This is a genomic window from Tenacibaculum salmonis (assembly GCF_041053065.1).
GTDB classification, from domain to species: Bacteria; Bacteroidota; Bacteroidia; order Flavobacteriales; family Flavobacteriaceae; genus Polaribacter; species Polaribacter pacificus_A.
In genome coordinates this window covers 710,344-825,686 of the sequence record NZ_JBFCVV010000001.1, presented here as the reverse complement: position 1 = coordinate 825,686, position 115,343 = coordinate 710,344, and the positions used below count along the sequence as shown (strand labels likewise).

Below are 115,343 nucleotides of genomic sequence, written 5' to 3'. Positions count from 1 at the left end.
AAAGCTAAAAAAATATACAAAGAATTTGCAGAAATTGAATATCGTTTATGTGGTTTGTTTATGATTTTAGATAAAGAAGACTACAGTTTAACCCATTTTAAAAATGGATTAGCAATTGATTTCGAATATCATGATGTAATAAATGAGCTGTATCCTACAGTTTTTGAACATGAAAAAATTAAACAGATTTTATCAAATTATAAAAAAGCCTTGAATTAATTCAAGGCTTTTTTTATGTATAAACTCAGTTTGACAGATTTGGTTTTTTAGCGATAAAAGATTTTTAAATGAAATTTAAAGTTCTTAATTAAGAAATACGTTTCCATATTTTTAGTAAAATATAAATACATATTAAAGTTATTATTGATAATATTGTAGCTAATAATGTTTTACCATAAATCCAATTTCCAGTAGCAAATAAGAAACTATAAACTCCAATTGTACCTGTAATAAAACCGACTATTTTTATACCAATATTTTTAAATTTATTTTCTCCTTCAAAAATTAAGGCTTCAAATTTATCAATAGTTTTGGCATCACTAGGCTGTGTTAAAAGTGTTACTAAAACCCATCCGATAGTTGTTATAACTACTCCGATAATTAATTGCCAATGTCCTGCAATATCAATCATAGGATTATCTATTTTTCCATTGATAAAAAAGAATAATGCAATTACAAATGAAATAGCCATTGCTGCAATTTCACTATACGGGTTTATTCTGCTCCAAAACCATCGTAAAATAAATAATAATCCTGTTCCTGCTCCAATTTGTAATAATAAATCAAATACATCTTTTGCAGATTTTAAATAGAAAGAAAATAAAGCTGCACATAACATTAATAAAACTGTAGAAACTCTACCAACAACAACTTTTTGTTTTTCAGAAGCACTTTTATTGATAAAACGGCTATAAAAATCATTGACTAAATACGAACTTCCCCAATTTAATTGAGTTGAAATAGTACTCATAAAAGCAGCTATTAAAGAAGTTAATACAATTCCTAATAAACCTGCTGGTAAATAAGTCATCATTGCGGCATATCCAACATCGTGTCCTTGCATTTCTGGCGATAAACTAGGGAATGCTTGATTCATACTTTCTAAACTTGGAAAGATAATTAACGAAGCTAATCCGACAATAATCCAAGGCCAAGGACGTAGAGCATAATGTGCAAAATTGAAAAATAAAGTTGCCCAAGTAGCATTTTTTTCATCTTTAGCAGCTAACATTCGCTGTGCGATATAACCACCACCACCAGGTTCTGCACCAGGATACCAAGTACTCCACCATTGTACTGCAAACGGAATTATAAATAAGGTAATTAATGATTCAGTATTTGAAAAATCAGGAAGCATGTTTAATTTTTCACTAACATTCGGATGATTTAATAAGTTTGATAAACCATTTATTTCAGGAAGATTTACAATATAAACTGTTGCCCAAACCGAACCAATCATGGCTATTATAAATTGAACAAAATCCGTAAGTAAAACACCTTTTAATCCTCCTAAAGAAGAATAAATTACCACAATAATAGAAGAATACAATAACATTTCACCTTGTGATATTCCTAATAAAATATTTGCGATTTTTGCACCTGCCAAGCAAACTCCTGCCATGGTAATAATATTGAAAATTACGCCTAAATAAATAGCTCTAAATCCTCTTAAAAAACCTGCTATTTTACCTGAATATCGTAATTCATAAAATTCTAAATCGGTAGAAATACCTGATTTTCGCCAAAGTTTAGCGTAAAAAAATACTGTAAGCATTCCCGTAAGTAGCATTGCCCACCAAACCCAATTACCCGAAACACCATTTTTACGAACTAATTCTGTAACTAATCCAGGAGTATCTGCGGCAAAAGTGGTTGCAACCATTGAAACTCCCAACAGCCACCAAGGCATATTTCGTCCAGATAAAAAGAATTCAGCACTGCTTTTTCCTGCAGATTTTGAAGCCCAAATACCTATAAGTAATGAAAGTATAAAAAATCCTATAATAATTGAGTAATCGAGAGTGGTTAATATCATATAGTTTTATTTAAAAGGCTAAATGTAGTTAAATAATCTGATACGTTAAATTTCAATCAAACTCAAAAAATGATTTTATGTTTTGATAAAAAATCACTAAAAATGAGTAAATTTGATATTCTTTTTATGAAAAAATAAAATAGTAGTGCCGAATAATTTTATCAGTAGAAGCACAAAAGAGTTACTATTAATTTATAAAAATAAAAAAAGTAGTAAAAGGTCACAATAACATAGATATGAGGTTTAAGAATCACTGATATTATGACGATATAATTTCAAAATAAGAATATTAAATAGTTAACACAATGATAAAAATAGGAATTAACGGATTTGGAAGAATAGGTAGGTTAGCTTTCCGTTCTGCCATGAAAAGAAAAAATGTGCAAGTAGTTGCCATTAATGATTTGTTAGACGTAGAGTATTTGGCCTATTTATTAAAATATGATTCTGTACACGGTCGTTTTGATGGTGATATTGAAATAAAAGACGGAAACTTAGTTGTAAATCAGCAGGTTATTAGAATTACTGCTGATAAAAATCCTGAGAATTTAAAATGGGATGAAGTTGAAGCAACATATGTTATTGAAGCAACGGGTTTTTTTACTGATAAAGATAAAGCCGCTTTACATATAAAAGGAGGCGCAAAAAAAGTTGTTATATCAGCACCTTCAAAAGATGCAAACATGTATGTGATGGGCGTAAATCATAAAGATTTAAAGGCTGATGAAGTGGTTTTTTCAAATGCTTCTTGCACCACAAATTGTTTAGCTCCCGTAGTTAAAATAATTAATGATGCCTACGGATTAACAGAAGGAATTATGACTACAGTTCACGCTGCAACCGCTACACAAAATGCTGTTGATGGTTTTAATAAAAAATGGCGAAGAGGACGTTCGGCAATAAATAATATTATTCCAACATCAACAGGAGCAGGAAGTGCGGTGATAAAAGTAATTCCTGAAATGAAAGGAAAACTAATAGCAATGGCAGTTCGAGTTCCTACAGCAGATGTTTCTTTAATCGATTTAACTTTTAAAACAGCTAAAGCAACTTCCTTAGAAGAAATTATGACTACTTTTAAATTGGCTTCAGAAAATGAATTTAAAGGAATTATAGGGTATACTGAAGATGAGGTAGTTTCTCAAGATTTTGTATCAGAAACTAGAATATCAGTAATTGATGCTGCTGCAAGTTTAGAGTTAAATGAAAACTTTTTTAAAGTGATTTCTTGGTATGATAACGAATTTGGTTACGCTACTAAAATTGTTGATTTATTAGAATATTCAGCTTCTTTGTAAGTTTAGATAAGAAGTGTAAAAGCATAAAAAAATCCCTGCTATTTTATTAGTAGGAATTTTTTTTATTGAATTATTTAATAGCAATCATGCTAATTTCTACATTTACAAACTTTGGTAAATTAGCAACTTCTACAGTTTCTCTTGCAGGTGCAGTTGCTTCGTTAAAATATTTAGCATAAACACTATTTATTTTACTGAAGTTATTCATATCAGAAATAAAAATAGAAGCTTTTACAACATTTTCAAAAGTCATTTCAGCAGCAGCTAAAACTTCTTTCATATTTTCCATTACTTGTTTTGTTTCAATTTCAATAGTATCCATTACTAGTTCTCCATTTTCAGGATTAAAAGCAATTTGACCAGATGTATATAAAGTATTTCCGCTTAAAATAGCTTGGTTATAAGGACCAATAGGAGCAGGAGCTTTATCTGTAGTAATAATTTTTTTCATTTTATGATGTTTTAAAGTTGTGTGTTTTATCTTGGTATTTAGAATAATATTCTATCTGGCGGTTTGTTTTTATCCCATTTTAAATCGCTTAATACAGCAGATTTAACACCTATAAAGAAATTATAAGAAGAATTGTTTCCGAAAGGAATCCAGTTAAAATTTAATTTCCAACTATCTAAATCTCTTGAGAAATTTAAACTAGTATAAGTAAATCCATTATCTTTAACATCATAACCAGAAGAAAAACCAACGCCCCATTTAGCTGATAAATCAACATTTCCACTAAACATTAATGAATTACTACTAATAGCACTTACAAGCCCATTATTAGTGTAATTTAATGCATAAGCTAAATTTAATGACCAAGGCATGTTGTTTTTGTATAATATTGTTTCTTTAACTTCAGTTTCTTCTTTGTTTTTATTGCTTTTTCTAGTTGAAAAATCGTTGGTTTTAGATTTATTTTGTCCAAAAAGATCAGGAGTATCTTGAGCACCATTTCCGTTATTTTTCTTTTTATCGTCTCCTTCTTTTTTCTTTTGAAAATCTTTACTAGATAATGAGTAGTTTGCTGTTATTCCTGCAGTTTCTATCCTAAATATTTTAGAATTAAATTTATCTATCTGTTCTCCTTTACTATTAATTTGATAAGGATCTAAAGACATATTGGCATTTAAAGCTAATTTATCTTTAAATAAACGAGTACCTAAGCTAACTGCAACATTACTCCATCGAAGACTATCTTTAGTAATATCATAATTGGTACTAAAATTTAAGTTGTTTAAAAGAGTAACTTTTCTATCTTCTTCATCACTATCAGGATCTTTTGGAGCTACTTTTGCTTCTAAAACGTTATTAACAGAAATACCAATACTATTTGAAGTTCCGCTACCAGGTGTACCGTATATTCCTCCTTCAAAAGGAGAATAAGTAAGTAAGTCTGTAGGATCTGAATTTTGTTGTACTTGTAAGTTGTGTTCTTTTGCAAAATCAGGTCGGTATCCGTAAGAAATAGAAGGTCTTATTGTATGACGAATTGCTTTTAATCTTCCTTTCTTAAAGTTAAATGTACCATATATATTTGTTGATAAAGACACTCCGAAATTGTATTCATTAAAACGATTAAAACCACTAATCGAATCATTTTCTATAACGCCTAATTTATTGGTGTCCGGATTTATTAGTGTTGGATTATAAGTTTTATTAATTTTATCAAAATACCAAACATCTTTATAACTTGCACTTGGTGATACTGTAAAATATTTAAAAGCTTTTAAGTTTGTATTTGTATTTACGTTATGTTGAATTCCTTTTTTAGCTGTTTCAAACATTTTGGCTGTAAAAAACTCATCATCAGTTGTGTCTATTTGATATTTACCTTGCAAGCTATAATTTAATCCCATTTTTTGAATGGCATTATTTTTAGCCCCTCCTTTACCTGTAAACGGATAAATACGATCCATATTCACTTGTAATGAAGGAAGCGTCATTGTTATTGCTTCTGTTTCTGTATTTTGAGAATGTGTCGCTGTAAGGCTAACGTTAAAAGGAGTCCCAACAATTTTTTTAGAGTAAGATACAGATGAACTTAATGTGTTTGTTAAGTATTCAGAATTATTTGATTCGTTTAACGATTGTTTATAGTAGGTACTACTACCTAAATTAACAGAAGCCGAAAAGCTAGAGTTTGGGCTCGATTTACTATCTTGGCTATGGCTCCAACGAATATTGAAGTTCGAAGATTTGCTATAATCACTAAGTCCTCGAATACCTTGAATAATATTTTCAAAATTAAAACTGAAATTTCCGTTAAAATTATAACGTTTATAGTAGCTAGATTCGGTTTTTAATCCCCAACTTCCGTTGGTGTATAAATCTCCTAAAACAGTTAAATCAAAATAATCACTTAAAGCAAAGTAGTATCCACCATTTTGCATAAAAAATCCTTGACTATTACTATCTCCCCAAGAAGGAATAATAAAACCAGAAGTTCTTTTGTCGCTTAAAGGTAAATATGCAAAAGGCAAATATAAAGGAGTTGGTACATCAGCTAAAACTAAATGACTAGGTCCTACAATTATTTTTTTACCAGGTACAAGTTTTGCTTTACTAGTTTGTATGTAGTAATCTGGTATTTTCTTTTTAGAGGTTGTAAAACGCATTTTGCGCATATAAATGGTAGAATCGTTAACACGTTTTGTTTTTTCGGCATAGGTTATAATTCCATCTTGAACCGTTTTTACGCCATAAACGAGCGCTTTTTTTGTTTTGAAATTAAATAAAATAGAATCTTGTTCGGATTCTTGTGTGCCTTGTTTAAAAACTGGTCTTTGATGATAACCTAAACTATCCTTTATTCCTTTGGCATAAACGGTGTTATTTTTATAATCTAACACAATTATTCCTGCCTTTAAATCAATATCAGTATAAGTTACTTGAGCTTTGTTATATAAGGTTACCGTTTTGTTTTTCGCATTTTGAATGGTATAATCTTCAGCATTATGTGTAATAATTCCATCGATAACCTCTTTAGGTTTAATCGAATCATTCACAATAGTGTCTTTTTTTAAGTTTAAAAGTCCTTCTTTTTTTAAATCAATTAAGCTATCTTTTGATTGATTTAAAGCCGTTTTTTCTTTAGTCTTTTTAGAGGTAATACTTGTTTTACCAAAATCCTGAGCTACACTAATTTGATAACAAAAAAGGCAGAAAACTAAAAGTATGTAAGTTAGATTTGTTCGCAATGTTATAAATGCTATTTTTGTGTTATATTTAAAAGCTTTGGCGTACTATTTGTATGCCTAAATACAAAAACCAAAAATAGTTAAATTTTATTGATGCAATTCTTAAAATTAAGTAAATATAATCACTTGAAAAATTTTTTTTTATTTTTAATCTCGATATTTTTTTTGCTGGGGCTGTCAACGGTAGTTTCTGCTCAAAAAAAATACACAATTGTTCTTGATGCTGGTCATGGAGGTAAAGATGGTGGAGCGTCTAGAGGTGCTTACATAGAAAAAAAAATAGCTTTAAAATTAGCACTAAAAGTAGGTGATATTTTAAAAAAAGACAATACAATAAATGTTGTTTATACACGTAAAAAAGATGTTTTTGTAGAGCTTCATAAACGAGCGAGTATCGCAAATAAAAAAAATGCTGATTTATTTGTATCTATACATTGTAATTCAAATAGTTCAGGGAAACCTCATGGGTCAGAAACTTATGTTCTTGGTTTAAAAGGGAATGATGCAAATTTTGAAATTGTAAAAAAAGAAAATGCTGTTATTTTATTAGAAGATGATTATAAAAAAAATTATGATTATGATCCTAATTCAGCCGAATCATTAATTGGTTTGTCTGTTTTACAAGAAGAAAATTTAGATGCAAGTTTAAGTTTGGCTAGTTTAGTTCAAACTAATTTTAAAAGCATCAAACGATATGATAGAAAAGTAAAGCAAGCTAATTTTTTAGTATTACGAGAAACTGTTATGCCTAGTGTATTAATTGAGTTAGGTTTTTTATCAAACAAAACAGAAGGAAAGTTTTTAAATTCATCATATGGGCAGTTAAAAATGGCAAAATCACTTGCTACTGCTATAAAAAATTATGTAAAAAGATTAAAATTAAATACTGTTCAAGAAAAAGTAATAGTAAAATCATCAGAAAAGAAAGAAACTAAAAAAGTTAAAAAAACTTCTTCTAAATCAATAAAAAAGAAACGTACCAAAAAAGTTTCTTCAAAAATTATTTTTAAAGTACAGGTGTCAGCTTCTCGAAAAAAGTTACGTAAAAGTAGTTTCAAAGGCTTAAAAGACATAGAGTCAATGTTTATAGGTGGTTATTATAAGTATTATTATGGAAGTTCTCCTAGTTTTTCAAAGGTAAAAAAGTCGTTAATTAAAGCTAGAAAAATAGGGTATAAAGATGCTTGGGTGGTTGCTTTTAAAGGTGATAAAAGAATATCAGTAAAGGAAGCTTTAAAAAAGCATTAATTTAGAGAAAATCTGTATTTATACTCCCGAAATTATTAGTATTTTCGTGGTATAATTTTTATGTATGTCAAAAGAACTTAAAACAGGTATTGTTGCTGTAGTTATTATAGTATTATTTATTTGGGGGTATAATTTTTTAAAAGGTGAAAACCTATTTAGTGGCAATCGTAGGCACTTTTTTGTTGAATATGAAAATATTAATGGACTAAATAAAGCAAGTTTAGTAACTGTAAATGGTTTAAAAGTAGGGAAAATTGATGATATTTCATTTAATACAACTCTTGAAAAACAAGGGGTTTTATTAGTTGAAATATCTTTAGAAAGCGATTTAGAGTTTTCTAAAAATAGTGTTGCTAAAATATACTCGGCAAGTTTGATGGGTGGTCAAAATTTAGCGATTGTTCCTAAATACGATGGCGAAAAAGCTATTTCTGGCGATTATTTAAAAGGAGAAGTTGAGACCGATCTTTTTTCGTCTGTAGGAGAAAAACTGAATCCGATTCAATCAAATCTTCAAAATGTATTAGTTGGTGCTGATTCATTATTGGTAGGAATTAATAGCGTGTTAGATGAGAAATCTCGTAAAAGCTTAAATAGAAGTATTATTGGTCTAGAAGGTACTATAACCGATGTTCGAAAAACGTTAACATCAGTAAATGCCTTATTGATTAATAATAAAGAAAATTTAGACGCAACACTTAAAAATACTAAGAATATTACAGATAATTTTTCTAAAATATCAGATGATTTAACTAAATCGAATTTAGGTAAAACAGTTAAAAAATTAGAAACAACATTAACAAACGTAAACGGTTTATTAGCAAATATGAATGCTGGTAAAGGAACTTTAGGTAAGTTAATGACCGATGATAAAATGTATACAAATTTAACAAATGCATCTAAAGAGATGGAAGAACTTCTAAGAGAAATGAAGTTAAATCCAAAACGATTTGTGCATATTTCATTATTTGGTAAAAAAGTAAAACCATATAATTCTGAAGCGAATATTAAAAATATAAGCACTAAATAACCTTATCAAAATTAACTTAATAAATATAGATGATGGAGAAATATTTATCAAACATTCTTTTTGCGGCTATTTTAATTACAGGTATTGGATACTTTGTAATGAATGTTCGTAAGCTTATTAGAAATATCAAATTAGGTAAAGATATCAACAGAACTGATAGAAAACCTGAGCGTTGGAAAAATATGGCTAAAATAGCCTTAGGACAATACAGAATGGTGCGTCGTCCGCTTTCAGGGATTTTACATATTGTAGTTTATGTAGGGTTTATTTTGATTAATATTGAAATGTTAGAAATTGTAATTGATGGATTATTAGGAACACATCGTGTTTTTCAGCCTATTTTAGGAAATGCCATTTACGGATTTTTAATTGGTAATTTTGAAATATTAGCAGTGTTAGTTTTTGTTGCTGTAACGATATTTTGGTTCCGTAGAAATATCGAAAGAGTAAAACGTTTTTGGAATAAAGAAATGACAGGTTGGCCAAAGAATGATGGTAATATTATTCTTTATTTTGAAATGGTATTAATGTCGTTATTTTTAATAATGAATGCTACGGATGTTCCTTTTCAGGAAGCAGGAGCAGGAAATGTAATTTCTCAATTTATAGCACCTTTATTTGATGGGTTTTCAGCAGAAGAATTACATACTATTGAAAAATCAGCTTGGTGGATACACATTGTAGGGATTTTAATTTTCTTAAATTATTTATATTATTCGAAGCATTTACACATATTATTAGCATTTCCAAACACATTTTTTGCAAACTTAAAACCTAAAGGACAATTTACAAATGTTGCATCGGTTACTAAAGAAGTAAAAATGATGATGGACCCTGATGCAGATCCGTATGCAATGCCAGAAGAAGGTACTGAAGAAGAACCAGAAAAATTTGGAGCATCTGATGTTACAGATTTAAACTGGGTACAGTTAATGAATGCTTACACGTGTACTGAATGTGGACGTTGTACATCATCATGTCCTGCAAGTTTAACGGGAAAAGAGTTATCTCCTAGAAAAATTATGATGGATACTCGTGACCGTTTAGAAGAGGTAGGGAAAAATATTGATGCTAATAATGGTGTTTTTATAGATGATGGAAAGCAATTATTAAACGATTATATTTCTCCAGAAGAATTATGGGCGTGTACAAGTTGTAATGCCTGTGTGCAAGAATGTCCTATTGATATTGACCCGTTATCTATTATTTTAGAAATGCGTCGTTATTTAGTTATGGAAGAATCAGCAGCTCCTCAAGAGTTAAATTCAATGATGACTAATATTGAAAATAACGGAGCGCCTTGGCAGTATAGTCAACAAGATAGATTAAATTGGAAAGACGAAGAATAAACATTTTTTAATTAACAATTATAAGTTGTGAATTGTATTAATTCTTGATTTGTAATTCAAAAATTTGTAAGTTATGATAGTATCAACGATGGCAGAAATGATGGCGCAAGGAAAACAACCAGAAGTGTTATTTTGGGTAGGAGCGGCAGGAAGTTATGATGATAGAGCAAAGAAAATAACCAAAGCATTTGTAAAAATATTACACCTAGCAAAGGTGGATTTTGCAGTGTTAGGTACCGAAGAAAGTTCAACAGGTGATGCAGCAAAGCGAGCAGGAAACGAATTTTTGTTTCAAATGCAAGCAATGATGAACATTGAAGTTTTAAACGGATACGAAATAAAAAAAATAGTTACTTGCGATCCGCATTCATTTAATACGTTAAAAAATGAATATCCAGAATTAGGTGGGAATTACGAAGTATATCATCACACACAATTCATAAATAATTTAATAAGCGAAGGACGTTTATCAATAGATGACACAAATTTAAAAGGAAAACGTGTTACTTATCATGATCCTTGTTATTTGGGTCGTGCAAATGATGTTTATGAAACTCCACGAGAATTAATTCGTAGTTTAGGTGTTAAAATGACGGAAATGAAACGTCATAAATCTACCGCTTTATGTTGTGGAGCAGGAGGTGCACAGATGTTTAAAGATGCTGAAAAAGGTGATAAAGAAATTAATATTTTACGTACCGAAGACGCATTAGAAACGAATCCACAAATTATTGCAACAGGTTGTCCTTATTGTAATACAATGATGACCGATGGTATAAAATTTAAACTAAAAGAAGATCAAGTTATTGTACAAGATATTGCAGAGTTAATAGCCGAAGCAAACAATCTATAAAAACAATAATTTATAGCATTATTACGACTCCGCTCAATCAGACAAGTATTGTCAATTTGAGCGGAGTCGAGATTTTTTAAAAAACAATACATGATTAAAAATTATATAAAAGCCGCACGTTTAAGAACTTTACCGTTATCGGTTTCTGGAATTATTGTTGGAAGTTTTTTAGCGAACTTTTCTAATTATATAAATATTGAAGGTTTATATACAACTTTTCCAAATAACGAAAAGAATTATTTGATATTTATACTAGCTATTTTAACAACTATCGGTTTTCAAGTGTTATCAAATTTTGCGAATGATTACGGAGACGGTATCAAAGGAACTGATGATAATAGAGAAGGAGAAGCACGTATGGTTTCATCAGGAGCAATAACGCCAAAACAGATGAAAACAGCAATGATTATTACCGCTGTCATCACTTTAATAATAGCATTATCGCTTATTTATGTATCCTTCGGAAAGGATAATTTTTTGTTTTCAGTAATTTTCTTCGGATTAGGAGTTTCCTCAATTGTTGCAGCTATAAAATATACGGTTGGTAAATCGGCTTATGGTTACAGTGGTTTTGGTGATGTTTTTGTATTCCTTTTCTTCGGATTATTAGCTGTTGTAGGAACTTACTTTTTATATACAAAACAATTAAATAGTACTATTTTCTTACCTGCAATTACCATCGGATTATTAAGTACAGCTGTTTTGAACTTAAATAATATGAGAGATAGAGTAAACGATGCTAAAGTTGGTAAAAATACTTTAGTAGTTAAATTAGGAGCTTCTTTATCTAAATATTATCATTATTATTTAATTATTTCATCATTTTTATTTGCGAATTTATATGTGGTAATTAACTTTAAATCACTACTACAATTCTTATTTATACTGGCTTATTTACCAATTATTAAACATTTATTTTTTGTTTATAAAAACAAAGAAGAATCATTATTAGACGGCGAATTAAAAAAAGTAGCATTAAGCACCTTTTTATTTTCAATTTTATTTGGATTAGGAAACGTTTTATAATCAAACACAAACAAACAACAGCGTATAGTATGAACATTACATTTTACGGTCATTCTTGTTTCGGTATCGAAATTAACGGAACACATTTATTAGTTGACCCTTTTATTACAGGAAATCCATTGGCATCAAATATCAAAATAACTAATATTAAAGCCGATTATATATTAGTAACACACGCACATCAAGACCATGTTTTAGATGTTGAACTTTTGGCAACACAAACAGGTGCAACAATTATTTCTAATTTTGAAATAGCCCAATATTACGGTGCTAAAAGTTTTAAAACAGCGGCTGTAAATCATGGTGGAACTTTTAAAGTTGATACTTTTTTAGCCAAATATGTAAACGCAATTCATACTTCTTCATTTACTGATGGAACTTACGGAGGGCAACCAGGAGGATTTGTAATTTCATCCGAAGAAAAAGCATTATATATCGCTGGAGATACTGCTGTAACTATGGATATGAAATTAATTCCGATGACTACAAAATTAACAGTAGCTATTTTTCCAATAGGCGATACGTTTACAATGGGAATTGATGACGCAATTATTGCTAGTAATTTGGTTGAATGTAACAACGTAATCGGTTGTCATTTTAACACATTTCCACCAATAGAAATTGATGTAAATGAAGCAAAAAATAAATTTACACAAGCCAATAAAAAATTAACTGTTTTAGAAATAGGACAAACTATAACATTATAAAAAAATGAAAGCTGTAAAAATAACTTTAGGAATTGTAACTGCCTTTGTACTTGTTTTTTTAATAACAGGAATTGTTATAAAAGAAGTAGAATATAGCACAGAAATAACAATAGATAAACCTGTAAATAAGGTTTTTGAGAACTTTACAAATCCAGAATTAACAAAAAAATGGTTACCAAATATTAAGTCAATCGAAGTAATTGAGCAAAAAACAGCCGTTGTAGGAAGTAGTTATACAATGACTGTAGAAAGCAACGGACAAGAGGTTAAAATGGTTCAAAAAATAACAGATTTTGTACCTAATCAAAAAATAACATTTGAGTTTCATTCAAGCGAAATGATTAAAATTGACACCTACAATTTCGCATCTAACAACACAATAACTACCATTACACAAAATAGCAGTGTAAATAGTAAATCATACCTAACAGCCTGTTTGTATCCTTATTTTAAAGGAACATTTAAAGCTGTAAATATGAATTGCTTAACACAGTTAAAAGAGTTGTCAGAAAAATAATTTTTTGGGCGTTCGAGCGGGCTTTACATTACAATCTTTTGTTCGTGCCTCACAAAAGGATTTCCATTGCAATCCCTAACGCAAAACCAATAATCACTTAAAAAATAGTGCATAATGATAAAAGCAACCTATCATAAACATTTGCTTAATTTTAAACAAGCAAGCGGAACATCTCGAGGTATTTTAAGAACCAAAGAAACTTGGTTTATCACCTTAAAACAAGAAGATAAAATAGGAATAGGAGAGTGTGGTTTATTCAGAGGATTAAGCATTGATGATACGCCAGATTATGAAGAAAAACTAAAATGGTTTTGTGAAAATATTAATTTAGGTTTAGAGGTTTTATTAGCTGAAGCGATTCGCTTCCCGTCTATTCAATTCGGATTAGAACAAGCTTTTTTATCATTAAAATCTGAAAATAAATTTGAATTATTTCCTTCTGATTTTACCAAAGGAAAAGAAGCTATTGCCATAAACGGATTAATTTGGATGGGAGATAAAGCCTTTATGCAACAACAAATTAAAGACAAGTTACAACAAGGTTTTTCTACTATAAAAATGAAAATTGGAGCTATCGATTTTGAAACAGAAATTGATTTGTTAAAATCTATCAGAAACGAATTTTCATCAAAAGAAATTACCTTACGTGTTGATGCGAATGGCGGATTTACTCCAAAAGATGCTTTAGAAAAATTACAACGATTATCAGAGTTAGAAATTCATTCTATTGAACAGCCGATAAAACAAGGTCAGTGGCAAGAAATGGCAAATTTATGTGAAAAAACACCTTTGCCAATTGCTTTAGATGAAGAGTTAATAGGCGTTTTTACATCCGAAGAAAAAGAAAAATGTATCGGAACAATTAAACCGCAATACATTATTTTAAAACCAAGTTTAGTTGGCGGAATCAAAGGAAGTGAAGAGTGGATTTCAATAGCAAAAAAACACCATGCCGATAATTGGATAACTTCTGCATTAGAAAGTAATATTGGTTTAAATGCTATTGCACAATGGACGCAAACTTTAAAAAATCCGTTGCCTCAAGGCTTAGGAACAGGAAGTTTATTTACTAATAATTTTGAAAGTCCGTTAGAAGTATCAAACGGAAGTTTACATTATAATAGTAAAAAAGCGTGGAAATTTAATTTAGATTAACGTTATTTATTTTTTATCAGAATAATATCAAATTTTTAAAAGATGAATTTTATACAACAAGCATACAAAGGAGAAAATAATTGGTCTTATTATTTAGGTGGTATTTTTTTAGTAATATTTGGTTGGCAATTAATAGGTATTATGCCTTTAGCAATTACAGCAATATTATATTCTGATGATTTAAATACGTTTACTAATGCGGCTGATTCGGGTTTTATGAACTTAGGTATAAATAAAAATTTGTTTTTATTTATGATGATATTAATGTTTGCTATTGGTTTACTTTTTTTGTTTATGGCTATAAAGTTTATTCATAAACGAGCTGTAAAAACATTGGTAACAAGTAGAAAATCTATTGATTGGAGCCGATTTTGGTTTGCTTTTATAACTTTTGGAACAATTGCGATATTTATAGCGCTTTTAGGTGTGTTTTTAACACCTGAAAATTATACTTGGAATTTTAAACCCGTCCCGTTTTTTACTTTATTAGCAATATCAGTTTTATTTTTACCGTTACAAACCAGCTTTGAAGAGTTATTATTTAGAGGTTATTTTATGCAAGGTTTAGGAACTTGGTTAAAAAATAGATGGCTACCTTTAATAATAACATCTGTAGCTTTTGGGTTATTACACGGAGCAAATCCCGAGGTTGAAAAACTAGGGTATATTTCGATGGTATTTTATATTGGAACAGGTTTCTTTTTAGGAATTATGACTTTAATGGATGAAGGAACAGAATTAGCTTTAGGCGTACATGCTATAAATAATATTGTAGCTGCTTTTTTAGTAACTACAAATTGGACTGTTTTTCAAACTGATGCCTTATTTATTGATACTTCAGAGCCTACTGTTGGTGCAGAACTTTTTTTATTAGTTTTTGCTATATATCCGTTAATGTTATTTGTGTTTTCTAAAAAATATGGATGGAAAAATTGGAAAGAAAAATTAACAGGAAGTATTCAAAAACCACAAAATATTGGATAATAAACGCTTTCATAATAGTTTTAAATTAAACGGAATATCATTTTCATCCGAAGAAAAATTACTTGCTGTTGCTGATACAATTTCAGAAGCTACACATACTTTTTTAACCGATTGGTTTAATGAAAAGGATTTTGTAATTGTACAAACATCAGGTTCAACAGGAAAACCAAAACCGATTAAGTTGCAAAAAGAATTTATGAAAAATTCGGCTTTAGCAACAGGTGATTTTTTTGATTTAAAAGAAAATACAACAGCTTTATTATGCTTATCAGTTGACTATATTGCTGGTAAAATGATGTTAGTCCGTGCTTTAACTTTAGGTTGGCAATTGGATGTTGTAAGTCCTGTAATGAATCCTTTAAATGAAGTAAATAAAATCTATAATTTTTCGGCAATGGTTCCGTTACAATTACGAAATTCATTGTCTGAATTACATAAAACAGCTAAATTAATTGTTGGTGGAGGCGTAGTTTCAAATGATTTAATAACTGCTATTCAAAATACACCGACAAATATATTTGCTACTTATGGAATGACAGAAACAATTACTCATATTGCAGTTAAAAAACTCAATAATTTTAAGAGTCATCAACTTGTTTCAGATGCTAATTATACTATTTTATCAAACGTAAAAATAACTGTTGATGATAGAAAATGTTTAGTTATTGAAGCTCCAAAAGTATCCGAAGAAAAAATAATAACTAATGATGTTGTTCAGTTAGTTTCTAACAAAGAATTTGAATGGTTAGGTCGTTTTGATAACGTAATAAATTCGGGAGGAATTAAATTGCATCCAGAGAAAATAGAAGAGAAATTATCAAAAATAATAAATACCCGTTTTTTTGTAATTGGAATAAATGATAATTTTTTAGGAGAAAAACTTGTTTTAATTATTGAAAATAGTATTTCATCCGAAGAAGAAGAAATCTTAAAATTAGCCATTAAAAACTTAAAAACACTTGCTAAGTTTGAAGTTCCAAAAGAAATTTATTTTATTGATAAATTTATTGAAACGGAAACAAAAAAAATCCAACGAAAAAAAACATTGGATTTGATTTTAGTATAATTTCTTTATTTGAAAAAATATTTAGTCATTTTATTATACTTTTTCATTTCTCCGATTAATTGATTACCAATTAATTTAAATTTAAAATCGTTCATATAAATGGAGAAATTAAATTCGGAGTTTTGAATAATAGTATCAGTATTATAATTAATATTGACTTCATTTTTTTCTGATAAATTCCATTTAAAATTTCCTATTTTAACAATTTCTATTTCATCACATGTAGAAATATATTTTTCAGAAACTGCTACTTTTTCTTTAAAGAAAGTGAGTATTAAATAAATTTCTTTACCAGCACAAGGACTAGGTATATTTGTTTCTTCACACATTGAACCAACTTTTGATATAAAAGTAGTATTTTCAAGATGTTTTTTACCTTCCTGAGCTTTCAGTATAAGTGACCAAAATATAAAAGTTATAAAAATAAATATTTTCATTTCAAATGTAATTAAAATTAGATTGAAATTCATTTGTTCACTATTTGTTCGTATTTAAGTAAAAATATATAAATACGAACAAATATGAAAAATAAAACCTCTCATTAAATAGTAGGTTTGTCGTGTATTTATAATGCTTTCAGGCTATTACATAATCATACTATGATAGACATTTTGAACGTCATCATCTTCTTCTAATTTTTCTAAAAGTTTTTCAACATCTGCTTGTTGTTCTTCAGAAAGTTTAGTTGTTGAAGCAGGTATTCTTTCAAAACCTGATGATATAATTTCTACATTATTTTCTTCAAAATAAGACTGAATAGCACCGAATTGCTCAAACGGAGCATAGATAATAATTCCTTCGTCATCATTAAAAACTTCTTCAACTTCAAAGTCAATAAGTTCTAATTCTAACTCTTCTAAATCAACAGTAATATCTTCTTTTTTTACTGTAAAATTACAAACACGGTCAAACATAAAAATAACAGAACCAGAAGTACCTAAGTTACCATTACCTTTATTAAAAATAGCACGTACATTTGCTACAGTTCTATTATTATTGTCGGTTGCTGTTTCTACTACAATAGCAACTCCGTGTGGTGCATATCCTTCAAATAAAGCTTCTTTATAGTTACTTGTATCTTTATCGGCAGCTTTTTTAATTGCACGTTCTACATTTTCTTTAGGCATATTTGCTGCCTTTGCATTTTGCATTACAGCTCTTAAACGTGAGTTTGTATCTGGGTTTGGACCACCATCTTTAATAGCCATTACAATATCTTTACCAATTCTGGTAAATGTTTTAGCCATTGCAGACCAACGCTTCATTTTACGACCTTTTCTTAGTTCGAATGCTCTTCCCATTTTATTTTATTTTATTTATGCTTCCGCAAATGTAACTATTGCGTTAATTATTTACAATTAAAATCTTTTTTTGGCAATTAAGTTGTTTTCCTTTTCATCATAAGCTCGCCAAGTACCTGATTTTTTTCCGTTTTTATATTTTCCTTTCAGCTTTAAATTTCCATTCGGATAATACATTTTATACCTACCATCTAACAAGCCATCATCTAAAGATACTTCAAACTTTAACTTACCATTATCGTAATATTCTTTATAACTAGATGCACTTAAATCAGACGGGTGAATTTCTTTGAAATCAAAAATACTTTCTATACTATTTGTTGTACTTGTATTTTTTTTAGTGATTAACTTTAGGTTTAATTCTTTTTTTAATTTTTTATCTAAAGCTATTTTTTCTAGTACTAATTTCGGATTATTAAAAGTAGTTGTAATGGTACTTTTAAAAATATTTCCTTCAGAAGTTAATTGCATACCAAATTGATTAAAACAAATAATATATTCTTTGTTTTTTTTGATTTGAAACTGTGTTTTTCTGTCAGTTAAACTTACTATTTCGTTAAAAATATAAGGCGTATTTATATAAGTGAAAATAGTAGATTTTTTATCAAATAAATAATTAAATTCTTCAAATTCTTTTGATGAAGCTAAGGTGTAATTACTAATATTATTATTAATAATTTCCTTTAAAGTATTAGGACTAGCACTAAATATTACATAATCATTAATAATAGTAAAATAAGGTTTTTCCATATTTTTAAACATATTACCAACTATCATTTTAAAGAATCCGTTTAAGTCTAAAAAATTAATTGTATGATTTTTATAGTTAATTTGTTTAAATTGTAAGGGTGTTTTTTCTTTTATTTTTGATAAGATAAAATTCAAGTTTTTAGTAGCTTTTTTAATATCTGAAGTTTTAAAAATAGCAGCAACATCTTTTTTATTTTTAGATAATGAAGAGTTAAAATGAATTAAAGCGACTTCATTTCCAATCCAACTATATACATTTTCTTTGATATCTATATCTAATTTGCTTTCAATTTCTTTAATTTGTTTGGTGTAAACTTCAAATTCTTGAGGGTTTACTTTTTTTAGAGTTTCAAAATTTTCATGAAAAGTATCAAAGCTATCAAAAGCAAAACTAAGATAAAGTGCCGTGTTTTTTGGAGCGATACTAGCAATAGTTCTTTTTCCTTTTCCTGATTTTTGAATGGCTGTTAAATAGCTTTCAGAATTTTCTTTTACGTTCGTATATCCATCTGCTTGAATAATAGTTCCTTCAATTAAAGAAACATCAAAACCTGAATAATAAAGTGAATTTTGAATGTTTTCAATAACTTTTGTATTGGTTTTATCAGTAAAACAAGAAAGATATTTATCTAAATATTTATATTGAAAAAATAATTTAAAAAACCCATCTTCAGGAGTTTCTTTGGTAATTTCAACAAAATTAACATCTCTACCAATAACAGGTTTTTGATATTGATTTATAGAATTTTCAACTAAAACATGTGTATAAGAAGCAATTAATTGATTTTTGATAAATGCAATATGTAGGGTTTCTCTTTTTGTTTTATCGTAAAGTTCTGTTATTTCTTGATTTTGATAAACTCTGTTGGTAATTTTAAAACCTTCGCCAGCTAAATTAGCAATACTACTTTTTAAGAAATTAAGTTTCGATAATTTTTCTAAGTCAATTACATATAAAAAATCATATTTTTTAGGTTTGTAAATATGTGCCGAAATTAATACATCTCGTTCACCAATAAAATCAAGAATACTTTTTTGTTCTTTAATAACGTTGTCTAAAGTATTTAAACTTTTACTGATGTCTTTAAAATAACTATTTTTTTGTAGATGTTTCCAGATATTACTTGCACTAATTTCATCCCAAGTATCAATAGGTCGTTCTGTATCTAAAATAAAAACAGCATCACTAGGTATCAAATAAATAGGTTTGATATTATCTTGATTAGCAAGTGTAAAAATGTATGCTTGATATGCTAAAAAACCTACAAAAGCGATTATCAAAATTCCTAAAATCTTTTTTTTCATAACTAATGATGCTTGTTTTTTATAGATTATACTTGAATAATTCCTAAGTTAAATTTCTTTTCAATAGGAGCATTGTTTGCAGCTTCAATTCCCATAGAAATCCAAGTTCTGGTATCTAACGGATTAATAACTCCATCTGTCCAAATTCTTGCAGCAGCATAATATGGTGAAACTTGGTCATCGTAACGTGATTTTATTTTGTCGAATAATTCGGCTTCTTTTTCTGGAGTAATTTCTTCACCACGTTTTTTTAACGAAGCTTTTTCTATCTGTAATAAAACTTTTGCAGCAGAATTTCCACTCATAACTGCAAGTTCGGCACTTGGCCAAGCAGCAATTAATCGAGGGTCGTAGGCTTTTCCACACATGGCGTAATTTCCTGCTCCGTACGAATTACCAATAATAATCGTAAATTTTGGAACGACAGAATTACTTACCGCATTCACCATTTTTGCGCCATCTTTTATAATTCCACCGTGTTCCGATTTTGAACCAACCATAAAACCAGTAACATCTTGTAAAAAAACTAAAGGAATTTTTTTCTGATTACAATTAGCAATAAAACGGGTTGCTTTATCAGCAGAATCATTATAAATTACACCACCAAATTGCATTTCGCCTTTGGCTGTTTTCACTAATTTTCGTTGATTAGCAACAATACCAACAGCCCAACCGTCCATGCGTGCGTAGCCTGTTAAAATTGTTTTTCCGTAGCCTTCTTTATATTGATCAAATTCAGAATTATCAACCAAACGTTTGATAATTTCTAACATATCATATTGTGCATTTCTTTCTTTTGGAAGAATCCCGAAAATATCATCTTCGTTTTCTTTTGGAGGAAGTGCTTTTTTTCTATTGAAGCCAGCTTTATCAGAATCTCCAATTTTATCCATTAATTTTTTAATAGTGTCTAAAGCATCTTTATCATCTTTAGATTTATAATCGGTAACACCTGATATTTCACAATGTGTGCTTGCTCCACCTAAAGTTTCATTATCAATACTTTCACCAATTGCAGCTTTAACTAAATAACTTCCAGCTAAAAAAATACTGGCTGTTTTATCAACAATTAAAGCTTCATCACTCATAATTGGCAAATAAGCGCCACCTGCAACACAACTTCCCATAATTGCAGAAATTTGTGTGATTCCCATACTGCTCATCATCGCATTATTTCTGAAAATACGTCCGAAGTGTTCTTTATCAGGAAAAATTTCATCCTGTAAAGGAAGATATACTCCCGCAGAATCTACCAAATAAATAATAGGTAATTTATTTTCTATGGATATTTCTTGTGCTCTTAAATTCTTTTTTCCTGTAATAGGAAACCAAGCACCAGCTTTTACAGTAGCATCGTTGGCAACAACAATACATTGTTTTCCGCTAACGTATCCCATTTTTACAACAACTCCACCAGACGGGCATCCTCCGTGTTCTTGATACATTTTATCGCCTGCAAAAGCTCCAATTTCTATAGATTTTGTTTTATCATCTAAAAGATAATCGATACGTTCACGAGCTGATAATTTTCCTTTTTCATGTTGTTTATCAATACGTTTTTGTCCTCCGCCTAATTTAACTTTGGCAAAACGTTTACGTAAATCAGCTACTAAAAGTTTATTGTAATCTTCATTTTTATTGAAGTTAATATCCATAGGTACGTTATTTATTTGCAATTGCTAAAGTAAGAAAAAGCCTTTAAATTTATGGTTGATTTTGTTAAAAAAACTAATTAATTCCCATGAGTTTATATTCCGTGGGTATTAAATATTTTTATTGTATATTTGTATCGAACTTAAAACGAATAAAAATGAAAAAAGAATACATAATTTATTATATAGCTACTGGTTTATTATCATTATTAGTATTGTTTTCAGCAGGAATGTATTTTTTTAATCATCAAGAAGTAGCTGAAATGTTTACTAATTTTGGTTATCCTACTTATATTATTTATCCGTATGCGGTTGCAAAATTATTAGGTGTTATTACTATTTGGTTTGTAGCAAATAAAACAATTAAAGAATGGGTATATGCAGGTTTTTTCTTTGCTTTTATACTTGCTTTTTTTGCACACGTTATGATTGGAGATGGTGAGCAAATGGGGGCATTAATTGCTCTGATTTTATTGGTGGTTTCTTATATTTATAGTAAAAAAATATAAAGTAATAATGGCAGGTAAAGCATCATCAAAAGTAATATTAAGTAATCGTAATTATGTAGCGGAAGCAAAAATGAGAAATCATTTTGTAATTACAGATCAGCCTGTTGAAAAAGGAGGAGATAATAATGGACCAACGCCTGTGGAATATTTATTAACCGCAATTGGTGGTTGCGTTTCCATAACTTTAAGAACCTACGCCGAAAATAAAAACTGGGATGTTGGTGAAATAACAGTTAACGTTACACAGCAAATAAGGTTAACATCCGAAGGAATAAAAACATCATTAATAGAAGAAATATCTTTTGAAAAAGAGATAACCAAAGCTCAAAAAGAAATATTATTAGAAGTTGCAGGAACATGTCCTGTTGCTCAAATGGTAAAAGGAACAACCGAAATAGTAAGTAATATTCAATAAAATAAAAATCTAATTAATATGAAAAAAATAATCGCTTTTGCAGGAAGTAATAGTCAAAAATCAATCAATAAAGAATTAGCAACTTATGCAACAAATTTAATTGATAATTCAATAACCACCGTTTTAGATTTAAATGATTTTCCAATTCCTGTTTATGGTATAGATACTGAAACTGAAAACGGAATTCCAGAGAATGCTCAAAAATTCTTTGATATAGTTCAAAGTGCTGATGGAATTATTTTATCGTTAGCAGAACATAACGTAAATTTTTCGGTAGCATTTAAAAATATGTTTGATTGGATGTCTCGTATTAATCAAAAAGTATGGAATAATATTCCGATGTTATTAATGGCAGCATCTCCAGGAGGTAGAGGTGGAGCAAGTGTTTTATCAATAGCTAAAAATGGATTTCCTCATATGGGTGGAAATATTATAGCAGATTTTTCTTTGCCAAGTTTTTATGATAATTTTAAAGAAGGAACTATTATTGATGATGCCTTAAATACACAGTTAAAAGAATTAGTAATTAAGTTTAAAAAATCGTTGTAATTACAATATTTTTATTGATTTTATATTCCTTGGAGTATAAATGTGTTTTTTGTAATTTTGCTATCATATAAAAAATAATTGGGTTCATATGGGAGATATTTCTAAAGATATAAAATCTAAATTTCCAAATAATAAAATAAAGGCACTTATCAACATAAAATACACGGCAAGCTGGTTGAGTAGTAATGAAAATGATTTTTTTAAGCCTTACGGAATATCGCCACAGCAATTTAATATTTTACGAATTTTAAGAGGTGCAGGTAAACCGATAAAAGTACAAGTTATTAAAGATAGAATGATTGAACGAGCTCCGAATGCAACTCGTTTAATGGATAAATTATGTGATAAAAAATTTATAGAACGTATTCGTTGTGAACATGATAGAAGAGTTGTTTATATTAATATAACTAAGCAAGGTTTAGCATTATTAACAACTATTGATACTTCAAAAAAGTTAGGTTTTTTAGATAATTTAACAGAAGAAGAAGCTACTCAATTAAGTGATTTATTAGATAAAATTAGATAACTATTTAACTTATTAAGTATCATTTTAGAATAAAAAAATTTACAAAAATATTTTCCATGGAAAATATTTTGATTAAATAATATATCAATGAAAAAAATAAAATCAATACAGGATAAAGTAGGGAGTCCGTTAGTAAATATGGGCGATATCCAATTAAGGCAGCCTTTACCAATACAAGGTATCGAAAATGTAGATCCGTTTTTATTATTACATCATTACGGACCTTACGCAATTAGCGAGTTTAATAATCCGTTTGATTTAGGAGCTCATCCACATCGTGGTTTTGAGCCGATAACTTTGTTGTTTAAAGGCGAACAATTACATAGAGATTCTTTAGGAAACGAAATGTTAGTAAAAGCAGGTGACGTACAATGGACAACCGCAGGTAGAGGAGTTGTTCATGCCGAAGCACCATCAAAAGAATTTGTTAAAAAAGGAGGCGAGCTAGAAGGAATTCAATTGTGGCTAAATTTACCCGCATCAAAAAAAATGATGCCCGCTAATTATCAGCATATAAAAAGTGAACGTATTCCTGTTGTTTTAAATACTGATAAAACCATTCAATTAAATGTTGTTGCAGGAAGTCAAGCCGATAAATTCGGATTGATAACCACACAAACTTCTGTAAATGTTTTTACTGTAAAAGCCAAAAAGGAAGGTATTATGGATATTGATATTCCTGAAACACATCAATCATTGGTTTATTTATTAGACGGTGAAGTTTTAATAAATAATATTGCAACATTAAAAAAAGGAGCAACTCAAATGGTTACTTTTAATAATGATGGTGATTTTATTAAAATTGATGCTAAAAAAGAAAGTACATTATTGGTGTTATCAGGTGAACCTATTAAAGAGAAAGTAGCCCAATACGGACCTTATGTAATGAATACACAAACCGAAATTATGGAAGCAATGCGTGATTATCAGCAAGGAAAAATGGGCTTTTTATATTAATTATTTATAACTTTTTTAAATGCAAAAACTCAGGATTGTATATAATCCTGAGTTTTTTATTTTAATCCTTAAAAGTTTTTTAATTAAAAAACCTCTTCAAAATCTCCTTGAACTTTAGTGCACTGATAACTTTCTTGGCGACTACAACCAAAAATTAAAGTTAAAAATAGTACTAAACAACATATCATTTTTAATTTTTTCATTTTTTATATTTAGTTTAGTTAATTATTATGGTTTTAATAATTCCGTCTACTTCAACTTGGTAAACTCCCGAATCTAAACCTTCAAAAACGCTTTTACCTTGGCTGATGCTAGAAGTATATAAAAGATTTCCGTTTTGTTTTAGTAAAACAGATGTAGCAGGTATTGCGTATTCAACTTTTATTACTCCTTTAAAATCACAAACTTCGTGTTTTCTGAAAAATCGAGGTTCTTTAACTTCAATTTTCGTTACTTGAATACGTATTGTTTTTGTTTCAGATTGATCTTCAGAAAAAATCATAAATTCAACAGTATTTGTAAAATCGATTACACTAGTTGAAGTTACTAAATTACCATTAAAAAAAACAGTTGTACCCAAACTTACATCAAAAAGAGGTGTAAGAGAAGTGATATCTTCTGTGTTTTTTATTTCAATAATTACATTATTATCGGTATCAGTATAACTTAAAGCAGCACTGTTTTCAAAAGTAACATTGTTTAGCATTACTTGAGTTGATAATGAAGGTTGAGCGATACTATAGGCTTGTTGTAAGTTTCCGTAATGTGCTAAAATTTCGAATTCTAATGGTCTATCAATATCGATAACGGTATCTTCTGTGGCATTGTAAACTTTAAAATTAAGTTCTTCTCCATCGATATTTGAAAATATCGTTAAATAAGCATAATACTTGTTTTGAGAAGCGACATAAATTAAATTAGTAACACCTCTACATTCATCATTTACAAAAACACCAACTTTGTCGTTTTCGCTTGATAAACGTGTTCCATCAATATTGATAAATGAAACCAATGACATTGTATGCTCAAATTCGTTTTCGTTCAAACTCCAGTTAGGAGTTTGAGCGATTAACGAATTGATAAAGAAAAAACTGCAAATAATTATTAAATTTCTCATTATCTATTTTTTTATTAGATGTTTAATTACAGTATTAGAATCTGTAACAACCTTTATAATATAATTTCCGCTTGATAAATTAAAATCATTAAGAATTAAAAGTTTGTTATTTTGATCCATTTTATAGTTCTTTTGATAAGAAAGCTGACCTATCGTTGAATAAATTTTAATAGCAACATTTGTTTGTTGTTTTTTGAAATTTATTTTGATTTCTTCATCAAAAGTATTTGGGAAAATTATTATTTCCTCATCTAAAGTTCCAATTACTATTGGATCAATAATAGTACCTAACACAGCATCACTTTTAAACTGTATCGATTCAGAAGTAATTTCTTCTTTAGAACCATCACTTTTTTGAATATAAAAAGTAAGTTTTTCAGATGTATCAGAAAAAATAGTAATAAAATGTAAGTCTTCTCCATCGATATTAATTGCCTTAGATTCACCTCGAATTTCTCCGTTTGAATTGTAAATTTTAAGCATACTAAAATCAGTAGGAATCTTTACAATAGCATTCATGTTTGAGGCATATTTATTAAAAGTAGTAGTTTTAACTATTGAACTACTTCTCTTTGCGCTATTAACAATACTGCTTTTACTTAAAGTTTCATCTAAATAAGAAGGGTAAGTAAAGGTTTGGCTTGTTGATGATTTAAGCATATATCCTTTTCCTTGTTCAAGATAATTTAAGTTACCAGACCATTTGTTATTTAATGCATCATAAATAGCAAATTGATTTTGCGATTTAATAACATCTCCGTCCGTTGCCTTAAAATTAGCCAATGCTTCATTTAAAGATACGTTTTTAGAAATAACATACGGTAACCAGTTCCAGTTTTCTTGTATTGGAAATGACCAAGTGTTTAAATCAACCTTAATTCCTGAGGTATTTAATGTATTTGTGTTATTTGTATACACTTTATACATCTGATTTGTATTCAGTCCTTGAGCAGTGCTACTTATAGATCCTGACCAATCACTTAAACTAGGGTCGCTGTATTGTTGGTAGGTTTCTAATAATGACGGCGAATTACTTAAAATTCTGTCTGAAGTTGCTAAATTTAAATCGGCAGTTAATGTATTTATATCTGATAAATTAGCATCATTTACAAAAAATGACATCCAAGTCCAACCGCTGTTTAAATTTATAGATTGATATAATTCTTCTGAATTTTCAAAAATTCGGGGCGCTTGTTTAGTTCCAGAAATTTGGTTATCAACAAATGAAGTTGTCAATTGATTATCAATAGTAACAGGATAAGTAGCATCTGCTGATGCATCCCAAACTTTAAAACTAATCTCTTCACCACTTGATACATTAGAATATACAGTAAGAAAAATAAAGTATTCATCGTAATCTTCATCATAAAATAAAGAAGATACACCTCGAAGTTCTCCATTTACAAATGCAGCAACAGTATCAGTATTATTTTCAGCAAATACTCCATCGATATTAATTTTACCTACAATATTAAGGCTATAATCAAAATCAGCAGGATTTACTTCCCATTGAGGCCCTACAGAGTTTACATTCAAGTTTAATTGAATTTTTTCATCATAACCGTAATCACTGTTTAAATACATATCGTGCTGATAATTTCCAACAGATAATTCAGGTTCTGTAGTTCCAGTAATGGTGATAACACTTGCAGGTGCAATCGTTCCTGAAGAAGCTGTTAATGATAACCAACTAGGAATATTACTGATGTTAAATTGTGTTTCTGTACCGCCATTATTTCTAACTTCGATTTCAAAAGTACCACCTTGATTGAAAGGGATATTTTTTTCAACAATTTCAGATTGACCATCAATTGACCAGTTTAATTGATTTTTATCAATATAAGCTGTCCAAGTTACGGGTGATTGTTGCACGTTATTAACGTCATCAAACATTCTATTAACCGTAATATCTAATACTTGATTTTCTATAACAGAAGGATGCGTTACATTGGGTTTTATAATCAATTCATCACCGTTAATTACATAATCTACAATAAAATTTGTTAAATCTCGAGTAGGTTTAATAGGTGGTGCATCTTCTGAATAATTAGAAGTACCAGCATTAATAATCGCATTTGAACTAAATACCTGCGCATTTACATCAATATGATAATAACTAGGCAATGGATTTGCCAATGCACCAGGTTCGTTCATTTTCATGTAGAAATATAAACCAGGTGTATTATAATCGATTTCAAAAAAGCGATCTCTATCAACTTGTTTAGTATCTCTTAAAGTATTCCATAATCTAACTTCTGATAAATACCCTGTAAAATGGTTGTCAGTAGTTTCAATACCTGCTAAATCTTTATGACCTCTAGCTCCTAACCATATTTTATCTCCATAAAAAGCAGAAATATTTTCAGAGTTATTGGTACTTACAAGATCTGAATCGATATAAGTTCTTAAACTACCTTGTCTGTTTAATAAAACAGCAACATGATGCCAATCACCATCGGTAATACTTGTGGTTGTTAAATCGTACGAATTGTTTTCGTTTATTAAATCTAAGTTACCATCGGTAGTAAGGTTAATTGCCCACTTGTTTCTAGTTCCGTTTGATGATGCAACATCTTGGTCATCACCTCGTCCGTTAGAAATTAATGTCGCTTCTTGATTTTGATCTGTTTTAACCCAAAAGCTTAATGTAAGATCCATTTGATCATTAATTTGAACAAGACTAACATCGTCACAAGCTAAATATTGGTTGTTTTCAAATTTATAAGAAGTTCCACTTGGTTTAATATCCCAATTGGTATTCACAACGGCATGTTTGAAACGTGCAACATCATTGGCAATTGTACCATTCCCTTCATCCATAGGCCATAAACCTATTAAATTACGCTCATTTCCTAAGTATTTGGTATTTAAGTTTGAAGCAACACTGCTTAAACTTAATGATTTAGACCAAATTCTTAAATCATGCATGTTTCCTACAAAAGTATTCCCTCCAATAATTATGGGATTACTATATGAATATTGAATGTTTTGAGCTACTCCTAAAACAGCGATATTACTACTGTCTTCATGAATTGAAATACTTCCTTCATCTGAATTATAAACAAAAGCATAATGATGGAATAAATTATCTTCAATAATACCTCCTGAAACAGTACTTCCTGCAAATTCAAAACTTATTTGACCATTTTCTAATCCTATATTTACGCCATTTTCTTGACTTAAAATAGTTGCATTGGCTGCTGTAGTAGCATTATTTATCCAAAATTCTAAAGTAAAATCTCCTGTTTGAAATAATGGATTATCAATGTTTACCGTATTGTTAGCTCCATTAAAGTTAACAGAAACATCATGGTTGATTTCTTGCTGATTTGTTTGTCCTGTAATTTGGATTAAACTAACCGCTTGATTGTAAAAAATTGGTTGGTTAAAACGAACTACAATATCTTCACCATAACTAAGAATACCATCGGTTGGTGTTGGTGTTCCAAAAACAACAGGTGCATCTAAATCAATTCTACCAGTAATTACATCCGAAATATATTCGGTTCCGTTCATACACTTAGAAATTGCTCTAACTTCATAATTACCATTATTGATGTTTGTTCCTACAATATCCCAGTTATAATTAATTTCAGGAGTATCGATTACTGAAACATTACTAGTACTTCCTGAGGCATCTAAAAATTCTTGAGATGTATAGTAAGTATGTAAATTTGTCCAACTTGGAGATGAAATTAATCGATATTGTAAGTCGATTTTCTCAAAGCTTTCGTAGTTTATATTATAATCAACTAATTTAATAGGAAGGCTATTTGATGTGTTATCATTGTTAAATGCTTGATCAATATTAAAAACCCAATTATTAACAGGTGAACTTATAGCCACGCTTGAACAAGAAGGTGTGAAAAAAGCAGAAAGACTAACGCTACTAACAATGCTACCATCACAAATACTTTTAAATTCAACAATAATGTCTTCATATTCATAAACATCTCCTGCTGATTTATTTAAAGTAAGTAAATAATCAATAGGTTGATTATAAGGAATATCGTTAAAAACTAACCCTTGAGGGTCTACATTAATGACCGCATTATTTGGGTTTGAAGCAGGATTAACTTGTAAAACAAAGCTTGTAGTAGTTTCAGAAGCACTTAAATTTAATAATGTTAATTGAAATTGTGCAGTTTCGCTTTCTGGAACATTACTTACATTGGCAATTTCAACCGTAATTTCTGGTTTTTCTAATTGCTGTGTAGCGTATCCTAATTCTTCACGTGATGCTTCGTTTAGTAAGTCGATGTTTTCAACCACATAATCAGGATTTTCATAATCAGGTGTAATATAAGAAGCTTTATTATAAAATAAACTCTTCTCAGCACCTTCATAAGGACAAGAAGAAACTCCTCCAATCAAACTAAATACAGGACCATTTCCGTCAAAAGAATTTACAACATCTACACTAAACAAGTTATTAGCATCACCATCTTGAAGTGTATAACTAATATTAGTAGTAGTTTCTGTTTCTTCAGAAAGTTCGGTTCCTAATGTTTGATTAAACTTTGTTGAGGTTGTATTTAAAAAACCAAATTTATTAAACGTAAAACCAAATGTAATAGCCAAAGATTCTTCAATATCTACTTCAATAGAATTTGTTTTGTTTCTAACTAAAGAAGTTTCAATAGATCTTGTAATCGCTCCTGCACTAGAATCAAAAGAAATGTTTTCTTCAAAATTAGAATTAATTAATTTTAATAATGATTGAGAGTCTTGAAGACGAATATTTAAAATAGCTTGAGAAGAAGGATCACTACCGCTAAGTAAAGCAGTTTCTATTTGATTTATTTCATTCTGAACATATGATTCAGTGTCCTCTTTTAATTGATCTCGGTTATTTTTAGCATCATACTTTGTCTTTTCATTTTCACGAATAACCGATTTCCATTGGTTAATTTGACTTATATATTGATCTTCAGATAAAACACCCGCTTCTCCACCAACTAATAATCCTTGTTGAATTTGTGTAACAAACACTTGAAGTGAAGGAATTAATTTATCAACGATATAAGCTTGGCTATATACAAAAAAGGTATTAGAAGGCTCTTCTGTAAAGTACAATGCTTTCTTTTTATTGATAAGAATTTCTACGCCATCATCGTTTGTTAATTTTAAAGTAGCTGCATCTTCAATTGCTGAGGTACCTACATTATTAAAAGATCCATAAAAATAATTTTTAGATTGACCTATGTATAAATCGGCTTTAGAACCCACATCACTAGGGTCATCACTTGTTGAAATTTCTTGACTAAAAGTATATGTTTTAGTAAGGCTTGTAGCATCATTAGAAGCCACGGAAAGACCTATTCCAGCAATAAAATCATTATTTGTTTCTGTATCAACAACAGGACCAAGTAACCCACCACCAGCAGCAAAACGAATTCCTAATAAAAGTTTAGTTTCATTACTGACATTCGTATTGGTTGCAATTGTATTGGTTGTGGTAAAACTAACACTTTCACCGCTTGCTATGGTTGCAGAACTTTGTGATCCAGGAGGATCTCTTAAAATAAGATCTGGAACATCTGGAGCTTCTGTTACAAATGTTTGACTTCCATCTGATTCTCCACCAAGTAAAATTGCTTTATTGGTATAATTTTGTACAGGATAATCTATAGAATTAATTCTGTAAAACATATTTAATGATTTAGTATAAGGAGCTACTGTAGAAGGTAAACCTCCTCTAAATTTATAACTAACTAAACTTTCATCATCTTCATTAATAATGATTTCTTCAGAACCTTGTAAAGCAAGATTATTTGTAATTATTAACTCTCCATCTTTTATAGGTACTTGAATTTCAGTACCATTAGGATTTGTGTCATAATTAAAATAAGGCTCATATCTACTCAATTCAATGGTATAATAACCAAATTGATTGTAAAATAAATAGCCTGTTCCTGCTGTTTTTACAGATGTTCCATCAGGCAAATCTAACATGTCTTCACCTACTTGAGATAAAGCGCTTAATACAGGCGTAGCTCTATATACAAAACTTTTTTCAAAATGATAAGGTTCTCCTGTTACTTCTTCACCATTAGCACTTGTATAAGTTGGTGTTTCGGTAATTGTTATATTAGAAGAAAAATCTAATGATTCATTGGCTTCTAATATTGATATGTCCGAATTTGTAGGTATTGTTAAACCTCCAATTGAATTAATCGTATACATTAAAGGTAAAGCTTTAACTCGATATTCTCCTGTTTCTGCATTTGTTGAAAAAGAAAACTGTGTATTTCCTGTAGCAGAAGCACCTGGAGGCGCATAGCTTAATGTTAAATTAGCAGTACCAATATTATTTACAGAACTAACAATTTCTTGTTGTTGAATATTGTTTTCATCTTCATAATTTATAGCGTATGATCCTTGATCACCAAAACCAATTGTTTTAGCTGCTTCAACAGTACCACCAACAACTCGACCTACAATATCAACTCTTGTTTTATCTACAAAAATTACTTGTTCCTGAGCATCTTCAAAAAATTCAGATGTTTGGGATGTGCTTGCAGGAAATCTTCCGTTATATTCAAATGTATGACCTGTTTTTGCAACAGAAATATAATGATTTCCAATAGGAACACTTATTTCAAAATTACCTTCACTATCACTTACTACAGGAGTATTGTTTTCGTCTAAAACGATTTGATTATCGATTAAAATATTAACTCCTTCAGAAGCAATTCTTGCATATCTTTCTAAGTAATCATCACTAACATCATCGGTTGTACCCGCATTATTATACCAATATTCTCCTTTTGAAAACTTTTGAGGACCTCTTGTATAATAATTATAACCTTCATCTAAAAGACCTGGGCTAGAATTACTAACATATTGATCTCCGTCTGTTAATCCTTGAAAACTAGGATTTGCAGGATCTGGGCTATTTAATTCAACAAAAGATTTAAAAACACCTTTGGTATCGTATAAAATTTTTCCTCTATAGATAAATGAAGAGACATCCGTAAAATTAACTTGATTAACAACAGGCGTATCTTCTCCTAAATATATAATTTGTTGATTTGGTTCAAATTGATGTACTCCAAGTCTTGGCGATATATTATAAGATTCTCCTGTTCCCTTATAAGGAATAGCAGAAATAATATAACTACCATTTTTATCAGTAATACCTAAGAAACCTAATTGATTTTTTCTAGGTAAATCATTTACAGCGCTTGTCCAATGAGGAATGTCTTGTGCTAATTCTCCATCTAAAAAAGCCCTGTTTTTATTGTATTCAAAACCTTCATGAGATAAATCATAAGCATATCTACCAACACCTTCATCAAATCTAAAATAAGAAATTAAATCAGCATCATCACCACTAATATATCTGTGAAAATCATCATGAACTCTAGCTTCTGTTAAAGTTGATTTCCAGATTCTTAATTCATCTAAATAGATTGATTTAGAACCTATTGATCCTACAATAAAATGATTGTATTCTTCAACAGTTCCAGTAGCAGAAAGTAAGCTTGTTGTTTGAGTAGGAATTGTAACACTATAATCAGGTCCTTGAAAATCAGGAGTAACCTTTCTTAATTCAGTGTTAAATGATTCAACATCTTCTTGTTGAATTTCAGTACCATTAATCAATAATCTAGGAATCGTATTTTCTTCTACGATTACAGTAACATGCGTAAAATCTGTTAAAAAATTAGCTATAGGAAGCAATGTTTCATCTCCTTTTGCATTAATTCTACCAGCAGGTATATAATTATGTAATCTATAAATAGCTCCTTGTATATTAAATTCAATATAAGGTGTTGCATCTTCTAAGTTTACTTTTATTTGCGTTTTATGTGTGTCTAAATAAGACGCATTTTGTAATACAAATAAATCAATATATTCTGAAGTATCAAAAGTTCCACCACTAGGTTTTAACCATGTTTGAAAGGTATATTTATCTGTAATTGGCTTATTAACAAAGTTAATGTCAAGACCAGTTTCTTTAGGTATATTAATACCAGATCGTTTAGTGTTTTCATCTCCATTGCTAGGTTCTGCCTCAATAATTACTGTTTGTACAGGGTTTCCTCCTTCAAAGTTAATGTTTCCTGTAATAATAGCTGTTGGGTTTCTATAACCGATTCCTGTAATATAGTCTCTTAATTCTGTACCAGTACCACTAAATCCAGGAAGACCTACGGCATCAATTCTATATTCATAAAGCGTTCCACCTTGCACATATTTATCTTCATAATTTGTCGTTATGGCAGGTAAAGTTGCTATTTTAACATAATTTTGTTGAACATTAGTTAATTCTCTTCTGTAAACAACAATATATTCGATATCTTCTAAGTTGTTTTTTACAGTCCAATTTATAGCTATTTTATCTGGGAAATAACCTTTTGAAACATCAAAAGACGCATGAGAAAATGTTTCGTGTACAAATTGTACCCCCCATGGAAACCTTATATCTAAAGGGGTTGTTATTCTTTTATTAATTGTCGAATTTGTTCCTAAATAAGGAGATCCTACTTGTAGAGTCCATTTGTTTCCTGCTCCATCTTGAGAAGAAATTGACTGGGAAGTAGCCCGTATCAATTCTTGCTGAGAAAAACTATTTAAAGAACAAACTATACCAAAAAGGAATAGTAGTCCTATTTTTTTTATATACATAGTTGTTGTTTAAAGTTTAATAATGTAGTTTACACCAAAATTTACAGGACGAGTTTCATTACTTCCAACAGATGTTGTTGTTCCTGAAATAGTATGACTATGGTTTCCGTTATCTCTTAATTCTCTACTACTTAGTAAATCAGGTTCTGTACTAGAATTATCTGTACCTCCAGAGTAAGTACGAGATCCATTAACTCTTAGAAGGCTATTATATTCACCATTGTTATGATTATGAGCTCCTGTATTATTTGTTTTTAAAGTTCCTGAGTTATGTGCATGACTTTGAAAGTTGTCATTTTGTGTACCCTTTAAAGCTGGTCCATTTTCATTATTTACAGGACTTCTTCCTGTACCTCTTAAAAACATACCTTTTAAGTCAGGAGTAACAGTTGCACCTAATAAATCTCTAAGTATTACTGTTTCATCTGTTATAGGTATATTTCTACCATCACATAATATCCAACCAGTTGGAGCTGTTACTCCAATATATGGCATTATACTCCCAGAAGGAACACCATTAAAAGCCGAATAAGCATAAGGTACATAACGTAATAATTCGTTAGAAATAATCATTGTTCCTTCAGAAATTTTTAAGTAATGTTCATTAGCACTTAAAAGACTCTGTATAGAAGCAGGAACTTCTAATACTGTAGAAAATACGCCAAACTCATCTGTAATAATAGTTATTGTTTCGCTATAAGTTACAACACTAGTTGATGATATTGGATTTAAATAACTTAATTCTGCTGAAATAGTTATAGGTTCATTTTGTCTTGCATTATTATTTGGGTCTCTTGCAATTCCTTGCACTGTAATTCCTTGAGCGAAACTTAATACTGAAATCAGCATTAAAAGAGTACTTAATAACATTCTACTAATCGTCATAATTTTGTTTTTTAATTGTTTTATAAATTGGGAATCAATCTTGATCGATTCTTTTGACGAGTATGAATTAAGATAATTACAAATAAAATTGATAAAATAATATTTTAAGTGAATAATTAAAGACTAAGAAGTAGTTTATTTAATATGTATATAAAAAGAGTTGTTAATGGTTTTGTAAAAAAAAAAACTCCAAAAAAAATATATTTTAAAAGGAGTTATTTTTTTAAAGTAATTGTAATTCAGTGTTTTGAGTAGTGAGGTGAATAATCGTTTACTTCTTTATTTAGAATGTAATATTCAATCTCTAAAATTGGAAAATCAAAATTAAAATAGTGTGTTTTTTTGATGAAATTATTACTTAGAATCTTTTATTTTACTGTGATTTTAGTCTCGTTTTTTATTTGTCGAATAACAAAAGAGCTTTGAATATTGGATATAATCTTAAGTTGAGACATTTTTTTTAATATAAAATTTTCATATTCTTGAATATCTCTCACAATTACTTTCAGTAAAAAATCATAGCCACCAGCGATGTATGAAACATCCATAACTTCATCCAAAGAATTGATGTGTTTTTCAAATTCTTTAAAATCGGATTCTTGATGTTTTAATAGTGTTATTTGACAATATACAATCAAACTTCTATTGATTAATTCAGCATCAACAATTGCCACATATTTTTTGATAATCCCTCTTGATTCAATTTTTTTGATGCGTTCATGTGTTGGCGTAATCGATAAATTTACCTTCTGAGAAAGTTGTTTTATAGACTGTTTTGCGTCTGTTTGAAGTTCATTTATCAATTGTAAATCAATAGCATCTAGTTGTTGCATAGTATATATTTCTGTTTAAGGTTCTATAAATCAAAAGTAAAGTATATTTTTCTTTATAAGTTATTTTTAAAAGTATAATATTCTTAATATTTGGTTTTAAATAGTTTTATTATATTGATTTTTATCTTTGTATTCGAAAAAAACATAGATGATGAATAAGATAGAACAGATATATAACAGGATTAGTAAAAATACAGATACCTTTTTAGGATACCCGTTAGCAAAAGATTTTTCATATAAAGAGTTTGCTCCTTTTTTAGATTTATGTATTAATAACGTGGGTGATCCTGAGTCTGATTCTACTTTAGCAATAGATACAAAAGATATCGAAAAAGAGTGTGTTGCTTTTTTTGCTGATATTCTTTCATCAAACTTAAAAGAAACTTGGGGATACGTTACTAACGGAGGAACTGAAGGTAATTTATACGGTTTATATCTGGCTAGAGAAAATTTTCCTGATGCTGTAGTATATTATAGTGAGTCAACACATTATAGTGTAAAAAAGAATTTACATTTATTAAATATCAAGAATATTGTTGTTAGAAGTCAGGATAATGGAGAAATGGATTATGATGATTTAGAGCAAATATTAATGTTACGTAGAGATAAACCAGCTATTTTCTTTTTGAATATTGGTACTACCATGACAGAAGCTGTTGATAAGCTTGATGAAATTAAAAGAATTATCAAAAAATATGCTATAAAAGATTATTATATACATTGTGATGCTGCTTTTTTAGGAACAATAGCACCATTTGTAACGCCAAAACCAAAATTTGATTTTTCTGAAGGTGTTGATAGTATCGCAATATCAGGACATAAATTTATAGGAGGTCCTATTCCTTGTGGAATTGTAATGGCAAAGAGAAAACATAGAGATCGTATCGCAAATTCAGTGTCTTATGTAGGTACTTTTGATACTACCATAACTGGGTCTCGTAATGGATTAACTCCTTTGTTTTTATGGTCTTTTATTCAAAAACATGGAAAAGAGGGGTTAGCTAGAAGAGTAAAAGAATCACAAGAATTAGCAGGGTATTTAGAAAATGAATTAAATAATATAGGTATAAAAGCATGGCGAAATAAAGAAGCTTTAACTGTTGTATTAGAAAAGCCTTCGGATGAAATATGTAAAAAATATCAATTAGCATCAGAAGAAGATATTGCCCATGTAATTTGTGTTCCTGGTATCAAAAAAGAACAACTTAATGTTTTTTTAGAGGATTTAAAAAAAGAGTTAGCTGACAATTTATGTGCTTTAGTTTAAGTATTAATTTATGTTAACTATCTTTTAATATTAAACAAAAACCCCAAGTATTTTCTTATGATAAAATACTTGGGGTTTTTGTTTTAAGAAAAATCGTATCTTGCATTTTATTATGCATGCATAACATTTTAAATATTCGATAGATGAAATACAAACATATTTTTGAACCATTAGATTTAGGTTTTACAACATTAAAGAATCGTATTTTAATGGGTTCTATGCATACAGGTTTAGAGGAAGAGAAAAATGGAACTCAAAAAATAGCCGAATATTATGCCGAACGTGCTAGAGGTGGAGTTGGGTTAATTGTAACAGGAGGTATTTCTCCGAATATTCAAGGTTGGACTGCGCCATTTTCAGCACGAATGAGCACTAAAAAACATGCTAGAGAACATAAAGTTATTACAGATAGGGTACATAAAGAAGGTAGTAAAATCTGTATGCAAATTTTACATTCGGGTCGTTATGGTTATCATCCACTAACGGTAGCACCTTCAAAAATACAAGCACCTATTAATCCGTATAAACCTTTTGAATTAAAACAATCAGGAATCCGAAGAACTGTTAAAGATTTTGTGAATTGTGCTAAATTATCGCAACAAGCAGGTTATGATGGTGTTGAAATAATGGGGTCTGAAGGATATTTAATAAATCAATTTATTGTAAAAAGAACCAATAAAAGAACTGATAATTACGGAGGAGTTTATGAAAATAGAATCCGTTTAGCTGTAGAATTAGTTCAAAAAATAAGAGAAGCTGTAGGTGAAAATTTTATTATCATTTATAGATTATCAATGTTAGATTTGGTAGAACAAGGAAGTTCTTGGGAAGAAGTCGTACAATTAGGAAAAGAAATAGAAAAAGCAGGAGCAACTATTATAAATACAGGTATCGGTTGGCACGAATCACGCATACCAACCATCGCAACATCAGTACCAAGAGCCGCATTTACTTGGGTTACACAAAAAATGAAAGAAGAATTATCGATTCCTTTAATTACTTCTAATCGAATTAATATGCCCGAAACTGCCGAAAAAGTATTAGCAGAAGGTCATGCAGATATGGTTTCAATGGCACGTCCATTTTTAGCAGATCCGCAATGGGTTAATAAAGCACAACAAGAACGTGACGATGAAATAAATACATGTATTGCTTGTAATCAAGCGTGTTTAGATCATGCTTTTCAGAAAAAAGTAGCAAGTTGTTTGGTAAATCCGAGAGCTTGTCATGAAACAGAATTCAATTATAATCAAACATCAAAAAAGAAAAAAATAGCGGTGGTTGGTGCAGGTCCTGCAGGTTTGTCGGCAGCAACAATTGCTGCTCAAAGAGGGCACAAAGTAACACTTTTTGATGTTGATAAAGAAACAGGAGGTCAGTTTAATATCGCGAAGCAAATACCTGGAAAAGAAGAGTTTTACGAAACTATTCGTTACTTTAATAAACAATTAATTTTACATAACGTAACTGTAAAGTTAAATACAAGAGTTTCTGCTGATGATTTATCAAAAGGTAATTTTGATGAGGTAATTATTGCCACAGGAATTACACCAAGAATGCCAAGAATTAAAGGAATAGAACACGAAAAAGTATTAAATTATATCGATGTAATTAAACATAAAAAAACTGTTGGAAAACGCGTGGCAGTTATTGGTGCTGGTGGAATTGGTTTTGATGTATCAGAATATTTAGCACACGAAGGAGAAAGCACATCTTTAAATATTGATGCTTGGTTACAAGAATGGGGAATTGATAAAACTCTTAAAGCTAGAAGTGGAATCGAAGGAATAACAGCGGAAGTTCATCCATCGCCAAGAGAAATTTTTATGTTTAAACGAAGTAAAGGTAAATTTGGCGAAAATTTAGGGAAAACTACGGGTTGGATTCATCGAGCAACTTTAAAAAATAAAAAAGTACAATTTATAAATGAAGTTCAATATACTAAAATTGATGACGAAGGTTTGCATTATACGCAAGGTGAAGAACAAAAAATATTAGCAGTTGATAATGTTATCATTTGTGCAGGACAACTTCCTTTAAAAGAATTAATAGCTCCTTTAGAGGAAAAAGGTATAAAAACACATGTAATTGGTGGAGCAGATTTTGCTTCGGAACTTGATGCAAAACGAGCAATTAATCAAGGAAGTAGATTAGCTGCTGAAATTTAATAAAACAACTATTAGAATATTTAAAATCCTGCTTTATGCAGGATTTTTTTTTTGTAACGAATTAAACAGTATTTTTAGCCAACTTAATTAGAAAATCCCAACATGAAATCATTTACAATACAAGAAATTAATTCATTATTAAAAGGTGAATTACTAGGTAATTGTTCTGAAAAAATTACAGCTCCAGAGCAAATAGAAAAAGCAGGAAAAGGACAAATTACTTTTATTGGAAATAAAAAATTTGCAAAATTATGGGATATTTCTAACGCAAGTGCAGCTATTGTATGCAGTAAGTTAGATATTCAGCCAGAAGAAAATAAGGCGTTTATAAAAGTTGAAAATGCCGATTTAGCAATGGCAACATTATTAGAAGCTTTTCAGCCTGAAGCACCACATTTTGAAACAGCAATTCATCCAACGGCTGTAATCGATAAAACTGCAACAATAGGCGAAGGCTCTAAAATTGGAGCAAATGCTTATGTTGGTAAAAATGTTGTGTTAGCAAATGGAGTTATTTTATATCCAAATGTTACTATTTTTGATGATACTACTATCGGTCAAAATACCACGGTTTGGTCGGGTACGGTAATTAGAGAAAGAACTATTATCGGAAATAATTGTATTTTTCATAATAATGTAAGTATTGGAGCTGATGGTTTTGGTTACAGACCAAGCGCACAAGGATTAACAAAAATTCCACATATCGGAAATGTAGTTATTGGTAATCAAGTTGAAATTGGTGCAAATTCATGTGTCGATAGAGGTAAATTTAGCTCAACTATTTTAGGCGATGGTTGTAAAATTGATAACTTAGTTCAAATTGGGCATAATTCGGTATTAGGTAAATTCTGTATTATGGCAGGAAGTAGTGGTTTAGCGGGCTCAGTAACTTTAGGCGATGGCGTTATTATTGGCGGAAGTGCTTCTATAAAAGATCATACAACTATTCATTCAGGAGCAGTCGTAGGTGCAGGATCTGGCGTTATTGCTGATGTTCCCGCAGGAAAAACCGTGCTTGGATATCCTGCAACCGATGCTAAACAAATGATGAAGCAATGGGTTGCATTACGTAAATTAGGTAGAAATTAGTAGATAAATATTTTTAATTAAAACCTCGCTTTTAGTGAGGTTTTTTTGTGTTATTATTTTGATACATAAATCAATAAAAATAATTTTTAGAAGCAATTTCCCGCTTTCCGCACTCGCTTTTTTTGTTTGAAAAAAACAAAAAAGAGCTCAAACAATTGCTTCAATCGGGGCTAGAAATTTTTACTATGCTATTAGAGCTTGTTTAAATTTCATTTAAAAACCTTTTATCGCTAAAAAATCGAATCCGTCAAACTGAATTTATTTCAGTTTCGCATCCTGATTTGCCGTAGTTCTTCGCTTTATGCGATGCTGAAATAAATTCAGCATGACGTTTATATCTAAAAAAAACACACTTTTATATTTTTAGCCTATTTTTTTATCTTCAGAAAATAATAATAGTTCTATTTAACTACAAAAAACGACTTATTTAAACAATAAATTATAAAAAATCAATAATTATAGTATGTTTTTAAGATAAAAATGAACTATCAGTAATTAGAAATAATAAAATAAAAGCCGATATTTGTCGCAGATATTTTTTTAAAGAGTAAATTATGGCAATGAATAAAAATAATGTCCTCGCTTGGGCAACAATTATAATGGTTTTAATAGGTCTTTTACTAGTATTACTAGGGGCTTTTAGATATGATGATGTAGCAGGATATGGTTTTGGAGCAGTAGGTTTAGGATTTTTTGCAAATGCATGGGTTTTCAACGCCTTAAAAGGAAGAGTTTAATTAATAAAAAAATAGCACAAAAATGTCAGACGATAAGAAGGTTATATTTTCAATGAATAAGGTTTCAAAAACCTATCAAAGTACGAATAAACAAGTTTTAAAAGATATTTATTTAAGTTTCTTCTACGGAGCTAAAATTGGTATTTTAGGTTTAAACGGATCGGGTAAATCTACTTTATTAAAAATAATAGCAGGAGTAGAGAAAAATTTTCAAGGTGATGTAACTTTTTCACCAGGTTATAAAGTTGGTTATTTAGAGCAAGAACCAAAATTAGACGAAACCAAAACGGTTATTGAAATAGTTAAAGAAGGTGTTGCTGAAACTGTTGCGATTTTAGAAGAATACAACAAAATCAACGATATGTTTGGCTTAGAAGAAGTGTATTCTGATGCTGATAAAATGGACAAGTTAATGGCACAACAAGCAGAGCTTCAAGATAAAATTGATGCTTCTAATGCTTGGGAACTTGATACTAAACTTGAAATTGCTATGGATGCGTTACGTACTCCAGATGGTGATACTCCAATTAAAAACTTATCAGGAGGGGAAAGAAGAAGAGTTGCTTTATGTAGATTATTATTACAAGAACCAGAAATTTTATTATTAGATGAGCCTACCAATCACTTGGATGCGGAATCTGTACACTGGTTAGAGCATCATTTAGCACAATATAAAGGAACTGTAATCGCTGTAACGCATGATAGATATTTCTTAGATAACGTTGCAGGTTGGATTTTAGAATTAGACAGAGGTGAAGGAATTCCTTGGAAAGGAAATTATTCTTCTTGGTTAGATCAAAAATCTAACAGAATGGCACAAGAAAGCAAAACAGCTTCTAAGCGTCAAAAAACATTAGAACGTGAATTAGAATGGGTTCGTCAAGGTTCAAAAGGTCGTCAAACAAAGCAAAAAGCACGTTTGAAGAATTATGATAAATTGATGAGTCAAGATCAGAAACAAACTGATGAAAAGTTAGAGATTTATATTCCTAATGGTCCACGTTTAGGAACAAATGTTATTGAAGCAAGTGGTGTTTCAAAAGCTTTTGGTGATAAATTATTATACGATAATTTAGAATTTAATCTTCCGCAAGCGGGAATTGTTGGAATTATCGGACCAAACGGTGCAGGTAAAACGACTATCTTTAAAATGATAATGGGAGAAGAAACTCCTGATGATGGAAGTTTTAAAGTAGGTGAAACTGCTAAAATTGCTTATGTAGATCAGGCACACTCTAACATTGATGCTGATAAATCTATTTGGGAGAATTTCTCTGAAGGTCAAGATTTAGTAATGATGGGAGGGAAGCAAGTAAATTCTCGTGCTTATTTAAGTCGTTTTAACTTTGGTGGAAGTGAACAAAACAAAAAAGTTTCTACACTTTCTGGAGGTGAGCGTAACCGTTTACACTTAGCAATGACTTTAAAAGAAGAAGGAAACGTTTTATTATTAGATGAACCTACCAATGATTTAGATGTAAATACATTAAGAGCATTAGAAGAAGGTTTAGAAAACTTTGCAGGTTGTGCTGTAGTTATTAGTCACGATAGATGGTTTTTAGATAGAATTTGTACACATATTTTAGCTTTTGAAGGAAATAGTGAAGTTTATTTCTTTGAAGGAGGATTCTCTGAATATGAAGCAAATAAAAAGAAACGTTTAGGTGGAGATTTAATGCCAAAACGTATTAAATACAGAAAATTAATTAGATAATTTAAAATTAATATTATTTAATAAAAAACTCGAAGCTTTATAGCTTCGAGTTTTTTTATTCTAATAGTCTGTTTAAGAATCAAATAAAAATGAGATTAACCGTCATGCTGAATTTATTTCAGCATCGCATAAGGCTAATAACTCTAGTAAACAGACTCTGGTAAATCAGGATGTGAAACTGAAATAAATTCAGTTTGACGGATTCCATTTTCTGTTTTTATACTATAATACTTTATAAGATAAATCGTAACGTAATCCTACGGATACATTGGTAATAGCAGGTTTATCAGAATCATTATAATTTAAAACTTCAATATAAGTTCTAACACTTTTATTGAATCTTTTTTCACATGTAATGTTAAATCCGTTACCATCTATAGTGCCATTATCATAGTTAAAATAACTTGTTTTAACGTTGTAGCTTTTATTAAAAGAATACACAGCAGTAACATCTAAAGTACTTCCATCAAGTTTTAAACCTGCATCATTTTTAATATTAATATTTTGATAATTAATAGCTGTATATAGTTTTTTGAAAAGAGTTGTAGATCCTGCAAAAGCAAAGATATCTCGTTTAATACCATTAGCATCTTCATCAGTAAGATAAGAGGTTGCTAGGTAAAAACTTTTAGCAGTATATCCTACTCCAAACATTGCAGCATCAACATAACTTCTGCCATAAGTATCATCAGTAACTCCACCGTTTGTAGAACCTGAATCTCCATTTATTTGTATACCAGTATCAATTTTAAATTTCCCTAAAGTATTTCTATAAGTAACTAAATTATTTGTTCTAAAAGGACTTTGAGTATCATATGCAAATGGGCTTGATCTATGATTAAAAACATCAGTTACTTCGGCAACAATATTATAATGAGGCGACCATTGTTTTCCAATAGCAATTCTTCCCCATTTACCTTTTAAACCAGCATAACCTAAACGAGCATCACCAAAATCAGCATCAGCTTCAACATCAATATCCCATTCTCCTCTAACAAATGCTGTTAAATTTTTATCTATTTTTTGTTCCGCTTTAAATCCTAATCGAGAGAAAAAATCTGTAACATCAAGACTTTCAATTTTTTTTGCTCTATCATTTCGATAGGTAATAGAAGGTCTTAAGCTTCCGTAAATAGTGATTTTTTGATTTTTTTTAACTTTTATAGTATCTCTTTTTACTTGCTTTTTATTATCTTTTTTTAATAATAAAGTTTTAAAAGAGCTTATTTTCAATACTTCAGTAGGTTTTGCTTGCAGATTTGATACAAACATTCCTACAGCTATAGTAGTGAACATAATTTTTTTACTCATAGGTATTTAATTTTATTAATTTATCTAAATGCTACATAGCACTGGGCAAATGTACGATAGAAACATAAATTTTTTTCTATATTCATATTATTTAGACAGCATTGTTACTTTATGTAAAAAATTATAAATGAATTATTAACTGAAAAGAACTTGATACTTTATAATTAATTATAGAAATAAAAAAAACCGAAACAATTTGTTTCAGTTTTAATAAAAATATAATAAAAGTAACTCTTATAAATTAGGAATTACTAATTCTTGACCGATACTAATAGCATCAGCAGATTTTAAAATACTATTGTTAGCTTCAAAAATTTCGTTATATTTCATTGCATCACCGTAATATTGTTTTGCAATTTTACCTAATGTATCTCCACTTACTACAGTATGATTTGCAAATACAGTAGTATCTTCAATTGTAATATCAGCAATGATATCAGTAGGGTTTTCTCCTCCAACTGCTTTTATAGCATCCCAAAGTAAGTTTTTTTCATATTGGTTTTTTGCAGTTCCACTAACATGTAAAACACCGTTTTCTTCTTTTACGTCTCCGTTTTTAATATTTAATTCTTGACCTAAATTTAAAACATTTTGATATTTTGCTTTCATTTTTATTTTTTTATCATTGTTAATTTATTTAAATATACAAAAAAAGAGAAATACTGAACAAGACAACTAAATTAATTAATAGTTAATGATGAAAAAAAAATCTCCAAGAACCGAAGTTCTTGGAGATAAATAAAGATTAAATAAAAGCTTTATTAAAAAGCTGTACCTGGAGCTTCAGGTCCAGCAGGACTAGCTGCTTGTGCCTTTTGAGGGTTTAATACAATATAAGTACCAATAGCTGTTAAAGCTGCATACTTACTGTATTTTCCCATTTTCTTTAAAGCCTCTCCACGGCTTATATTTGTGTCTTTAGATATATCTTGTTTTTTCATCTTGAATTTTTTCTTAATTATTTAAAATAACTTTTTTGTTAACCTTTTTAGCTCCACTTGTTACATTTACAACATAAACTCCTGAAGAAACCTTAGGTAAGTTTATTACTGTAGTTCCGTTAGAGTTAAAAGTTTTAGCCATTACTTGTTTTCCTATTGTAGAATAAATAGTAATTGAATTACCTTCAGATTGTAAACCTGTAATAGTTAACTCGTTTTTAGCCGATTGATATACAGAAATATTACTTAAAGTAATTTCTTCATCATTTACTTTATTAGAAGTGTGTACAAAAAATTGATTAGCTGTATTAGCATTTCCTTTTAAAGCTACACTATAATTTCCTTCAGATAAATTAACAAACTCGTTATTTTCTTTATCTTCTATAAAAACCTGTGTATCATTAGGTAAGTTAAATGAATCAGCAGAAAAAACAATTGTTTGATCAGTAGCTACTTTTAATTCAACAGGAACGATAGTTGTTTCTAAGTTTTCTTTAGGTAAAGACTGAACAGCATATTCTTTAGTGTTTTCTTTACTAACTAATTTAGAATACATATTAAAGTTGCTTTTAGCTCCTTTAAATACAGTACCATCATAACCATTATCAAAACCAGTTGTAGCTCCTTCTAAATAATATAATTTAGTAGTTTTAACAGCTCCGTTACTAGAAGTAGCAGTTATGTTAACTTGAGTTTTAGTATTTGCTTGTTTTTGAAAAGTACCAGTAGTATGTGATTGATTAGCTTTATCAAAAGTTACATTAGTATTTGCTGCAGCACTAATAAAGAACCCTTGTCCTGGAGCTACTTGAAAATTATTATCAATACCTGCTAATTTTAAATCATAACTATTAGTAGCTTGATTCCATAACCAAGCAGTACCTTCAGATACAACATTTGTTAAAGGATTCGCGTTAAAAAACTCACCTAAGTTAATGTAAGAAGTATAAGGGTTACCTACTAAATTATAGCTATTTGTAGCTGTTGTTATAGGAAGTGTAACATTTTCTGAATTAACAGTTCCATTAAATATAAGATCTTCAGCAACTTTTAATTTTACAGAGTATCCTTTACCTGAAGTAATATTTAAATTCGCATTAGACATTTGGTAATCCCAAGCAGTTCCATCATTTTTATATGGAGCAATACCAATAGCTCCAGTACCACTTGCAGCAAATATGTTATTTGATACCATATCTGTTAACGTTTCATTGTTTAATGGAGACGCTATTAAGTACCAGTTGCTAGTTGCTAAATTTCTTTTATAAGTAACAGCAGCTGTTAATGTGCTATTTGCAATTAAAGTAGCTCCTGATTCAATAACAACTGTATTAACCGTAGTAGGAGTGTTTATAGTAGGAAATTGAGATGCATTTGCTGCAATAATAACATCACTTGTACTTGTAGGTACAGTATTAGTATCCCAGTTTGCTGCATTATTCCAGTCACTATTAGTAGCTCCTGTCCATGTATTAGTACTAGGAGTAGGTATAACAATACTACCTGCTTCAATTGCACCTTGTGGTTTTGTGTAAAAAGCGTATTCAGAAATAGAAAAACCGTCACCATTAGCATCAACAGTAGCTTTAAACCATCCATATACTGTATTACCTTTATATATCGATTCAAATCCAATGTATCCTGTTTTATTATCCCAAGCAGTATATGTATCTGTATATATACTTAATAAATCAGGGTAAAGACCAGGAGTGAAGTTACTTGCTGTTGAAATTAATTCACCATTATTTAATAAAGTAATATCTTTTGTTGTAGCATTAGCAATTAAACTTTTTCCATATGTTTCAACTTGTAAATTTTGTGCAGATGGAATATATGCTCCATAGTCATAATAATCACCATCTAATTCAGGAATAGAAAACCATTGCCAGTTTGCAGCAGTAGTTGCAGATGCGTTAAGTGTTCCTGTTATTATAGTATAAGGATCTAAGAAATTTACATCAATACTATTAGTTGTATTAGTAATATTATTATAACCAGTACTAAAAGCACCTGCATTAAATGTTACATTATAAGCAGTATTATTTGCTTCAGCATGATTTGCAGCTGTACCAACAATACTTAAATTAACTTGTGTACTACTTACATAAGTTACTTGAACAGTATAATTATTAGGTGTATTAGTTGTAAAATCTACACCAGCAACAAAAGTTTTGTTAGCAAATTGAGCAGCACCAGAAACACTAATTTCTGTAGAAAAATTAACATTACCATTATTATCAGAGGTTTCAGAAGCTATATTAGAAGCTAAAAGTAATTCAGCTGCATTAGCGTCAATTAATGTTTGACCAGCTAAAATATCACCATTTGGTTCTGTAGAAAAAGCATATTCATATACAGTAACAGTTTCACCATCTGCAGAAACACTAGCTTTCATCCATCCGTTAATAGTTTCTCCATTATGGTCTGTAGTAAAACCAATATAACCAGTTTTACCTTCCCATGTCGTATAACCATCATATCTAATATCTAATTGACCAGGATAATCTTCTGGAGCAGTAAAATTACTTGCAGTAGAAATAAGATCACCTTGCTCTAAAAGAGTAATATCTCTTGTTCCTGTATTTGTAACTAATTTTTTACCATAAGTTTCAATTTTTAAATGACCTGTTACATATGCCCATGTACCATAAGTATAATCTCCATTAATAAGAGTTAAATTAAGGTTGTCCCAAGTAGCTCCTGTTGTAGCAGAAATATCATCAATGTTCGAATAAATAATTTCGAATGGATCATAAAATTTAAAATCTAAACCAACTGTAGTACAAGATAAGTTAGATGCTCCAGAAAAAGATGAAACATTAAAACTTAAGTTTTTAGTTTCATTGTTTGTTGCAGTATGACTAGTTGCTGTACCTGTTAAAGTTAATGTTGCAGTAGTTAAAGAAGTAACTTCAATAGAAGAGCTTAAACCTTGAGGTAAAGCTAAAGTATAATCTGTATTTTCCGTAAGAGAACCTGAAGCAGCAGAAAATTCAGCGTTATCAAGAGTTATAGTTACAGTTTGATTAAAGCTACCGTCATTACTTACCATTTCTTTAACACTGTTAGTGTCAGTGATTAAAGAACCACCAGTATTATTAACACCAGTATCCATTAAGTTTTGAGCAGTCCATAATGTAACACGTGCAGGATGTTGTAATGCAGCTAACATACGATCTGTTTGTCCTTTTGTAAACATACTATAACAACCGTATGCAGCACCATTGTACCCCATGTAGTTTTCGTAGTTAATGTTTTCACCAAAACAGTTTAAACTAGGTGTACAAGATCCATCAGGAACCACTGATTCTGCTTCGGCAGGAGTATCTAAAACTTCATCATTAGGCATTGTACAACCACCATCAAAAGTGTGTATAAGATTTAAAAAGTGACCAAGTTCATGAGTTAATACAGAAGCAAATTCATCACCAGTATTTCCATGTAAATAAGCACCGTTATATACAACTCTTGCAGTACCACTATCTGACATAGATGTATTAGGGTACCATGCTACACCTGAGTTTGTTGTACTACCATCACCATATAAATCATTCTGGATGTATATGTTAACATATTTGTAGTTGTCCCAAGCATCAGCGGCAACAGCTGCATCAGAACCTGTTCCACCATAACCAGATTTTTCATCATAATAAACAACACCACTAGTACAGTTTCCATTAGGATCTAGTTGTGCTAATTTAAATTCAACATCTAAAGTACTTTTTATAGGAGCAAATTGTGCATCAACAGTTGCAAAATCTGCATTTAAACCTTGAAAGTCTTCATTCATTTTTTGTAAAGCTACTTTAATTTTATCAGTAGTTACAGTTAAACCACTTTGTACTTCACCATATACATGAAATACAACAGGTACAGTATATGTACTTGGTAGTTTATTTCTTTGACTTTTTGACATTGTTCTTGAGCTTTTATTAAACTCAATATATTCTTTTCTAGCTTCAGGATTACTTTTAAAATAAAGTTCATTCTGAACACTTGCTTTACAGGCGCGTTCCGATTGTGAATAAATTTTGGAGTATAAAGCTGAAACCAAAATCAATAGGATAAGAGTAAAATTTTTTCTCATTTAAGGATTGTTTTTTTAGTATATAATTGTTAGTTATATAGTTAAGATTATGTTAATATAATGTGAAGATACGTTTTGTTGTTTGATTATGAGTGTTTTTAATCTATTTACGGTAATATTGTATCACTTTTTGTTTGTTTGGTATTTAATTAACGCTATTATAAGTGCTTTTATTTCATTTATATAGTGTTTTTTTTAGTTTTTTAGTGGCTTTTTTTATTGATAACACTTATTTATTACTCTATTATTGAATAATTCATTATTCTACGGAAATCCGTAAAAATAAAGGGGCTGCAGCTGAATTTTTTTACAAACACTTAGAGTCTGTTTAAATTTTAGTCAATAAAATTTTATTACAAAATTCACAAATAATAATAATAATCTGTCAGTTCGAGTAATTTTTTTCCTTAAAAAAAAATGTATCGAGAACTTTTTATCAAAAAAAAATTGATAAATTTTTAATTACTTCTAGTCATTAAAATCAATCGAATTTATAAAATTGTGTAGAAACTTAAATAAATACAGTTTGGCATATTCTGTTTTTCAGCTATAAAACGTTTTTAAATGAAACTTAAATAGGCTCTTCTTTTAATTTTTAAACAAAAAAAACTCGCCAAATTGACGAGGTTTTTAAAATTTTATATTAATTATTTTTTAAATAATCAGAGATTTATAAATGAATTACTTCATCATAAGCATCGGCAACAGCTTCCATAACCGCTTCACTCATTGTTGGGTGAGGGTGAATTGTTTTTAAAACTTCATGACCAGTAGTTTCTAACTTTCTACCTAAAACAGCTTCAGCAATCATATCGGTAACACCTGCACCAATCATATGACAACCTAACCATTCACCGTATTTTGCATCAAAAATTACTTTTACAAAACCGTCGGTAGTTCCGGCAGCCGTAGCTTTTCCAGAGGCAGAGAATGGAAATTTACCAACTTTTAAATCGTAACCAGCTTCTTTTGCTTGTTTTTCTGTCATTCCAACAGAAGCAATTTCAGGAGTAGCATAGGTACAACCAGGAATATTTCCATAGTCAATAGCTTCAGTATGTAAACCAGCTAATTTTTCAACTAAAGTAATTCCTTCAGCAGAAGCAACGTGTGCTAAAGCTGGTCCAGGAGTTACATCACCAATAGCAAAATAACCAGGAATATTTGTTTGATAAAAATCGTTTACTAAAATTTTATCTCTATCAGTAATAATTCCAACATCTTCTAAACCGATGTTTTCGATATTTGTTTTAATTCCAACAGCCGATAATAAAATATCTGCTTCTAAAACAACTTCACCTTTTTTAGTTTTAACGGTAGCTTTTACGCCATCGCCAGAAGTATCAACAGTTTCAACAGATGAACTTGTCATTACTTTAATACCCGATTTTTTGAAAGAACGCTCCATTTGTTTCGAAACATCAATATCTTCAACAGGTACAATGTTTGGCATAAATTCAACAACAGTAACATCCGTTCCCATTGAATTATAAAAATGTGCAAACTCAACACCAATAGCACCTGAACCTACAACAATCATAGATTTTGGTTGACTAGGTAAGCTCATCGCCTGACGATAACCAATTACTTTTTTACCATCTTGAGGTAAATTTGGTAAAACTCTAGAACGTGCTCCAGTTGCGATAATAATATTATCAGCAGAATATTCAGTTACAGAACCATCTTTAGCGGTAACATCAACTTTTTTACCAGTTTTAATTTTACCAAAACCGTCAATAATATCAATTTTGTTCTTTTTCATTAAAAAAGAAACACCTTTACTCATTCCTTCGGCAACACCACGACTACGTTTAATAACTGCTTCAAAATCTTTATCGATTGCTTCAGCTTTTAAACCATATTGGTCAACATGTTTTAAATAATCATAAACCTGAGCAGATTTTAACAATGCTTTTGTAGGAATACACCCCCAGTTTAAGCAAATTCCACCTAAATTTTCCTTTTCAATTACTGCCGTTTTAAATCCTAATTGCGATGCTCTAATAGCAGTTACATAACCTCCAGGACCACTTCCGATTATTAATACGTCGTATTTCATGTCGTTAATTTTTTACTTATTGTTTCTTTATATTATATATTTTTGTCACTTCGAGTGATTTTATTTTCAAAATCGTATCGAGAAGTTGGGCGTTCGAGCGGGCTTTCACTACTCGCTTTTTTTTGAAGAAAAATCAAAAAAAGAGCTCAGACATACCGTTCAATCCCTAACGCGAATTTTCGTTTTTTCAATCCTATTTATTTTTAATTTTTTGAATTTTAGTTCTTTTATCAAAAAATAAATAGGGCAGAAGCAACATTTTTTACATTCTTTCAGGAACTTCAATTCCTAATAAAGCAAATGCAGATTTAATAGTATCGGCAACTTTTTTAGATAACTGAACTCTGAATACTTTTTTATCTTTGTTTTCTTCTCCTAAAATATGTACATTTTGATAAAAAGAATTGAATTCTTTTACCAATTCGTACGTATAATTTGCAATTACGGCAGGCGAATAATTGTTAGCGGCTTGCTGAATTACTTCAGGATATAATTCTAATTGTTTAATTAATTCTTTTTCTTTTGCGTGTAATTCAATTGAAACAGTATTTGAATAATCAAAATCAGCTTTTCTTAAAATAGATTGAATTCTAGCATAAGTATATTGAATAAAAGGTCCTGTATTTCCTTGAAAATCTACAGAAGCTTTCGGATCGAATAAAATTCTCTTTTTAGGATCTACTTTTAAGATGAAATATTTTAAAGCTCCTAAACCGATAACTCTATATAATTCTTCTTTTTCTTCATCAGAATACCCTTCTAATTTTCCTAGTTCTTGAGAAATAGTACGAGCAGTATCGGTCATTTCGTCCATTAAATCATCGGCATCAACGACAGTTCCCTCACGAGATTTCATTTTTCCAGAAGGTAAATCTACCATTCCGTAACTTAAATGATGTAATTGTTCAGCCCAAGAATATCCTAATTTCTTTAAAATTAAGAATAAAACTTTAAAGTGATAATCTTGTTCGTTACCAACTGTGTAAACCATTCCGCCAACATCGGGCATATCTTTTGCACGCTGAATTGCAGTTCCAATATCTTGCGTCATATAAACTGATGTTCCGTCAGAACGTAAAACTAGTTTTTCATCCAAACCATCTTCGGATAAATCGCACCAAACAGAACCGTCTTCTTTTTTGAAGAAAACACCACTTTCTAATCCTTCATCAACAGTATCTTTTCCTAATAAATACGTATTACTTTCGTAATATAATTTATCAAAATCGACACCAATACTTTTATAAGTAACATCAAATCCTTTGTAAACCCAAGAATTCATTTCTTTCCAAAGTGTTACAACTTGCTCATCACCAGCTTCCCATTTACGAAGCATTGCTTGAGTTTCAATAAATAAAGGTGCTTGTTTTTTAGCATCATCTTCAGAAATACCTGATGCAACTAAAGTTGCAATTTCTTTTTTATATTCTTGGTCGAATTTTACGTAGTAGTTTCCTACTAATTTATCACCTTTTAAACCTGTGTTTTCAGGAGTTTCTCCGTTTCCGAATTTTTCCCAAGCCAACATCGATTTACAAATATGTATTCCTCTATCATTAATGATTTGAGTTTTGTATACTTTTTTACCCGATGCTTTTAAAATTTCAGCAACCGAATACCCTAATAAAACATTACGAACGTGTCCTAAGTGTAAAGGTTTATTTGTGTTAGGAGATGAATATTCTACCATACGAGAAGAATCATCCGCCGAAGGCGAAATAAATCCGTAAGAAGTATCTGTAGCTATCTGATTAAAAAAATCAGTATAAAAACTGTTTGTAATAACTAAGTTTAAAAATCCTTTTACCACATTATAGTTGGTGATTTCGGTAACATTTTCAACAAGGTATTTTCCTAAATCCTCGCCAATTTGAACAGGATTTCCTTTTTTATACCTTAGAAGAGGAAACACCACCACAGTGATATCTCCTTCAAAATCTTTACGGGTTGCTTGAAATTCTACACTAGGAATTTCAATATTATATAAGGTTGAAAATCCTTCTTTTACTTTTGCTTCAATTAAGGTTTGTATACTCATTAGTTGTTGAAAATTGAACAACAAAATTACACAATTTATTTGGATGATATTTAAAGAGAAACTAACAATTTATTTATCAGTTTTGATAGTTGAATTATCTGAAATAAAGTAGGAGTTTTATATATAAAAAAACTCCCCAATAATTTGTGTAAATTATTGAGGAGTAAATTTGTTAATAAGGTGTTTTTTTTATTTCCTTAATAAACTAAAGTGACCCGTATCTTGTTTTTTATTTGTGTACTGAACTAAATACCAATAGTCTGTAGAAGGCATTTTCATACCATTACTATACCCATCCCAAGTATTATCTTCAGGAGTAATTTGTTTGATTAACTTTCCGTATCTATCATATACATTAACAAATTCAAATGGAATTAAGTTGCTGTTTATTTCCCAAACATCATTATGACCATCTTCATTTGGAGTAAAAAATAAAGGCATTTCCTCACAAACATTAACAGTTACTATTGTTTTACTTGTTTTAGTAACGATAGTTCCAAAACAATTAGGAGCTGTTACTGAAACTTTATAATCACCAGCCATTTCAAGTGTAGCAGTTGGTATAATAATATCTCTATCTGTTGACGTGAAATTATTTGGTCCTGTCCAGCTATATGTAGCTCCTATCACATCATTTAGACTAATTGAAATTGTTTCAGAATAACAAGTTGTTAAGGTAGTTGGTGTATTAACCTTAAAGCTTTCCTTTACAAGAACATTTACTTTAGTATCCTTAGATACTAAAACTCCACTACATTGTACAGCTGTAACAGTAACTTTATATTCACCAGTCATATCTGACATAGCGTTTAGAATAGTCAATGTTTTAGTGTTTTGTCCTGTTATTAAATCATTGTTTTGGTCAAACCATTGATAAGTTGCATTAGTAATGTCATTTGTATTAATAACAATGCTTTCTCCTTCACAAATATCAATATCGTTAATAGGAGTTAAGGTAAAGTCATTATTAGATTCTATAGTTACTGAAACAGTTGTAGGTTCACTACATTGACTAGCATTGTTTGGAGTAAAGATATAATCTTTAGTTTCTACTATACTAGTACTAATATTAGCATCCCAAGTACCATCAATTCCATTATCAGAAGTTGTAGGTAATGCTGTAACTGTAGTTCCTTCACAATAGGTAGTTGCAAAACTAAAAGTAGGAGTAACAGTTGCATTAACCGTTACTGAAACCGTTATAGGTTCACCACATTGACTCGGAACATTAGGAGTAAATATATAATTTGTAGCTCCAGTTATGTTCGTATCTATACTAGTGTTATTCCAAGTACCATCAATTCCATTATCAGAAGTTATAGGTAATGCGTCAGCTGTAGTAGCTTCACAGTATGTAGTTGTAAAACTAAAAGTAGGAGTAACAGTTGCATTAACAGTTACTGAAACCGTTATAGGTTCACCACATTGATTCGCAACATTAGGAGTAAATGTGTAATTTGTAGCTCCAGTAATATTCGTATCTATACTAGTGTTATTCCAAGTACCATCAATTCCATTATCCGAAGTTGTCGGTAATGTTGTAACTGTAGTCCCTTCACAGTATGTAGTTGTAAAACTAAAAGTAGGAGTTACAGTTGCATTAACCGTTACAGAAACCGTTGTAGGTTCACCACATTGATTCGCAACATTAGGAGTAAATGTGTAGTTACTTAAACCTAATGTATTTGTGTCAATATTAGCAACGTTCCAAGTACCATCAATTCCATTATCAGAAGTTGTAGGTAATGCATCAGCTGTAGTAGTTTCACAGTATGTAGTTGTAAAACTAAAAGTAGGAGTAACAGTTGCATTAACCGTTACAGAAACCGTTGTAGGTTCACCACATTGATTTGCAACATTAGGAGTAAATACATAATCAGTATTTCCAATTGTATTTGTATCAATATTAGCAACGTTCCAAGTACCATCAATTCCATTATCAGAAGTTGTAGGTAATGCATCAGCTGTAGTAGTTTCACAGTATGTAGTTGTAAAACTAAATGCAGGAGTAACAGTAGCATTAACCGTTACTGAAACCGTTGTAGGTTCACCACACTGACTAGCAACATTAGGAGTAAATATATAATTTGTAGCTCCAGTAATGTTCGTATCTATACTAGTATTATTCCAAGTACCATCAATTCCATTATCCGAAGTTGTCGGTAATGTTGTAACTGTAGTAGCTTCACAGTATGTAGTTGTAAAACTAAATGTAGGAGTAACAGTTGCATTAACCGTTACAGAAACCGTTGTAGGTTCACCACATTGATTCGCAACATTAGGAGTAAATGTGTAGTTACTTAAACCTAATGTATTTGTGTCAATATTAGCAACGTTCCAAGTACCATCAATTCCATTATCTGAAGTAGTCGGTAATGTGTTAGCTGTAGTAGCTTCACAGTATGTAGTTGCAAAACTAAAAGTAGGAGTAACAGTTGCATTAACCGTTACAGAAACCGTTGTAGGTTCACCACATTGATTTGCAACATTAGGAGTAAATACATAATCAGTATTTCCAATTGTATTTGTATCAATATTAGCAACGTTCCAAGTACCATCAATTCCATTATCAGAAGTTGCAGGTAATGCATCAGCTGTAGTAGTTTCACAGTATGTAGTTGTAAAACTAAATGCAGGAGTAACAGTAGCATTAACCGTTACAGAAACCGTTGTAGGTTCACCACACTGACTAGCAACATTAGGAGTAAATATATAATTTGTAGCTCCAGTAATGTTCGTGTCTATACTAGTGTTATTCCAAGTACCATTAATTCCGTTATCCGAAGTAGTCGGTAATGCATCAGCTGTATTAGCTTCACAGTATGTAGTTGCAAAACTAAATGTAGGAGTAACAGTTGCATTAACCGTTACAGAAACCATTGTAGGTTCACCACATTGATTCGCAACATTAGGAGTAAATGTGTAGTTACTTAAACCTAATGTATTAGTATCAATACTTGAAACATTCCAAGTACCATCAATTCCATTATCAGAAGTAGTCGGTAATGTGTTAGCTGTATTAGCTTCACAGTATGTAGTTGCAAAACTAAAAGTAGGAGTAACAGTTGCATTAACCGTTACAGAAACCGTTGTAGGTTCACCACATTGATTTGCAACATTAGGAGTAAATACATAATCAGTATTTCCAATTGTATTTGTATCAATATTAGCAACGTTCCAAGTACCATCAATTCCATTATCCGAAGTAGTCGGTAATGCATCAGCTGTAGTAGTTTCACAGTATGTAGTTGTAAAACTAAATGCAGGAGTAACAGTAGCATTAACCGTTACAGAAACCGTTGTAGCTTCACCACACTGACTAGCAACATTAGGAGTAAATATATAATTTGTAGCTCCAGTAATGTTCGTGTCTATACTAGTGTTATTCCAAGTACCATTAATTCCGTTATCCGAAGTAGTCGGTAATGCATCAGCTGTATTAGCTTCACAGTATGTAGTTGCAAAACTAAATGTAGGAGTAACAGTTGCATTAACCGTTACAGAAACCATTGTAGGTTCACCACATTGATTCGCAACATTAGGAGTAAATGTGTAGTTACTTAAACCTAATGTATTTGTGTCAATATTAGCAACGTTCCAAGTACCATCAATTCCATTATCAGAAGTAGTCGGTAATGTGTTAGCTGTATTAGCTTCACAGTATGTAGTTGCAAAACTAAAAGTAGGAGTAACAGTTGCATTAACCGTTACAGAAACCGTTGTAGGTTCACCACATTGATTTGCAACATTAGGAGTAAATACATAATCAGTATTTCCAATTGTATTTGTATCAATATTAGCAACGTTCCAAGTACCATCAATTCCATTATCCGAAGTAGTCGGTAATGCATCAGCTGTAGTAGTTTCACAGTATGTAGTTGTAAAACTAAATGCAGGAGTAACAGTAGCATTAACCGTTACTGAAACCGTTGTAGGTTCACCACATTGATTTGCAATATTAGGAGTAAATATATAATTTGTAGCTCCAGTAATGTTCGTGTCTATACTAGTGTTATTCCAAGTACCATCAATTCCATTATCCGAAGTAGTCGGTAATGCATCAGCTGTAGTAGCTTCACAGTATGTAGTTGTAAAACTAAATGTAGGAGTAACAGTTGCATTAACCGTTACAGAAACCGTTGTAGGTTCACCACATTGATTCGCAACATTAGGAGTAAATACATAATTAGTGTTTCCTGTTATATTAGTATCAATACTTGAAACATTCCAAGTACCATCAATTCCATTATCAGAAGTTGTAGGTAATGCATTAGCTGTAGTAGCTTCACAGTATGTAGTTGCAAAACTAAAAGTAGGAGTAACAGTTGCATTAACCGTTACTGAAACCGTTGTAGGTTCACCACATTGATTTGCAACATTAGGAGTAAATACATAATCAGTATTTCCAATTGTATTTGTATCAATATTAGCAACGTTCCAAGTACCATCAATTCCATTATCAGAAGTTGCAGGTAATGCATTAGCTGTAGTAGTTTCACAGTATGTAGTTGTAAAACTAAATATAGGAGTTACAGTTGCATTAACCGTTACAGAAACAGTTAATGGGTCAGCACATTCAGTTCCTGTTGGTGTAAATACATAATCAGTATTACCAATAATAGTTGTACTAATTGTAGTTGGAGCCCAAGTACCTGTAATACCATTATTATCAGAAGTAGGTAAAGCATTAGCAGTATCATCTTCACAATAAGTAGTAGTTAAAGTAAATACCGGAGTAGCTTTATCTGTAATATTGACAGTTACTGTTAATGGGTCAGCACATTCCGTTCCTGCTGGTGTAAATGTATAATCAGTATCACCAATAGTAGTTGTACTAATTGTAGTAGGTGCCCAAGTACCTGTAATACCATTATTATCAGCAGTAGGTAAAGCATTAGCAGTATCATCTTCACAATAAGAAGTAGTTAAAGTAAATACCGGAGTAGCTTTATCTGTAATATTAACGGTTACTGTTAATGTGTCAGCACATTCCGTTCCTGCTGGTGTAAATATGTAATCAGTATTACCAATAGTAGTTGTACTAATTGTAGCTGGAGCCCAAGTACCTGTAATACCATTATTATCAGAAGTAGGTAAAGCATTAGCAGTATCATCTTCACAATAAGAAGTAGTTAAAGTAAATACCGGAGTAGCTTTATCTGTAATATTAACAGTAATAGTTAATGGGTCAGCAGTTTCTGTTGGAGCTGGCGTAAATGTATAATCAGTATTACCAATAGTAGTTGTACTAATTGTAGCTGGAGCCCAAGTACCTGTAATACCACTATTATCAGAGGCTGGTAAAGTATCAGCAATATCATCTTCACAATAAGAAGTAGCTACACTAAATATAGGAGTTGATTTACTTACAATATTAACAGTTAAAGTTAATGGGTCAGCACATTCAGTTCCTGCTGGTGTAAATATATAATCCGTATCACCAATAGTAGTTGTGCTAATTGTAGCTGGAGCCCAAGTACCTGTAATACCATTATTATCAGAAGTAGGTAAAGTATCTGGAGTATCATTTTCGTGATAAGAAGTAGTTATACCAAATACCGGAGTCGCTTTATTACTGATACTTATATTTACTGTTAATGGGTCAGCACATTCCGTTCCTGCTGGTGTAAATATGTAATCAGTATTACCAATAGTAGTTGTACTAATTGTAGCTGGAGCCCAAGTACCTGTAATACCATTATTATCAGAAGTAGGTAAAGCATTAGCAGTAGCATCTTCACAATAAGAAGTAGTTAAAGTAAATACCGGAGTAGCTTTATTTGTAATAGTAACCGTTACGGTTAATGGGTCAGCACATTCCGTTCCTGCTGGTGTAAATATATAATCAGTATTACCAATAGTAGTTGTACTAATTGTAGCTGGAGTCCAAGTACCTGTAATACTATTATTATCAGAAGTAGGTAAAGCATTAGCAGTAGCATCTTCACAATAAGAAGTAGTTAAAGTAAATACCGGAGTCGCTTTATTTGTAATAGTAATAGTTACCGTTAATGGGTCAGCAGCTTCTGTTGGAGCTGGTGTAAATGTATAATCAGTATCACCAATAGTAGTTGTACTAATTGTAGCTGGGTTCCAAGTACCTGTAATACCATTATTATCAGTAGTAGGTAAAGTATTAGCAGTATCATCTTCACAATAAGAAGTAGTTAAAGTAAATACTGGAGTAACTTTATCTGTAATAGTAACCGTTATTGTTAATGGTTCAGCACATTCCGTTCCTGCTGGCGTAAATGTATAATCAGTATCACCAATAATAGTTGTACTAATTGTAGCTGGAGCCCAAGTACCTGTAATACCATTATTATCAGAAGTAGGTAAGGTATCTGGAGTATCATTTTCGTTATAAGAAGTATTTACAGTAAAAACTGGAGTCGCTTTATTTGTAATATTAACAGTTACTGTTAATGGGTCAGCACATTCTGTTCCTGCTGGTGTAAATATGTAATCAGTATTACCAATAGTAGTTGTACTAATTGTAGCTGGAGCCCAAGTACCTGTAATACCATTATTATCAGCAGTAGGTAAAGCATTAGCAGTATCATCTTCACAATAAGAAGTAGTTAAAGTAAATACCGGAGTCGCTTTATCTGTAATATTAACAGTTACTGTTAATGGGTCAGCACATTCCGTTCCTGCTGGTGTAAATGTATAATCAGTATTACCAATAGTAGTTGTACTAATTGTAGTAGGTGCCCAAGTACCTGTAATACCATTATTATCAGCAGTAGGTAAAGCATTAGCAGTAGCATCTTCACAATAAGCAGTAGTTAAAGTAAATACCGGAGTCGCTTTATCTGTAATAGTAACTGTTACCGTTAATGGTTCAGCACATTCAGTTCCTGCTGGCGTAAATGTATAATCCGTATCACCAATAGTAGTTGTACTAATTGTAGCTGGTGCCCAAGTACCTGTAATACCATTATTATCAGCAGTAGGTAAAGCATTAGCAGTATCATCTTCACAATAAGCAGTAGTTAAAGTAAATACCGGAGTCGCTTTATCTGTAATAGTAACCGTTATTGTTAATGGTTCAGCACATTCAGTTCCTGCTGGTGTAAATGTATAATCAGTATCACCAATAATAGTTGTACTAATTGTAGCTGGTGTCCAAGTACCTGTAATACTATTATTATCAGAAGTAGGTAAAGCATTAGCAGTATCATCTTCACAATAAGCAGTAGTTAAAGTAAATACCGGAGTAGCTTTATCTGAAATATTAACAGTTAAAGTTAATGGATTAGCACATTGGTTTGCATCTGGTGTAAATACATAATTAGTATCACCAATAATAGTTGTACTAATAGTTGTTGGATTCCAAGTACCTGTAATACTATTATCTGATGTTGTAGGTAAAGTATTAGCAGTATCATTTTCACAGTAAGAATTGTTTACAGTGAAAGTAGGAGTTGTTTTGTTTGTAACAGTAACTACAACATCGGCAGTATCATTAATATCTGTTATTCCATCACAATCTTTAGCAGTAATATTCACGGTATAAGTTCCATCATGTACTGCTTGAGCATCTGTGGTAACTTGTGGGTTTTTTAATGTTGAAGTAAAACCATTTGGTCCTGTCCAAGAATATGTAGCTGTAGCAGTATCTATATTACCAACAATTACTACATCTAAATCTATAGCGTTATTTTCACATACAGTTTGATTAGTTGTAGCAGGTGTAATGGCTAACGAGCTTTCTACAGTTAATGTTCCTGTTCTAACAATTGTATAGCCAAAAAACTCTATGGTAAGTTCATATGTACCAGCATCAGTTGGAGCAACAGCTGTTATAGTATATTCTTTATCTGTAGAAACAATACTTCCGTTAGGGTGTTTCCAACTGTAAGTAACTCTAGAGTCAGTATCTAAAATATCAGGGTAGTTATTGCTAACACTAAAGTTACCTTCTTTTCCTTCACATAAAACACCTGGCATGCTATCAGTAAATGTTATATCACCAAAATTATCAGTATTAAATAAGAACATTTGTACTCCAGATAAACCACTACCAAAAGTAATGTTTCTAAAGTCTATTTTTTTAACAAGAGTTGTTCCGTCTTGTCCGTTTGTAAAGTTTGTATCATCAACAAATATAGCATGAACTTTACCTGGCTTAGAGTACCTACGGTCTGCTCTACCAGCTTGGCGATTTCCTACAGCTGGTACAGATGCCCAAATTCTATCTGCCTGAAAAGCACCATTATTTATAATAATTTCAGGTTCTTCATCGGCAGTTTGTGCTACTACATCATCTTTTTGTTCTACAAACATTTTTCCTGTTACAGGTGTGTCTGCATTATTACGAACTCCTACATAAATACCATCTTTATTAATAAAATCATCACCATGTAAACGGTAATATTTTCCTGTAATAGGACCTCCTTGTGGGTCAGTAAAAGAAATATTATAGGTATAAAGTCCTGTTTCTCTTAAATCATATACAACTTGATTGTTAGGGTCGGGTAGGGTTAAACCTCTAAACCAACTAGAGTCATAAATACCTCCTGTACCGTTATTATAGTCGGCACTAGTTGTGTAAAAAGGGTGTCCATCTATACCTGTGGTAGTACCTGGTCCATTATTAAAATCAGGTCCTGTATTTGGTCCTTGGTAAGGTCCTCTCCATGTTCCACCTCCTGATTTATCATTTCGTACATTTATAGATTGTATTAAAGTACCATCATAATTATTAATTTCAACAGTTCCATTTAAGTTGTTTAACTGATGAAACCAACGTTCTATCATGTTTCCATTTACATCAAAAACATCCCAGCCCCATTCATTTGCATCTGGTAGGTTTTGAGTTTCTATAACGTGCAATCTATTATCATGTCCCATATTTCTTGGATCATCGGCTCCATGAAAACTAAGCATGTGTATTTTTTTACCGGGAGTTACTTCACAGTCAAAAATATATTGGTCATTAATCCAGTCTGTAGTATTTTCTCTTTCTACTTCTGGTAATACAGTTTGTATAATATCTACGATTAATGCTCTACTTGATATTAAATCATGGTCAGCATTTAATCTGTTGTAGTATTCTGTGTTAAAATTCTTAAAAAAGTCAGGGTCTTCTATATACATTTTATAAAATGCACCAGAACTAGTACCGTATCTTTCCCAGTGTGCTCCTGTACCAATATCTGAAGAAAAGAAATCAGTAGTACTTAATTGCTCGTGATTTTGAAAATCATAATCCCAATCAAAAGGCATCCCTCTAGAGTGCCCCCAGTGACGATTTAAATCATCTGCATTAAAAAAACCAGGATTATTTGCTATAATTTCATCCATAACAATAAGTGCTACGGCTTCAGCCATTCCTTCTTCAAAACCACTAAGAGTAGGTTCATAATGCCACTCATCATTCATAGATAAAGTTATGTTATCTCTCCATCCATGAATAAGTTCATGTATCATTAAACGTGGTTGGTCCATATCACCATATCCATTTTCACTATAACTAGAAGAAATACGGTTTGGTCCGTTGTAAAACGTGTTAGTACCTACCGCATTAGCATCATTTACTATATTTAAAGTATGGCTACGTGGTGGTGCCCCAAAAATACGTTCTATAATTGGTATTGCTACATCATATAAAGGACGCATTCTGTCGGATTGCCATTGTGCAAAACTACCTGCTCCATTTACTCCATAATTAGTTTCTATATTAACCGTAACGGCAGTACCAGCCTGACCAAGCTCTTCCCAGTTAAATTGTAAAGGGCCTATTACTACAGGAGGTGCAAATTGCCAGTTATCTTCACCTCTAAGATGAATGTAAAAATCGGTACCTACATCAATACTACCTTCATTAGGGGTTCCTACATATGGGTTTTCTATACTAGCTTCTCTTTGTAGTTCTTTAAGACTATACCCCCAAGTGGTTTTTTGTTGATTACCTAATCCTTGACCATATCTAATATTACTACTTTGAGGAGAGTTAGAATCTGGACTAGTACCAATAGAAAAACTTTGAAACCCTCCAGTAGTCCAGTTTACCGCAACACTATGGATGCTTTCTACTGTAGCAACTACATTAGCAGCTCTTTGTGCTATTTTTGAACGTGAAGTTTTTGCTTGAACTTTATCTCTTTCTGTATAAGCTTTTGTTTTATAGTCTTTAGGAATTGGACTACATGATTTGGGTATGTACCGTTCCTCTTGATTAAGACTTATAGGGTCATGTTGCTGTGCTTGTGTTACAAGCGGAATAATTATTAAAATCGAATAAATAAGGAAAATGAGATGTTTCTTGGAAAGCATATTATGTATTTTAATTTGATGATAAACGATTATTTTTTAATACTTGTTAATCTATGTTACCATAGTGTTAGTATGTTAATATAGTATTATTAAGGGTTAATATTTGTTAAAGTTATTAAAGGTATGTTAAAAAATAGTTATTTTCAATCTTTTTTATCTTTTTTTATGGTTTTCCGTAAGATAATCTCATTTATTTAGCTAATAGATTGCTGATTATTGATATTTTTTATGTTTTTTGTAAAACATTATTTATCTACTTTTTTATTGATGATTAATCGCTGCTTATTTAATTAATTGTCTGTTTGTTAGGGTTTTGTGTGTTTTGTGTGTTTTTTTATTTTTAATGATGAAATAGGTATTGTTCTTGTAATCATATGATTATGGTATTTTTTTTGATGAAATTATTTTTTTTAAAAAATTAAATATAAATTACATTTAATTAGCATATAATTAATATGATAATGTTGTTTTGTCGTATTAAAAAACTACAATGATGCTTTTTTTTGATGAAAAAGTGACTAAAAAGAAAAAATTACTAGTTATTAAGGTAATATTTAAACTCATTCTAACTGTTTATATGTCTATTTTTGCACTATGGATAAAGATTTAGAGAACTTAGAGAAGTTAGCAAAGGATGCAGAGAAGGAAAATAAGAAGTATTTTGCAACTATAAAAAAGCGAGTACCTAAAAATTTCGATGTTGTAGTACAAGATTTACATGATAAGGAATTTGCAAAAACAGATTGTTTAGATTGTGGTAATTGTTGTAAAACTACAAGTCCTATTTTTACAGATAAAGATACCGAGCGTATCTCTAAGTATTTGAAAATGAAAGTAAGAGATTTTGAATCTCAATATTTACAGCGTGATGAAGATGATTTTATGGTGTTAAAAACAGCTCCGTGTTCATTTTTAGATGAAAGTGATAATTCTTGTTTTATTTATGATGTTCGCCCAAAGGCATGTTCAGAATATCCTCATACAAATAGAAAGAAGTTTATTCAAATTTCAGATTTAACAATTAGTAACACTGCAATTTGTCCTGCAACTTATAGAATTGTTGAAGAATTAAAAAAGCGTTTGCCAGTTAGGTCAAACGAAAAAATTAAAAGATTAGGATAATATTTTTTCAGATAAAATATTTAATTCCGTTTAGCTATCAATTTAAAAGATAGTTAAACGGATTTTTTTTTGAAGATTAAAAATAACAAGAATTATGTTCTAGCCATCTTCCTTTTCCTTTTAATGTAAAATCAACATGAAGTACGATTTCATGTGTATTAAAATTATTACTCAATGCTGATAATTTTGTGTCATAGGCGTATCCTATTCTATATTTTTTATCAATAATAATAGCAAACATAGCACTTGCTGAATCTTTATAACGATAAGAAACTCCAGCTTCTAAAAACTCCTTATAAAGAAAATTGCTATTAATATCTATAGAAATAGGTAAGTTTTTTACATACTTAACCATAGTTGATGGTTTAAAAAAAATATTTTCTGATAATTTTAATCGAACTCCTCCTGTAATAAAATAGTTCATATTACTTGAAGTTGTTTGCGTTGTTATTGTTTCTGAAATTTCAAATTGACTACTTTTTAATAAGTATGGTATTGAAAAACCTACAAAATATTGTTTGTTGTAATAATAGGCACCAAATCCAATATTAGGATAATTTCCTTTTGTATTGTTATAGGTATCATTATCTGGTGTAATTCCTTGAGATAAATTGTTATCAAATAATGTAATACCTGCTTTTAATCCGAAAGCAAGTCTTGTATCTCTTGATGTTATTAAAGTATATGAGGCATCTACATTTATATTGTTACTTTTTGATAAACCTACTTTATCGTTTATAACTGTAGCACCAAAACCTAAACCATTATTTGTTCGTCCGTTTATGGAAAATGTATTGGTAGTAGGAGCACCCGTTACACCAACCCATTGTTGACGCGTTAATAATGACATACTCAAATCTGACCTTAAACCAACAGTTGCAGGATTTATAATTTGTGTATTGTATAAATATTGCGTGTAATGTGGAATTTGTTGTGCCGTGCAAAAAAGACTATAACAAACAACAAATAAGGTTAATAATGTTTTTTTTATTGATATCATCTTACAAGTTGTATAAAGTTTGTTTTCGCTTTTTGATTACCGTCATTAAAATCTAATGTATAATAATAAACACCTGTTGGTGCAGGTTTTTCATTATGATTTCCATCCCACCAAATAGGATTTATTCTTCCATTATTACTATAGTTATATATTTCACTTCCCCATCTATCATAAATAATTAATTTAAAATTAGGAAAATCTTCAATTCCTGCTATTTCAAAAGTATCACTTTTTCCATCGCCATTGGGCGAAAATAAATTAGGAACATCATTATCTTTAATTGTTCCTGTGTTAAGTAATCTTATTAACGGATTTTCATCTACAACAGTTATTTGTAGTAGCATTGTTTCAGCTTCTTCATTTAAATTATCATCAATTGTTGGGATAATTTGTGTTATAGATTCAGTATATGCAGGAATTGTATTTATAGTCGGTATTGTTTGATAATCTAGTGATTGTGTCGTTGTTTCATCCAAAGTAATTACATTTAGAATGATAGGTGCATAATTCTGCATCGGTTCTAAACTTGCATTTAAAAGTTTAATTTCAAACATAAACGGATTCCCTTCTGTAACAGTTAAATCTTCTATTTCGATTATTGGATAAGGGTCAATATCAACAATACTACCTGTTTTATTTAAGTCTTGAATACCTACGTTATTACTAGTTACTACACCGCTAACAATTAAATTTTCGATGTCAGGTTCGTTTAAATTATCTGTTTTTGTGCTGATATTAAAAGATACTTCTGTATTTGCATCCGCAGGATTAATAGTTCCATCAATACTTAAATTTGTTGAAACACTGGTATAATCATCAGGGCTTATGGCAACATCATCATTTGTTTTAATATCAATATTAATAGGAGTAGAACAAGGGTGACTAATACTAATAGTGTGTACTAAATCGATTCCTTCATCTTCCATAGAATCGTTCATGGTAACTGTTGGCGGAAGGTCATTATCTATAATATTTCCAATTCCTGAAGTTTCAGTATTTACAGTATTTAAAGAAGTTATAGTTCCGTTGATGGTAAAAATCTCATCAAGTTCATAAATTGTATCATCCAAAGAAATGGTATTAAAAGTAGCTGTTTCTTGAAAAGCAGGAATACTTAAAGTAGCTCCATTTATTTGATTATAATCATATGGTGTTACAGCAATATTGTATTGACTTGCTGTGTCTGTTCCGTCAATACTAGAAAGATTCATTGTTATTTCCGAAGCACTTTGAGTTATTATTGAATTATCATTTTTAGTAACTAATGAAACCGTAAAAGTAAAAGTATCTCCTTCGGTAGCACTTACATTATTAATAAGAACAACAACTGCATTTATTTCTCGCCAATCTCTTTCTGATGTGTCTGTATTATCAATATTCGGAAAATCAGTTGGAGTTTGACTATTTTTAGGATTTACAAAATTATCATTACTATCATAGGCATCATCTAATCCATCATTATCGGTATCTATATTTAAAGCGATTGTTTCAGGAGTTCCATCATTATTAAAATCCCATCCTTCAATATAATCATCACGAATATCATTATCAGAATTAAGATCGATATAATCAGGAATAAGATCTCCATCTGTATCGATAGGTATTATTCCATTAGGATAAGCGGTATCAATACCTGTTATAAAATAGTCGTTATTATGAGGAATATAATCTTCGGTAGTTTGTGCTTCAATATGGTCAACAATTCCATCTCCATCAGCATCAATATCTATAAAATTCGGATTTCCACTAGCATCAGTATTCGGAATCGTATAATTGATATTGGCAGTTAAAGTATCATTATTTTCAACAGTATTATGTAAGCCATTTATACCAACATCCATATCTGTTTTTGATTCAGAATTATTGTTTAAATGTCCATTTCCAGCTTCAATAATATCAGGGATTCCATCATTGTCGCTATCTAAATCAAAATGATTAGGAATTCCATCATTATCAAAATCAAAAATATCTATAACGCCATCATTATTTGAATCTACACTAAAATCAGTGTCTTTATAATTAGGTATAAAATCATTGTCGTGGTCATCCAAAGGATTTAAACCGCCGTATTCATCAATATCTCTAATTGTATCATTATCATCATCAATATCAATTTCATTAATAATAGTATCGTTATCTGTATCCGTAGAAATATTTAGAGGTATTGTACTTGTTGAGTTTGCATTGTTATTTAGCGGGTCGGTAGCTGTAAAATCAGCTGTAGTATCACCAATACATTCTTCATTAAAAAGAACAGAAAATTGAATAGTGATGCTTTCATTAGCTTCTAAAATTCCTGAGTTTCCATCGAAAAAATTAATATCAGTAACTCCATTATATAATGGGTTTAATATCGGATTAATTGTTGCCGTAGAATTTTGAATAACAGGTGTGCTGACAGTAATAATATTTCCACTACAAATAGCATTTAAATCATCTTGTAATTGTAATTGCTCAATTTGAACAGCTTCACTAGTATTTGTTATGGTAATTTGAAAGGTAAGTTCTTGATGTTCTAAAATTCCGTTTGGTACTTGATTGGTATTTAAAACAACTTTTTCTGTTGACGAAGATGAGTTAAATGAAAACCCCATACCGGCACTATTACAATCACATTGAGAAGTAGAAGAGGCTGTTCCTGTATCTGATGCTGTGTTATAATAACGATCTAAATGATTACCTAAACCATCAGACCAAGTAACAAAAGAATATTGTTTTTTGTTTTCGGTAGTTGTTTCATCAAAACCATCTAAAGCACCTTGTGTTTGAGAAAGTTCTAATTGATTAAAAGAATTAGTATTTGAAAATGAAATAGGTGCAATTAAATAAAATATATCTAAAATAATGGTTTCACCTGGTGCTAAAGAATTATTCGGGTTTAGCAAAAAAGGGTTCGTATCTCCATCATAATTAGTATTTATATTTACAGACGAACCTGAAATTTGAGAAACAGTTAAGGTAGTAAAAACAATTCCGTTATCTAAAAAACTACCTAATCCCATGTTGTAATTAACATTGGTTGCTGTTGTTGTTCCTTCGTTTGTGATTATTACTCGATTATTATAATCAAATGTACCATCAGGATTTACTAAAGGATTTTCTTCAGGGACAAATAGTGCTGCGGCAACAACTGCTTCTGTAGTATGAAAATCAGAAATCTCTAAGTTTTCGGTGGCGTTCCCTGTTGATGAGGTAACATTAAAAACAGTATCAAAATTAATTCCAGAACCTGAAGGAGTCGGATTTGGACGACCATTACAAAATGGATTTATAGTTACACAAAAACGAATATTTATATATTGTCTAGGATATAAAGTTGCATTACTAACAGTAGTATTATTGAAAATATTACTTGAGGTTAAATCTAAAAAATCAGGATTTACAATATCTGTGGTAAATTCTAAAGGATACGGATTATCTATATAATCTATTGTTGTTGATGTTGTAACGTTCATATCACTAATTTCAGTAACACAACCATTTCCAAAAATAGCTTGTAAATCATTTGTTAAATCAATATTAGTAATAAGGCTTGAAGCATGATAATCTCTAGCAGTACTACTGTTAGCTATAGTCATACTGTAAATTACTTTGTATTCATCATCAACTGTATAGCCTTGATTACAACTTTCTAAGTTTCTTATTTCAATTAAATCGGTTGTATTTTCAACGGTTAAATATAAATCAGCAGTAGTTGAATAAGTACCATCAAAAATAGTATAGGTAATAAGTTGAACATTTCCTGTATAATCTGTATTCGGAATAAAATTATAACTACCATTTGTATTTATAGTAATATTTCCTTGACTAAAAGTAGCAGTTTGTCCTGCTGTAAAATTAATGTTATTAATACTAAAAGAAGTTACAGTTAATACATTATTATCAATATCTATATCATTAATAAGTACCCCTGGTGCATTTACTGATAAAGTGGTATTTATATCTGCTGTATCATAATCATCAAAAGCTTCTGGTTCATTTTCATTTTCAACAGTTATTTGTAGGGTTGCTGAGGTTGAGAAAATTCCATCAGAAATAGTGTATGTAATCGGAGTTACTTCTCCGATATAATTTGTATTCGGAATAAAATTATAACTACCATTTGCATTTATAGTGATACTTCCTTCACCAAAATTAGCTGTTTGTCCTGCTGTAAAACTAGTGGTATTTATAGAGAAATCAGTAATAGTTAAAATATCATTGTCAATATCAGTATCGTTATCTAGTAACCCTGGTGTATTTGTATTTAATATGGTGTTAATATCAATAATTTGAAAGTCGTTAAATGCTATAGGCGGAGTTTCATTTTCAACAATTATTTGTAGGCTTGCTGAGGTTGAGAAAATTCCATCAGAAATAGTATATGTGATTATAGGTAGGTTACCAAAATAATCAGTAGTAGGAGTAAAATTATAACTACCATCAGCACTTATAATAATACTACCTTCGTTAAAATTAGCGGTTTCGCCTACTGTAAAATTAACACTATTAATGTTAAATGAAGTAACAGTTAAAATATTATTGTCGATATCAGTATCATTAGTAAGTACCCCTGGAGCATTTATAATTGAAGTAGTATTAAGATAAGTTGTGTTAACATCATTAACAGCTATAGGCGGAGTTTCATTTTCAACAGTTATTTGTAGGCTTGCTGTATCAGAAAAAATACCATCAGAAATAGTATAACTAATAGTAGTAATATTACCAAAGTAATCAGTATTTGGAATAAAAACATAACTACCATCTGAATTTATGGTGATATTACCTTCACTAAAATTAGCTGTTTCACCTGCTGAAAAATTAATCGTGTTTATCGAAAAATTAGTAATAGTTAAAACATCATTATCGATATCTGTATCGTTTGAAAGTAGCCCTGGTACATTTACACTTATATTACTATTAATGTATGTTGTATTAATGTCGTTAACTGCATTAGGTTGTGTCTGTGCTCTACTAAATTGAGAAAAAAGCACAAAAAAGCATAGTATTTTGTAGTAGTTTTTTATCATAATCGGGGGAATTCATTCTAATTAGATGCCCTTAATTTAAGGATTTATTTAGCATAAAAAAAATAATAATTTAAATATGTATTAAAGATGCTATATTATAGGTTGTTTTTATTCTAAAAATATTAATTATTACGAATTTACATTTTTTTATTATTTAGTAATTTTAAAATTTTATTTCCTCGAGCTTTACAAGCTTTACTTTCATGAATTATTTTTGTAGTAATTAAATGTTTTAATTCGGTATGTACCCAATCTTTTTCTAATCCGAATAAAAATAAAAAAGTCATACTGTAAGCACGTACTGCTATTTTCTGATCAGTAATTAACCAATCAAAACCTGTTTCAATAATTGCATCAATATTTTTTGATGTTAATGTATCTTTTGTTTTATTTTTTGATGTTGAGGTATACGTAATTGCTAAATTTTCACAAATTTTAGCACAAGGTCTAATAGCGCTATCAAAATGTACTGTTGAAATTTTTTCTGTAAAAATATCTATATAAGGTAATATAAAATCAATATTATGTTGTGTGCAAATCCATTCCAAAACCCATGCTGCTTTAATTGATAGTTTATTATCTATATCAAAAGTTAAATCAACTAAATTTTTTATTAATTTTGGATGTGCTAATACAATATTTGAAGCGTTATTTCTGTTTACTTTTGTAGGCGTTTCCATATTGTGTAAAAGAGTAACTAAAAAATCAATACTCATATTGGTACGGTTTGTGTATTTTTGAATTCAGTAAGTTATTAAATCAACAAAAAAAGAATTATCAATGTTAAATATAAAAAGGATATTTTCAATAACAGTTTTATTATCCATTTTTTTTATGAGTTCTATAGAAGCTCAGGAATTAAATAAAATAGATGCGAATGGAAACAGAATTGGCGCTTGGAAAAAGTTATATGCTAACGGAAAAACACGTTATACAGGTCAGTTTGAAAATGGAAAAGAAGTAGGAGTTTTTAAGTTTTATTCTATTACATCATCAGGAACACCAATAAGTACAAAAACATATGTAAACGGAACTGCTTCGGTAAAGTTTTATAATGAATTTGGTAAGCTAAAAAGCGAAGGTAAAATGATTGGTAAAAAGCGTAGCGGAAAATGGGTATATTATTTTCCAAACGGAAAACCTGTTTCTGAAGAAAATTATAAAGATGGAAATTTAGACGGAGTTCTTAAAGATTATTATCCTAACGGAAATATTACACAAGAAGTTGTTTATTCGAGAGGAAAGAAAAATGGACTTTCTAAAACCTTTACCGATTCGGCTATTTTAATTGAAGAAGTTTTTTATGTAAACGGAAAATTAGATGGAAAAGCGAATTATTACGATTTAAAAGGAGCTCTTAAAGAAGAAGGAATGTATAAAAATGGAAAAAGAGTAGGGAAGTGGGATTTTTATATGGATGGAGAAAAAGTAGACAAGAAAAAGAAAAAAAAGATATCTGATTTTGAAGAATAAATAATACTTAATAAGTATCATTTTAATTGATGATGCTATTGAAATTATCCATTTTAAAAACAGAAACTTATTCGTAAATTTGTAGCTTACAAAAGTAAAAAATGAAAAGAGTAGTAGTAGGACTTTCGGGAGGTGTAGATAGTAGTGTAACCGCTTATTTATTAAAAGAGCAAGGATATGAAGTTATCGGCTTATTTATGAAAAATTGGCATGATGATTCTGTAACAATTTCAGATGATTGTCCGTGGTTAGAAGATAGCAACGATGCAATGATTGTTGCTGATAAATTAGGGATTCCTTTTCAAACGGTTGATTTAAGCGATCAATACAAAGAACGTATTGTTGATTATATGTTTAATGAATACGAAAAAGGACGCACGCCAAATCCTGATATTTTATGTAATAGAGAAATTAAATTTGATGTTTTTATGGACATCGCTTTAAGTTTGGGTGCAGATTATGTTGCAACTGGGCATTATTGCCGAAAATCAGAAGAAGTAATTGATGATAAATCGGTTTATAAATTATTAGCAGGAAAAGATTTAAATAAAGATCAATCTTATTTTTTATGTCAATTATCTCAAAAACAGCTTGAAAAAGCAATGTTTCCAATTGGCGAATTAACAAAGCCAGAAGTAAGAGAAATTGCAAAAAAAGCAGATTTAATTACTGCGGATAAAAAAGATTCTCAAGGATTGTGTTTTATCGGAAAAGTTCGTTTACCTGATTTCTTACAGCAAAAACTACAACCAAAAGATGGTATTATTGTTCAAGTACCAACAAGTTTTAATCAGTATAACCGTACAGTTCCAGAGTTTGAAAATAAAGAAGCTGAATTAGCATATTTCGCAACAAAATTTTCTTACAAAAAAGAAAGCGGGAAAACAGTTGGGAAGCATCAAGGTGCGCACTATTTTACCAAAGGACAACGTAAAGGTTTAAATGTTGGTGGAACTAAAGAAGCTTTATATGTTATTGAAACCGATGTAAACGAAAACATAATTTATACAGGTGAAGGTAAAACTCATCAGGGTTTATATAGAAATGTATTGTTTGTCTCTAATGAAGAATTACATTCAGTTCGTGAAGATTTGGCTTTAAAATCAGGTGAAACTATGGAAGTAGAAGCAAGAATACGTTACCGTCAGAAATTAGAAAAAGCAACCTTACATAAAGTTGATAACGGTTTATATGTTGAGTTTGAAAATCCACAATCTGCAATTCAAGAAGGACAATTTGTAGCTTGGTATATTAACGAAGAATTATTAGGTTCGGGAGTAATTTCTTAAAACTTAAAAAACAACTTTGAAAAATAAAATAACACAACTTTTTAATATAAAATATCCGATTATTCAAGGTGGAATGGTGTGGGTTTCTGGTTGGAAATTAGCTTCGGCAGTTTCTAATGCAGGCGGTTTGGGCTTAATCGGTGCAGGTTCTATGTATCCTGATATTTTGCGTGAGCATATTCAAAAATGCAAAAAAGCTACCGATAAACCTTTTGGTGTAAATGTGCCAATGTTATATCCTGATGTTGAAAAAATAATGGATATTATCATCGAAGAAGGTGTTAAAATTGTTTTTACATCCGCAGGAAATCCAAAAACTTGGACAACCTTCTTAAAAGAAAAAGGAATTACAGTAGTACACGTAGTAAGCTCTGTAAAGTTTGCCTTAAAATCAGAAGCGGCAGGAGTAGATGCAGTTGTTTGTGAGGGTTTTGAAGCAGGCGGACATAACGGACGAGAAGAAACTACAACGCTTACTTTAATTCCGATGGTTAAAGAAAAAGTTAATATTCCTGTAATTTCGGCAGGTGGAATAGGTTCAGGAAAAGCCATGTTAGCAACCATGATTTTAGGAGCTGATGGAGTTCAAATAGGAAGTCGTTTTGCGGCAACTTTAGAGTCGTCTGCACATGCTAATTTCAAACAAACTATAATTAATGTTAAAGATGGCGACACACATTTAACACTAAAAGAATTAGCGCCTGTTCGTTTGGTTAAAAATAAGTTTTATAATGATGTCCAAGATTTGTATAAACAAAATCCGACCATTGAAGAAATCAAAGAATTATTAGGAAGAGCAAGAGCAAAAAAAGGAATGTTTGAAGGTGATTTAAACGAAGGAGAACTTGAAATTGGTCAAGTAGCAGGATTAATTCATCAAATTAAATCAGCCAAAGAAGTTTTAGAAGAAATTATTACAGAATTTGAACATGTTAAAAAATCGGTACAATTGTTATAATTTTTTTTGAAGCAATTTGCCGCTTTCCGCACTCGCTTTTTTTGTTTGAAAAAAACAAAAAAGAGCTCAAACAAATGCTTCAATCGGGGCTAGAAATTTGAGTTTTATTTTTAACTTTTTTGTAAGCTATTTTAATTAAGTTAAAAAATATCAGTAAATAAAAAAGGAAGCTATTTAAAGCTTCCTTTTTTTGTGTAAAATAATATTTAAAAATATGTTTTAATAATTTACATAATCTACAATTTCTAAACCGTAACCAATCATACCAACACGTTTTTTAGTTTTTGGTTGACTATTAGAAACTAAACGTAATTTACTAATATGTAGGTCGTGTAATATTTGCGCACCAATACCGAAATCTCTATTGTCCATTATAACTTTCGGAGCTTTCATTTCTCCATTAGCTTGATTTTCTTTTAATCCTCTTAATCTATTTAATAAGTTTAAAGATTGACTTTGTTGATTGATAAAAAGAATTGCTCCTTTACCTTCATCATTCATTACTTTAAACATTTTATCTAGTTTTTTATCAGCATTACTAGTTAATGTTCCAAGAATATCATTATTAATTAATGTAGAATTTATTCTTGTTAAAACAGGATCTTTTTTAGTCCAAGTACCTTTTGTTAAGGCAATATGAATTTGTTTATTTGTAGTTTGTTCATAGGCTCTTAAACGAAATTCACCAAAACGAGTTTGAATATTAAAATCTTCTTTCTTTTCAATTAAAGAATCATGTTCCATTCTGTAAGCAACTAAATCTTCAATAGAAACAATTTTTAAATCGAATTTTTTAGCAACTTTTACAAGTTGAGGTAAACGAGCCATTGTACCGTCATCATTCATTATTTCAACAATAACTCCTGCTGGTTCTAATCCTGCTAAACGAGCAAAATCAATGGCAGCTTCAGTATGCCCAGTTCTTCTTAATACGCCTCCATTTTTTGCTCTTAAAGGAAAAATATGTCCAGGACGAGCAAGGTCATTAGGTTTTGTATCAGAATCAATTAAAGCCTTTATTGTAATAGCTCTATCAGAAGCAGAAATACCAGTGGTAACACCTTTACCACGTAAATCTACAGAAACCGTAAAACCAGTTTCCATAGGGTCGGTATTGTTGTTAACCATCATGTTTAACTCTAATTCTTTACAACGGTCTTCGGTAAGTGGCGTACAAATTAAGCCTCTACCATGAGTTGCCATAAAGTTGACCATTTCAGGAGTTACTTTTTCTGCAGCAGCTAAAAAATCACCTTCATTTTCACGGTCTTCATCATCTACTACAATTATAACCTTTCCGTTTTTAATATCTTGTATAGCTTCTTCAATAGTATTTAATTGAACTTTAGCGGATGTTTGTGTTGTCATTAATTATGTTGTTTTCTCTTTTTTAGAGAATAGATTTTTAAATAAGTTACTAAGCAAATTAAGAAAACTTTTAAAATCAAATAAACCTTTATCTTTACTTGCTCTTATGGTTAAGATAAGAGCCAAAGGTAACATTAAAAATAGACTTAGCCAAGAACCTGTTATAGCTGTTAATGAGCTTTCTTCAGCTAAATTTTTTCCAAAAGTGTTTGTGAAAAAATAAAGTACGTATATGGCAATTGCTAAAATCATAGGCAATCCCATTCCACCTTTTCTAATTATTGATCCTAAGGGAGCGCCTATAAAGAACAATAATAAACAAGAAAGTGAAAAGGCAACCCTATTATAAAACTCAATATCATATAAGTTAAGTGCTTTTCTTTTATTTTTTAGTGTTTGCTTATTAGACTTGTTATTATTTAGTTTTCTGCCAATTTTAGAATTGGCATTGTTTAATATACTTTTCTTTTCTGTAATATTAAAGTTATCAAGAATATTTATTTCTAGTTTTTTATTAATTAATGAGTCTGGATATGCGTGTAAATCTTTAGTATTAATACTTGCTAATAAGTTTTTAGCACGACTAGCAATAAAAGCATCATAACTTTTTTTAATAGTAGGTATGGTGTCTTTTAATTGAGAAAGGCTTAACATATTATGTTGCCTAGTATATTTTTCGGTTTCCATATCATTTTTATTAAAAGATGATATATCAATATTTATAGTGTATTGATCAAAAGAAGCATACGAGGCAGGCATTTTTTGTCGTTCTTTAAGCGATGCTCCATTATTTATATGATGCTCAAAATATTGTCCATCTTCTAAAATTAAGGTCATGTATCGACTTCCTTCTTCAGAAATAATTTCACCTTTTTTAGCTGTTATAATTTTATTATTACCTTTTTTAGAAGATAAATCATAAATCATAACTTGTTTTAGAAGGTTGTCTTTTTCACCGTATTTTTCGTCAAATTTAATTTGAAAATTAGGTAGTTCAGTGTTGAAGCTACCAGCTACTAAAGCTATTGCTGGTTGTTTCTTTTTGATGTTAACCCTCATGTTTAGCTGTTTTAGCATAGCATACGGATACACATTGTTTAAAAAAACAAAGTTTAACCCACTTAAAAATATAGTTAAAAAAATTAAAGGACGTACCATTCTAGGTAATGATATACCAGCAGATTTTGTTGCTGCAAACTCGTAATTTTCAGATAAACTACCTAAAGTCATTATTGAAGAAAGTAGTACTCCAATAGGTAGTGCTTGTGGTGTAACAAGTAGCGTAGTGTACCATAGGAATTTTAAAATAATTCCGAAGCTAATTCCTTTACCTGCAAAACTTTCAAAAGCAAGCCACAAAGTTTGCATTACTAAAACAAACAGTATAATTAAAAATGTTGCTAAAAAAGGCTTTATAAAGCTTTTTAAAATGTATTTATCTAATGTTTTCACAGAAGCAAAGGTAATGGTTAGGTATATAAAAAAATAAAATTTGAGCATGATTTTTAAAGTCATACTCAAATTTTATTTTTAAGTGTTTTTAGTCGATAAAATAACCTTGTTTTAAATATTTTTCTTTATCGAATGAAAATAAATTTGTTGAAATAGGTTGATTACTTTTAAACTTAGTTATTGTAAAAGTTGTTTCTGCTCCGTTAGAACCTATTTGAACTAATTTATAAATATGTTTTGTTTTAGCATCAATACCTAATTGTACTTTAATAATATCTGATTTACTATCAATAGGTGTTAAATCGATAAACTGAACTTTACGACCATTATTGTTTTTTAATTTTCCTATTGAAAAATTATAACCTTCTTTGTAAAAAGTTAATAATTTAGAAGGATAAATAAATCCATCTTCTTCATCTAAATCATTATCTGAAACAGTAACTTCTTTTTCTTCTTTATTTATAACGGCTAATTTTTTACCATCAAAAACAAAATTATTACCTAAATAATTTAAATTATATTTTTCGCCTGAAAGTGTAATTTCACCTCGTATAGGAGGGTCGTTAATAATACCAGCTTCTTTATTAATTAAAGAAGAATTAAAGTCGATAACCATATTTGTGTAGGCTCCCATTTTTGTAGAAACTTCATCTAATAGGTTTTTAGCTTCAGAAGAAGTATTTTGAGCTATAGTATTTAAACTAATAAATAATCCGATACATAATAATGTTAATTTTCTCATATTATATTTTGACTTCTGTTTTTTAGAATTTTAGAGTTATTTTTTTTCGTTTTCTAATAGTTGTTCAAGTGCCATAAAATCAGGAACTAAAACTTGTCTTGCTTTACTACCTTCAAAAGGACCTACAATACCAGCAGCTTCTAATTGGTCAATAATTCTACCAGCTCTATTGTAACCTAATTTTAATTTACGTTGTAATAAAGATGCTGACCCTTGTTGTGCTGTGATTATAACTTCTGCAGCTGTTTTAAACAATTTATCTCTGTCTTCAATGTTAGCATCAAGATTTGTGCCACTTTCTTCTCCAACATATTCAGGTAGTAAATAAGCACTCGGATATGCACGTTGAGAGCCAATAAAATCCGTTATTTTTTCAACTTCGGGTGTATCTACAAAAGCACATTGAATACGAATTAAATCATTTCCTCCAGAATAAAGCATATCACCACGACCAATTAATTGATCAGCACCTGGTGCATCTAAAATAGTTCTTGAATCAATTTTAGAAGTTACTCTAAAAGCTATTCTTGCAGGGAAATTGGCTTTAATAATACCTGTAATTACGTTTACAGATGGACGTTGTGTAGCTACAATTAAATGAATACCAATAGCACGAGCCAACTGAGCTAAACGAGCAATAGGTGTTTCTACTTCTTTACCAGCAGTCATAATTAAATCGGCAAACTCATCAATAACTAAAACGATATATGGCAAGAATTTATGTCCATTTTCAGGATTTAATTTTCTCGCTTTAAATTTAACATTATACTCTTTAATATTTCTAACCATTGCATTTTTCAGCAAGTCGTAGCGAGCATCCATTTCCATACAAAGTGAATTTAATGTATGTACAACTTTGGTAGTATCGGTAATAATAGCTTCTTCAACATCGGGTAATTTTGCTAAATAATGACGTTCAATTTTATTGAATAAAGTTAGTTCTACTTTCTTCGGATCTACTAATACGAATTTAACTTCGGCGGGATGTTTTTTATATAATAAAGATGTTAGAACAGCGTTTAATCCTACTGATTTTCCTTGTCCTGTAGCACCAGCCATTAATAAGTGAGGCATTTTAGCTAAATCAACAACTAATGTTTCATTTGAAATTGTTTTACCTAAAGCAATTGGTAATTCCATTTCACTGTCTTGAAATTTCTGAGAAGAAATAACAGAATGCATAGAAACAATCGTTGATTTTTTATTAGGAACTTCAATACCAATAGTTCCTTTTCCTGGAATTGGTGCAATAATACGGATTCCTAAAGCAGAAAGAGATAAGGCAATATCATCTTCTAAATTTTTAATTTTTGAAATTCGAACCCCTGCATTAGGTACAATCTCATATAGAGTAATAGTTGGTCCAACGGTGGCTTTAATTTCAGAAATACCAATTTTATAGTTTTGAAGTGTAGTTACAATTCTATTTTTATTAGCTTCAAGTTCTTCAGGATCTATCGAAATAACTTCGTTATATTCTTTTAATAAATCAAAGGTTGGGAATTTGAAATGTCCTAAATCTAAGGTAGGGTCAAATTCTCCAAAATCTTTTAATAATGCATCAGATAAATTCTCTGTAACACTTTTTTCTTCTGTGTTTTTTTCAACAGCAACTTCAATTTCTTCTTCAGGAATTTCTTCTGAAACATCTTCTGAAGGTTCTTCAATTTTAAATTCTTTTACGATAGGTTTTTCTTCTATTATTGGCTTTTTTATTGGTGCTTTATCTATAACAGGTTCTTCTATTTTAACCTCTTTTATAATAGGTTTTTCTTCTATTTCAGTTTCTTTTATAGAAGATTCATTTATAACTGGTTCATCTATTATAAGTTCTTTTACTACAGGTTTTTCTTCTATTGGGTTTTCGTTTATAATATTTTTACCTATTAACTCTTCGTTTATTAATGCTTTATTTATTGAAGGTCTATCTATTAAAGCATCGTTTATTAAGGCTTCATTTATAGCTGCACGATTTATTAAATCTTCATTTATTAAAATTTCATTCATTGAAGATTCTTCCATTGAAGCATCGTTTATGGCAGTGTTTACATCAATGTATTCTGTTGGTATAGGTTGTATGTTTTCAATAGGTTCTTCAATATTAGATTTTGTATTTTCGTGTACTTTTTCAACTATTTTTTGTTGTGTTATATCTTTAGGTTTTATTCTGTTTTCTGAATTTTCAGTAGCAATAACCTCTTTTCTAATTTCATTTTTCTTTATTTCTTCTTTAGATTGATTTTCTTTAGCTGTTTTTATTTTTTCATTTATTTTTTCAGGAGTAATGCTAAATCGGATAATTAAATAACCTATCAAGAAGAACAGTAATAAGATAATTACACCTGTTTTACCTAAAAAAGTTTGAAGATATTCATTTAATTCAAAACCAATAATTCCTGATAAAACAGCATTTTCTTTTTGAAAAAAACCTAACAAAGTAGAAAACCAAAGCATAGATAATAGCCCCCAATTCCATGATGTAATTATTTTTCTTAAATTGGTTTGTAGTAAAATTCTAGCACCTGTAAAAAAGAGTGCAACAGGTATTACAAATGCACCTAAACCAAAACCTCTGTAAACAAAAAAGTTACTTAGCCTAGCTCCACTTTTACCAAGTAGGTTTTGAGTTTGGATTGATTTATCTGAAAATTGTGATAAAGCACTTTGATCTTCTTGCCAAGAGAAGAAAAAAGAAATAAAAGCAACAGTTAAAAATATTGAAAAAAGGACTAAAAAAGCTCCTAGAATAGTTAGATTATGTTTTTTTGAAAAAAAAGAAGCAAACTTTATAAACGAATCGTTTTTAAGTTGTTTCTTTAGATTTGGTATCTTTCTTTTTGCCATGTACGTATGTTAGAAATAAATTGAATGCTACAATATAGCTATTATTTTAGGAAGGTAAATTATGCCAGCAATAATCAATGATGTTAACGCAGCAAAAGCAGGTGCACCAGCAGCAACATCTTTTATAAAACCTATTTTTTCATGATAATTAGGATGTACAAAATCAGCAACTTTTTCAATAGCAGTATTTAACGCCTCTGCAACTAAAACAATACCGATAACCAAACATTGAATCATCCATTCGGTTATCGATATGTTAAAATAGAAACCCAAACAAGTAGCTATAAATCCAAAAAAAAGTTGTGCTTTAATACTATCTTCCGTAGTACTTAGCAAGTATATTCCTTTTAAAGCAAAGGTAAAACTACGCAACCGTCCTTTGATAAAACCATCGTTCAGATTTTTCATTATTATAAAGCTTTTAAAGCAGCTTCGTAATTTGGTTCGTCAGCAATTTCGCTTACTTGTTCAGTATAGCTAATGTTTCCTTCTTCGTTAATAATAACGATAGCACGAGAATGTAAACCTGCTAAAGGACCATTTTTAACTTCTAAACCGTAGTCTTTTCCAAAGTTTCCAGTTGAAAAATCAGATAACATAATTACATTTTCAATTCCTTCAGCTCCACAAAAACGACCTTGTGCAAAAGGTAAATCTCTAGAGATACATAAAACTTTTGTATTCTCTAAATCAGCTGCTTTTTTGTTGAATTCTCTTACTGAAGTAGCACAAGTACCTGTGTCAACACTTGGGAAAATATTTAAAATTAATCTGCTTCCTGAAAAATCAGCTAATTTTTTAATTGATAAATCTGTTCCTGCTAAAGCGAATTCTGTTGCTTTAGTACCAATTTCTGGTAAATTTGCTATTGTGTCAATTGCGTTTCCTTGTAGTGTTATTGAAGCCATTTTTCTGTTTGTTTTTATAAAAATCAAAGGTAATTAAATTAATTAAAAAATGAAGAAGATAAAGACCTAGCGTATTAAAAAAGTTATCTTCGCATTTTGAAATAACATAAGGTTTGAATTTAAAACAATACACTTCAGAATTTAAATATAACTGGAAGCTTGCAGCGCCAGTAATGCTAGGAATGTTGGGGCATACGTTTGTCAGTTTTGTTGATAACATAATGGTAGGGCAATTAGGAACTGCTGAATTAGCAGCAGTTTCTTTAGGAAATAGTTTTATGTTTATAGCTATGTCTTTAGGGATCGGGTTTTCAACAGCAATTACACCTTTAATAGCAGAAGCAGATTCTTCTAATAATTTTAAACAAGCAAAATCTACTTTCAAACACGGTTTATTTTTATGTACCGTGATTGGAATTTTAATGTTTTTATTAGTTTTCTTTTCAAAACCATTAATGTATTTAATGAAACAACCGACTGAGGTTGTTAAGTTGGCAATTCCATATTTAGATTTAGTTGCTTTTTCATTAATACCGATGATTGTTTTTCAGGCATTTAAACAATTTAGTGATGGTTTGTCAATGACACGTTATCCAATGTATGCTACTATTTTAGCGAATGTTTTAAATGTAATTTTAAATTATTTGTTCATTTTTGGTAAATTTGGTTTTCCAGAAATGGGAATTGTAGGTGCAGCATACGGAACATTATTTTCTCGATTTGTAATGGTTTTTCACCTTTGGTGGATGTTGACTCAAAAAGAACGTTCAAAAGAACTTGTAACAAACATTAAAATATTTGTACTTGATAAATTAATGCTTCGAAAAATAATTAATTTAGGTGCACCAAGTGCAATGCAAATGTTTTTTGAAGTAGGTATTTTTACATCAGCTGTTTGGTTAAGCGGGTTATTAGGAAGAAATGCACAAGCAGCAAATCAAATTGCTTTAAATTTATCTTCTATGACATTTATGGTTGCCATGGGATTAAGCGTTGCATCTATGATTCGAGTAGGAAATCAAAAAGGATTAAAAAAGTTTGTAGACCTGCGAAGAATTGCTTTTTCTATCTTTTTATTAGGGATTATTTTAGCAATGGTATTTGGTACGCTTTTTTATCTATTTCATAAATCGTTACCAAATTTATATATAGATTTAAATGATGCTGAAAATTATACAGATAATATGGAAGTTATGAAAATTGCTGCAAATTTATTACTTGCTGCCGCAGTTTTTCAAATATCAGATAGTATACAAGTTGTTGTTTTAGGTGCTTTAAGAGGTTTACAAGATGTTAAAATTCCAACAATAATTACTTTTATATCTTATTGGATGGTTGGTTTTCCAATCAGTTATTTTTTAGGAACAGAACAAACCTATGGAAGTTTTGGTATTTGGTTAGGATTGTTAGCAGGCTTAACTACGGCATCTATCTTATTATTTATTCGATTTAATAGATTAACATTAAAATTAATTAAAGAAAATCCCGAAATTATCGGGAACAAATAAAATATTAATACTACCTTTTTTATGGAATTACCTAAATTTTTATTAGCAGATAATAGCAATCACCCAGAAGATGTTTTCGTATTACATACGGAGTATCCACGTTTTTTAATCAATTTAAAAGATGATGAAGTAGAGTGGTTTGAAGATTTATCAGGAGAAATGGAAGAAGATATAACAACAGAACTCGCTGATTTAATGGATAAAGCAGGAGAGTTTTATGATAAAGAAATGGAAGGATTAGAGTAATTTTATTTCTTTTTAAATTAAAAAAAGCACTAAGATATTTTAGTGCTTTTTTTCTTCAGATAAAATTTTAAAAAATAATTAATATTGTTTTAAAACTTTAAATTCATCATAAGTTAATAACCAAGTATTATTTGTTTTTTCCCATTTTTCTTGATATATTTTACCTTCTCCAATATTCATACTCCATTGTGATGATAAAAAGGCAGTATTATCTGTCGTTACTTTAAACGTAGGGTTGTGATATGTTAAATTTGTAGCTCCATCTTTAATTAATTTTTCCCAAAAACCTTGAATACCTTTTTTTCCATTAATAGAAGCAAATGGTATAGCGTTTAAATATGCATCTTTAGAATATCCATTAGCACAAATAGTTCCTTTTTGAGTGTTAAAGCCATTAGTCCATTCGATAGAAGCCTTAATTACATCTTCTAAAATTAGATGACTCGCAACAGGATTTGTTGTGTTTTCTTTAGGTGATTTAAACTGCTCTAGTACTTTAAAATCATCGTAAGTTAATATCCATTTTCCTGATTTTTTCTCCCATTTTTCTTGAAAAATAATACCATTTCCAATATTCATACTCCAATTTGCAGCTAAAAAGGCAGTTTTTTCGTCAACAATTTCAACACTTACGTTTGTATAAATTAAATTTGTAGCACCTGATTTTGCAAAAGGTATCCAAAATTCTGAAATTTCTGTAATTCCTTTTTTTATTCCAAAAGGTGCTACCTTCATTATTGCTTTTTCATCGTATCCTTTTACACAAGCTTCGGTATTTCCATTATTAAAATTAGCAATCCAATTTTTACTTGCTTCTAATACTTCTAAAGCTATTTTATGATGCGCAGTAGGTGTATGTTCTGTAAATGATTGTTTTATTTTAATTTCTTGTTTTTCAGTTTTTTGTTTACAAGAACTGAATCCTATTATTAATATTGTTACTACAATAATTGCCTTTATATTTTTCATTATATTTCAAATTTAATTTGATACAAAGAAAAGGCGATTAAATAAAAATAACCTGTGACTTTTGTCACAAGGCTAAATTATATCATAAAATTATGATTTCTTTTTGACCTAGATGAAGTCTATTGTTTTTTTCAAGCGTCTTTAATAATCGAGATATTACTTCCCTAGTTGTACCTAATTCTCTTGCTAGTTCTTGATGTGATTTTCTAATAACAGTATTTTCAGCTTTAGAAACAAGGTAATCAAACAATCTATCTTTAAGCGGTTGAAAAGCTAAATTAGAATATTGATTGATAAGATGATTATAGCTGTATCTAAATGTATTTGTGGTAAAAACATTCCAAGATTTATACTTGAAATTCCAATCTTTAACAAAACGAACAGGTATATTTAAAATAGTACAATCTTCTTCGATAATGGCGTTTACAGTACTTTTACAATCTTCAAAACAAGCAGATAACGATAAAGTACAAGTTTCCATATCGTTTAAATAATAAATAAGAATTTCTCGTTCTTCATTTTCTTGAAAGACTCTTACTTTTCCTTTTAAGACGATTTTTAATACTTTTATATATTGATTTTTTTTAATAATAAAATCGCCTTTTTTATGTGTTGTTATAGTCGATTTTTCCTGAAGTTCCTCTAGAAGTTCTTGCTCTGTAATCCGAAGATGTTTTATGAAATTATGTAGCATATATTTTTTAGGGAACTATTTTCGTTAAACCGTTAAAATGTTTGTGCGTTCTTCATCATGGAACGATGCAAAACCAAAATGACACGGTGATTTTTTTGGCAGATTTTTAAACTCTTCTTGCTGAACAATAAGCTTAACGATTTCTTTAATGATATAATAAAACGCTAAAATTATCTGCTCATAATCATCACCAATTTGTTCTAAACTTTTATCAATATCTTCATCAAAATACGTTTTAAAAAAAGCATCATTATCGATTGCTGAATTATTCATAATACAACCATTGTTAAAGGCTGTTTCAAAATTATTATTAGCCATAAAATCAACTTCAATATCATTGTCGTATTCATTCCAGCAAATATCAATTACACCAATTGTATTAATATTATTCCTTTGAAGTTCTTCTAAAGTTACTTTTTCAAAAAAATCAGTAAGATTTGTCAAACATTTATTGGCTTCTTTTTCCCAATCAATTTTATTTAAAATTAATTTATTACTTTCTTTTTCAAGATATTTTATAACATTTTCTGTGATGTTTTTGTAAAATGTATCGGTAAGTAGTTTTTTCATATTTAATATTCTTTAGTCACTTTTTTTGATTTAACTAAACGTTTTAAACAAATGTAATTCCATAAAAATAATACTACGGCTACTGGTATTGAGAATATAATAGCAGCTATAAAAATAAATGTAGCTCCTTTTAATATTGATGAAATGATAGTATCTGTTGATAATTTTAATGATATAGCTAGACATATACAGCTAAACAATAAATTGATTAAATACATACAAATACAAACTAAACTTATTTTTAGTTTAGTTTGTAATATAGTTTTTTGAAATACTTGAATATAACCATACGAATGAATGAGTATAGCAAAAAGAGTAATTATTAGATGATAAATAAATGAAAGTTTACCTAAATAAATTAATATTGATATATTTCCTATAACTATATTTAAAAATAGATAGTTAATATATAACGTTAAATTATTTTTTAGCACGTTCAACCAATTCTAATTGTTCTAATTTTGCTTTGGTGGTAAAAAAACCATAATTGATAAAAACCGTTCTTTTTTCAATTTTATCGATAGTTCCTACAGAATTTCCATCAATTAAACGGACACGATCATTTATTTTGTATACATAAGCGGCTTTTTCGAGTGCTATTTTTTTAGCTTCTTCTTTTTTCTCTTCTCTAATTTTTATAACTTTTTGAAGCACTTCTTTTTCTGTTTTTTTGATGGCTTCTTTTTGTTTTTGATTTGTAATTAAATCTTGTCTTTTTTCAACTTTAGATAGCTTTTTAAGTGGTGCTTTTTTGATACGTTTTGTGTTTTCAATAGCAACCCATTTAAAGAATTCGGTTGATAATTCTTTTTTATTATTAGTTTGAAAATACTTGTTTAACAGCTCGTTAGTTTTTCTTCCTAAAGAAAGCATTCGCTGATTATTATCGTATAATTCTTGAAAACCAGAAAGTTTACTTTGTATTTTTTCTTCTTTTTCCTGTAAACTATCAATATGTTCTTGTCCTTTCGATTTTTGTTTTACTAAGCTATCAGAAGTTTTTTGCAAACGATTACGTTCTTTTTGAAGATTAGAAATCGTTTTATCTAAACGGATTTTTTCAGTTTCAACTCTCTTTTTAGCTCTGTTAATAATGTTATAAGGAATTCCATTTTTTTGCGCTACTTCAAAAGTAAAAGAACTACCTGCTTGCCCTATAAATAATTTATACAACGGTTCTAAAGTACGTTCGTCAAACTGCATATTTGCGTTGGTTACATTATCTAATTCGTTGGCTAAAACCTTTAAATTAGCATAATGTGTGGTGATAATTCCAAAGGCTTTTCGCTCATAAAATTCTTCTAAAAAAATTTCAGCTAAAGCACCACCTAGTTCAGGATCAGAACCTGTTCCAAATTCATCAATTAAAAATAAGGTGTTATCGTTACATTTTCTTAAAAATGAGCGCATATTTTTAAGGCGATAACTATAAGTACTTAATTGATTTTCTATAGATTGATTATCTCCAATATCAGTTAAAATAGTATTGAATAATGTTGTTTCACTACGTTCATGTACAGGAATTAATAAACCACTTTGTAACATTAATTGTAATAAACCGATGGTTTTTAAAGTGATACTTTTTCCACCTGCATTGGGTCCTGAAATAACAATAATTTGTTGTTTTTCGTCTAATCGAATGGTTTGTGGAAAGGTTTCTTTATTTTGATCTTTATTTTTTTTCCATAAAACAGGGTGAAAAGCATCTTTAAAAAACACCTTTTTTTCTTTGCTTATTTTAGGTAATAATCCATTGATACTTTTTGCATATTTTGCTTTTGCAGCTACAGCATCCAAATGTGTTAAAAACACCAAATATTCTTCTAATAAAGGAGTGTAAGGGTGAATTTTACTTGCTAAAGCTCTTAATATTTTAACAACTTCTTGTTTTTCTTCGTAAATTAGGTTTTGTAATTCACGGCTATATGCTAAGGTTGCTTGAGGCGCAATATATACAATTGCTCCAGTTTTTGAAGAACCTAATAAGCTTCCTTTTACTTTACGTCGATGCATTGCACTAACGGCTAAAACACGTTGATTATCAATAACAGTTTCTTTAATATCATCTAAATAACCGCTTGATATATTTCTTGTTAAAGCGTGAGAAAAACTTTCAGATATTTTCCCACGAATGTTATTGATATCTTTTCTGATTTGTTTTAAAACAGGCGATGCATTGTCCGAAACAGTACCGTGAGCAGTAATTATTTCTTTAATACTATCTGAAACAAAAGTGGTAAATTGTATTTTATCACTTAAATTAAAAATTGTTGGGTAGTAGGTTTGAAATTTTTTTAAGAATTTTTTTTGTTCATTAACTGTTTCGGTAACTGTTGCAACTTTTAAAAAAGCTTCTGTTTCTAAAAAACTGTTTTCTATGGCTAACCGCTTTGTTTCTTCGGTGATATCTTCAAAAAAATGATTAGGAAGTCTGTTTTCATTCTCAAAAGAAGAAAGATATTCGTTCACTAAATTTAATTCGAAAAATAATTTTCTTTTATTAGAAATAGGCTGAACTTCCAGCGTTTTTTCCTTTCCTAAATTGGTAATGCAATGCGCTGCAACTTGCTCTAAAACTGTTGTAAATTCTAAATCTTGAAGCGTCTTATCTGAAATGTTGTTAGTCAAAAAAAAAGTTTTTATGTATACAACAAATTTATAAATTCTTTTCGTTTGGTTTTAGAAATGATACTTCTTTTTTTTGAATTTAAAAAAGTGTAAAAGTGTATCTTTGAATTCTGATAAAAAAGACAATATATGATGGAAGAATTAGCGATGAACGATAGTTGGAAAAATATTTTAAAGCCAGAATTAGAAAAAACATATTTTAAAGAATTATCTAATTTTGTTGATAAAGAATTTAATACAAATACTTGTTTTCCTAAAAAAGAAAATATTTTCTCAGCCTTTGATTATTGTTCTTTTGATGATTTAAAGGTCGTTATTATTGGTCAAGATCCGTATCATGGATTGGGACAAGCAAATGGTTTGTCTTTTTCAGTAAATGATGGAATAAAGCATCCGCCATCATTAGTAAATATTTTTAAAGAAGTTGAAACAGATGTAGAAGTTTCATATCCTGTTTCTGGCGATTTATCTCGTTGGGCAAAACAAGGAGTTTTATTATTAAACGCCACTTTAACCGTTAGAGAAGGCGAAGCTGGAAGTCATCAAAAACAAGGCTGGGAACAGTTTACAGATGCTGTTATTCAAAAAATATCCGAAGAAAAAAAGGGTGTTGTATTTTTACTTTGGGGAAAATTTGCCGAAAAAAAAGGAAGTATTATCGATACTAAAAAACATACTATTTTTAAAGCACCGCATCCATCACCATTAGGTGCTTGGCGAGGTTGGTTTGGTAGTAAACACTTTTCAAAAACAAACGAATTTTTGAAAAGTGAAAACTTGAAAATTATCCAATGGTAGCTACCGTTGGTAAAGTTATTTTATTATAATATGGTGAAATAATAGCATCTAAAATATCTTCAGTTATATCAGGGTAGTCAACCTTAATTTCTTGTTTAGTATCTACCCAAGTAATGATTTTTGAAAGTTGTTTTTTGTTAAAAGTTTTTAAAACAGGTATGCCCATTTTTTTTAAAGAAAGTGCATTACATTGTTGTTCATATTGGTTTTTCATAGGAATTACCAATAGTTTTTTTTGAAGGAATAGAGCTTCGGCAGGTGTTTCAAAGCCCGCACCACACATAACTCCTTTACTAGAACTAATACTTTTGATAAAACTATCACCATTTATTGGCTTGATTATAATATTATTTTTTATGATATTTGTTTTAGTGTGTTTTGAGAATACTTCCCACTTAATGTTTTCAATTTTAGATAATATTTTAATTATTTTTTTATCACCATAAGCGGGTAAGTAAACAGTATAATGACCTTTGTTAATAATAGGTGTATTTCTTATCTTTTTACGAATAATTGGCGTCGAAATATCAGAAGAGTAAGCTTTAAAATGAAAACCAAATTTCTTTTTTATTGGGGCGTAGTATCTTAAAATTAAGCGTTCAAAACGAAATGTGCCATGTTTTGGTGCATTTTTGTCTAAAACAGCACTTTGATGACTCAATGATACGATGTTACTTTTTTTTATTTTTGCAGCCCAAGAGGTAACTGGTTCAAAATCATTGATAATTAAATCGTACTCTTCTAAAGGAACTGATTTAATTTCTTTGAATAAATTTTTAAGCTTTGCTTTTTTTATGGTTTGCCAAATATCAATTCCTCCTTTTTTTCCAAAGATAAAACTTAGTCCGTAATATTTATATTTTACATCAAAAGGAAGTGCTAATTCACATTGATATCCACTAATTAAAACATCAACATCTGCTCTTTGTTTTAAGTAAGGTATAATTTCAATAGCTCTACTAGCGTGTCCGTTTCCTGTGCCTTGAAAAGCATATAATATTTTCATAGAGTTTTAGTTTTTAATATTAAATTCGTGTAAAAGATCTTTAAAAAGCTCGCTATTGCTACTTTCTGCAGCTACAAACTCTTCATTGTCTTCGTTTACTTCTCTGTTTATTTTTTTAGCTATTTCATCTTTTTCGTATTCATATAATGACCACGTTTTATTAGTATATTCTAAGGCTGTTAAGTTTTCAACCCAATCACCAGAGTTTAAATAGGTAGTTGATCCGTCTTCATTTTCAATCAATTTCATTTCAGGTTGATGTATATGTCCACATACAACATAATCATAGCCGTTAGAAATAGCAATATCAGAAGCTGTAGTTTCAAAATTATTGATAAATTTTACAGCACCTTTAACACTATTTTTTATCTTTTTAGAGAAAGATAATTTTCCGTAACCTAGTTTTTGACTAAACCAGTTCACAGCAATATTTATCAGAATTAATGTATCGTAACCAATGCTACCAAGTTTAGCTAGCCATTTAGAGTGTTGCATGGTAACATCAAAAACATCACCATGAAAAAACCAGCCTTTTTTGCCGTCTATATTTAGTATTACTTTATTTACAATTTCAAAATTACCAAGACTAAAGCCTTTGAATTTACGAAGCATTTCATCATGATTACCTGTTATGTAGTAAACTTTGGTATCCGAAGTTATATAAGACATCAGTTGCTTTATTATTTTCATATGAGATTTAGGAAAATAACTTTTCTTAAATTGCCAAATGTCAATAATATCACCATTTAAAATTAAAATTTTTGGTTCTACAGATTTTAAATAACTATGAAGTTCTTTAGCTTTACAACCATAAGTACCTAAGTGAACATCAGAAATAACAACAATATCTAATTTTCGTTTCTTATTTTTTTTCATTTTAAAAAGTATACTAATATTGTATTTATACAAATATACTTTTCAAATGTATTTTAAAGTTAATTTAATTGTGAAGTGTTGGTAATCAATTTTTTAAGTAAATGTAAAGTTTGTGTTTTTTTAATGTAAAAAGCTCGGTTTTAACCGAGCTTTTTATAGTGTAAATTGTAATTGAATATTATTTTTGATACACAACCCATTTCCCTGATTCTAATAAAGGAATTGCTTGTTTGTATTTTAATTCTTTTTCTTCGCCAGACATTACATTTTTGATAGTAACTTTTTCGTTACGACCAACCTTTGGTTCTTCACGAACAATAGTTTCAACAACTTGCTGTTCTTGAGTTTGTTGATTACGAGCGCTATTCATTGCTTGTTGAGAAGAATTTTGAACCTCGTCTTTACGAGTATCTAAATGCTGAATTTCTTGGTGTTCAGGAGCTTCAGATACTTGATCAACATCTTGACTAGGTAAATGTCCTTTAAATAAGAAAGATAAAACTTCTTTATTAATTACATCAACAGTAGCTTGAAATAATTCAAAAGCTTCAAATTTATATACTAATAAAGGATCTTTTTGTTCGTAAGTTGCATTTTGAACGGTTTGTTTTAACTCGTCCATTTTACGTAAATGATCTTTCCAGTTTTCATCAATAATAGATAAAGTAATGTTCTTTTCAAAATCGTTTACTAATGATCTTCCTTCAGATTCGTATGCTTCTTTTAAGTTGGTAACAACTTGTAATGTTTTAGCACCATCAGTAAAAGGAACAATTATACGTTCATATCTATCTCCTTCAGTTTCAAAAACATTTTTAATTACAGGGAAAGCAGTATGTGCGTGTCTTTCTGTATCATTTTTATAATGAGCAGAAACAATAACGTATAATTTATCTGTTAATTCTTCTTCTGTGAATTTTTTAAATTCTTCTTCAGAAAAAGGAGAAGTCATTGCTGAAAAACGAATTAATTCAAACTCAAAGTTTTTATAATTATTACTCGCTTTATTTTGCTTTACAATTGAATTACAAGTATCATAAATCATATTTGCAATGTCAATTTGTAAACGCTGACCATCTAATGCATGACGACGACGTTTGTAAATAAACTCACGTTGTGCATTCATAATATCATCATATTCTAATAAACGCTTACGAATACCAAAATTATTTTCTTCAACTTTCTTTTGCGCTCTTTCAATAGATTTTGAAATCATAGAATGCTGAATTACTTCACCTTCTTTTAATCCCATTCTGTCCATCATTTTGGCAATTCTGTCAGAACCAAATAAACGCATTAAGTTGTCATCTAAAGCAACATAAAATTGTGTTGAACCAACATCTCCTTGACGACCCGCACGACCACGTAACTGACGGTCAACACGACGAGAATCATGACGTTCTGTACCTACAATAGCCAAACCACCATTATCTTTTACTTCTTTAGATAATTTAATATCCGTACCACGACCCGCCATGTTTGTAGCAATCGTTACTATTCCTGCCTTACCAGCTTCGGCAACTACATCGGCTTCACGTTTGTGTAATTTTGCGTTTAATATATTATGAGGAATTTTACGCATTTGTAACATTCTTCCTAATAATTCTGATATTTCTACAGATGTTGTTCCAATAAGTACTGGACGACCTGCGTTAGATAATTTTACAACATCTTCAATAACGGCGTTGTATTTTTCACGAGTAGTTTTGTAAACTAAATCTTCTTTATCATCTCTTTGGATAGGTCTGTTTGTTGGAATTTCAACAACATCTAATTTATAAATTTCCCAAAATTCTCCAGATTCTGTAATTGCAGTACCTGTCATCCCAGATAATTTGCGATACATTCTAAAGTAATTCTGTAAAGTAACCGTTGCAAATGTTTGCGTAGCATCTTCAATGTTTACGTTTTCTTTTGCTTCTAGAGCTTGGTGTAACCCATCAGAATAACGACGACCGTCCATAATACGTCCTGTTTGCTCATCAACAATCATCACTTTGTTGTCCATAACCACATATTCAACATCTTTTTCAAAAACAGTATATGCTTTTAAAAGTTGATTCATAGTATGAATACGTTCGCTTTTTACACTAAAATCACGATATAATTCTTCTTTTTTATTTGCTTTATCTTCAACAGAATCTTGGCTATTGTCTATTTGACCAACAATAACACTAATATCAGGTAAAACGAAAAAGGTATTATTTTGTGTTTTTTCTGATAAAAGATTAATTCCTTTATCAGTTAAATCAATTTGATTATTTTTTTCTTCAACAGTAAACCATAATTCGTTATCTACCTCAGGCATTAACTTATTATTGTCTTGCATATAAAAGTTTTCTGTCTTTTGAAGAATTTGTTTAATTCCTTCAGTAGATAAAAACTTAATTAATGCTTTGTTTTTAGGAAGACCTCTGTAAACTCTAAATAATAAGAAACCACCTTCTTTTTCGTCACCAGCTTTTAATAATTTTTTAGCTTCAGCTAAAACTCCTACTAAATATTTATTTTGTAAAGAAACTAAATCAGCAACCAAAGGTTTTAACTCGTTAAACTCATGACGATCTCCTTGTGCTACAGGACCAGAAATAATTAAAGGCGTACGAGCATCATCAATTAAAACAGAATCTACTTCATCAATAATAGCATAGTTAGGTGCTCTTTGAACTAAATCATCTTTTGAAGAAGCCATGTTATCACGTAAATAATCGAAACCAAATTCATTATTCGTTCCGTATGTAATATCTGCATTATAGGCATTTCTACGTTCTTCTGAATTTGGCTGATGAAAATCAACACAATCCGTAGATAATCCGTGGAATTCAAAAATTGGAGCCATCCAAGCTCTATCACGTTTTGCTAAGTAATCATTTACCGTAACAACGTGTACACCGTTACCAGTTAAGGCATTTAAATAAACGGGTAGGGTAGATACTAAAGTTTTACCTTCACCAGTCATCATTTCGGCAATTTTACCTTGATGTAAAACAGAACCACCAATTAATTGTACATCATAATGCACCATGTCCCAAAGAACTTCTTTACCAGCAGCATCCCAAGAACTTGCCCAGTAAGCTTTTTCATCTTCTAAAGTAATATGTGCTCTTGTTGCTGATAATTCTCTATCAAAAGGAGAAGCGGTAACTTCTACGGTATCATTTTCAGTAAAACGTTTTGCAGTTTCTTTAACTAAAGCAAAAGCTTCAGGCATAATTTCTAATAAAACAGCTTCCGATTTTTCGTAAGCTTCGTCTTTTAACTTATCAATTTGAGTATATATTTCTTCTTGACGGTCAATGTCAGCAGTTAAAGCTTCTGTTTCTAAAGTAGCGATTGTATCTGTAAAAGATTTTGTTGCTTCTTTAATTTTTGATTTAAATTCGATAGTCTTTGTTCGCAACCCATCATTGGATAAACTATTGAATGATTTTTCAAAGTATTGTACTTTCTCAACAATTGGTTGTAGAGACTTTAGATCTTTTTGTTGTTTATCACCAACAAAAATTTTTAGAATCGAATTTAAAACGCTCATTTGTAAAATATTGTTTTTATAGCTTGTTAACTTTTAGGTTAATTTGGCTTATTATATGGTTTATGTTTAAAAGCTTAAAAGTAAGCAAAAAAAAAGTCTCTATTACAGAGACTTTTTTTGGTTGTATTCTTAGTATTCCTCTTCGTTCCAAAGATAATCTTCTTCAGTCGGATAATCAGGCCAAATTTCGACTATCGAATCGTATGAATCACCTTCATCTTCAATGTCTTGTAAGTTTTCAACTACTTCTAAAGGCGCACCGGTACGGATAGCGTAATCGATTAATTCGTCTTTAGTTGCAGGCCAAGGTGCATCTGCTAGGTATGATGCTAGTTCAAGTGTCCAATACATTTTTTATCTGTTTAAGTGAGATTGTCGCAAAAATAATTTTTTTTTATAAAAAGTCAAGTGTTTTTTTTAAAATGTTAAATTGATAAAAAACGTTGTTATAGTTTTTCAGGAATCCATTTTATTTCTTCTACTTTCAAGTCTTTGGACAATTTTCGTGCCAGTACAAAAAGATAGTCAGAAAGTCGGTTTAAATACATTAAAACAGTATTATTAACGGCTTCTTCTTCATTTAAAGCTACAGATAAACGTTCAGCTCTACGGCATACACAGCGAGCTATGTGACAAAATGACACTATTTCATGTCCGCCAGGTAAAATGAAATGAGTCATTTGCGGTAAACTCTCATTCATCAAATCAATATTATCTTCTAAAAATTGAATAGAAGTGTCAGTTATTTTATGAATATTTAAGCGCTCTTTACCACTTTTTAACGTTTCTTTTTCAGGAGGAGTGGCAAGCATTGCGCCTAAAATAAATAAATCACTTTGAATTTTAAGTAATGTTTTGTTTAAAGATTCTTCTGTATTTTTATCTTTTATTAATCCGATATATGAATTTAATTCATCTACAGTACCGTAACTTTCAATGCGTAAATGATGTTTAGGTACACGTGTTCCTCCAAATAATGCTGTAGTTCCTTTGTCACCAGTTTTAGTATATATTTTCATTAATCGTTGAGGTTTTTATTTATTTTGTAAATTTAGTTTTTCTAAAATATATTCAGGACAGCGCATTGGCTTTTTTGTTTTCATATTGATAAAAACCAAGACCGTATTTCCTGTACAAATTAATTGCTGGTCTTGATTGGTAATTTCGTAATCGAATTTAATTTTAACAGAAGGTGTTTTTTTTACGCTTGTTGTAATAGTTAATTCGTCGTCATATAGTGCCGATTTTTTAAAATCACAGGATAACGATATTACAGGTAGCATAACGCCATTTTCTTCCATAAATTTATAAGTAACACCTGAACAACGTAATAGTTCTGTACGACCTATTTCGAAATATTGCGCATAATTACCGTAATATACAACACCCATTTGATCTGTTTCAGCATAACGAACACGAACTGTAGTTTTGTTTTTTTGCAAAGTATATCTTGTTTTAAATTTTTACGAACGTTACGTATAAAATAATTAAGAACCAATAGGGTAACGATTTTTTTATGCTGAATTTTATTCACATTTTTGTGCCCTTGTATAATTGCCACTTTTAGTTCCCCAAAAAATAATGAAATTAACACCTAAAATAGTATTTAATTTAAATGACTAAAACTGCTGATTCAGTTTGGAATGAATGTTTATCTTTTATAAAAGATAACATTAAACACCAAGCATATAAAACTTGGTTTGAGCCAATTAAACCCGTTAAATTAGCTGAAGAAGCTCTTACAGTTCAAGTACCAAGTAAATTTTTTTACGAATGGTTAGAAGAGCATTATATTAAACTATTAAGAGTTGCTTTAGTTAAAGAATTAGGTGCTGATGCTAGGTTAATTTATGATGTACGTTTAGAAAACACGTATAGTAGTAATAGTCCTCAAATAGTTAAAATACCGAGTTCAAATCGTAAACCTTTAAAAGTACAAAAAAAAGCCGCTCCTTTAGAATCTAAAAGAGAATTGAAGAATCCTTTTGTAATACCTGGTTTACAAAAAGTTAAAATAGAATCTCAATTAAATCCGAATTATAATTTTATTAATTATATCGAAGGTGATGCTAATCGATTAGCGAGGTCAGCAGGTATGGCGGTAGCAAATAAACCTGGAGGAACTTCTTTTAATCCATTGTTGGTATATGGGCCAGTTGGTTTAGGTAAAACACATTTAGTACAAGCAATTGGTGTAGAAGTAAAAGAAAAATATCCTGATAAAACAGTTTTATATATATCTTCAGAAAAATTTACTCAACAATTTATTGATTCTGTAAAGTCGAACACTAGAAATGATTTTATCCATTTTTATGAAATGGTTGATGTACTAATTATTGATGATATTCAGTTTTTGTCTGGTAAAACAGGTACGCAAGAAGTATTTTTTCATATCTTTAATCATTTGCATCAAAATGGTAAACAAGTAATTTTAACATCAGATAAAGCTCCTGTAGATATGCAGGACATAGAATTACGTTTATTATCTCGTTTCAAATGGGGATTGTCAGCCGAATTACAGCCTCCATCTTTTGAAACTCGCGTTTCTATACTTCATAATAAATTATATCAAGATGGCGTTGAAATGTCAGAAGATGTTATTGAATATATTGCAAAGAATGTAAAAGCAAATGTTCGTGAATTAGAAGGTGTTATTATTTCGATGATTGCACAAGCATCTTTTAATAGAAGAGAATTTACTGTCGGATTAGCTAGAGAAATTGTTGATAAATTTGTTAAAAGTACTAAACGAGAAATTTCGATTGATTATATTCAAAAAGTAGTCGCTAAATATTTTGATATGGATGTCGCTACTTTACAATCTAAAACACGTAAAAGACATATTGTTCAAGCACGTCAGTTAGCTATGTTTTTTGCTAAGCGTTTAACTAAATTATCATTAGCAAGTATCGGGAGTCAAATTGGTAAAAGAGATCATGCAACGGTATTACATGCCTGTAAAACTGTTGATAATTTAACAGACACAGATAAGCAATTTAAAAAATACGTAGAAGATTTAACTAAGAAATTAACATTTTAAACTAAACTAATTCATGAAAAAAATTTTAATGGTTTGTTTGGGAAATATTTGTCGTTCGCCATTAGCTGAAGGTATTTTACGATCAAAATTAACAAGTGATTCTTTTAAAATTGATTCGGCAGGAACAGCAGGACATCATGTTGGTGAATTACCTGATAAAAGGTCTGTTGAGGTTGCTCATAAATATGGAATTGATATTACAAAGCAACGTTCAAGACAATTTAAAAAAGCTGATTTTAAAGAATTTGATGTAATTTATGCCATGGATCAGCAAAATTATGACAATATTATTTCAATGACAATCAATCAAGATGATATTCAGAAAGTGAAAATGATTTTGAATGAATTGCAACCTGATGCAAATAAGAATGTCCCTGATCCGTATTATGGAGGAAATCAAGGATTTGAAAATGTATATAAAATGTTAGACGAAGCATGTTTAATTATCGCTTCAAAATTAAAAAACTAGATGAAAGGTAAATTATATTTAATACCAACAACATTAGGAGATACTGAACCTTTGGAGGTAATGCCTCTTTCTGTTAAAAAAGTAATAGAACATCTTGATTTTTTTATCGTAGAAAATGAAAAATCAGCAAGAGCTTTTATTAAAAAAATTACGCCTAATAAATCGCAACCTTCTTTAGAGTTGTTATTGTTAGATAAATATTCAAATGATATTGAAATACAAAATTATTTAGATGTTTGTGATAAAGGTATTTCAATAGGATTATTATCAGATGCAGGAGTTCCTGCTGTTGCAGATCCTGGTGCAAGTATTGTAAAATTAGCGCACGAAAAAGGAGTTCAAGTAGTACCTTTAGTAGGTCCTTCTTCTATTTTAATGGCGATGATGGGGTCTGGAATGAATGGGCAGAGTTTTGCTTTTAATGGTTATTTACCTATTGATAAATCAGATAGAAAAAGAGCTATTAAAGATTTAGAAAAATTATCAAGAGATAAAAATCAATCTCAAATTTTTATAGAGACTCCATATAGAAATGAAAAAATGTTAGATGATTTACGTGCTGTTTTATCAGCAGATACTCGTGTTTGTGTAGCTTGTGATATTACACTTCCTTCAGAGTATATAAAAACATTTACTATTAAAGAATGGAAAAATATAAAAACGGACTTACATAAGCGTCCAACTATTTTTATATTACATAAATCATAATAAAAAAAAGAGCTCTTAATTAAGAGCTCTTTTTTTTATTATGATTTTTAAACCTTAGGAGTTTTATTTGCTGTGATATTTGATACATCATATCCTGAAAATTTTCTCATATATGATTTTATCGAAGTACCAAAAGCATCATTAAATTGAATAGCTCCGTTTGAACGCAAATACTTTTTAACGTTACCAGCTCCACCTAAATGTGCTGCGGCTAAAATACCTGACTCGGTAATTTTAATACCTGAAATTGTTTTTCCAACACTTCGTTTAATGTCTTTTCTTAAAATCCATTTGTTAACCTTACAATAAGCTATAAAAGTTTTTTCTTGTAATTCAGGTCTTTTAAGGAAGTTACTAGTGTTATAAATACGAAACCTTTTTAAGGTTTCTCTTCCAAATTGATACTTTCCTAAGTATCCTAATTTGTTTATTACTCGATATTTTCCTTGAGATTCTTTAAAAGCTAATGCTTCTTTAAAGCCTACAAAGTTTTTTAATAAAAACGGAAAGTTGACTTTTTCAGCATGATATGCTTTTTCTTTTGGAGTTGTAGTCGTTTTGTCGATATAAACTCTCGGTTTAGTAAAACTAATTAGTAATATAAACCCTATAAATCCAAATATTAAATACTTGATAATTTGTTGTTTTCTGTTTAGCGGTGCAAATATACTGTAATTATATATTAATATACTAGCAATCAGTATTTTGATTATTTGTTGTAATTCCGAATGTAAATAACTCGTTACTGTTTTGTTATCATATATTTAAATAAAAATATATTATATTGTTTTTTAATCAGAAATAATGATTTTTTATTGAAGATAAAAAAGTGTTAAAATAATTTAAGTACTTGTTTCATTTTAAATTTTCAAAATAATGATTTTATTAATTAATAGTCATAAATATAGTTTCGTTTTTCTATTTACGTCTTATATTTTTATTTAAGTATTTTACCTAAAAAATTATCTATTAATTCCACGTTTACTAATCCATTGTTGATATTTCACAGCATTTCTATTATGCTGTGCTAAAGAAGTTGCAAAATCGTGAAACCCTATTTTTTCAATACTCGCACACATATAATAATATCCATGTTTTTTATAATTTAAAACAGCATCTATTGCCGAAACATCTGGCATTGCAATTAAAGAAGGTGGTAAACCACTATTTCTATACGTATTATAAGGAGATTCAATTTCAAGGTCTTTTGTTAATACACGTTTCACTACAAAATCATCACCTTTTAATTGTTTGATACAATAAATAACCGTTGGATCGGCTTGTAATGGCCAGTTATTTTTTAATCGATTTAAATATAAACCAGCAACAATAGGGCGTTCACTTTTTTGAGCAGTTTCCTTTTGAACTATTGAAGCCAAAGTACTCACTTCTTTTTTTGATAAATTTAATTTTTTGGCTTTATTTAATCTTGATGAATTCCAAAAACGATTATATTCGGTAAGCATTTTATTACGAAATTTTTCTGCGGATGTATTCCAGTAAAATTCATAGCTATTAGGAATATACATTCCTAAAGCATTTTTTTGATTAAACCCATTTTTAGTTAAAAAAGAAACATCTCTCATTACTTTTACTAAAGAAATCGAATCAGTTTCAATTTGTGTTGCAATTCTTCCTGCTAATTTTTCTAATGAATCTTGATTATTAAAAGAAAGTTTTATCGGAATTTGATTTCCATTTCTAAGTAAATTAACGACATCGTTTAAACTCATTCCTTTTTTTAAGAGATATTTTCCTCCTTTAGGTTTTGTAAAACGTTTTTTATCGGCAACCCAAATAAAATCTTCAGGAGTATTCATGTATGAAGTTAATTGTTTTTTAACATCATCAAAGGTATCTTCTGATTTTATATAGATTGCGCCACTTTTTGTAATCGATTTTCCGTAAATTTTTTGATAAAAATTAAAACCAACAATACCACCAATTAAAAAGATAGTAGCAATAACTCCGTATATTATTTTCTTATTCATGTATCAATTGAAATAAAATTTCATCTTTATAAGTTCCGTTACTTAGAATCCAATCTTTTTTTATACCGATTTTTTTAAAATCATGTTTTGTGAAAAGATGGATGCTGTTTTTGTTATCAGTAGTAATATTAGCGTACAACTGATGTATTTGTAAATGTATAAAACAATAGTTAATTAATAGTTTTAAAGCTTCTGAGGCAATTCCTTTTTGCTGATAATCAGGATGAATTAAAATTCCGATACCAGCTCTTTTATGTTGCGGATTGAAATCAAAAATATCAATCATACCAATAGAATTTTTATTTTTTTTATCCTCAATAACTAACCTTAATTGTTTAGCTTCGTAAATATCTAAATGTGCATTTTCTAAATATTGTTTTAAAATATATTTTGAAAATGGTGCTTGTGTATGGCTAACTTCCCAAAAAGATTCATCATTTTCTATCGTAAATAAAAATGATAAATCTTCGGGTTCAAGTGCTCTTAAATTTATAAAATCACCTTTTAAAGTAGTCATTATTAAAGTTCAATTTCTCCTTTAAAAACTAATTTCGCAGGTCCTTTTAAGAAGATATTTGTGTAATTTCCGTCTTTTTCATCAAAACTAACTTCTAATAAACCACCTTCAACAGGTAAACTAATAAGGTTTTCTGATGTTTTTTTAGTAGCATGCATTGCAATAGCAACAGCCGTCGCACCTGTTCCACAAGCTAAAGTTTCATCTTCAACTCCTTTTTCGTAGGTTCTAACTCTAAAAGTGTTTTTATTTATTTGTTGTGCAAAATTTACATTACTTCCTTGTGTACCGTAAACATTATATCTGATGTCTTTTCCTTTTTCAAAAACAGGGTAATCTTGTAAGTTTTCAACTAATTCAACATGATGTTGTGTACCTGTGTTTGCAAAAACATATCCATCATTTAAAATAATTTCATTTACGTCTATCATGTGTAGTGCGACAATTCCGTCTTTTATTTCGGCATAATGTTTACCATCAAAAGCCATAAAAGTTGTTTTTTCATCAATAATATTTAATTCTTTAGCAAAAGCAACGGCACATCTACCGCCATTACCACACATAGTTTCACTTCCGTCAGCGTTAAAGTAAAACATTTTGAAATCAGTTTCAGTGTCATTTTCTAAAAGAATTAATCCATCTGCACCAACACCAAAATGTCTTGTACATAATTTGGTTATTAAATTAGTGTCTTTTTTAGGGAATTTCCCTGTACGATTATCGATGATAACAAAATCGTTTCCTGTTCCTTGGTATTTGTAAAATTGTAAGCTCATAGGAAGCAAATATACATCTTTTATCAAATAAATAGAAGTGTTAAATAGTGGTTAAAGTCCGTTAAAATGAAGTTAAACAGATTTAATAAGAATGTTAAAAAAGCTATATTTGGAATATAAAACTTTGTAAGAATATGAAAAAAACACTTAAAACCTTAGGAGTAGCAGTAGTAGGCGGTGTAATAGCACTTGCAGGATATAAAATAGCTATTGAGCAACCTCAAATAAATGTAGTTAAAAATCAGATTGATAGTTTACAATCCGTTCCTGTAAATTATACGCCAACAATGGTTAACACATTATCAACACCAACTGATTTTACAGAGGCTGCTGACAAAACAATACACGCTGTAGTACATGTTAAAAATACAGCAGTAAGAACTCAGCAAAATCCGTATGCGCAACTTTTTGGAAGAAATGAAACTCAAAAATATGAACAAGTAGGAACAGGAAGTGGTGTAATTATTTCACCAGATGGTTATATTGTTACTAATAATCATGTGATAGAAGGTGCTACTGAAATTGAAATTACGCTAAATAATAGAAAGAAATTAAAAGCCGTTTTAATTGGTACTGATAAAACTAATGATATCGCTTTGTTAAAAGTTGATACAGATGAAGATTTACCTAATTTATCGTTTGGTAATTCAGATAATGCTAAAGTAGGTGAATGGGTTTTAGCTGTTGGAAATCCGTATAATTTAACATCAACAGTTACCGCAGGAATTGTAAGTGCCAAAGGAAGAGATTTGGATGGGAATAAAAATATTGAAGCTTTTATTCAGACTGATGCAGCTGTAAATCCTGGAAACAGTGGAGGTGCATTGGTAAATACTAGAGGAGAATTAATCGGAATTAATACGGCAATTTCATCAAAAACAGGTTCTTTTATAGGATATTCATTTGCAGTGCCTTCTAATATCACTAAAAAAATAGTAGATGATTTATTAGAATTTGGTTCTGTTCAAGAAGCAATAATTGGTATTAGTATTGATACTTCAGTAAAAGATATTGAAGGAGTAAAAATAGGTGAAATAGAAAATAATAGTACAGCATCAATAGCAGGTTTGCGAGAAGGAGATATTATAACGAAGGTAAATGAGGTTAAAATATCAAAATTTTCTGATTTAAAAGGACAGTTAACAGCAAAACGCCCTGGCGAATATGTAAATGTAACAGTTAACAGAAACGGTGAATATTTTATAAAAAATGTAAAATTAAGTAAAAAAAATACGTTTACATCGCTTTCTTTTGGCGTGCAGTTAAAAGATTTGACATCCGAAGAAAGAAAAAAATATAAAGTAAAAGGAGGTGCTAAAATTACAGCAACCAATAATAAAGGATTTCAATATTATAAAGTAGGAGCAGGATATATTTTATCAAAAATAAATGGTAAAGAAATAAGTGGAGCTTCAGAAGCAGTTTCAATTTTAGATACCTATACAGGTAATGAACAAATGTATTTAGAATTGATTAGCCCAACAGGAAAATTAGAGCGTTATCGATTTTAAATAATTAAACAAGGTACTAAATGTTGTTGAAAACTAATTTTTGACAACATTTTTGTTTTATAAAAGGATAACCAACCCATTTGAAATTACTATTTTTGCGTCAAATTTTTTTAAATTTAGTTAACACACAACTATGTCAACAATAACAAATTACGAAAAAGAAGTAGTAGGTCAAGCGCAAGTAAGACGTGCTACTGTTGAATTTATTAATATCGTTAATGATTTATGGTACGATAAATCAATAGAATTGGTTTTATTTAGAAATCAATTAGTAGATAAAAGAGCAAGTGAAGTTTTAAATTTAATTGATTATGCTAAAGAATTTGTAGCAAAACCAATTTCAATTAATGATGCTTTAGAAATAGCAAAAGCTATACAAAGTATTGAATTACCAGCATCAAAATTAGATATCGGTAAATTAGCATACGAATATCATTTACAAGATGATGCATCTTCAGATAAATTATCTTTTGTAAAAAATCAATTAAAAGATGCTACTCAGGCTGAAGAAATTGAACCAAAAGATGTTGTTTTATACGGATTTGGACGTATCGGTCGTTTATTAGCTCGTGAGTTAATGAGTAAAATGGGTAAAGGTTCTCAATTAAGATTAAGAGCTGTTGTTACTCGTGGAGAAATTAACGAAGCAGTTTTAGAAAAAAGAGCTTCTTTATTAAGTATTGATTCTGTTCACGGAGATTTCTTAGGAACTGTTCAAGTAGATGTTGATAATAATGCTTTAATTATCAATGGAACTACTGTATATATGATATCTGCAGGGAAACCAGAAGATATTGATTATACTGCTTACGGAATTAACGATGCGTTAATTATAGATAATACAGGTGCTTTTAAAGATAAAGAAGCTTTAAGCCGTCACTTAACTCCAAAAGGAGCAAGTAAAGTATTATTAACTGCACCAGGAGCAGGAATTCCTAATATTGTTCATGGAGTAAATCATGAAGAAAATAATCCTGATAATGTAGATATTTTTTCTGCAGCTTCATGTACTACTAATGCAATTACACCAGTATTAAAAGTATTAGAAGATAACTTCGGAATTAAAAAAGGACACCTAGAAACTATTCATGCATATACTAATGATCAGAATTTAGTAGATAACATGCATAAAAAATACCGTAGAGGTAGAGCAGCAGCTTTAAACATGGTAATTACTGAAACAGGAGCAGGTAAAGCAGTTGCAAAAGCATTGCCAGCTTTAGAAGGTAAATTAACATCGAATGCAATTCGTGTACCAGTACCAAACGGTTCATTAGCTATTTTAAATTTACAATTGAATACTACAACAACTGTTGAAGCAGTAAATGCTATTATGAAGCAATATGCTTTAGAAGGTAATTTAGTTGAGCAAATTCAATATTCTATTAACAATGAATTAGTATCTTCTGATATTGTTGGAACTACTGCTCCTTCAATTTTTGATAGTAAAGCAACTATTGCAGATGGAGACACTATTGTTGTATATGTATGGTATGATAACGAATACGGATATTCGCACCAAGTGATGCGTTTAGCTAAACATATAGCTAAAGTACGTAGATTTACTTATTATTAAGACACCATTATTTTTACGTAAAATAAGCCGAAACATTTATTTGTTTCGGCTTATTTTTTTATATTTGAGTGTATTAACCCTCTAATTCCCCCCGATTATGAGAAAATTATTATCTACACTTTTATTATTTATTAGTATAACTTCAGTTTCTTTTGCTCAGCAAATAAATGAACTTGATTTTTTATCATCAGGAAAATGGTTGGTAACATCTGTTCAAATAGGTGAAGAAATAGAACGGTATTCAGACAATAATAATTGGATGATTTTTCATACTGATGGAAAATATCAAATTATGATGAATAACAATCAACAAAATGGAAATTGGAAGTTTGAAGAAGCAACTAATATTATACAATTTGATGATGATGAAAGTTTCGTAAATGGTTTGAAAATAGAATTATTAAATGATAAAGAACTTTTGTTTTCAGCATTTAAAGATAATCTTGTTTATGCAGTTAAATTAAAAAAATAAATTTAACAAATCTATATTGTATTTAAAACTGAGGCAAAAGCTTCGGTTTTTTTGTTTTATAATGTAAAGTTATCTGCCGTTGAGATTTAAAACTTTTGCTTAATTTAGCTGTGTATTTTTAATGATAAAATCATTTTTTATACTTTTAAAAGAAACAGAGAAAACAGCATAATTAATTATAGGGACGATTTTAATGACAATTCAACAAAATATACAAGCGCTTCGAGAAGAACTGAATCAACATAATTATAATTATTATGTGTTAGATAATGCTACTATTTCAGATTATGATTTTGATATCAAACTGAAAGAATTAATACAATTAGAAACCGAAAATCCACAGTTTTTTGATGCCAATTCACCAAGTCAAAGAGTTGGTGGAGAAATCACTAAAAATTTTGAAACTATTACTCATAAAAATAGAATGTATTCTTTAGATAATTCTTATTCTAAAGATGATTTATTAGATTGGGAAAAGCGTATTCAAAAAATGCTAGGAGTTGATGAAATTGAATATACTTGTGAGTTAAAATATGATGGAGCATCGATCAATTTAAGTTTTGAAAAGGGTAAATTTATAAAGGCTGTAACTCGTGGAGATGGTTTTCAAGGAGATGAGGTAACTGCAAATATTCGTACTATAAAATCAATTCCATTAAGTGTTTCTGCTGATTTTGTTCATAATTTTGAAATGCGAGGTGAAATTATTTTACCAATTGATGGATTCAATAAAATGAATGAAGATAGGCTTAAAAATGGTGAAGAAGCTTATAAGAATCCAAGAAATACGGCAAGCGGAAGTTTAAAATTACAAGATAGCGCTGAGGTTGCAAATCGCCCTTTAGATTGTTTGTTATATCAAGTTGTTACTGATGAACGTAAGTATAAAACTCATTTTGAAAACTTAGAAACTGCCCGTAATGTTGGTTTTAAAGTTCCTGATACTATTACTTTAACAAAAACAATTGATGCTGTTTTCGATTTTGTAAATTATTGGGATATTAAACGTCATGATTTACCTTACGAAACTGATGGAGTTGTTATTAAAGTAAATAATTTACAGCAACAAGAAGAATTAGGTTATACATCAAAAGCACCACGCTGGGCAATAGCTTATAAATTTAAGGCTGAACAAGTTTCAACAGTTTTAAATGAAATTACTTATCAGGTTGGGAGAACAGGAGCGATTACGCCTGTCGCAAATTTAGAACCTGTACAATTGGCAGGAACTATCGTAAAACGTGCTTCGTTACATAATGCAGATCAAATAGAAAAGCTAGATATCAGAATAAATGATACTGTTTTTGTAGAAAAAGGAGGTGAGATTATTCCTAAAATTATAGCGGTTGATTTATCTAAAAGACCAGATAATTCTGAACCTACAATATATGCAACTAATTGTCCTGAATGTAATACGGAATTAGTAAGAAGTGAAGGAGATGCAAAGCATTATTGCCCAAATGAATTTGGATGTGCACCACAAATTACAGGAAGAATTCAGCATTTTATCAGTAGAAAAGCCATGGATATTGATGGCTTAGGTGGTGAAACTGTAGATTTATTACGTAAAGAAGGTTTGATTCAAAATTATGCCGATTTATACGATTTGACAGCAGAACAGGTTATTCCATTAGAAAGAATGGCAGAAAAATCTGCACAAAATATGATTGCAGGAATTGAGAAGTCAAAAGAAATTCCATTTGAAAAAGTATTGTTTGCTTTAGGAATTCGATTTGTTGGTGAAACGGTAGCTAAAAAGTTAGCAAAACATTTTAAATCTATTGATAAATTAATGACTGCTGATTTAGAAACGTTAATTTCTGTAGATGAAATTGGAGATAGAATTGCACAAAGTATCATTGATTTTTCGAATGATTTAGGAAATATTCAATTAATAGATAGATTGAAATTACACGGAGTTCAATTAGAAGTTTCTGCTGAAAGTTTAGAAAATCAAACAGATAAATTAGCTGGAAAAGTATTTGTAGTTTCTGGTGTTTTTCATCAAATGACTAGAAATGAACTTAAAAAAGCAATTGAAGATAATGGCGGGAAAGTAAGTTCATCTATATCTAAAAAAACAAGTTTTATTGTTGCTGGTGATAATATGGGGCCTAGTAAGTTAACAAAAGCTGAAAGTTTAGAAATACCAATTCTTTCTGAACAAAATTTTATTGATATAATTGGGTAATAAAAATTATTTCATTAAAAAACTCTAGATTTTGAAGTCTAGAGTTTTTTAGTTAACTTAAAATTTCGATAAGTAAACTATTTTGGTTGTGTCAAATTTTTCATAATATTTTTATTCAAATATTATTGGTAAATCAGAGTTCGGTATTTTTACAATATGAAAAGGTTGAGTAATTACAGTAGTTGCATTTCCTCCTTCTTCTGATACTAATCTTGTATTTCTAACTATAACATTTTCAGAATTAGATATAATTTCTAAATCTAAACTATACCCTCCGTTAGGCATTATCTTATCAAATACTGCTATAATTTTATGTTTTGAAAAATCAATATCTGTTTCTAAAAAAGGATAAGAAACATTATTTATAGAATTCATTTTAGTTATTAAATCATTCAATGAATTTTGATTCGTAATAACCAAATTTTGTTGAATTATTCCTTCTTTACCATTTCCTTTAAGACTAGATTTAGAGATTGTTGTAAATTCAATTTTTGTCATTTCGGGGTTATCATCATTAGAATTACAGCTTAAAACAAAAATTGATAATAAGATAATTAATACATTTTTTTTCATAGTAGTTATAGTTTTTATTAGTAGATGTTAAAATGTTCGAAAGGTTGCGTTAAATTCTCCTAAAAATTTTCGTAAGAGCTAGTACTAGTTATAAAATATTACAAAATGTTTTCACGTGTCCAAATAATATTATCATCAATTTGAAACTGAACCATCCCTTTTCCTTTTATAATCCAGAGTTTTGTAATTATACTACCTATAGCTTTTTCTACAGCTAGTTGGTTGGCAGATATAATTAAAACGTTTTTTTGATTTTGTCCATTTATTATGGCTTCCTCCATTAATACACTATTGTAATAAGTACCTGAAATTGATAAATTATTATTAGATTCTAATGTTAAATCAAATCCTCTTTGAAACCCAATATGTAATCTAGGGTTTTTACTTGATGTACTATCATCTATACTAGATGATATTTTTTCATTAATTTGTTCGCTACTAAACGAATATTCAGACACAATTTTTTCTTGACATTCTTGAAAGTTTGGATTACCAAAAAGCAGGTGTGCAGCTTGTGTACATTCATACTCAATTAGTTTGGCTTCTGAAACAGAGTAATTTTTTTTGATTAATGAAATTTTATCAGTATTACTGACAAAACTAATAGAGTCAATATTATTAGGGAATAAATGCCATTGGAATATAGGATTGTCAAAGTCAAACCCCTTACAATCATCTTGACAATGTTTTTCGCATCCAAATAATTGAAAGAGAATAAATATAATTAATACATTTTTTTTCATAATAGTTTTATTAGTAGATGTTAGAATGCAACCAAAAAGTTGCGTTAAATTCTCTTAAAATTTTTTCCAAGAGTTTAAGTATAAAATCAGTTCAAAGTTTCTTTATAATTACTAAGATTTTGAGGAATTAATAATTTTAAATTTTATTGCTTAAAAATATATTCTCGAGTAAATAAATATAAATTATCATTTTCTTTAATATCATCTAATGATTCAAAATCGTGATGATGAACTTTTGTAGATTCAAAAGATAATGGGAAAATTTCATTATCTTTTAACAGCCCAAAAGTACTATGAGATCCACTACCAGGTCCTCGATTAAAAAAAACAATTACAAGAAGTCGTTTTATTTCATCAATTGAACCATCTGCAATAGGAGCGTAGTTATTATTAAAGGTTCTAATATTTAAAATTGAATTTGTAAAAGTATAAGGAATAGTGAATTCATCACTATTATCTAGTGTTAAATTAAGTGTTAATAGCTCTTCATTCACGAATTCGAAGAAGTCGTTATTCATTGCATTATCAAATTCGGTTAATGTTTCTTCATTTTCTTTAAAAAAAGTGTTTATTTCATCCTCTGTAGGTTCTTGCTTTTGCCCATTTTTAAAAAAAATTAGTTCATCAATTTTATTTTTAAAAACTAATTTAATAGGAAAGTTATTATCTGTTGATTCATTTGAGTCATCATCTTTATTACAGCTTGTAAAAAGAAAAAAACTCAAAATTATTAATAAGTTCAATTTCATAATTTTATTTTTTAGTTGTTTTCGTATTCTACAAATATGCGTTTTATATAAGTGAAAATAAATACCATGTTTATGGTATTTATTTTACTTTTGAGATTTAATACTAAATTTACCTATCTTGTTTTTTTTGAATAAATTTTGCGTTATTTTTTTATTTTCAGCTACAGTTTTTTCTCAAAATACTGCGAACATTGAGCGTTTACATTTCTTGTATAAAAAAGAAGAGTTCTGTAATTTACCTAAAGCAACTGAATATGCTAAACAGGCTGTTTTATTATCTAAAAAGATAGGTAAAGACCACCTGATATTACAGTCTGAATATTATTTGGTGGAAGCTTTATATAAACAGCGAAAAATAAAAGAAGTTGAAAAAAAGGTTCTTTTTTGTATAAATTTAGCTAAAAAAACAAATAACCTTAAAATTTTAAGTTCATTATATATTTATGATGGAAAAATAAAGAGTAGACTCAGAAATTATATAGTGAGTTTAAAAAGTTTAGAAAAGGCATCTAGTATTGCTCTTAAAAATGGATTTTATACGATTTTTCACAAAGTTATTAATGCAAAAGCGACACTTTATCTAAAAACTAAAAACAATAATAAGGCGATTACTTTATTAAGAGGTATTATTAAAAAATCTTTTTCTGAAAAATCAGATATATCTATGGCATATAGTAACAGGATATTAGGTGATTTATATTTTAATAATAGTATAAAACAAAATAAAGATAGTAGTGCTTATTTTTATAGAAAAGGAATTAGTATTATAAAAAAAACGGAAAATGATTATGTAAAAACGAATATGTATCTAAATTATGGAGATTTACTTTTACAAAGAGAAGAATACAAAGAAGCACTTTTCTATTTAGGTTTGGCAGAGGAAAAAGCACTTAGTATTTTAGCCTATTCTCGTTTATACTTTATTAATATTTCTTTAGGTATTTATTATTATGATACTAAAAACTATGCAAAAGCAATAGAGAAATTTGAAAAAGCGCTGAATCAATATGGTAAATATGCTGATGGTGATCAAAAAGCTCATTCATATTGGATGTTGTCAGGCGCATTGTATGATGCTAAACAATATAAAGAAGGTTTTTTATATCAAGAAAAATTAATTTTACTAAAAGATAGTTTATTTACAATAGATAAGAATAAAACATTTGAAAAGTTACAAACAGAATATGAAGTAGCTCATAAAAATACAAAAATAGCACTATTAGAAAAGCAAAAAGAGTTAGAAAGTCAGCGTAAAAAAATTATTTTAATAGTTAGTTTATTTCTATTTATTCCAGCTATTTTGTTAATCATTATTTATAGGTCTCGTATTAAAGCTCAAAAAATTATTCAATCGCAACAATTAAAATTACATCAAAAAGAAAAAGAACGATTAGAACAGCAACAACAAATAGAAAGAATTGAAGGTTATATAGCAGGGGAAGAAAAAGAAAAAAATAGAATTTCTTTGGAATTACATGATGGAATAGGAGGGCAGTTAGCGGGAATTAAGCATTATGCTAATTGTCTAGATGATAGCAAAGAAAAAGAAATATTACAAGAAAACTTAATGAACGTTACAAAAGAAGTTCGTTTATTATCACATAGTTTAAGTTATAATTATAGTATAAAACATTCTATAAATGATTTATTAGAAGTTTTACAAGAGCAGTATAAAAATCATTTTACAATAGAGTTTTTTATATATCCAGAAGAAATGTTGTTAACTATTTCAGATAAAAATAAATTATTTTTATATCGAACTTTACAGGAATTAATTAATAATATTTATAAATATGCAAAAGCAAATACTGTAACTGTTTCTTTAACTATTACTGATGAATTAGTATTGATAGTGGAAGATGATGGTGTTGGTTTTGATGAAAAACAAACATCAAAAGGTATAGGTCTTGAAAATATAAAAGAAAGAGTTGCTAATTTATTAGGGGAGTTTAGTATTGATACACTTCCAAATAGAGGAGTGAGTATTATTATAAAAATACCGTGTAATTAAATTTTTTATTGTTCAAAATGAATATAGAAAAAAGAATAAAAATTGTTTTAGTAGATGATCATTTACTTTTTTTGGAAGGTTTAAAAGCATCTTTAAGTAAGTACGATTTTATAGAAATTGTACAAACTTTTGATACTGCAAATAAAGCGCTTAATTTTTTGAAAAAAGAAAAAGTTGATTTGGTTATTACTGATATGTCTATGCCAGAGTTAAATGGTGTCGAATTTATAAAGAAACTAAAAAAGGAAAATTCTAATTTAAAAGTAATGGTTATTAGTACTTTTAATCCCATTCATTTTGAACCTAGTTTTTATAATGGATATCTGTTAAAAGATGCCGATATTACTGAAGTAATAAAAGCGATAAAAAGTATTGTTTATAAAGGTATTCCTTATTTTCATAAATCTATGGATACTAAAAATCAGTTAAATTTTTCTTCAAAAATACTGACTAAAAGAGAAAAAGAGATTGTTAATTTAATCGCAAAAGAATATACTGTCGATGAAATTTCTACCTTATTATTTTTGAGTAGACATACGATTGAAACTCATAAAAAAAACATTTTTTTGAAACTTCAAGTAAAAACAAATGTAGGAGTTGTTAAAAAAGCTATTCAATTAGGAGCTATTTTAAATAGCTAAAATTAGAATGTTTTTCTAAAAATTACGAATATCAAAAACATCGCCATTTTTCAATTGATTTTGAGTATCAATTTTATAAATAGTATTAGCGACAAAATCAGGGGAGTATAATTCTTTGTTTTTCATTAAATCGATAAAACGCTGCACATTTTTAAAATCAGTTTCTTTTGTATTTCTAATCTGATTTTGCATATTAGTTGCTACAACTCCTGGATATATTGATACGCATTTTACACCATTTTCTATTTCTGATTGTTCAGAAGCAATAGTTTTTGTCATCATATCAATTGCTGTTTTTGAAGAACAATAAACACTCCAGCCTTGATATGGTTTTTTGGCTGCGCCAGATGAAATATTAATGATTTGTTTTTTACAGCTTAATTGTGCTGTTTTTTTGATAAATAAGCTCGATAAAATAAGTGGTGTAGTAATATTTAATTGAATAGATTTAGAAATATCATTGGCTTCTAAATTCTCTAAATTAGCTATTTTACCTAATCTTCCAGCGTTATTAACTAAGGTAATTGAAGTGATTTTCTGATTGATTATTGTATTTAAAAGTATATTAAATATATTTTCAGTTACTTTAATATCAGATAAATCAACAGAAATATGTTGTACATTTTTTACTTCGGATGAAGTTCTTGCTAAAGAAATTACCTGATAATTTTCAGAAGCATATTTTTTAGTTAATGCTTTTCCAATTCCTTTACTTCCGCCAGTAATAATAATTATATTCATGAAGGTAAATATAAAAAATAACTATAATAATTATCTGAAAAATTCTTTCGATTTTTCCCAATAAACATCCATTTCTGTTAATGACATCTCAGAAATTTCTTTGCCTTCTTTTTTAGCTGCTTCTTCTAAAAATTGAAAACGATTTATAAATTTTTTATTTGTTTTTTCTAAAGCATTTTCAGGGTTTACTTTAATAAAACGAGCGTAATTAATCATTGAAAATAAAACATCTCCAAATTCTTTTTCGATATTTTCTTTATTATCGGCTTTTATTTCTTCGTTTAGTTCTGATATTTCTTCTTGAACTTTTGCCCAAACTTGTTGTGGTTCTTCCCAATCGAAACCAACACCTGCAACTTTTTCTTGAATTCTACTTGCTTTAACCAAAGCAGGTAAGCTTTTAGGAACTCCTTCTAAAACTGAATTTTTACCTTCTTTTAGCTTTAGTTTTTCCCAGTTTTGTTTTACTTCTTCTTCGTCTTTAACAACAACATCACCATAAATATGTGGGTGACGATGAATTAATTTATCAGAAATAGAATTGGCAACATCAGCAATATCAAAAGCCTTTTTTTCGCTACCAATTTTAGCATAAAAGACGATGTGTAATAACACATCGCCTAATTCTTTTTTAACTTCTTCTAAATCATTGTCTAGAATAGCATCTGCTAACTCGTAAGTTTCTTCAATTGTTAAATGACGTAGTGTTTCTAAAGTTTGTTTTTTATCCCACGGACACTTCTCACGAAGTTCGTCCATAATATCTAACAATCTGTTAAAAGCGTCTAATTGTTGCTTACGAGTATTCATAATTTATTTAGCTTCTTCTTGAGTTACTTTTTTTTCTAAGGTATTAAAATCGAAATTAGCTGCTGCTAAAGTATTATACCATTGAATAACCTTTTTAATGTTAGAAGCATACACACGTTCTTTGTCAAAACCTGGTAAAATTTCTTCAAAATAAGCCATTAAAGTATCGTTACTTTCTTTATGAGAAAGTGCTTCTTTACCTTCTTGTTTGTCAGCCATAGTTTTAAGTATGATTGCTAAAGGTACTTCTTCTTCATAAGTGTAAATTGCAATATTTTCTAATAAACTAACATTGTGAGTTGCTGCAATAGGAAAACGTTTACCATCTACAATTGAACGAACGATTACTCCTGTTTTTGTTTGAGATATAATTTCAAATAATCCTGGTTTACCAGTAACTGCTATAACTTTGTTAAATTCCATATTATATTGTTTTTTTAGTGTCTTTTATAAAGACTATTTTTTCTTGGCATTTGGAAAACGCATTCTGTAACCTGCGTCTACTTTTCCTTTAGAAATGTTTTCTAACTTTTTTTTAATCAATCTTTTCTTTAAAGTTGATAATTTATCAGTAAATAAAACACCATCGATATGGTCGTATTCATGCTGAAAAACACGTGCCGCTAAACCATTTAGAACTTGAGTATGTTTTTCGAAATTTTCATCTTGATACTCAATAGTTATTGTTTCTTGACGAAAAACATCTTCACGAACATTAGGAATACTTAAACATCCTTCGTTAAAAGCCCATTCTTCACCTTCTTCTTTAATAATTTTTGCATTGATAAATACATGATTAAAGTTTTCTAAGGCTTTACGGTCTTCTTCTGATAAATCTTCATCATCAGCAAAAGGAGAAGCGTCGATTAAAAATAAACGAATGTCTTTTCCAATTTGAGGTGCAGCTAATCCGACACCTTGTGCATTGTACATTGTTTCTTTCATATCGGCAATTAACTTTTCTAACTGCGGATAATCTTTATCGATTTCTGTTCCTACTTTACGTAATACGGGATCTCCGTAAGCAACAATGGGTAAAATCATGTGTTTTTTAATTTTAAGGTCACGAAAATACAAAGAATCGTTTGTCTATAAAACTATTTGTTATATAAATACGACTGTAATATGATTGTAGCGCTTATTTCATCAACTAAAGCTTTGTTTTGACGCTGTTTTTTGTTGAGTCCACTATCAATCATTGTTTGAAACGCCATTTTTGAGGTAAAACGCTCATCTTCTCTTTT

General features: G+C 29.7%; 87 protein-coding genes (2 of these 87 only partly in view). 38 read left to right on the top strand and 49 right to left on the bottom strand.

All coding sequences use genetic code 11. The features are described from left to right. On the top strand, positions 1–219 hold the 3' end of the coding sequence (locus AB0T67_RS03375; RefSeq protein WP_369219152.1) for a tetratricopeptide repeat protein. Its footprint begins 1,152 nt before the window's first position; the window shows 219 of its 1,371 coding nt (coding positions 1,153–1,371); the start codon falls outside the window, past its left edge; it ends in the stop codon at positions 217–219. Positions 220–307: 88 nt separating this feature from the next. On the opposite strand, the gene AB0T67_RS03370 is transcribed toward AB0T67_RS03375, so the two are convergent. Then, positions 308–2,035 carry a sodium:solute symporter family protein gene (locus tag AB0T67_RS03370; RefSeq protein WP_369219151.1) on the bottom strand — a complete coding sequence of 576 codons (1,728 nt, stop codon included), beginning with the start codon at positions 2,033–2,035 and terminating at the stop codon, positions 308–310. A gap of 305 nt (positions 2,036–2,340) precedes the next feature. On the opposite strand from AB0T67_RS03370, the gene gap reads away from it, so the two are divergent. Next, positions 2,341–3,333, top strand: coding sequence for a type I glyceraldehyde-3-phosphate dehydrogenase (gene gap / locus AB0T67_RS03365; protein WP_369219150.1), 993 nt, complete (start codon positions 2,341–2,343; stop codon positions 3,331–3,333). Positions 3,334–3,403: 70 nt separating this feature from the next. On the opposite strand, the gene AB0T67_RS03360 is transcribed toward gap, so the two are convergent. After that, entirely contained in the window at positions 3,404–3,784 is a 381-nt protein-coding gene (locus tag AB0T67_RS03360) for a Rid family detoxifying hydrolase (RefSeq protein ID WP_369219149.1), read from the bottom strand. A gap of 38 nt (positions 3,785–3,822) precedes the next feature. Beyond that, the gene (locus AB0T67_RS03355) at positions 3,823–6,528 is read right to left on the bottom strand and encodes a putative LPS assembly protein LptD (RefSeq protein ID WP_369219148.1); all 2,706 of its coding nucleotides are present in this window, start codon (positions 6,526–6,528) and stop codon (positions 3,823–3,825) included. 165 nt (positions 6,529–6,693) lie between these two features. On the opposite strand from AB0T67_RS03355, the gene AB0T67_RS03350 reads away from it, so the two are divergent. From AB0T67_RS03350 to AB0T67_RS03305, 10 genes are all read left to right on the top strand, one after another. Continuing rightward, positions 6,694–7,776, top strand: a complete 1,083-nt coding sequence (locus tag AB0T67_RS03350) for an N-acetylmuramoyl-L-alanine amidase family protein (RefSeq protein ID WP_369219147.1) — start codon at positions 6,694–6,696, stop codon at positions 7,774–7,776. 64 nt (positions 7,777–7,840) lie between these two features. After that, positions 7,841–8,806, top strand: coding sequence for an MlaD family protein (locus AB0T67_RS03345; protein ID WP_369219146.1), 966 nt, complete (start codon positions 7,841–7,843; stop codon positions 8,804–8,806). Positions 8,807–8,835: 29 nt separating this feature from the next. Next, positions 8,836–10,155, top strand: a complete 1,320-nt coding sequence (locus tag AB0T67_RS03340) for a 4Fe-4S dicluster domain-containing protein (RefSeq protein WP_369219145.1) — start codon at positions 8,836–8,838, stop codon at positions 10,153–10,155. 73 nt (positions 10,156–10,228) lie between these two features. Continuing rightward, on the top strand, positions 10,229–11,008 hold the full coding sequence (locus AB0T67_RS03335; protein WP_369219144.1) for a (Fe-S)-binding protein: 780 nt from the start codon (positions 10,229–10,231) through the stop codon (positions 11,006–11,008). Positions 11,009–11,098: 90 nt separating this feature from the next. Beyond that, complete coding sequence (menA, locus tag AB0T67_RS03330; protein WP_369219143.1) at positions 11,099–12,034, top strand: 1,4-dihydroxy-2-naphthoate octaprenyltransferase; 936 nt, start codon at positions 11,099–11,101, stop codon at positions 12,032–12,034. A 29-nt stretch (positions 12,035–12,063) separates the two neighbouring features. Beyond that, positions 12,064–12,741: a metal-dependent hydrolase gene (locus tag AB0T67_RS03325; protein ID WP_369219142.1), complete on the top strand. Its 678-nt coding sequence runs from the start codon at positions 12,064–12,066 to the stop codon at positions 12,739–12,741. Between the two features lie 4 nt (positions 12,742–12,745). Continuing rightward, positions 12,746–13,258 (top strand): SRPBCC family protein, encoded by a 513-nt coding sequence (locus AB0T67_RS03320; RefSeq protein WP_369219141.1) that lies wholly within the window; start codon positions 12,746–12,748, stop codon positions 13,256–13,258. 114 nt (positions 13,259–13,372) lie between these two features. Further along, a complete protein-coding gene (locus AB0T67_RS03315) occupies positions 13,373–14,413 on the top strand; it encodes an o-succinylbenzoate synthase (RefSeq protein ID WP_369219140.1) in 1,041 nt (346 codons plus the stop codon). Positions 14,414–14,455: 42 nt separating this feature from the next. After that, entirely contained in the window at positions 14,456–15,397 is a 942-nt protein-coding gene (locus AB0T67_RS03310) for a CPBP family intramembrane glutamic endopeptidase (RefSeq protein ID WP_369219139.1), read from the top strand. Beyond that, on the top strand, positions 15,390–16,463 hold the full coding sequence (locus AB0T67_RS03305; protein WP_369219138.1) for an AMP-binding protein: 1,074 nt from the start codon (positions 15,390–15,392) through the stop codon (positions 16,461–16,463). Before AB0T67_RS03310 ends, AB0T67_RS03305 begins: the two co-directional genes overlap by 8 nt. Positions 16,464–16,468: 5 nt before the next feature. Here AB0T67_RS03305 and AB0T67_RS03300 read toward each other — a convergent pair whose 3' ends face one another. The 4 genes from AB0T67_RS03300 to AB0T67_RS03285 all read right to left on the bottom strand — a co-directional run bounded on the left by AB0T67_RS03300 (position 16,469) and on the right by AB0T67_RS03285 (position 21,474). Then, positions 16,469–16,933, bottom strand: coding sequence for a hypothetical protein (locus AB0T67_RS03300; RefSeq protein WP_369219137.1), 465 nt, complete (start codon positions 16,931–16,933; stop codon positions 16,469–16,471). A gap of 114 nt (positions 16,934–17,047) precedes the next feature. Further along, complete coding sequence (locus tag AB0T67_RS03295; RefSeq protein WP_369219136.1) at positions 17,048–17,764, bottom strand: YebC/PmpR family DNA-binding transcriptional regulator; 717 nt, start codon at positions 17,762–17,764, stop codon at positions 17,048–17,050. 57 nt (positions 17,765–17,821) lie between these two features. Next, positions 17,822–19,819, bottom strand: coding sequence for a DUF3352 domain-containing protein (locus tag AB0T67_RS03290; protein WP_369219135.1), 1,998 nt, complete (start codon positions 19,817–19,819; stop codon positions 17,822–17,824). A gap of 26 nt (positions 19,820–19,845) precedes the next feature. Further along, positions 19,846–21,474 carry an acyl-CoA carboxylase subunit beta gene (locus tag AB0T67_RS03285; RefSeq protein ID WP_369219134.1) on the bottom strand — a complete coding sequence of 543 codons (1,629 nt, stop codon included), beginning with the start codon at positions 21,472–21,474 and terminating at the stop codon, positions 19,846–19,848. Between the two features lie 155 nt (positions 21,475–21,629). Between AB0T67_RS03285 and AB0T67_RS03280 the strand changes: the two genes are divergently transcribed. From AB0T67_RS03280 to AB0T67_RS03260, 5 genes are all read left to right on the top strand, one after another. After that, positions 21,630–21,980, top strand: coding sequence for a DoxX family protein (locus AB0T67_RS03280; protein WP_369219133.1), 351 nt, complete (start codon positions 21,630–21,632; stop codon positions 21,978–21,980). A 7-nt stretch (positions 21,981–21,987) separates the two neighbouring features. Next, the gene (locus AB0T67_RS03275; RefSeq protein ID WP_369219132.1) at positions 21,988–22,395 is read left to right on the top strand and encodes an OsmC family protein; all 408 of its coding nucleotides are present in this window, start codon (positions 21,988–21,990) and stop codon (positions 22,393–22,395) included. 18 nt (positions 22,396–22,413) lie between these two features. After that, positions 22,414–22,944: an NADPH-dependent FMN reductase gene (locus AB0T67_RS03270; protein ID WP_369219131.1), complete on the top strand. Its 531-nt coding sequence runs from the start codon at positions 22,414–22,416 to the stop codon at positions 22,942–22,944. Between the two features lie 88 nt (positions 22,945–23,032). Continuing rightward, the gene (locus AB0T67_RS03265) at positions 23,033–23,470 is read left to right on the top strand and encodes a MarR family winged helix-turn-helix transcriptional regulator (protein WP_369219130.1); all 438 of its coding nucleotides are present in this window, start codon (positions 23,033–23,035) and stop codon (positions 23,468–23,470) included. 87 nt (positions 23,471–23,557) lie between these two features. Then, positions 23,558–24,427, top strand: coding sequence for a pirin family protein (locus AB0T67_RS03260; protein ID WP_369219129.1), 870 nt, complete (start codon positions 23,558–23,560; stop codon positions 24,425–24,427). 217 nt (positions 24,428–24,644) lie between these two features. On the opposite strand, the gene AB0T67_RS03255 is transcribed toward AB0T67_RS03260, so the two are convergent. The 4 genes from AB0T67_RS03255 to AB0T67_RS03240 form a co-directional block, all read right to left on the bottom strand. After that, positions 24,645–25,544: a hypothetical protein gene (locus AB0T67_RS03255; protein WP_369219128.1), complete on the bottom strand. Its 900-nt coding sequence runs from the start codon at positions 25,542–25,544 to the stop codon at positions 24,645–24,647. Between the two features lie 3 nt (positions 25,545–25,547). Then, positions 25,548–34,178, bottom strand: a complete 8,631-nt coding sequence (locus AB0T67_RS03250; RefSeq protein ID WP_369219127.1) for a LamG-like jellyroll fold domain-containing protein — start codon at positions 34,176–34,178, stop codon at positions 25,548–25,550. Positions 34,179–34,187: 9 nt separating this feature from the next. Then, positions 34,188–35,063, bottom strand: coding sequence for a tail fiber protein (locus tag AB0T67_RS03245; RefSeq protein WP_369219126.1), 876 nt, complete (start codon positions 35,061–35,063; stop codon positions 34,188–34,190). Between the two features lie 368 nt (positions 35,064–35,431). After that, entirely contained in the window at positions 35,432–35,896 is a 465-nt protein-coding gene (locus AB0T67_RS03240) for an Lrp/AsnC family transcriptional regulator (protein WP_369219125.1), read from the bottom strand. Between the two features lie 148 nt (positions 35,897–36,044). On the opposite strand from AB0T67_RS03240, the gene AB0T67_RS03235 reads away from it, so the two are divergent. From AB0T67_RS03235 to ettA, 5 genes are all read left to right on the top strand, one after another. Next, on the top strand, positions 36,045–37,163 hold the full coding sequence (locus tag AB0T67_RS03235) for a histidine decarboxylase (protein ID WP_369219124.1): 1,119 nt from the start codon (positions 36,045–36,047) through the stop codon (positions 37,161–37,163). A gap of 143 nt (positions 37,164–37,306) precedes the next feature. Next, on the top strand, positions 37,307–39,331 hold the full coding sequence (locus tag AB0T67_RS03230) for an oxidoreductase (protein ID WP_369219123.1): 2,025 nt from the start codon (positions 37,307–37,309) through the stop codon (positions 39,329–39,331). Positions 39,332–39,433: 102 nt separating this feature from the next. After that, positions 39,434–40,420, top strand: a complete 987-nt coding sequence (gene lpxD / locus AB0T67_RS03225) for a UDP-3-O-(3-hydroxymyristoyl)glucosamine N-acyltransferase (RefSeq protein WP_369219122.1) — start codon at positions 39,434–39,436, stop codon at positions 40,418–40,420. Between the two features lie 554 nt (positions 40,421–40,974). Then, complete coding sequence (locus AB0T67_RS03220) at positions 40,975–41,157, top strand: CAL67264 family membrane protein (RefSeq protein WP_271231830.1); 183 nt, start codon at positions 40,975–40,977, stop codon at positions 41,155–41,157. A gap of 22 nt (positions 41,158–41,179) precedes the next feature. Then, the gene (ettA, locus tag AB0T67_RS03215) at positions 41,180–42,871 is read left to right on the top strand and encodes an energy-dependent translational throttle protein EttA (RefSeq protein ID WP_369219121.1); all 1,692 of its coding nucleotides are present in this window, start codon (positions 41,180–41,182) and stop codon (positions 42,869–42,871) included. A gap of 222 nt (positions 42,872–43,093) precedes the next feature. Here the strand turns inward: ettA and AB0T67_RS03210 are convergent, their stop codons facing one another. The 7 genes from AB0T67_RS03210 to AB0T67_RS03180 form a co-directional block, all read right to left on the bottom strand. Then, on the bottom strand, positions 43,094–44,182 hold the full coding sequence (locus AB0T67_RS03210; RefSeq protein WP_369219120.1) for a porin: 1,089 nt from the start codon (positions 44,180–44,182) through the stop codon (positions 43,094–43,096). 234 nt (positions 44,183–44,416) lie between these two features. Next, positions 44,417–44,791, bottom strand: a complete 375-nt coding sequence (locus AB0T67_RS03205; RefSeq protein WP_369219119.1) for a LysM peptidoglycan-binding domain-containing protein — start codon at positions 44,789–44,791, stop codon at positions 44,417–44,419. A 152-nt stretch (positions 44,792–44,943) separates the two neighbouring features. Then, positions 44,944–45,123 carry a hypothetical protein gene (locus tag AB0T67_RS03200; protein WP_369218928.1) on the bottom strand — a complete coding sequence of 60 codons (180 nt, stop codon included), beginning with the start codon at positions 45,121–45,123 and terminating at the stop codon, positions 44,944–44,946. A gap of 13 nt (positions 45,124–45,136) precedes the next feature. Further along, the gene (locus AB0T67_RS03195; RefSeq protein ID WP_369219118.1) at positions 45,137–49,210 is read right to left on the bottom strand and encodes a M43 family zinc metalloprotease; all 4,074 of its coding nucleotides are present in this window, start codon (positions 49,208–49,210) and stop codon (positions 45,137–45,139) included. A 670-nt stretch (positions 49,211–49,880) separates the two neighbouring features. Beyond that, positions 49,881–51,269, bottom strand: a complete 1,389-nt coding sequence (lpdA, locus tag AB0T67_RS03190) for a dihydrolipoyl dehydrogenase (protein WP_369219117.1) — start codon at positions 51,267–51,269, stop codon at positions 49,881–49,883. 262 nt (positions 51,270–51,531) lie between these two features. Next, positions 51,532–53,307 (bottom strand): arginine--tRNA ligase, encoded by a 1,776-nt coding sequence (gene argS / locus AB0T67_RS03185; RefSeq protein ID WP_369219116.1) that lies wholly within the window; start codon positions 53,305–53,307, stop codon positions 51,532–51,534. A 189-nt stretch (positions 53,308–53,496) separates the two neighbouring features. Beyond that, a complete protein-coding gene (locus AB0T67_RS03180) occupies positions 53,497–63,588 on the bottom strand; it encodes a T9SS type B sorting domain-containing protein (protein WP_369219115.1) in 10,092 nt (3,363 codons plus the stop codon). Between the two features lie 594 nt (positions 63,589–64,182). Here AB0T67_RS03180 and AB0T67_RS03175 point away from each other — a divergent pair. Beyond that, positions 64,183–64,710, top strand: coding sequence for a YkgJ family cysteine cluster protein (locus tag AB0T67_RS03175; protein ID WP_271231839.1), 528 nt, complete (start codon positions 64,183–64,185; stop codon positions 64,708–64,710). Between the two features lie 76 nt (positions 64,711–64,786). On the opposite strand, the gene AB0T67_RS03170 is transcribed toward AB0T67_RS03175, so the two are convergent. The 3 genes from AB0T67_RS03170 to AB0T67_RS03160 form a co-directional block, all read right to left on the bottom strand. Further along, positions 64,787–65,710, bottom strand: a complete 924-nt coding sequence (locus tag AB0T67_RS03170) for a PorP/SprF family type IX secretion system membrane protein (RefSeq protein WP_369219114.1) — start codon at positions 65,708–65,710, stop codon at positions 64,787–64,789. Continuing rightward, on the bottom strand, positions 65,707–70,719 hold the full coding sequence (locus tag AB0T67_RS03165) for a cadherin-like domain-containing protein (RefSeq protein ID WP_369219113.1): 5,013 nt from the start codon (positions 70,717–70,719) through the stop codon (positions 65,707–65,709). Before AB0T67_RS03165 ends, AB0T67_RS03170 begins: the two co-directional genes overlap by 4 nt. Before the next feature lie 137 nt (positions 70,720–70,856). Beyond that, on the bottom strand, positions 70,857–71,435 hold the full coding sequence (locus AB0T67_RS03160) for an adenylosuccinate lyase (protein WP_369219112.1): 579 nt from the start codon (positions 71,433–71,435) through the stop codon (positions 70,857–70,859). A gap of 118 nt (positions 71,436–71,553) precedes the next feature. Here AB0T67_RS03160 and AB0T67_RS03155 point away from each other — a divergent pair, with 118 nt between their 5' ends. The 3 genes from AB0T67_RS03155 to AB0T67_RS03145 all read left to right on the top strand — a co-directional run bounded on the left by AB0T67_RS03155 (position 71,554) and on the right by AB0T67_RS03145 (position 74,439). Beyond that, positions 71,554–72,192, top strand: a complete 639-nt coding sequence (locus tag AB0T67_RS03155; protein ID WP_369219111.1) for a toxin-antitoxin system YwqK family antitoxin — start codon at positions 71,554–71,556, stop codon at positions 72,190–72,192. A 101-nt stretch (positions 72,193–72,293) separates the two neighbouring features. Further along, on the top strand, positions 72,294–73,481 hold the full coding sequence (gene mnmA, locus AB0T67_RS03150) for a tRNA 2-thiouridine(34) synthase MnmA (RefSeq protein WP_369219110.1): 1,188 nt from the start codon (positions 72,294–72,296) through the stop codon (positions 73,479–73,481). A gap of 16 nt (positions 73,482–73,497) precedes the next feature. Then, the gene (locus AB0T67_RS03145) at positions 73,498–74,439 is read left to right on the top strand and encodes an NAD(P)H-dependent flavin oxidoreductase (RefSeq protein WP_369219109.1); all 942 of its coding nucleotides are present in this window, start codon (positions 73,498–73,500) and stop codon (positions 74,437–74,439) included. 219 nt (positions 74,440–74,658) lie between these two features. Here AB0T67_RS03145 and ribB read toward each other — a convergent pair whose 3' ends face one another. From ribB to tpx, 6 genes are all read right to left on the bottom strand, one after another. Continuing rightward, positions 74,659–75,807 (bottom strand): 3,4-dihydroxy-2-butanone-4-phosphate synthase, encoded by a 1,149-nt coding sequence (gene ribB / locus AB0T67_RS03140; RefSeq protein WP_369219108.1) that lies wholly within the window; start codon positions 75,805–75,807, stop codon positions 74,659–74,661. A gap of 3 nt (positions 75,808–75,810) precedes the next feature. Beyond that, a complete protein-coding gene (locus AB0T67_RS03135; protein ID WP_369219107.1) occupies positions 75,811–77,259 on the bottom strand; it encodes an LptF/LptG family permease in 1,449 nt (482 codons plus the stop codon). An 88-nt stretch (positions 77,260–77,347) separates the two neighbouring features. Next, entirely contained in the window at positions 77,348–78,001 is a 654-nt protein-coding gene (locus tag AB0T67_RS03130) for a LolA family protein (RefSeq protein WP_271231848.1), read from the bottom strand. Between the two features lie 36 nt (positions 78,002–78,037). Further along, positions 78,038–80,845, bottom strand: coding sequence for a DNA translocase FtsK (locus tag AB0T67_RS03125; protein WP_369219106.1), 2,808 nt, complete (start codon positions 80,843–80,845; stop codon positions 78,038–78,040). A gap of 27 nt (positions 80,846–80,872) precedes the next feature. Next, on the bottom strand, positions 80,873–81,253 hold the full coding sequence (locus tag AB0T67_RS03120) for a diacylglycerol kinase family protein (RefSeq protein WP_369219105.1): 381 nt from the start codon (positions 81,251–81,253) through the stop codon (positions 80,873–80,875). A gap of 2 nt (positions 81,254–81,255) precedes the next feature. Beyond that, positions 81,256–81,753, bottom strand: a complete 498-nt coding sequence (gene tpx / locus AB0T67_RS03115; protein WP_271231849.1) for a thiol peroxidase — start codon at positions 81,751–81,753, stop codon at positions 81,256–81,258. Positions 81,754–81,866: 113 nt separating this feature from the next. Here tpx and AB0T67_RS03110 point away from each other — a divergent pair, with 113 nt between their 5' ends. Together AB0T67_RS03110 and AB0T67_RS03105 are read left to right on the top strand one after the other, a co-directional pair. After that, entirely contained in the window at positions 81,867–83,261 is a 1,395-nt protein-coding gene (locus AB0T67_RS03110) for an MATE family efflux transporter (protein WP_369219104.1), read from the top strand. A gap of 21 nt (positions 83,262–83,282) precedes the next feature. After that, positions 83,283–83,507, top strand: a complete 225-nt coding sequence (locus AB0T67_RS03105; protein WP_058885356.1) for a hypothetical protein — start codon at positions 83,283–83,285, stop codon at positions 83,505–83,507. Positions 83,508–83,585: 78 nt separating this feature from the next. On the opposite strand, the gene AB0T67_RS03100 is transcribed toward AB0T67_RS03105, so the two are convergent. From AB0T67_RS03100 to AB0T67_RS03085, 4 genes are all read right to left on the bottom strand, one after another. Further along, positions 83,586–84,476, bottom strand: a complete 891-nt coding sequence (locus AB0T67_RS03100) for a Cif family virulence factor (protein WP_369219103.1) — start codon at positions 84,474–84,476, stop codon at positions 83,586–83,588. An 82-nt stretch (positions 84,477–84,558) separates the two neighbouring features. Further along, a complete protein-coding gene (locus AB0T67_RS03095; RefSeq protein WP_369219102.1) occupies positions 84,559–85,170 on the bottom strand; it encodes a Crp/Fnr family transcriptional regulator in 612 nt (203 codons plus the stop codon). 24 nt (positions 85,171–85,194) lie between these two features. Continuing rightward, positions 85,195–85,740, bottom strand: a complete 546-nt coding sequence (locus tag AB0T67_RS03090; RefSeq protein WP_369219101.1) for a hypothetical protein — start codon at positions 85,738–85,740, stop codon at positions 85,195–85,197. Between the two features lie 420 nt (positions 85,741–86,160). After that, positions 86,161–88,368 carry an endonuclease MutS2 gene (locus tag AB0T67_RS03085; RefSeq protein ID WP_369219100.1) on the bottom strand — a complete coding sequence of 736 codons (2,208 nt, stop codon included), beginning with the start codon at positions 88,366–88,368 and terminating at the stop codon, positions 86,161–86,163. Between the two features lie 129 nt (positions 88,369–88,497). On the opposite strand from AB0T67_RS03085, the gene ung reads away from it, so the two are divergent. Then, a complete protein-coding gene (ung, locus tag AB0T67_RS03080; protein WP_369219099.1) occupies positions 88,498–89,166 on the top strand; it encodes a uracil-DNA glycosylase in 669 nt (222 codons plus the stop codon). Here the strand turns inward: ung and AB0T67_RS03075 are convergent. The 6 genes from AB0T67_RS03075 to AB0T67_RS03050 all read right to left on the bottom strand — a co-directional run bounded on the left by AB0T67_RS03075 (position 89,153) and on the right by AB0T67_RS03050 (position 96,022). Further along, entirely contained in the window at positions 89,153–90,172 is a 1,020-nt protein-coding gene (locus AB0T67_RS03075) for a glycosyltransferase family protein (protein ID WP_369219098.1), read from the bottom strand. The genes ung and AB0T67_RS03075 overlap by 14 nt on opposite strands. A 6-nt stretch (positions 90,173–90,178) precedes the next feature. Continuing rightward, entirely contained in the window at positions 90,179–91,048 is an 870-nt protein-coding gene (locus AB0T67_RS03070) for a UDP-2,3-diacylglucosamine diphosphatase (RefSeq protein WP_369219097.1), read from the bottom strand. A 178-nt stretch (positions 91,049–91,226) separates the two neighbouring features. After that, positions 91,227–94,580 carry a preprotein translocase subunit SecA gene (gene secA / locus AB0T67_RS03065; protein WP_369219096.1) on the bottom strand — a complete coding sequence of 1,118 codons (3,354 nt, stop codon included), beginning with the start codon at positions 94,578–94,580 and terminating at the stop codon, positions 91,227–91,229. Between the two features lie 129 nt (positions 94,581–94,709). Next, complete coding sequence (locus AB0T67_RS03060; RefSeq protein WP_271231858.1) at positions 94,710–94,931, bottom strand: DUF2795 domain-containing protein; 222 nt, start codon at positions 94,929–94,931, stop codon at positions 94,710–94,712. Positions 94,932–95,026: 95 nt separating this feature from the next. Then, complete coding sequence (locus AB0T67_RS03055) at positions 95,027–95,599, bottom strand: cob(I)yrinic acid a,c-diamide adenosyltransferase (RefSeq protein ID WP_369219095.1); 573 nt, start codon at positions 95,597–95,599, stop codon at positions 95,027–95,029. A gap of 15 nt (positions 95,600–95,614) precedes the next feature. Then, positions 95,615–96,022: an acyl-CoA thioesterase gene (locus AB0T67_RS03050; RefSeq protein WP_369219094.1), complete on the bottom strand. Its 408-nt coding sequence runs from the start codon at positions 96,020–96,022 to the stop codon at positions 95,615–95,617. Positions 96,023–96,195: 173 nt separating this feature from the next. On the opposite strand from AB0T67_RS03050, the gene dnaA reads away from it, so the two are divergent. Genes dnaA through AB0T67_RS03035 form a run of 3 tightly spaced genes read left to right on the top strand, consistent with a single transcriptional unit; the run spans position 96,196 to position 98,797 of the window. Then, positions 96,196–97,620, top strand: a complete 1,425-nt coding sequence (gene dnaA, locus AB0T67_RS03045; RefSeq protein WP_369219093.1) for a chromosomal replication initiator protein DnaA — start codon at positions 96,196–96,198, stop codon at positions 97,618–97,620. Positions 97,621–97,633: 13 nt separating this feature from the next. Then, entirely contained in the window at positions 97,634–98,089 is a 456-nt protein-coding gene (locus tag AB0T67_RS03040) for a low molecular weight protein-tyrosine-phosphatase (RefSeq protein ID WP_271231861.1), read from the top strand. Next, a complete protein-coding gene (locus AB0T67_RS03035) occupies positions 98,090–98,797 on the top strand; it encodes an SAM-dependent methyltransferase (RefSeq protein WP_271231862.1) in 708 nt (235 codons plus the stop codon). A 47-nt stretch (positions 98,798–98,844) separates the two neighbouring features. Here the strand turns inward: AB0T67_RS03035 and AB0T67_RS03030 are convergent, their stop codons facing one another. The 4 genes from AB0T67_RS03030 to AB0T67_RS03015 all read right to left on the bottom strand — a co-directional run bounded on the left by AB0T67_RS03030 (position 98,845) and on the right by AB0T67_RS03015 (position 102,081). Next, a complete protein-coding gene (locus tag AB0T67_RS03030) occupies positions 98,845–99,420 on the bottom strand; it encodes a peptidoglycan-binding protein LysM (protein ID WP_455432250.1) in 576 nt (191 codons plus the stop codon). 339 nt (positions 99,421–99,759) lie between these two features. Next, on the bottom strand, positions 99,760–100,788 hold the full coding sequence (mltG, locus tag AB0T67_RS03025; protein ID WP_369219092.1) for an endolytic transglycosylase MltG: 1,029 nt from the start codon (positions 100,786–100,788) through the stop codon (positions 99,760–99,762). Next, a complete protein-coding gene (locus AB0T67_RS03020) occupies positions 100,781–101,305 on the bottom strand; it encodes a GNAT family N-acetyltransferase (protein WP_369219091.1) in 525 nt (174 codons plus the stop codon). Before AB0T67_RS03020 ends, mltG begins: the two co-directional genes overlap by 8 nt. A gap of 2 nt (positions 101,306–101,307) precedes the next feature. Next, positions 101,308–102,081, bottom strand: coding sequence for a diaminopimelate epimerase (locus AB0T67_RS03015; RefSeq protein WP_369219090.1), 774 nt, complete (start codon positions 102,079–102,081; stop codon positions 101,308–101,310). Positions 102,082–102,215: 134 nt separating this feature from the next. On the opposite strand from AB0T67_RS03015, the gene AB0T67_RS03010 reads away from it, so the two are divergent. From AB0T67_RS03010 to ligA, 4 genes are all read left to right on the top strand, one after another. Further along, positions 102,216–103,592: a trypsin-like peptidase domain-containing protein gene (locus AB0T67_RS03010; protein ID WP_369219089.1), complete on the top strand. Its 1,377-nt coding sequence runs from the start codon at positions 102,216–102,218 to the stop codon at positions 103,590–103,592. 133 nt (positions 103,593–103,725) lie between these two features. Then, positions 103,726–105,168 (top strand): glyceraldehyde-3-phosphate dehydrogenase, encoded by a 1,443-nt coding sequence (locus tag AB0T67_RS03005; protein WP_271231866.1) that lies wholly within the window; start codon positions 103,726–103,728, stop codon positions 105,166–105,168. Positions 105,169–105,265: 97 nt separating this feature from the next. After that, positions 105,266–105,640, top strand: a complete 375-nt coding sequence (locus tag AB0T67_RS03000; RefSeq protein ID WP_271231867.1) for a hypothetical protein — start codon at positions 105,266–105,268, stop codon at positions 105,638–105,640. Positions 105,641–105,833: 193 nt separating this feature from the next. After that, entirely contained in the window at positions 105,834–107,831 is a 1,998-nt protein-coding gene (gene ligA, locus AB0T67_RS02995) for an NAD-dependent DNA ligase LigA (protein WP_369219088.1), read from the top strand. A 111-nt stretch (positions 107,832–107,942) separates the two neighbouring features. On the opposite strand, the gene AB0T67_RS02990 is transcribed toward ligA, so the two are convergent. The 3 genes from AB0T67_RS02990 to AB0T67_RS02980 form a co-directional block, all read right to left on the bottom strand. After that, positions 107,943–108,404, bottom strand: a complete 462-nt coding sequence (locus AB0T67_RS02990; RefSeq protein WP_369219087.1) for a protease complex subunit PrcB family protein — start codon at positions 108,402–108,404, stop codon at positions 107,943–107,945. Positions 108,405–108,502: 98 nt separating this feature from the next. Further along, positions 108,503–109,147, bottom strand: a complete 645-nt coding sequence (locus AB0T67_RS02985; RefSeq protein ID WP_369219086.1) for a hypothetical protein — start codon at positions 109,145–109,147, stop codon at positions 108,503–108,505. A 143-nt stretch (positions 109,148–109,290) separates the two neighbouring features. Next, positions 109,291–109,896: a hypothetical protein gene (locus AB0T67_RS02980; RefSeq protein ID WP_369219085.1), complete on the bottom strand. Its 606-nt coding sequence runs from the start codon at positions 109,894–109,896 to the stop codon at positions 109,291–109,293. 127 nt (positions 109,897–110,023) lie between these two features. Between AB0T67_RS02980 and AB0T67_RS02975 the strand changes: the two genes are divergently transcribed. Continuing rightward, entirely contained in the window at positions 110,024–111,907 is a 1,884-nt protein-coding gene (locus AB0T67_RS02975; RefSeq protein ID WP_369219084.1) for a tetratricopeptide repeat-containing sensor histidine kinase, read from the top strand. 17 nt (positions 111,908–111,924) lie between these two features. Beyond that, positions 111,925–112,548: a response regulator transcription factor gene (locus AB0T67_RS02970; RefSeq protein WP_369219083.1), complete on the top strand. Its 624-nt coding sequence runs from the start codon at positions 111,925–111,927 to the stop codon at positions 112,546–112,548. Between the two features lie 15 nt (positions 112,549–112,563). Here the strand turns inward: AB0T67_RS02970 and AB0T67_RS02965 are convergent, their stop codons facing one another. The 5 genes in view from AB0T67_RS02965 to ruvX are tightly spaced (at most 53 nt apart) and all read right to left on the bottom strand, a layout consistent with a single transcriptional unit that may run on beyond the window. After that, positions 112,564–113,289 carry a (S)-benzoin forming benzil reductase gene (locus AB0T67_RS02965; RefSeq protein WP_369219082.1) on the bottom strand — a complete coding sequence of 242 codons (726 nt, stop codon included), beginning with the start codon at positions 113,287–113,289 and terminating at the stop codon, positions 112,564–112,566. A 30-nt stretch (positions 113,290–113,319) separates the two neighbouring features. Beyond that, positions 113,320–114,099, bottom strand: coding sequence for a nucleoside triphosphate pyrophosphohydrolase (gene mazG, locus AB0T67_RS02960; protein WP_369219081.1), 780 nt, complete (start codon positions 114,097–114,099; stop codon positions 113,320–113,322). A 3-nt stretch (positions 114,100–114,102) separates the two neighbouring features. After that, entirely contained in the window at positions 114,103–114,522 is a 420-nt protein-coding gene (locus tag AB0T67_RS02955; RefSeq protein WP_369219080.1) for a DUF5606 family protein, read from the bottom strand. 33 nt (positions 114,523–114,555) lie between these two features. After that, positions 114,556–115,143 carry a peptide deformylase gene (def, locus tag AB0T67_RS02950; RefSeq protein ID WP_369219079.1) on the bottom strand — a complete coding sequence of 196 codons (588 nt, stop codon included), beginning with the start codon at positions 115,141–115,143 and terminating at the stop codon, positions 114,556–114,558. A 53-nt stretch (positions 115,144–115,196) separates the two neighbouring features. Then, on the bottom strand, positions 115,197–115,343 hold the end of the coding sequence (gene ruvX / locus AB0T67_RS02945) for a Holliday junction resolvase RuvX (RefSeq protein ID WP_369220485.1). Its footprint extends 264 nt past the window's final position; the window shows 147 of its 411 coding nt (coding positions 265–411); its start codon lies beyond the right edge, outside the window; its stop codon occupies positions 115,197–115,199.

Coding starts and splice junctions, on each gene's coding strand:
- AB0T67_RS03370 (WP_369219151.1), bottom strand. CDS start 2,035: ATGATATTAACCACTCTCGATTACTCAATTATTATAGGATTTTTTATA.
- gap (WP_369219150.1), top strand. CDS start 2,341: ATGATAAAAATAGGAATTAACGGATTTGGAAGAATAGGTAGGTTAGCT.
- AB0T67_RS03360 (WP_369219149.1), bottom strand. CDS start 3,784: ATGAAAAAAATTATTACTACAGATAAAGCTCCTGCTCCTATTGGTCCT.
- AB0T67_RS03345 (WP_369219146.1), top strand. CDS start 7,841: ATGTCAAAAGAACTTAAAACAGGTATTGTTGCTGTAGTTATTATAGTA.
- AB0T67_RS03340 (WP_369219145.1), top strand. CDS start 8,836: ATGATGGAGAAATATTTATCAAACATTCTTTTTGCGGCTATTTTAATT.
- AB0T67_RS03335 (WP_369219144.1), top strand. CDS start 10,229: ATGATAGTATCAACGATGGCAGAAATGATGGCGCAAGGAAAACAACCA.
- menA (WP_369219143.1), top strand. CDS start 11,099: ATGATTAAAAATTATATAAAAGCCGCACGTTTAAGAACTTTACCGTTA.
- AB0T67_RS03325 (WP_369219142.1), top strand. CDS start 12,064: ATGAACATTACATTTTACGGTCATTCTTGTTTCGGTATCGAAATTAAC.
- AB0T67_RS03320 (WP_369219141.1), top strand. CDS start 12,746: ATGAAAGCTGTAAAAATAACTTTAGGAATTGTAACTGCCTTTGTACTT.
- AB0T67_RS03315 (WP_369219140.1), top strand. CDS start 13,373: ATGATAAAAGCAACCTATCATAAACATTTGCTTAATTTTAAACAAGCA.
- AB0T67_RS03310 (WP_369219139.1), top strand. CDS start 14,456: ATGAATTTTATACAACAAGCATACAAAGGAGAAAATAATTGGTCTTAT.
- AB0T67_RS03300 (WP_369219137.1), bottom strand. CDS start 16,933: ATGAATTTCAATCTAATTTTAATTACATTTGAAATGAAAATATTTATT.
- AB0T67_RS03295 (WP_369219136.1), bottom strand. CDS start 17,764: ATGGGAAGAGCATTCGAACTAAGAAAAGGTCGTAAAATGAAGCGTTGG.
- AB0T67_RS03290 (WP_369219135.1), bottom strand. CDS start 19,819: ATGAAAAAAAAGATTTTAGGAATTTTGATAATCGCTTTTGTAGGTTTT.
- AB0T67_RS03285 (WP_369219134.1), bottom strand. CDS start 21,474: ATGGATATTAACTTCAATAAAAATGAAGATTACAATAAACTTTTAGTA.
- AB0T67_RS03280 (WP_369219133.1), top strand. CDS start 21,630: ATGAAAAAAGAATACATAATTTATTATATAGCTACTGGTTTATTATCA.
- AB0T67_RS03275 (WP_369219132.1), top strand. CDS start 21,988: ATGGCAGGTAAAGCATCATCAAAAGTAATATTAAGTAATCGTAATTAT.
- AB0T67_RS03270 (WP_369219131.1), top strand. CDS start 22,414: ATGAAAAAAATAATCGCTTTTGCAGGAAGTAATAGTCAAAAATCAATC.
- AB0T67_RS03265 (WP_369219130.1), top strand. CDS start 23,033: ATGGGAGATATTTCTAAAGATATAAAATCTAAATTTCCAAATAATAAA.
- AB0T67_RS03260 (WP_369219129.1), top strand. CDS start 23,558: ATGAAAAAAATAAAATCAATACAGGATAAAGTAGGGAGTCCGTTAGTA.
- AB0T67_RS03255 (WP_369219128.1), bottom strand. CDS start 25,544: ATGAGAAATTTAATAATTATTTGCAGTTTTTTCTTTATCAATTCGTTA.
- AB0T67_RS03250 (WP_369219127.1), bottom strand. CDS start 34,178: ATGTATATAAAAAAAATAGGACTACTATTCCTTTTTGGTATAGTTTGT.
- AB0T67_RS03245 (WP_369219126.1), bottom strand. CDS start 35,063: ATGACGATTAGTAGAATGTTATTAAGTACTCTTTTAATGCTGATTTCA.
- AB0T67_RS03240 (WP_369219125.1), bottom strand. CDS start 35,896: ATGCAACAACTAGATGCTATTGATTTACAATTGATAAATGAACTTCAA.
- AB0T67_RS03235 (WP_369219124.1), top strand. CDS start 36,045: ATGATGAATAAGATAGAACAGATATATAACAGGATTAGTAAAAATACA.
- AB0T67_RS03230 (WP_369219123.1), top strand. CDS start 37,307: ATGAAATACAAACATATTTTTGAACCATTAGATTTAGGTTTTACAACA.
- lpxD (WP_369219122.1), top strand. CDS start 39,434: ATGAAATCATTTACAATACAAGAAATTAATTCATTATTAAAAGGTGAA.
- AB0T67_RS03220 (WP_271231830.1), top strand. CDS start 40,975: ATGGCAATGAATAAAAATAATGTCCTCGCTTGGGCAACAATTATAATG.
- ettA (WP_369219121.1), top strand. CDS start 41,180: ATGTCAGACGATAAGAAGGTTATATTTTCAATGAATAAGGTTTCAAAA.
- AB0T67_RS03210 (WP_369219120.1), bottom strand. CDS start 44,182: ATGAGTAAAAAAATTATGTTCACTACTATAGCTGTAGGAATGTTTGTA.
- AB0T67_RS03205 (WP_369219119.1), bottom strand. CDS start 44,791: ATGAAAGCAAAATATCAAAATGTTTTAAATTTAGGTCAAGAATTAAAT.
- AB0T67_RS03200 (WP_369218928.1), bottom strand. CDS start 45,123: ATGAAAAAACAAGATATATCTAAAGACACAAATATAAGCCGTGGAGAG.
- AB0T67_RS03195 (WP_369219118.1), bottom strand. CDS start 49,210: ATGAGAAAAAATTTTACTCTTATCCTATTGATTTTGGTTTCAGCTTTA.
- lpdA (WP_369219117.1), bottom strand. CDS start 51,269: ATGAAATACGACGTATTAATAATCGGAAGTGGTCCTGGAGGTTATGTA.
- argS (WP_369219116.1), bottom strand. CDS start 53,307: ATGAGTATACAAACCTTAATTGAAGCAAAAGTAAAAGAAGGATTTTCA.
- AB0T67_RS03180 (WP_369219115.1), bottom strand. CDS start 63,588: ATGCTTTCCAAGAAACATCTCATTTTCCTTATTTATTCGATTTTAATA.
- AB0T67_RS03175 (WP_271231839.1), top strand. CDS start 64,183: ATGGATAAAGATTTAGAGAACTTAGAGAAGTTAGCAAAGGATGCAGAG.
- AB0T67_RS03170 (WP_369219114.1), bottom strand. CDS start 65,710: ATGATATCAATAAAAAAAACATTATTAACCTTATTTGTTGTTTGTTAT.
- AB0T67_RS03165 (WP_369219113.1), bottom strand. CDS start 70,719: ATGATAAAAAACTACTACAAAATACTATGCTTTTTTGTGCTTTTTTCT.
- AB0T67_RS03160 (WP_369219112.1), bottom strand. CDS start 71,435: ATGAGTATTGATTTTTTAGTTACTCTTTTACACAATATGGAAACGCCT.
- AB0T67_RS03155 (WP_369219111.1), top strand. CDS start 71,554: ATGAGTTCTATAGAAGCTCAGGAATTAAATAAAATAGATGCGAATGGA.
- mnmA (WP_369219110.1), top strand. CDS start 72,294: ATGAAAAGAGTAGTAGTAGGACTTTCGGGAGGTGTAGATAGTAGTGTA.
- ribB (WP_369219108.1), bottom strand. CDS start 75,807: ATGACAACACAAACATCCGCTAAAGTTCAATTAAATACTATTGAAGAA.
- AB0T67_RS03130 (WP_271231848.1), bottom strand. CDS start 78,001: ATGAGAAAATTAACATTATTATGTATCGGATTATTTATTAGTTTAAAT.
- AB0T67_RS03125 (WP_369219106.1), bottom strand. CDS start 80,845: ATGGCAAAAAGAAAGATACCAAATCTAAAGAAACAACTTAAAAACGAT.
- AB0T67_RS03120 (WP_369219105.1), bottom strand. CDS start 81,253: ATGAAAAATCTGAACGATGGTTTTATCAAAGGACGGTTGCGTAGTTTT.
- tpx (WP_271231849.1), bottom strand. CDS start 81,753: ATGGCTTCAATAACACTACAAGGAAACGCAATTGACACAATAGCAAAT.
- AB0T67_RS03105 (WP_058885356.1), top strand. CDS start 83,283: ATGGAATTACCTAAATTTTTATTAGCAGATAATAGCAATCACCCAGAA.
- AB0T67_RS03100 (WP_369219103.1), bottom strand. CDS start 84,476: ATGAAAAATATAAAGGCAATTATTGTAGTAACAATATTAATAATAGGA.
- AB0T67_RS03095 (WP_369219102.1), bottom strand. CDS start 85,170: ATGCTACATAATTTCATAAAACATCTTCGGATTACAGAGCAAGAACTT.
- AB0T67_RS03090 (WP_369219101.1), bottom strand. CDS start 85,740: ATGAAAAAACTACTTACCGATACATTTTACAAAAACATCACAGAAAAT.
- ung (WP_369219099.1), top strand. CDS start 88,498: ATGATGGAAGAATTAGCGATGAACGATAGTTGGAAAAATATTTTAAAG.
- AB0T67_RS03075 (WP_369219098.1), bottom strand. CDS start 90,172: ATGAAAATATTATATGCTTTTCAAGGCACAGGAAACGGACACGCTAGT.
- AB0T67_RS03070 (WP_369219097.1), bottom strand. CDS start 91,048: ATGAAAAAAAATAAGAAACGAAAATTAGATATTGTTGTTATTTCTGAT.
- secA (WP_369219096.1), bottom strand. CDS start 94,580: ATGAGCGTTTTAAATTCGATTCTAAAAATTTTTGTTGGTGATAAACAA.
- AB0T67_RS03060 (WP_271231858.1), bottom strand. CDS start 94,931: ATGTATTGGACACTTGAACTAGCATCATACCTAGCAGATGCACCTTGG.
- AB0T67_RS03055 (WP_369219095.1), bottom strand. CDS start 95,599: ATGAAAATATATACTAAAACTGGTGACAAAGGAACTACAGCATTATTT.
- dnaA (WP_369219093.1), top strand. CDS start 96,196: ATGACTAAAACTGCTGATTCAGTTTGGAATGAATGTTTATCTTTTATA.
- AB0T67_RS03040 (WP_271231861.1), top strand. CDS start 97,634: ATGAAAAAAATTTTAATGGTTTGTTTGGGAAATATTTGTCGTTCGCCA.
- AB0T67_RS03035 (WP_271231862.1), top strand. CDS start 98,090: ATGAAAGGTAAATTATATTTAATACCAACAACATTAGGAGATACTGAA.
- mltG (WP_369219092.1), bottom strand. CDS start 100,788: ATGAATAAGAAAATAATATACGGAGTTATTGCTACTATCTTTTTAATT.
- AB0T67_RS03020 (WP_369219091.1), bottom strand. CDS start 101,305: ATGACTACTTTAAAAGGTGATTTTATAAATTTAAGAGCACTTGAACCC.
- AB0T67_RS03015 (WP_369219090.1), bottom strand. CDS start 102,081: ATGAGCTTACAATTTTACAAATACCAAGGAACAGGAAACGATTTTGTT.
- AB0T67_RS03010 (WP_369219089.1), top strand. CDS start 102,216: ATGAAAAAAACACTTAAAACCTTAGGAGTAGCAGTAGTAGGCGGTGTA.
- AB0T67_RS03005 (WP_271231866.1), top strand. CDS start 103,726: ATGTCAACAATAACAAATTACGAAAAAGAAGTAGTAGGTCAAGCGCAA.
- AB0T67_RS03000 (WP_271231867.1), top strand. CDS start 105,266: ATGAGAAAATTATTATCTACACTTTTATTATTTATTAGTATAACTTCA.
- ligA (WP_369219088.1), top strand. CDS start 105,834: ATGACAATTCAACAAAATATACAAGCGCTTCGAGAAGAACTGAATCAA.
- AB0T67_RS02990 (WP_369219087.1), bottom strand. CDS start 108,404: ATGAAAAAAAATGTATTAATTATCTTATTATCAATTTTTGTTTTAAGC.
- AB0T67_RS02985 (WP_369219086.1), bottom strand. CDS start 109,147: ATGAAAAAAAATGTATTAATTATATTTATTCTCTTTCAATTATTTGGA.
- AB0T67_RS02980 (WP_369219085.1), bottom strand. CDS start 109,896: ATGAAATTGAACTTATTAATAATTTTGAGTTTTTTTCTTTTTACAAGC.
- AB0T67_RS02970 (WP_369219083.1), top strand. CDS start 111,925: ATGAATATAGAAAAAAGAATAAAAATTGTTTTAGTAGATGATCATTTA.
- AB0T67_RS02965 (WP_369219082.1), bottom strand. CDS start 113,289: ATGAATATAATTATTATTACTGGCGGAAGTAAAGGAATTGGAAAAGCA.
- mazG (WP_369219081.1), bottom strand. CDS start 114,099: ATGAATACTCGTAAGCAACAATTAGACGCTTTTAACAGATTGTTAGAT.
- AB0T67_RS02955 (WP_369219080.1), bottom strand. CDS start 114,522: ATGGAATTTAACAAAGTTATAGCAGTTACTGGTAAACCAGGATTATTT.
- def (WP_369219079.1), bottom strand. CDS start 115,143: ATGATTTTACCCATTGTTGCTTACGGAGATCCCGTATTACGTAAAGTA.